The following is a 115,343-nucleotide window of genomic DNA, read 5'->3' on the forward strand; positions in this document are numbered from 1 at the left end:
AATTGTTCAAGAAATGATTCACAGTTTGAAATATCGTGGTCACGAGGAAATAGGCACAGTTTTAGGAGAATGGTATGCAGAAGATTTAAAAAATTTAGCAACCATACAATCCATTGATGCAATTATTCCTGTTCCCATTCATAAAAAAAGATTGCGGGAGAGAGGCTATAATCAAGTTACCACTTTTGGTTTGGCTTTATCTGAAAATCTAAAAATCCCCTACAACTCTAGTCTTTTAAAAAGAAATATATATTCAAAAACTCAATCCAAGAAAAATTTCTTGGGAAGAACCGAAGGAATCGACGCCGTTTTTGATGTTTCATTTACCGAACAAGACCATAACAAACACTTCCTGCTAATTGACGATGTGATTACTACCGGAGCAACTTTGGAAGTGTGTTCAAAAGCATTACTTAAAATTCCTGGTGCCAAAATCAGTATTGTATGTATGGCAATGGCACATTCTTAACGCATTCAAAAAAATAAAACACCCTGATTTACTGATTATTATAAGCAATTTTAAATTCATTAAAACTAGTAAATTAACTGTATGAGAATTGTATAATTTACATATTTAATGAAATTATAACAAAATTGTCTTTCCTATTATAAAGTTAAATGTATAAATTTGAATAAAATTTTTATAAACCAATTTAAACAACAATATCATGGCTTTTGAATTACCACAATTACCGTATGCGTATGACGCATTAGAACCTTATATTGATGCCCGTACGATGGAAATTCATCATACTAAACATCACAATGCTTACATTACTAATGTTAATGCTGCTATTGCAGGAACAGACATGGAAGGTAAGACTATCGAAAATATTTTGATTAATCTTGATATGAAAAACATGGCAGTTCGCAACAACGGCGGTGGTTTTTACAATCATAATTTATATTGGACCGTTATGACTCCAAATGGAGGCGGACTTCCAACAGGTGATTTATTAGCTGCAATTGAAGCTGCTTTCGGAAGTTTTGAAGAATTTAAAGCTAGTTTCAGTAAAGCTGGTGCTACACAATTTGGTTCAGGATGGGCTTGGTTGTGTGTGCATAAAGGCGGAAAACTTGACGTTTGCGGAACTCCAAATCAAGACAATCCATTAATGCCTGAAGTAGGTTGTGGTGGAACTCCAATTTTAGGAATGGACGTTTGGGAACATGCTTACTATTTACATTATCAAAATAGAAGACCTGATTATATTGAAGCTTTTTTCAACGTAATCAACTGGACTGAGGTAGCTAGAAGATATGCTTTAGAGAAATAAAAAAATAAGATGAAAGAATAAAGATTTCAATAATTACCATTTTTTTCTTGTTTCTTTCCTTTTAAAATAAAAAGCGCCGATTTCAAAATTTGAAATCAGCGCTTTTTGCTTGATATTTTTTTTTATTTTATTACAATAAAAAAGGCGGAATTTCTTCCACCTTTTTTGCCCCAAATCTACCATAAACTTAACCTACTAATGTTAATGGTTACTCAAAATTAGAAGAGTTATACAGTAAAAACAAACTTTTAAGGTAAACAACCTATAAAACCGATTAATGGTGTTTTATTCGAAGTATTAGTACGCTCGGGCGTCTTTTCCTTCATAAAAATTCATGAATGCTCGGTTTACAACTCGGTTTCCTCCTGGCGTAGGATAGTCGCCAGTGAAGTACCAATCGCCTAAATTTTTAGGACAGGCAGTATGTAAATCTTCAACAGTTTGGAATATTATTTTTACTTCGGCATTAATTTCTGGTGAGCTTAACATCTCTGCAATTTTGTTTGAAACTTCCTGTGGATGAAACGGCTCGTAAATTGCCGTTACATAATTCACTACTTCATGATCTTTGAAATTTTCCTGTGCTTTACATTTAGCATATACTTCATCAACAATATGATATAAATTCCTTTCTTTAAGCAATTCTAAAGCGGCTTTAAATGCAACCAAGCCTTCTAGTTTTGCCATATCAATTCCGTAACAATCCGGATAACGAATTTGTGGTGCCGAAGAAACAATAACAATTCGTTTTGGTTTCAATCGGTCCATCATTTTGATAATACTCATTTTCAATGTCGTTCCGCGCACAATACTATCATCTATAATTACTAGATTATCCGTAGGTTTAATGACACCATAAGTAACATCATATACGTGAGCTACTAAGTCATCACGGCTGCTGTCCTCTGTAATAAAGGTTCTGAGTTTTGCATCTTTAATAGCCACTTTCTCCGTACGTATTTTTACGGTCAGTAATTCTTGTAACGTTTCTTTGGTTAACGAATTTCTGTTTTCAAGAATATAATTATTTTTTCTTTGATTTAAAAAATCTTGTGCTGCTTCAACCAATCCGTAGAAAGAAGTTTCGGCTGTATTTGGAATATAAGAAAAAACCGTGTTGTCCGTATCTTCATCAATCGATTCTAAAACTGCCGGTAAAATTAATTTTCCAAGATTTTTTCTTTCTTGATAAATCTCAGCGTCACTTCCTCTTGAAAAATAAATTCGTTCAAAAGAACATGCTTTTTTAACCGCAGGTGGAAGAATTTCTTCCATAGAAACAGTTCCGTTTTTCTTTATTATTAAGGCTTTCCCCGGATCAATTTCTTGTACTTTTTCGAAAGGAACATTAAAAACAGTCTGAATCACCGGTCTTTCTGATGCTACAACCACAACTTCATCATCCTGATAAAAATAGGCTGGACGAATTCCGGCCGGGTCTCTAAATACAAATGAATCTCCGTGTCCCAAAAGTCCCGCCATTGCGTAACCTCCATCTAAATTTTTAGAAGAACGTCTCAAAATTTTAGCAATATCTAAACGTTCTGCAATTACAGGAGAAGCTTCTCTTTTAGACAAACCTTCAATCTTGCAATCTTGATACAATTGCATTACTTCTTTGTCAAGAAAATGCCCAATTTTTTCCATTACAGTAACGGTATCCGCCATTTCTTTTGGATGCTGTCCCAGTTCTACCAGATTTTCAAAAAGTTCTTTTACATTGGTCATATTGAAATTTCCGGCCAATATCAAATTTCTGTGCATCCAGTTGCTTTGGCGTAAAAAAGGATGAACACTTTCGATACTATTTTTTCCAAATGTTCCGTAACGTACATGCCCCAAAAACAACTCTCCTACATAAGGAATATTCGCTTTTAGTTGTGGTATATCATCCGCATATTCGGGATGTGCCGTCATTTCCTCGTTGATTCTATCATTTATCTGAGCAAAAACATCTTGGATAGGCTGCGCGTGATTGGATCGCACACGACTTATGTATCGTTCTCCAGGTTCTACATCCATTTTTATGCTGGCAAAACCTGCACCGTCTTGTCCACGATTGTGTTGCTTTTCCATAAGTAAATACATTTTTTGTATTCCGTAGAAAGCAGTTCCATATTTTTCTTTATAGAATTCAAGCGGTTTAAGTAGTCTAATTAAGGCTATTCCACATTCGTGTTGTAAAGCGTCGCTCATTGTGTTGTTGTTTGTTGTATTATTATTTTAAGCAGTAATTTTGGACTAAATTTTTATCAAAAAAGCCCCGTTTCCGAGGCTTCCTGACATTATATTTCTATGTCAAACTGAGTCAAAGACTTAAATTGTTTCAACCTTGACTGTACTTCTTGTTGTTCTAAATCAATCATTCGTTCTGTTCCAAATTTCTCTACACAAAAAGAAGCTAAATTAGAACCATATATAATTGCATTTTTCATGTTCTCGAAAGATACATTTTCACTTTGTGTAATAAACCCTGCAAATCCACCTGCAAAAGTATCTCCGGCACCTGTTGGATCAAAAACTTCTTCTAATGGTAATGCTGGTGCAAAAAAGATTTGTTTATCATGAAACAATAATGCTCCATGTTCTCCTTTTTTAATTACTACATATTTAGGTCCCATTTCATGAATTATCGCTGCCGCTTTAACTAACGAATATTCTCCTGAAAGTTGTCGTGCTTCCTCATCATTAATCGTAATTACGTCTACACGTTTAATCACATCCAACAATTCCGGTAATGCACAGTCCATCCAAAAATTCATTGTATCAAGAACCACTAATTTTGGCTTACTCTCCATTTGATCCAAAACACTGCTTTGTACCAATGGATGCAAGTTTCCTAACATAACTACATCAGCATCTTTGTAATTCTGAGGTACTTTTGGTTGAAAATCAGCCAAAACATTAAGTTCTGTTGCCAATGTATCTCTTGAATTCAAGTCATTGTGGTACAAACCGCTCCAAAAGAAAGTTTTCCCTCCTTTTACAACTTCAAGTCCTGAAATATCAATATTTCTTGCTGTTAATAAATCTAAATATTCTTGTGGAAAATCATCGCCTACTACAGAAACTATGGCAGATTGTAAATTAAAAAAAGAAGCTGAAAGTCCGATATACGTACCGGCACCACCTAAAATTTTATCTGTTTTACCAAAAGGGGTTTCAATTGCGTCGAAAGCTACGGTTCCAACAATCAATAATTTGTTCATTTTGTGAATTTCGAATTAAGGCGCAAAGATAGTTTATAAGTTACAAAATTGCAACGGGTTAGAATTGTAAAGTTTTCATAATTTACAATACTGAAAAACAAATGTTTAGAGCAGTTTTTTTTCTTCTTTTTCATAAAAGGAATCAATTGAAAGCTGCTTTTGAGCCGAAGCCATAACGGCGAGCTCATCGCATCTTTCGTTTTGAAGATGGTTATTATGTCCTTTTATCCATTTAAAATCTACTTTATGTTTTCTGTAGACTATTAAAAAACGTTTCCATAAATCCGGATTTTTTCTGTCGATAAATCCTTTTTTTTCCCATCCAAAAACCCATTTTTTTACAACAGAATCAACAACATACTTAGAATCTGAAACTACCAGAACTTTAGTATCTGAATTTTTAAGCTTTTCCAGACCTACAATTACGGCCAATAATTCCATCCTATTATTTGTCGTAAAACGAAAACCCTCATAAAATTCCTTCCGATACGGCTTTCCAACCCACTCCATAACTACTCCGTAGCCACCGGGACCGGGATTGCCTTTGGCCGCTCCATCGGTATAAATATGTACGTCGTGTTCCAAAATATGACTCTATAAGTTATTGGTAAGCAGTTTTTCTATAACCAAAGGAAAAAATTCCTGTTCCAATTCGTGGATTTTTTCAGCAACATGTTCCGGAGAATCTGTTGCTGCTAAAAGCACTTGTTGCTGAAATATAATATTTCCTTCGTCATAATTTTCGTTTACAAAATGAATTGTAATTCCGGTTTCTTTCTCTTTATTTTCAACAACTGCATGATGTATATGCATTCCATACATTCCTTTTCCACCATATTTTGGCAACAATGCTGGATGTATATTTATAATTTTATCAGGATAGGCTTGTACTATATTTTGAGGGAATTTCAATAAAAATCCGGCAAGAACAATTAAATCAGGCTGAATTGCATTAATTTTTTGTAAAACTTTACTTTCATTTAAATCGTGTTTTGAGAAAATCTCAACAGGAATTGAATTATTTTTTGCCCTTTCAATAACTTTTGCATTTGCATTATTAGTGAACACAGCAACAACTGTTGCTATCTTTGTTGTGGCAAAATACTTTATAATATTTTCAGCATTAGTACCCGATCCAGAAGCAAAAACGACTATTTTTTTCATAACCTAACCTAGTTTTATTATGCAAAAAAAGGGATAAAAAATGAAAATAAATAACATTCAGAAGCCTTTGTTAAAATAAATTTTATAATTTAGTTCACACATTTATTAACTAAATAGTTGTTTTAAAATAAAGTTTTTTATTTTTGCCAACAAATTAAATTCTAAAATTAAAGATTATGTCAGACATTGCATCAAGAGTAAAAGCGATTATCGTAGACAAATTAGGTGTTGACGAAAACGAAGTTGTAACAGAAGCAAGCTTCACTAATGATTTAGGAGCTGACTCATTAGACACTGTAGAGCTTATCATGGAATTCGAAAAAGAATTTGACATTCAGATTCCAGACGATCAAGCAGAAAACATTGCTACTGTAGGTCAAGCAATTTCTTACATCGAAGAAGCTAAGAAATAATAAATACACACCCGTTTGCAATTTTGCACACGGGTGTTATTATTTTCTAAAACTAAATTCACGATTGAAATTCAATCAAAAAAAAGATATTTATTGTAATACCCATGGCTCTTTTATAACAATATAGTAAAAAGAAGCGTGGGTTTTATTTGTTTAAAGATAACAAAAACACATAAGTTATGGAATTAAGACGAGTTGTTGTAACAGGTTTAGGTGCGCTTACTCCCATTGGAAATAACGTCCAAGAATTTTGGAATGGTCTAATTAACGGAGTTAGTGGAGCCGCACCGATAACTTATTTCGATGCTTCAAAATTCAAAACTCAGTTTGCTTGCGAATTGAAAAACTTTAATGTCGAAGAATTTATTGACAGAAAAGAAGCAAGAAAAATGGATCGTTACGCACAATATGCTATGGTCTCATCAGAAGAAGCAATGAAAGATGCTAATTTTGATTTGGACAAATTAGATAAAGATCGTGCTGGTGTAATTTGGGGATCTGGAATTGGCGGATTAGAAACTTTTCAAATTGAAGTTCTTAATTTTGCTGCCGGAGACGGAACACCAAAATTCAATCCTTTCTTTATCCCAAAAATGATTGGTGATATTGCTTGCGGGCATATTTCAATAAAATATGGCTTTAGAGGCCCTAACTTTGGTACTGTTTCAGCTTGTGCTTCATCAACAAATGCTATTATAGACGCATTCAATTATATCCGATTAGGTCATGCCGATGTAATGGTGACAGGTGGTTCAGAAGCTGCAGTAACTATTGCGGGGATGGGCGGATTTAATGCCATGCATGCTTTATCTACCAGAAACGACGACCCAAAAACAGCTTCAAGACCAATGGACAAAGACAGAGACGGATTTGTACTTGGAGAAGGAGCAGGAGCTTTAATTCTTGAAGAATACGAACATGCTGTTGCTCGTGGCGCAAAAATTTATTGCGAAGTTGGTGGTGGCGGAATGTCAGCAGATGCTTATCATATTACAGCTCCACATCCGGAAGGATTAGGTGCGAAAAATGTAATGTTAAATTGCTTGAGAGATGCAGGTTTAAAACCAACAGATGTTGACGGTGTAAACATGCACGGAACTTCAACTCCTCTGGGAGATTTAGCAGAATCTAAAGCTATTCAACATGTATTTGGCGAACACGCTTATACAATGAACTTGAATTCAACAAAATCAATGACAGGACATTTACTTGGTGCTGCTGGTGCTGTTGAAACTATATCCTCTATTCTTTCTTTGAAATACGGGATTGTTCCTCCAACAATAAATCATTTTACAGATGATGAAAACATTGATCCAAAATTAAACTTCACTTTTAATAAAGCTCAAAAAAGAGACATGAAAGTAGTGATGAGTAATACCTTTGGATTTGGTGGTCACAATGCTTGTGTATTGGTAAAAAAATTAGACTTTTAAACACCTATGCGTTTAATCAAAAAAATATTTTCGAAATCCCGTTCTCAAGAAGACGGGATTTTTTTTGATGCTATTGAACGAATTCTTGGTTTCGCCCCAAAAACTATTGACTTATACAAAAAAGCATTCACACATCGTTCCTCAAATCGCATGGACGAAAAGGGAAATCCGGTTAATTACGAACGTTTAGAATTTCTTGGAGACGCCATGCTAAGTTCTGTAATTGCCGCACATCTTTTTAGTAAAGCACCAGCAGGAGACGAAGGCTATCTAACAAAAATGCGGTCCAAAATAGTTAGCAGAGAACATTTAAACGAGTTAGGGAAAGATTTAAACCTGGTTCAATTTATAGAAAGCAAAGTGCCGTTACAGCATTTTGGAGAAAATATTCATGGAAACATTTTTGAATCATTGGTTGGCGCAATATATCTTGACAGAGGTTATGAATACTGCGAAAAATTCATCCAAAAAAGAGTTATTATTCCTTATGTAGATATTGCGCGTCTGGAAGGAAAAGTAATTAGCTATAAAAGTTTGGTCATCGAATGGTGCCAAAAAGAGAAAAGACTGTTTCATTATGACATTTTTGAAGACAACGGTATTGACGGCGAAAGGCTGTTTGGAGTAAAACTCAGTATCGATGATAAAGTAATTGCAAGAGCAAGAGCAACTTCAAAAAAGAAAGCAGAAGAAAAGGCTTCGCAACGAGCATATTTTGCATTTCAAGAAAAAATGGATAAGAAATAACATCGAATTCTTAAAACTATAACGTTTTCGTTCATAAATTAACAGAAACATCCCGTTTTAGAATATCGATGCTGAAATAGAAATACTATATTTACAACTTATTTTTTCAGGAAATGGCAATTCATAAATTGGATCTTGGTGAATTTGACGAAATAGATTACTATCTTATTGCCATTCACACTTCATTAGAAGACTATAGATTGGCATATTTTATCAATCAAAAGCTTCTAATCAATTTGAGTAAAAATGAAAATGAAATTCAAATCAATATAAAAGAAGGAGAAACAAAATTTTCAAGATTTTATTATTATGACATAGACAAAGCACTTTCTTGGAATTTAATCCAAAATAAAAACGAAGTCATTCAACATAAAAAAGACAACAGTCAAAATCTGTTTTCTAATACAACGTTAGAAGTTTTAACAAAAGTACATCTGCTTCCTGAATTTAAAAAAGTAGATTATTTTTTAAAAATAGACAACTGTGACGAAACTATAAGTGTTTCGGATGTAATGACATTATTAAATACCATCGACAATATATCAACAGTATATACGGTCGACACCAATAAAATCAAATCAAAAAATAATTTAATTTTTTAATACAAATGCTTACAAACAAGAAAACCAAAATTGTAGCCACTCTTGGGCCTGCATGTAGTACAAAAGAGATCATCAAGGACATGATCGACGCAGGTGTAAATGTGTTTAGAGTAAATTTTTCGCATGCCGATTATGAAGATGTTAAAAACAAAATTAGTATTATTCGTGGCCTAAACGAAGAGTTTGGCTATACGACCGCAATTCTTGGAGATTTACAAGGTCCAAAACTTCGAGTAGGTGTAATGGAAGATGGCGTAGTGGTAAATGACGGTGATTTAATCACATTTACAACTGCTGAAGATATTCTTGGAACAGCTAAAAAAGTATTCATGAAATACAAAAACTTTCCAAATGATGTAAATCCAGGAGAGCGTATTTTACTTGATGACGGTAAACTTATTTTTGAAATTGTTGAAACCGATAAAAAAACCGAAGTACTTGCAAGAGTAATCCAAGGTGGTGAATTGAAATCTAAAAAAGGAGTTAACCTTCCTAACACTAAAATATCTTTACCTGCAATGACAGAAAAAGATATTGCAGATGCCATTTTTGCTATTGGTCAAAACTTAGACTGGATTGCCCTTTCTTTTGTAAAAACACCAAGAGACTTACAAGACTTACAAGAATTAATCGCTGAACATTCAGAATATAAAATTCCAATTATTGCAAAAATCGAAATGCCGGAAGCATTAGAAAATATTGACAAAATTGTAGCTTATTGTGACGCTTTAATGGTAGCTCGTGGAGATTTAGGAGTAGAATTACCTGCTCATGAAGTACCATTAGTTCAAAAAGAATTAATTCGCAGAGCAAAAACAGCCAGAATCCCAGTTATTGTTGCTACTCAAATGATGGAAACAATGATTACCAGCTTAACTCCAACACGTGCAGAAGTAAATGACGTAGCTAACTCAGTTATGGATGGTGCTGATGCAGTAATGCTTTCTGGAGAAACTGCAACAGGTAATTATCCGGTTCAAGTTATTCAAAAAATGACTCAAATCATTGAAGCAGTTGAAGATTCTCCGCTAATTCAAGTACCACAAAATACGCCACAAGTAAGAACAAACCGTTTTATCACTAAAACTATTTGTCATCATGCTGCAACAATGGCGAATGTTATCAAAGCCAAAGCAATTTGTACATTGACTAACAGTGGTTATACTGCATTTCAAATTTCAGCTTGGAGACCATCTGCTCATATTTTAGTTTTTACATCAAATAAAAGAATCCTTACTCAACTTAATTTATTGTGGGGTGTAAAATCATTCTATTATGAAAAATTAGTAAGTACTGATGATACAATTACTGATGTAAACGAAATTGCAAGACAAAAAGGATTTGTGAAAAAAGGAGATTTCCTTATCAACTTAGCCGCTATGCCTATCACAGATAAAGGAATGGTAAATACCTTAAGAGTTTCTGAAATAGAATAGTAATTTCTATATCCATTAAAAACTATCCGTCTCGTTTGTCAAAAATGAGACGGATTTTTTATTAAAGTAACCTATTTGATAAGTCTAAAAAAAAGAAATCTAATCTTTTTTACAATTATTATTTTAAGGAAAATTAAATATTCTTCTAAAAAATAAAATTTATATTTGAGCAACAAAAAATCATATCCAATGAGTTTCAATTCGAATAATCCCTTTTTAAACAATAAAACATTCTCGTCAACAGCAGTTTCAAAAAAAGACGAAGTACATCAAGCTACTTTAATTGATTACAATCAAGAAATGACTTTGTCAGGGACAAATCAACAAAAGTTTAATTTTATTTTTACTGCTTACTGCCTCGGCAACCATAATCTGGTGGATGGCTTTTAATGGTTCAAATCCAATTATTCCTGCAATTGGCGGAGCAGTTGTGGGATTAGTTTTGGTTTTAATTTCAGCTTTCAAACCACAATATTCTCCTTATTTAGCTCCAGGATACGCCTTATTTGAAGGTTTATTTATAGGCGGAATATCCGCTATTTTTGAAGCAAAATACCCTGGAATTGTATTGCAAGCAGTTGGAGCTACATTTGTAACTTTTGCCGTTTGTTTAGGTCTTTATAAATATAACATTGTAAAAGTGACAGAACAGTTCAAATCTGTTGTAGTTGCAGCTACTTTGGCTATTGCCACATACTATTTGATTTCTTGGTTATTCTCAATGTTTACAAGCTTTACACCTGTACATTATGGTAACTCCATAATGAGTATTGGCATCAGCGTGTTTGTAATTGTAATTGCAGCTTTAAATCTGTTCTTAGATTTTGATCGAATAGAAAAAGGTTCTGAACAAAAAATGCCAAAATACATGGAATGGTATGGCGCTATGGGATTGATGATAACACTGGTTTGGTTGTACATCGAATTTTTAAGATTGCTTTCTAAATTATCAAGCAAAAACTAATACAAAATAATGAAGTTACAAAAACCCTTTCTGTCCACGGAAGGGTTTTGTGCTTTATGCAGCTTTCTCAAAAGCAATAAAATGAGATAATCTTCCTTTCTTGTCAAAAATTGGGAAACCTTTGATGTGACAAAGATAGGTTTCACCATTCTTTTTATAATTCAAAACCGTTTTTTCAAATGGCACTTGCAACTCAATCGCATCCCTGATTTCTTTTGATATAGTGCTGCAAGTTGCTTCTCCGTGAAACATTTTTGGGCTGTTGCCTAAAATTTCTTCTTCACAATAACCGTTCATTTTAATAATATTATTTGAAGCAAAAACAATTCGCAATTGCGCATCAGTTACCACAATCACCTCTTCTTTTAATATTTCTTTAAAATCCCAACTATTTTGACTCCATTGTCCTAAAGAACTTATTCCGTTAAGTTTATTCAAGTCTACAAAGGTGTTTTTTAATTCATTTAAAAAACCATAATGAAAATCCCAAGAAAAGACTGGAGCTGTCTTTATATTTAAGTCCTGGTGGTACTTAGCAGTAGCTTCGTCATATTGCTTGAAATGCCCCATATCGTTCTAATTTTTTTCAAATATAATTTTAATTAAAACACTACAATACGGAATGACAGGTTTTAACTCTTGTTGAAGCTGCAGAAGTCGAATTTAAAAGTCAAATTTAAGTTGTACAACGACTGTTTTCTTTTGCTCTGTATTCAAATTACTTAAAGAAATTCCAAGTAAACGAACCGAATCTTTCATACGTTCTTGATACAATAATTCTTTCACCGTTTCTAAAATCAATCCTTTGTCTGCAATGAAATAAGGTAGGGTTTTACTACGCGTTTGCTGAGTAAAATCGCTATATTTTATTTTTAAAGTAATCGTTTTTCCGGCTATATTGTGTTTTTTCAACCTTCGTATTAAAGCATTTGCAATATTATCTAATTGCTCCATCATGAAAATTTCAGAGGAAAGATTCACCTCAAAAGTATGTTCAGCAGCAACAGATTTTGTAATTCTATCCGACTTGACTTCACTGTTGTGAATGCCACGAACCACATTATAATAGAAATTGCCAGACTTCCCAAAATGCTTTTCCAGAAACTCTAACGACTTACTTTTTAGCTCCAAACCGGTAAAAATTCCCAATTGGTACATCTTCTCAGTAGTCACTTTCCCAACGCCATAAAACTTACGAATAGGCAATTCCTCCAAAAACGAAATAACTTCATCAGGATTAACCGTTTTTTGACCATTGGGTTTGTTGTAATCACTGGCAATTTTGGCCACAAACTTATTGATAGAAATTCCTGCCGAAGCAGTCAAACCTACTTCATTAAAAATACGTAATCTGATTTCTTGTGCCAATAAACTAGCGCTTGGATTTCCTTTTTTATTAATAGTCACATCCAAATAAGCCTCATCAAGTGATAATGGTTCGACCAAATCTGTATATTCATAAAAAATCTTCTGAATCTTACTTGAAATTTCTTTGTACCGGTCAAATCGAGGTCTGACAAAGATTAGTTCCGGACAATTTTTCTTAGCCATAACGCCACTTATAGCACTCCGAACTCCAAATTTACGAGCTTCATAACTGGCTGCCGCAACAACACCCCTATTTTCTGAACCACCTACAGCAATTGGTTTTCCACGCAATTCAGGATTATCCATCTGTTCCACAGAAGCATAAAAGGCATCCATGTCAACGTGTATGATTTTTCTATTTGGAAACAATTCCTGCATGGGTATCCTTATATATGTCGTACTAATCTAATTATTTTTTAGATTCAGAACTCAAATAATTTTCAACAATAGCTGATTTGCTTTTCTTCTCTGTTGGAAAAAAGAAACTGAAAGGTCTGGATTTAAAATGTTTCCAAATAGACACCGTAACAAAACGCAATTCAAATAATGAGATGGCTCTGGAACGAAAAGCTAAACCCAATGACAGACTGAAACTGACCATAAAATTGACCAACCCAATAACACCTATTCCGAAAATACCCCAAAAAAGCATCGAATCACTTACTACATAATTCGCTCCATATAACGCCAAAGCTAAATTTCCGCTGGCAAAAGTAATGTGCCGAATATCAAGATTCAATCCTAAAAACAATCCTATTGAAGCTGTACTTCCCATGAAAACTCCAAACCAGAAATTAGATATAATTCCAGCCCATCTTTTTTCATATAATTTTGACAACTTAAGCGTACGGACTTTCCCCAAACTTCTTTTCAGCAAAGGATGTTCAGCAATCCTGAAATAAATTTGATTGTGTTTATCTCTATTGGCTATACTTCCCGAAATAATTCCGGATAAAAATAAAAATACTCCGGCAATCGCAGCGTGAAAAATCGCAAGCGAATGAATTGGACTTATATCGATCAAAAGAGTTTGCCATTTAGTTGCGGCAATATTATAATCCAAAGTATAATCAATCAACCAAATTCCAAGTAAAGAAACCGGGAAAGCCATAATAACGTTCCCCACAAAAGCTATAAACTGAGAACGAAAAACCCGCGCAAAAAGAATGGCAAAAGCCTCATATTTTTCAGAATTTTTTCCCTGCTTTGCGACACCTTCTTCTAATGATTTAATCAAGGCAGATGCCGTCATAGCCGGCTGTTTTGTTGCCAATGTAAACCCCAGAATATAAATTGCAATGAATCCAAAAGCATAATTCATACTGTATAGAAAAGCATGTCCAAAAAAACTGGTGTCCACCTTGGACAACAACACTTTGATAACACACAATATTCCAACAATAAAACCTCCGCCAAGTGCGGTTCGAAACATTTTAAAATACTCTTTTCGACTTTCGGTAATATACTGTTCCCCAGTTTTTGCGGTGTGTTGTGTAATTTCATAAGAAAGTAACTGCGTACTTTCGGCTATAAATTTTCGAACATTATTTTTATAACAATTGTATTTGATTAGTCGAAGCGCCAATAAAATTCCATTCCTATTTTTATCACTTTCTTGTTCTACAATCAGTAACGGAAATAAATATTTCAACCGCTCTAATTGCTGACTTATTTTTAACAAATTTTGATTGACACGAAGTGAGATTCCATATTTAGAACTATTTTGGAACGCTTTTTTGACAAATTCTTCACACTGTGCATGCAGAACCCACAATTGTGCATACGCCAAATTATCTTCCGAAATATAATGCGCCTCAGCACTTCTGATAGTATCTTGAATCAGATACAATTCTTTTTCAAAAGCAGCAAAAGGACTTTCAAAATCATCAAATTCCGGCACCATTTTAATCACATCCGTTTCCATGGCACGACCACTAATTCGCTGTGTTATGAGCGCCATTGCAGTCAATAATTCAGATAAAACGGAATTGGATTCTAAACTTATGTAAATAGATTTAAATCCCAAAAGAACATATAATTCTTCCAATTGGTTGAACGGTATTTTCTCAATCCAAACCGAATCATTAGACAAATAAAACACTTGATTAAGAATGAATTCTAAAGTGTTTTTTTGAGGTTGATTAGGTAAAATTTTAGCAAAAAGCCTTTTTTTAACTTCAAAAATAAAATCAACATCCTGTAAAATAGCAGCATCAGAGAGTATTTTGTTAAACTTTTTATCTTTTAAAATTTCTCTAATATAAATAGAAAGCTGGTTTCGGCAGGAATGATTTTCTTTCAAAAAAGAAATGATTTCCTGCAAATCTACTTGCTCTAAATTTTTAAGTTTCAAAGGGCGAATCGTACGAATCAACTCAATTAACGGCTCTAAATCATCTCCCGTATCACGCCAAGATTCGTGTTCATCAAAATAGGCTGTAATAATTTCCGTGGTAGGTAATTTTGGTTTTGCTTTAGAAAATACTGTCATTATAAAAATCTATTTTTGTAAAAATACGATTTGACAAATCAATTTTTATTAACTTGTTCTTAAAATAAAAAAAACAAACCTAATGATTGAAATAGAACGAAAATTTCTGGTTAGCTCTGACGCTTTCAAAACAGAAGCTTTTAAAGAGAATACTATTGCGCAGGGTTATTTAAGCTCAGTGCCAGAACGTACTGTTCGAGTTCGAATAAAAGGCGATAAAGGATTTCTGACCATAAAAGGAATTTCTAGTGCATCTGGTTTATCCCGATTTGAATGGGAAAAAGAAATTCCTGTTGAAGAGGCTAAAAAATTATTATTGTTGTGCGAAAAAGGAGTTATTGACAAAACCCGTTTTGAAGTCAAAGTTGGAAATCACATTTTTGAAGTAGATGAATTTCATGGAGAAAACAAAGGGCTAACTGTTGCCGAAGTAGAGCTCCAGTCTGAAACGGAAACATTCGAAAAACCCGATTGGTTAGGCGAAGAAGTGACTAATGACAATCGGTATTACAATGCTTATTTAAGCAATCATCCTTTTACAGGCTGGTGATTATTTTTCCAGAACTTCTATTGTTACTTTCATCTGACCGCTTCCTTTGTTCTGTGCTATTTCCATAAAAGCACGCTTGGTAAGGTCTATTTCTCTTGATCTTACAAACGGTCCTCGGTCGATAACTTCAACGACTACGGATTTTCCGTTAGCCTCATTGGTAATTTTTACCTTTGTACCAAATGGAAATTTTTTATGCGCTGCAGTATATTTATTATTGTCAAATTTTCTTCCGCTAGTGGTTCTTTTGCCCGTAAATTTATCAGCATAATAAGAAGCATGCGCGTTTTTTTTGTAGAATTTGTACTTTCCTTTTTCAACTATATTGGTATCCGAAACTATTTCTTGTTCCGCAAGTTCTATTTTATTTTTCTTAATAGTATCTTTTGATACCGGTGCTTTTTGTTTAATAGCAACCGCACTTTGACTGCTTATTAAGCCTATTACAGCAAATAAAAAGAACAGGGTAATTAATTTTTTCATTTATACTTTTTTTAGTTCAGAACTATTTTTACAAAAACCATACCTAGAAAAAAAAAGTCCTTTTCAGGACTCTATTTTTAAAACCACAAAGACCAAGGAATTCTACTCAAAATCAAAACTAAACCAATACCGTAAAAAACAGCAATAGCTTTGAATTTAAACTCATTTGAAATGGCTTTTTTATGTTTAGACCATCCAATTGTAATAAATACGATTGCTATTATGTTTAGCAACGGATGTTCTAATGAAGTTAATCGTAAAGCGGCATCTTTCATTTGACCGAAAGCATCTAAACCTAGTGGAGATACAAAATATAAAATAAGGCCTACAAGAAGTTGTGTGTGTGTACCGATTAATGCAAACAAAGCTATTTTTCTGTCTTTTGATGTAAATTCTTTTTTAGAAGTCATTCCAATAATGGAATTAACAACTGCAATTACTAATACTAAAAGTGCTAAATAAGCCCAACCGGAATGAAATTTCTGAATGAATTCGTACATATAATTTGTTTTTTGAAATTCAAATATAATAAAAAAAAAGGCATAAAAAAAACGGCATTACACCAAAAGTGAATGCCGTTTTCTTTATTATATAATTTTACTTAGAAGTTGTAACGTAGCGTAAAGTTCCAAGTTCTTCCAAAACCGAAGTATCCTTGATTGGCATCAGCTATACCTTTATAAGTTCTTCCTGCTGATTCATATGTTCCTGAACCTAATGTAGCAGAAGCTTTGATTGGCGTTCCTGATAATTCTGACAAATAAACCTCGTCAAAAATATTGTTCATTGTAAGTCTAAAACTAACTGTGTTTTGTTTATTTTTTCCAACAAACATTTTATATGTAGCTCCAGCATCAACTAAATCATATGTTGGTAGCATTAAATTTTCTTTAATAGCACCTGAATTAGCATACAGTTTGTCATAAGTTCTCCAATCTAAATCGAATGAAACGTTTTTAGACAAGAAATAATCAGCCCCTAATCCCCATGTAGTCTGAGCAGCATCACCCACTCTTCCTCCATCTACATCAACCAAAGATTCTTTTAACAAGTTTTGATTTTCATCAGTTTCTCTTGTAGTAGAATTTCCTTTATATTTCCAATCACCAATAGAGGCAAACCCTTTAAAATTCAACTCTTTAAATGGCTTGTATACAAAATCCAATTCAAGTCCTGTATGTAATTGCTGTACACCTAAGTTAGATTTATAGACTAAATCACCTTGTGCTAATACAGTTGTACCAACAGTTTCTGTCAAAGCAGTTACTACTCTTGAAGAAGAAACAACTCTGTCTTCCCATGAAGTTCTGTAAGCATTTAAACTTGCTGAAAAATTATTAATTTTAAAGTTATAACCCGCTTCTAAACCTAGAATTTTTTCATTTGATGTTAACGGATTAACTTCATTCGTAAAATTCAAATAAATATTATCGTGGTATGGTTGACGAGAATAATATCCTGCATTTACATATAACGAATTGCTTTCATTGATTTTAAAACTACCTCCTGTTTTCACATTAAATCCCAAATTATTCACTTTTTCAGAATCTTTGAACTCTGGTAAATAATCATAGACATCGAATCTTTGGTGAGATTGGTTTGAGACAGATGCTTGTAAAAATGCAGACAAGTTATCTTTACTGTATTCTAATTGACCAAATAAACCTCCATAAGAAATCTTTTCACTATAATCGTAATCAATTTTTTGATTATTATCTATTTTATTAAAAAAAGCTCCCCATGGGTCTGTAGACATCGACTTATTTACAATTTGACTCACATTGCTTCCTTGAGTTAAATGATTCGCTCCTCTTAATTTTCTAACATCTGTAAAACTTGTCAGTCCTAAAAAATTATTTACTTGTCTGTAGTGAGTTCCTTTGTAAGTTCTTAAATCAATACCTGCATTAAAAGAAATATTTTCGTTTAATTTAGTCTTTAGATTCGACACCACACCATACCATGCATGATTATTCATAGATGATCTGATCAAATAACTTTTTGCAAAAGTTTGATCTGCATCAGCTAATGCTGAGTTATTTGAATAGATTTGATCAAAATCAATATAAGTTGACTGACTTAATCCTGTATAAGGATTTACTTCAGATATACTTTTTTTACCACTTCCGTAGTTTCCTGTTCCTCCTCCTCGACCCCAAGAAGCATATACTACTGTAGATAAATCTGTTTTATCAGAAATTTTATAATCCCAGTTAAAATTAGCTACCGGTTTGTGGTAAAAGTTTGTTCTTTCTGATATGTATTGTCCATTCAAATAACCATAATTATTGTTATAGTTTCTTCCAAAACCTAAATAATCAGATATCTTTTTTGTGAAATTTTGATCATGCCATTGAGGAGCTCCTGTAAGCAAGAAGTTAAAACTATGTTTGTCATTCGCTTTGTATCCAAAAGAGATGAAATAGCTTTGACCTTGACCAAAAGTACCTTTATTATACCCGTCACCTTGCCAGTGAGATAATAAAACACTAACTCCAAACCCATTTTTCATAATCCCTGAGTTATAGGCAGCTGTAGTTTTTAGATAATCATTGTTTGCTGTAGATGTCGAAATAAAACCTCCTTCTTTTTTGTCAGTTGCCTTAGTAACAAAGTTTACTGTACCACCAACTGATGAAATGGCTAATTTAGAAGAACCCAAACCTCTTTGCACTTGAATAAAATTAGCAATATCAGACATTCCAGACCAGTTAGACCAGTACATTTTACCATCTTCCATTCCATTAATTGGTTGTCCATTTAATAAAAAAGCGGTATTATCTTGCTGGAATCCACGAACAGAAATTCGAGAATCTCCAAATCCTCCCGCTTGCCCCGCAACATAAACTGATGGCGTATTGACAAATGCTTGAGTAACATCCGCAGCACCTACTTTTGTTTGAATTTCAGCCGCTTTAATGGTAGAAACTGCTATAGGCGTTTTACGTTCTTTAGCTAAATCGATAAGTCCTCTTCCTACTACTACAATCTCCTCTAATTGATTAGAATCAGAAGTCAAAATGATTGTACCTAAATTTGTTGTTCCTCCATTAGAAACACTAAATTTAACTGTTTTGGTTTCGAAACCTAAATAAGTAATAACTAATTCTCCAGAATTAGCAGTTGCATCAACAGAAAATTTTCCGTCAATATCTGAAGAAGATCCAGCTGTAGTACCTTTGATAGCAACATTTGCTCCAGGTAAAGCACCTTGACCATCCGTAATAGTTCCTGTAACTTTTCCTTGAGAAAATACTGTTGAAACTACCAATAACATTAATCCAGTGAGTAACCAATTTTTCATTGTCTTCATTGTTGTTTAGTTTATTAATATTTGGCAAAATTATAACATTTTTAGGTTAAAAAGTTAATATAACGTTAAGAAAAATACATTTAGAACCTCTTTTTTTACAAAAAAATGATTCTTACATCTATTTTGTTAAAAAAAAATAATATTAATTATTTCATCACTGTTTTATTATTTGATTAGTAATTTTTCAGAACTAATCAATATAAAAAAATTAGTCCATATTCCTTTTACAGAATTACTTATCCATAAAAAAAGCCCTGATTTATATAAATCAAGGCTTCTGTATATTCATTTTTAGTGCTATTAAAACTATTTATTATCTCTACTTTTTAATTCATTATAAAAAATAAATTTTTAGTTTCTTTAAAGCAACTTTTACTTATTTGTCAAAAAATGATTTAACAAAAATGAAGTCGAACTATCGTGTTCTTTAATCGTTTTTGTATTGATTTCTTCCAAAATAGAATTTGCCAACTGTTTTCCTAACTCAACTCCCCATTGGTCAAAACTGAAAATATTCCAGATAATTCCTTGAACAAAAATTTTATGCTCATACATTGCAATTAACGAACCTAATGTTTTTGGAGTTAATTTTTGGATTAAAACAGTATTGGTAGGTTTGTTTCCTGCAAAGACTTTAAAAGGCAAAAGCGCTTCTGCTGTATCTTTTGACAAACCTTGTTTATCGAATTCTGCCTGAACTTGTTCTTGAGTTTTTCCGTGCATTAAAGCTTCTGTCTGTGCAAAAAAGTTAGACATCAGTTTGTCATGATGATTGTCATCTCCATATAATGGTTTTACAAATCCAATAAAATCAGTTGGAATCACTTTAGTTCCTTGATGAATCAATTGAAAAAAGGCGTGTTGTGCATTTGTTCCCGGCTCTCCCCAAATAATAGTTCCGGTTTGATAATTAACGGGTTTTCCGTCACGACCAACACTTTTTCCATTACTTTCCATCGTACCTTGTTGCAAGTAAGGCGCTAATTTTTGCAAATATTGTGTGTAAGGAATCAGTGCTTCGCTTTCGGCACCAAAAAAGTTGTTGTACCAAACGCTTAATAATGCTAAAGTTACAGGGATATTTTTGTCAAAATCAGCTGTTTTAAAATGCTCATCCATTTCACTTGCACCATTCAATAATTCGTCAAAATTATCAAAACCTACTGCTAAACTTATTGAAAGTCCTACTGCGCTCCATAAAGAGAATCGTCCTCCAACCCAGTCCCACATTGGGAAAACATTGTCAGAATTAATTCCAAATTCAGTTACTTTTTGAAGATTTGTAGAAACCGCCACAAAATGCTTCGCTACATCAGATTGAGTTGCTGATTTTAAAAACCACTCTCGTATTGTTTCTGAATTCGTTAGTGTTTCCTGAGTTGTAAATGTTTTAGAAACGATAACAAAAAGTGTAGTTTCCGGGTTTAATTTTTTTATAATTTCGTTTACATGATCGCCATCAACATTCGAAACAAAATGAACATTTAAGTGATTTTTATAAAACTGTAACGCTTCAACAGCCATTACTGGTCCTAAGTCTGAACCACCAATACCAATGTTTACAATATCTGTAAATGGTTTTCCGGTGTAACCTGTTCTTAAACCGGAAGTGATTTCGTTTGTAAATGCTTTTATTTTACTTTTTACTTCGTAAATTTCAGGAACGACATTTATTCCTTCAACATTTATAACTGCGGATTCTTTGGCTCTTAATGCCGTATGAAGTACTGCTCTGTTTTCAGTTTGATTGATAATTCCTCCTTCAAAATATTCTGAAATAGCGCTTTTAAGTCCAACTTGATTGGCTAATTCGAGTAATAACGTTAACGTTTCCTCATTGATTCGATTTTTTGAAAAATCAACTAAGAAATCATTCCATTTCAAATTGAATTTTTCTACTCGTGAAGCATCTGATTGAAACATTTCGTGCATCGATGCCGTTTGCATTTTTTCATAATGCTTTTGAAGCTTATTCCAAGCTTCGGTACCTGTTGGGTTTGTTGTATTTAAAGCCATCTATATTTGATATTGTAGTATTATTTTATTTTTGTGCAAAAATACTGAAATTAGTTTAAATAGACAGGGAGTTTACACTTATATAACACTTAAAAACTACAATTTTACCAATTGAAAGATTATGGTATCAGGAATTATATTATCACAAATTAGCAACACTGTCCAGCTCTCTTTTTAAAGGCTCAATATGTGTTAAAAATCGTTTTTTACTACTGCCATTCATTGGCTCACCATTTGGCAATTTAAGTTTAAGCGCATCAACCTGAACGCCATTTTTCCAAAAACGATAACATACATGAGGTCCTGTAGCTAATCCTGTACTACCTACTTTACCAATAACCTGCCCTTGTATTACGTGCTGGCCCCGACGAACCAAAATCCTGGACATGTGTAAATACTGAGTAGAATAGGTTCCGTTGTGCTTTACTTTTACAAAATTACCGTTTCCTGTAGTAAACCCGGTTTGCTCTACGACTCCGGCTGCCGTGGTCGTAATAGGTGTTCCATAAGGCGCGGCATAATCGGTTCCCTTGTGGGCTTTCCAAGTTTGCTGTACCGGATGAAATCGATTTGAAGAAAATCGGGAAGATATTCTACTGAATTTAATGGGCGTTTTCAAAAAGAAATTCTTCAATGTTTTCCCGTCTTCATCATAATATTCTATTTTTTCCGACGAAGGATTCTGGGCAAAAGGAAAAGCATAAACAAACTTGCCTTTATATTCAAAAAAAGCAGCCTCAAGACTGTCAACACCATCATAAACAGTGTCATTTATATACCTTTCGGTAAAAGTAATAGCGAACCGATCTCCTTTTTTTAATTTAAAAAAATCTATAGACCAAGCATAAATTTTAGAAATTTTACTGGCCAAAGCACCTTCAACTCTCGCACTTTCTAAAGTTTCAGACAAAGATCCTTTTAATAATCCGCCAATTGTTCTGCGTTTTATTTTTATTGGCAACGTTTTCTTATAAGCCGTAACTGTAGAATCTCTCAAATCAACCACATAATAATTCAAAGCATTGGGCTGATAAATAAAAACCTGTAATTTATTTTTTTTGTCTTTAGATCGGAGTAAAACATAGGGTTTATCAAATCGCATGATTCGCACATCAAAAGTATCTTTTACCTTTTCGATGATATCGTAGACATTTTTATTTCCAATATTTTGCTTTTCGATAATACTGCCAAAAGTGTCTCCCTTTTTTATCGTGTCGTGAATTACATTATAATCGGCATAGGTAAATCCAAACTCAATCTTTTTGTAAACTGGTTTTGCGGCTGTATCCTCTAATGTTTCGTCGTTTTTAGAACAAGATAGTATAGAAAATAATACTATAATAAGTAAAAAGAAATGCTTCAATCTGTTTATATTTTGAAATTTAAACTAATTTTCAGAGCCCCAATTTGCTAATTCATCAGCACTCCATAATTCTGGAAAAAATATTCTTCGTTGGTATTTTGGATGCATGTATTTTTTCCAATCGCTTCCTCCGGTGGCTTCACCGTCCCCTTTTCCGCTTTGGTCAATATATTTTTTGGCTGTATTAAGATGCTGCATTACCCATGTAATATTCACGGTATGATCATAATGACGCATAGCGGCAACTAATTCCTTGTTTTTTTGATCTTCAACAGGAAGTTGTTTGAATTTTTGCCAAATATTGATGGTGTTATATTCCTTCATGTGTGTCAAGAAAATTCCTTTATATTTTCGTTCAAATTCTTCCAATAAAAAAGATTTCTTTCGCGTTTGATACTCTTTACCGGCAGCTTGCCAATACAAATGTTCAAAAGCAAATTCAAAAGGGGTATTTCGGTCAATTGACGCTCTAAATCTATAATCAATAAGATTAATCAAATCTGTTGAAGAAAACTCTATCAATCGGTATTGCGCACTTTGAAAACCACTGGCTGGTGTTAATGTGTTTCTGAATTTCATGTATTGTTCCACTTCCATTCCTTCTTCCATGATTCCAAAAGAAGTAGTCAACATATCAAAATAACGACTGATGCGCATTAAACGTTCGGTAAAAAAATCAGTTTTAATATTTTCACAATATGAAATCTGATTCATTTCCCAAAGAATCATCTTAAAAATCAATTCATTGACTTGATGATACATGATAAAAACCATTTCATCAGGAAGTGTGGTTCTTTGTGTCTGAAGACTCAACAAAGCATCCGTTTGAATATAATCCCAATAGGTAATTGGTTTTGACCAAAGCAACCCTTCTAAATGAGTTTCTGTCTTTTGATGTATCGCTTGGTATTTTAAGTCAATTTCTTTCAAAATAGCTTCTGAATGATCCGTACTACTCATTATTGTTTTACTTTAAATGGATTTTTTAATCCTTTGAATGCTTCTAAATCAGCTTTGATAGATCCAACTGCCAGACTTGCTTTTATTCGAATAGGTAACTTATTATCATCATCTGAAATCCAAACCGTTAAACTTTCCTGCTCCTTAAAAACACGCCCTGACTGTACCAAAGGTCTAAATATCATCGTAGAAACGACGCCAAATTTAGTTGTAATATCCTCACGACCAATGAACTTTAACTTAAACTTTGTAGTCTCATCATCAAAAAACATATCTATAGAAACAGATTCACCCGGTTTTATTTTATCAATATTTGGATAATTACGCAAATAATAAAAGGTCGACATAATGTCTTGCGTATTTTTTGGAATCGAAAATGTATTTTCGGTTTTATGCTTATAATCTTTTACCAGAATTTTATTAGCTGAAGGAGTAAAAAAGCCTTCTTGATTTTTAGTATATCCGCCTTCATTAATTTTTCGGACAAATTGATATGGATTTCCGGTCTCTCTGTCAATGTAGCTTTCATAAAGATCATCAACCTTGAAAAAAAATCGGGACATGCCTGTAGTGTAGCCTTTCCCGACAACATGAAAGACTCTTTTGTTGTTTATTGATGCGTCTTTAACCTCCATAGTGGCATAACCCGCATTTACAAAACCATAATGAATTCGGAATTTGAACCATTCACCGACCGCAAAAGCATCTTCTTTTTGAGAGTCGAAACTTACAGTCGTTATAAATATTAAAAGAAGTGCTATTTTTTTCATCATCTTATTGTACTATTTATTGACCACAAGTGCAAATTTTGTTCCAAATGTATTAAAACAAAAAAACTCAGTCAAATAATGACTGAGTTTTTATGCTATTAACTAACCAAAAAACTATAAATTATGAAATTTATATCAATAAAAGAAGGAAACCACCCCTTCTCTTTTTGCGAGTGCAAAGGTAAATAACAAATCTATGTTTTTTTCATCTAAAATATACTTTAACACAACATTAGCAAAGAATGATGTTACTTGTCGATTATTTTTTCACATTATGCAAAAAAAATGCACTTTTATAAAGTTCCTCTCAATTGCTGTTCCCGTTCTATTGACTCAAAAAGGGCTTTAAAGTTACCTGCTCCAAAACCTTTAGCACCCATTCTTTGGATAATCTCAAAAAATAAGGTCGGTCGGTCTTCAACTGGTTTAGTAAAAATTTGCAATAAATAGCCATCTTCATCAGCATCAACCATAATGGCTAATTTTTCTATGACAACTAAATCTTCGTGCATCATTTTCATGTGTTCCCCCAATCGGTTTGGAATATCTTCGTAATAGGCATGCGGTGGCGCAGAAAGAAACTCAATTCCTCTTGCTCTCAACTCCGAAACCGTCGTGATAATATCATCTGTGGCAATTGCAATATGCTGTACACCTGAACCTTCATAAAAATCAAGATATTCTTCAATTTGAGAACGTTTATTTCCTTTTGCAGGCTCATTGATCGGAAATTTTATCCTACCATTACCGTTACTCATTACTTTACTCATCAAAGCGGAATATTCGGTGTGAATTTGTTTGTCATCAAAAGAAAGAAAGTTCACAAATCCCATCACGTCTTCATACCATTTCACCCAAGTATTCATCTGGTTCCAACCCACATTTCCCACCATATGATCAATATATTTAAGTCCAATTGGCGCCGGATTATAGTCTGATTTCCATTCGACAAATCCAGGAAGAAAAGCTCCCGTATAATTTTTTCGTTCTACAAACATGTGTACTGTTTCGCCATAAGTATAAATTCCGGCTCGGACTACTTCCCCAAATTCGTCTTGCTCCACTACTGGCTCAAGGTATACTTTTGCGCCACGACTGGTGGTTTCTTCAAATGCTTTTCGGGCATCTTCGACCCAAAGTGCAATAATTTTTACACCATCGCCATGCTTTTTTACATGTTCACCAATTGGAGATTCGCTGTTTAAAGCGGTAGTCAATACCAAACGGATTTTATCTTGTTTTAAAACATACGACACTTTGTCACGAGAACCGGTTTCTAAACCGCTATACGCCAAGGACTGGAAGCCAAAAGCAGTTTTATAGAAATGGGCAGCTTGCTTAGCGTTTCCTACATAAAACTCTACATAATCGGTTCCCATTAATGGAAGGAAATCTTGTGCGCCTTCGAATATTTTCTCTAAACCGTAGTTTACTGATTTTATTTCTTTACTCATTATTTTTTATTTTTTTGTCACGATTTGGAGTACTCTATAAAAGAGCTGTTTCTATATGATTGTCCTAACCCTAATGGTCAAATTACTCTACCCAGGATTTGTAATACTGACCATCATCAATTCCCATAGCTTCTTCGGTAACCATCAAGGGACGAAAGGTATCGACCATAACCGCTAATTCCTGAGTGATAGTCTGCCCAATACTGCGCTCCATGGCGCCAGGTGCAGGTCCGTGAGGAATACCTTTGGGATGCAATGTAATATGACCCTGCTCTATATTATTACGGCTCATAAAGTCGCCATCAACGTAGTACAACACCTCATCACTGTCAATATTACTATGATTGTATGGTGCCGGAATTGCTTTTGGATGGTAATCATACAGTCGCGGAACGAAGGAACACACCACAAAAGTTGCTGTTTCAAAAGTTTGATGTACTGGCGGTGGTTGATGTACGCGCCCGGTTATAGGTTCAAAATTGTGAATGGAAAATCCGTACGGAAAATTATACCCATCCCAACCCACTACATCAAAAGGATGTGTCGCATAAATGACTTCATGCATCATTCCTTCTTTTTTGATTTTGATTAGGAAATCCCCTTTTTCATCATGGGTTTCCAATTCGTTTGGCAAAATAAAATCGCGTTCACAAAAAGGAGCGTGTTCCAGATGTTGTCCAGACTCGTTTTTATAGCGTTTTGGAGTATAAAATGGTGCGAATGATTCTACGTAAAATAGTCGGTTTTCTGTAGTTTCAAAATCTATTTGATAAATAATTCCACGCGGTATAATTAGATAATCGCCATATTCAAAAGGGATATTTCCCATCATGGTACGCAATTTCCCTTTTCCTTTGTGGATGAAAATTAGCTCATCAGCATCAGCGTTTTTATAGAAATACGTTCGCAAAGATTGTTTTGGCGCGGCCAATCCTATCGTACAATCTTTATTGACGAGCATGGCTTTGCGGCTGTCCAAGAAATCCTCTTCAGGTTTTAACTCAAAACCTTTTAGCAATAATGATTTTATATTTTTGCCAATGGCAATTTTAGGTTCCACCGAATACGACCTTAGGATTTCCTTAACCTGAGTGGGTCTGTGTTCGTGATATAAAAGTGAAGAATGACCATGAAATCCTTCTGTACCAAAGAGTTGCTCATAGTAAAGCCCGCCATTTGGTTTTTCAAATTGGATGTGTCGTTTCGAGGGAAAATTTCCCAATTTATGATATAATGGCATGTTTTTTTGTTTAAAAGTTTAACAATTTAAAGTAGAGCACTTTATAATGCACGGCATTCAATCAAAAAAGGGTTTCTTATTCAGGATTTCTCTTGATAAGGAATTGAAGATATTCTAATAAACCTGTCCATTTTGTTTTCATTATAACAAATATCGTAATTTATTTGATACAATTCGAAATTAAAACCAAAATCCAATGCCGAACCACGTATATCCTTTTGGATTTTCAGGCGACCAGGAATGCTTGATTTCTACAGGTCCTATTGCCGTTTCTAAACCGTATCCTACGGCATATCCGGTATATTTTGGCATAGAAATCCAATCTACCGTTTCAAAAAGATTATCTTTTAAGTTGGCAAAATTAGCCGAAAAATTAAAGTGATTTTTCTTGAAAAACTCATAATCTAAGGTCGCTGCGGTCTTGATATAACTGTTTGCAGCAACGCTCAAAAAATCATAGCCATAAAAATGTTTGAAATTATTTATGGTATTATATCCATATCCTCCTAAAACAAAATTAAAGAAAGACACGCTTTCGCCTCCAAAACTGAAACCGGCATCTGCTTGAAACTTCAGCGTAACCTTATTTATAATTTTGGTGGCGATTCCCACTTCGGCTTTCGCTATAGAAAAAGGATTGAATCGATTTGTGTAATCAGATGAAAATAAATAAGACTGGACGTCGCCAGAAAAATACCATCCTTTTTTAGGGAAATATTTATTATCAAAAGAGTCGTATTTCATATAACCAAAAACACTTGTATAACTGCTTCTGTCAATAATAGGGTCTGCATTTGACAAGGTTTCGGATTTTATTTTAAGAAATTTTAATTCTACTCCGGCGCCTACCAAAAATTTCTGTACAAATAAAGACTGGAAATATGCTTGATTGGTCACATCCGAAAAATCGACATTGATGGTATTTACGCCTACACCACCTAAATCCTGCGGACTTATTTCTTTTGCTACATTGCGGTTAAATTGATTAAAATGGGACTTAAATCCAAAACTGAGATTAAACCCATTGTCAATGTAATAATCAAAATTATACCTGAAATTATCTCCTAAAATAACATCTAGGGAGATAATATCGTTTTTAAAAAGTGCTTTCTTGTTTGTGAAATTGACCAAAACCCCACTTTTATACAAGCCGTCATAATGCAATCCAAATTTCAAAAAACTTTTTGTTGGATTTTCTATCAAATGAATATTCAAATGCTCTTTTTCCTCTTTAGGCTCAAAAGAATAATCAATAGCCCGGAAGTTTTGGGTCGCATTAATATTATTTATTCCCATTTGTAAATCGGCATAACTCACTTTTGTATTTGGCTTAAACCGCAATTTACTCAACACATACGCTTGAGTGTAATTATTCAATTCATTGCAATTGACCTCCTGGATTTGTAAGGTATCGGATTTGATAATTAATTTAGGTTTCGCATAAAAATCCTGTTGTCCTTGAAGGCTTCTAATTATTTCATATACCGAAAAGGCGGCTTCTTCCCCTTTCCTGATGATTTCCTGTCCTTTGTCAAACGAGATTACACCGTAGCTTTTGATATCCGGTTTGATATAAATATCGGTATTGGCTACTTTTGCTTTCATCTTCTCAATAGATTGAAGATTGGTAATTTGAACCAATATTTTGGTCGCATTTTTCAGCTGATTTCTATCCATTAAATCGTCTTGCACATCAACACCAATGATGATATCCGCTCCTAATTTTCGAACTTCTTCAATGGGATAATTATTCGCAACACCGCCATCTACGAGTAATTCTCCGTCAATTTCTATGGGTGAAAATAAAGACGGAAATGCCGCACTGGCTAACATGGCTTGCGCCAAATTCCCTTTATTCAATAAAACCTGTTTTCCAGTTTCGATATTCGTTCCTATACATAAAAATGGCGTTGGCAATTGATTAAAATCCCTTACATGGCGCACATTTCTGGTGATTCGGCTCAATAAATTAAAGTTATACATCCCTTTTGAAAGGGCTTCGGGAATACCAATTTTCAGGTTGTTAAACGGCAGTACCAAGGCGTATAATTCGTCATTTCGTTTTTCGTAGAAATTCTTGGAAGACCTTGGAATAAAATCATTGATTAGCTCATCAAAATTGGTGGATTGAAAAATGGAATCAATCTGAGCTGCATTGTATCCCGAAGCATACAAGCCGCCAATTACCGCTCCCATACTGGTTCCGCCAATATAATCGATTTTGATGCCGGCGTCTTCTATTACTTTGAGCACTCCGATATGTGCAAATCCTTTGGCCCCGCCTCCACTAAGAACGAGTCCTACTTTAAGCCTTTTTTGTTCTTGTGAAAAAACGGATTGTGTGCTGAAAAGAAAACTAAGAAGAAAGACGAACGAATAAAGGATAATTCGTGATGTATTGCGCAAGCCCCAGATTACAGTGAAAAGCCACGACAGCAAAAAAGCTATTTTTTCCTGAAAAAAAAGAGCGATCCAAGGAGCTCCTTTTTTTTTATTGGAAAAAAAGCTTTTTTGCGGAGTGCTTGAAACGGAAAGCTGGAATAGGCTCATAATAAGAGGGCTAATTATTATTGTAAAAGTCGGTAATTTTTTTCGCTTTTGATATACCTATAACGTCCGAAATTTCTTTTTCGGTGGCTAGTTTTAATCTTTTAACACTTTTAAAATGCTGAATTAAAGCGAGCATGGTTTTTTCGCCAATGCCCGGAATCGATTCAACCGAGGAATTCAAGGCCGCTTTGCTCCTCTTGTCGCGGTGATGCGTAATCCCAAAACGGTGCGCCTCGTTACGCAATTGCTGAATTACTTTGAGGGTTTCCGACTTTTTATCTAAATACAACGGAATAGAATCGCCGGGATAAAATAACTCTTCGAGCCGCTTGGCAATTCCGATTATGGCAATTTTTCCCCTTAAGCCCAGCTCATCTATACTCTTGAGTGCCGATGATAATTGTCCTTTTCCTCCGTCAATGATGATGAGTTGCGGCAAGGGTTCGTTTTCGTCTAATAATCGTTTGTAGCGGCGATAGACCACTTCGGTCATCGAGGCAAAATCATCCGGTCCTTCAACTGTTTTGATGTTAAAATGGCGGTAGTCTTTTTTGCTTGGTTTTCCGTCCTTAAAAACCACACAAGCCGCAACAGGATTGGTTCCCTGAATATTTGAGTTATCAAAACACTCTATGTGGCGCGGTTCTACGTGCAAGCGCAAGTCTTTTTGCATTTGCGCCATAATTCGGTTGGTATGACGATCCGGATCTACGATTTGCAATTGCTTGAGTTGTTCTATTCTATAAAATTTAGCGTTGCGAAGAGACAAATCCAGAATTTGTTTTTTGTCGCCCAATTGCGGTACGGTAATTTTTATTGTTTCGCCCAAGTCCACCGGAAACGGTACTATGACTTCTTTAGACAGCAATTGAAAACGCTCCCGGAGTTCAACAATCGCCAATTCCAGCAGCTCTTCATCGGTTTCATCGAGTTTCTTTTTGATTTCCATCGTGTGGGAACGAATGATGGAGCCATGCGAAATTTGCAAAAAGTTGACATAGGCCGCACTTTCATCCGATACAATCGAAAACACATCAATATTGGTAATTTTTGGGTTGACAATCGTAGAACGCGATTGGTAATTCTCGAGAATTTCTATTTTCTCTTTTATTTTTTGGGCTTCTTCAAAATGCATATCGGCAGCCAAATCCGTCATGACGCGCTTGAAATCCTTCATGCTTTCCTTGAAATTACCTTTGAGGATTTCGCGGATTGCATCTACTTGTTTTTGGTAATTTTCTAAGGTTTCATATCCCTCACAAGGTCCTTTGCAATTGCCAATATGGTATTCGAGACAGACCTTAAATTTCCCGCTGTCGATGTTGCTTTGGCTCAAATCATAATTGCAGGTTCGTAATGGATACAACTCTTTTATCAGTTCTAAAATCGTATTTACGGTTTTGAAACTGGTGTAGGGACCAAAATATTCCGACCCGTCTTTGACCATTCTTCGGGTAGAAAAAATTCGGGAGAAAGGTTCTTTCTTAATGCACAGCCAAGGGTAACTTTTGTCATCCCGCAGTAACACATTATAGCGCGGTTGCAAAGTTTTTATCAAATTGTTTTCCAGCAAGAGCGCATCGGTTTCGGTAGGAACGACAATGTGTTTTATGGTTACAATTTTCTTGACCAGCACATTGGTTTTGGCCGTATCGTGTATTTTATTAAAATACGAAGAGACTCTTTTCTTCAGGTTTTTGGCTTTGCCCACATACAATATCTTTCCCTCCTTGTCGTAGTATTGGTACACGCCAGGATTATCGGGCAGGGTTTGTATTTGAAGCGCTATAGTGGGATTAGTCATTGTATTCTTTTTAATCGCAATTGATTTTATTGTTGAAATTACTCTTGAAAAATCAGCCACAGATCAAACGGATGAAACGGATTTTATCAGGTTATTTAAGTCTTGAATTGAAATTGTTACTATTGCTATTTGACAGTAATAGTACCATTTCATTTTACTTTCAACAAATTTACAAATAACATTAGTAAGATGCCAAAATAAAAATACTAGTCCTGCAAATGTCCGGAAGTATCTTGAATCTTTAAAAACTTCGCGAAAGGTTGAATTTTAATTAATCTTAAATAAAAAAATTGAACCACATAGAAACATAGAAAAAAGAGCTGGATAGCCCAATTCTTGGGTTCACATAGCTATGGCTTTTTCTAAAAAAGTGAAATGCCTTCCAAAATTTTAAAATCTATGATTCTATGTGGTTAAAAAATTAAACAAATTGAATTATACTCAATAGGTTAAAATTCATAAATGCATTGGTACTTTTTATTAATACATCATTAAAATTTATTAATTTTTTAATGCTCTTTATTAATATATTATCATAAATCGTAATTATATTAATGTTATTTATTATTATTTCAATAATAATTGACAATATTTTAATAAAAATTATTAATATATTATCAATTTTCATATATTTATAGTCCATTCTAATTGATGATACGCCATGCCCATAGATAATTTAGGAAAAATTCACTTTACAGAGGAGCAAATCCAGTCGATTAACGAGGCTTTGACTCTTATCAATACGACCTTATTAGGATTATCTGAAAATCTTACGAGTGCGGAACGCAGCAAATATGGTAAAGTAGGTCAAAAAAACATCCTGCTCATCAATAAAGCCAGAGATTACCACCAGAGTCAACCGGGTTTGCAATCGCCGGAGGTAGACTGGAACGAATTCGAGCTAGACTACAAAGACCGCAGTCAAGCCGCACAAATGCTGTCACAAACTAAGAGTATTGAACAATTATTGCTCAACATCCGCATCCTGAGGGATCATGATAATTATACGGATGCGTTGCGGGATTATCAATATGCGAAATACAAAAACCGGTTTAGCGGTGAGATGGGATATGAGACCAAAATTAATGCGATGAAAGTGTTTTTTCCAAAAACAGGAAAAATCCAAAAAAAATAATCGATAGACCCAAACAGAATCTATGAGAAGTTTAAAACCAATAGTAATTTTTGGCGAAAGCATTTTGCCGGGCGAAAATAAAACCATCAACGTTGAAATGGCCCGATTACACACTACTACCAAACTGAATATTCCCATTATTGTGCGCCGTTCTAAACTAGACGGTCCTGTGGTACTCTTTTCGGCAGGCATTCATGGTGACGAAATCAACGGCATCGAAATTGTACGACAACTCATTAGCAAAAAAATAAACAAACCCAAAAAAGGCACCATCATTTGCATTCCTATTATTAATATGTATGGTTTTGTCAATAAATCACGCGAGTTTCCGGATGGCCGGGATTTAAACCGCTCTTTCCCCGGAAGCAAAACAGGTTCTTTGGCCAGCCGATTTGCTTTTCATATCCTTACCGAAGTTATGCCGCTCGTGAATTATGCAATTGATTTTCATGCCGGAGGTGCCAGCCGGTTTAACGCTCCGCAAATTCGACTGACTGAAAATGACGCCGAACTCAAAATACTGGCCGATGTTTTTAATGCGCCTTTTACTTTATATTCGAAAAATATCCTGGGTTCTTTTAGAAATTCAAGTGAGAAACTAAACGTAAAAATGCTCCTTTTTGAAGGCGGAAAATCATTAGATATTAATATTGATGTGGCCAATGAAGGGGTAAACGGTGTAAAACGCATCTTGAAACACCTGGACATGCTCGACCCGAAACACCATACCGAACGCCAAAAATCGGCTTCGATTTACATCGAAAAATCCCATTGGATTCGGGCTAAATGTTCCGGAATGTTACACGACAACAACACCATTGGCACCTTTGTGAAAAAAGGAACTATTCTGGCTACCATTACAGACCCTTTTGGAAAATTTGAACGCAAAGTAAAAGCGCCAAACGACGGCTATGTCATCAATGCCAACCATTCGCCCATCGTGTATGAAGGGGATGCTATTTATCATTTATCGAACACACTAATCGCCGAAAAACCAGAAAAAAACAACAAAGTACACTCTGGTATGATTGCCGATTTCAATAATTTCTCCCAATCCTAATAACAGAAGCTAACAATTATCATATTTTAAACCCCGCATAAAAAGTAGCTTTGCTGAAAATAGAACGCATGATCTACTGGGAAAAAATAAGTCAAAAAGAACGACAAGCCTACATACAAAAGGCATTAGACGAAAATGTAAATTTCTCTAAAGACACTTCTTTGGGTTATCCGGCATCAAAACTGGACGGAAAAGTGTTTAATGAAGATGCGCCTTTCCTGAAAGATGCGCCTACCTTAAAAACTTATGTTGCGAATCCCAATCACATCGGATGCCACACTTTAGGCACTTCTGAAAAAGCATTTAAAGGAACCCAACAAATCGAGCGAGCTGTTTTAAATGTTATTGCAGTCGATATTTTCAAAGCCCAACCCAATTCGTTTGACGGCTACATTTCCCCCGGCGGAACCGAAGCAAACGTTCAAGCCATATGGATGTATCGTAACTTTTTTATGTACCAAAAAGGCGCTAAACTTAACGAAATTGCCATTCTAGCTTCCGAAGACACGCATTATTCTATCCCAAAAGCAGCCAATCTCCTGATGCTGGATTGGATAAAAATTCCCGTTTCTTTCGAAAAAAGAGAAATTGACACCGTTGTTTTGGAACAAAAAATCATTGGGGCAAAACAAAACGGAATAAAATATTTCATTGCCGTGTCTAATATGGGAACCACTATGTTTGGCTCTGTAGACAATCCAGAAGAATATACAACAGCCCTAGAAAAACAACAAGTTGAATACAAACTCCATATAGACGGGGCTTACGGTGGTTTTGTCTATCCGTTCAGCAATGAGAAATCGATAATAAATTTTAGTAATCCCAAAATAACTTCCATCACCATCGATGCCCATAAAATGCTACAAGCGCCGTATGGAACCGGTATTTTTATTTGCCGAAAAGGCTTAATAGAAAACGTATTGACTAAGGAAGCCGAGTATGTAGAAGGTATGGATTTGACGCTTTGCGGCAGTCGTTCCGGTTCGAATGCAGTTGCAGTCTGGATGATTTTGTTTACTTATGGTCCGTTTGGCTGGTTCGAAAAAGTGAGTATTCTACAAATGCGCACCCAGTTTTTGTGCAACGAACTCGACAAACTCAACATCAGCTATTTTCGGGAACCGTTTATGAATATTGTTACGATTCATGCCGAGAAAATTCCGAAAAAAATTGCTTCCGCCTTTGATTTAGTGCCTCAACAACACAACGCAAACAATAAATGGTATAAAATTGTGCTTATGGACCATGTAGAAGTCGAACATTTAACTACTTTTATAGCCCAACTCAAAGCCACACTTTATGCTGAAGAAAGCATTACGACTCCATTATAAAACCTTACGCAAACAACTTTCTGAAAATCAATTGGAGGAAATGAGTTTGGCTGTTGCCAATAATGTGCTGACACTTCCGGTTTGGGAGAAAACGTATTTTCATATTTTCCTTCCCATCGAAGCACACAACGAAGTCAATACAGAGTTTATTCTGCACCTCCTTTCGGGAAAAGACAAAGAGATTGTGATTTCCAAAAGCGATTTCGAGACCCGAAACATGACACACTTTTTGTTGACAGACAACACCAAAATCAAGAAAAACGAATACAACATTCCGGAGCCGGTTGACGGAATTGAAGTGCCTGCCAAAAAAATAGAAGTGGTTTTTATTCCGCTTTTGGCCTATGATAAACTAGGCAATCGGGTGGGATACGGCAAAGGATTTTACGATAAATTCTTGTCTGAATGCCAACCGGAAACCATCAAAATTGGACTTTCTTTTTTTGAACCCGAAAAACAAATTACCGATATTTTTGAAACCGATGTGAAATTAGATTATTGCGTAACGCCAAATGCTGTTTTCAAATTTTGATTTTAGGCACAAACCCAAGTAAGCCCTTGATTTGGTCCATTCGCAAAGCTTAAAAATTTGTCAAAATCTATTCCTGATATTCTTTTTTTTCATTCCTTTACGGGCATTTAATCAAAATGCTTTGCCCGAGAACTATTTAACGGCAGTATTTTGAAATCATTTTACAAAACAGCACATCATTCATGAGAACCGGAAAACAAAAAATAGTTCTAGCGGCAAAAATACTCAGCGTTGTAATTATAGGCCTAATGGTCGGGTTTTATTTTTTCCGTGATGAATTATTACAACAAACGCTTGTAAAGGTTTCTAATAAAATGGAACAGGATTACAACAGCACTTTCTCTATAAAAAGCGCTTCTTTTGACGGATTTTCAGGTGTGAATCTAACGGATGTTATTCTAGCTCCAAAAGGTGCTGACACGCTTTTTAAAATTCAAAAAATGAAAACCAGTGTCAGTTTCTGGCATTTATTAATAGGCGATGTGCAACTAGGCACTTTAGAAATCAAAAATGGTTATGTACAACTGACCAAGAAAGGAAATGTCAAAAATTTTCAAGCCTTTCTAAAAAAAGACAATGCCGTAAAATCCTCGAACGAAAAAAGAGATTATGCGGAATTTGCCTACCGAATTATTTCTAAATTATTGAATCTGGTTCCAACCGATATGAGCATCGAAAACCTGACTTTTAAGTTAGACGATAACGGTAAAAAAGCCAGAATCGACATCAAGAAATTAATACTTGATGACAAAGAACTGGAAACCGCAATCGATGTGCAAACTAATACTTTCAAGCAAAGATGGGAAATTAAAGGGTTTGCCGATCCTAGAAATAAAACAGCCGATATTCGTTTTTTTAACCGAGATACCGGCGCTATCAAAGTGCCTTATTTTGACGAACGTTTCAATCTGATTTCCAGCTTTGATTCCATCCGACTCAACATTGAAGACATAGACAGAGACGGTGATGAATTGCATATCGATGGTTATGCCGCCATTGCAAATTTGAAAATAAATCACGCCAAAATTGCCAGTAAAGATGTCATTATCAAAAATGCGCGTTTTGATTACAGGTTCTTGCTAGGTTCTGATTTTATTTCGGTTGACAGCACATCGACAGTAGAATTCAACAAAATAAAATTTCATCCTTATCTCGCCTACGAAACCGAAGAAGACACCATCTACAAACTCAAAATTGACATCCCAAACATGAAGGCGCAAGACTTTATTTCGTCTCTTCCTGACGGTTTGTTCACTAACTTTCAAGGCATGCAAGCGAGCGGAAGTTTTGATTACAAACTGGACTTCATGTTCAATAAAAATAAACCGAACACCATTATTTTTGACAGTAAACTAAACAAAGAAAACCTTAGGATTACCAAATTTGGTCAAGCCAATTTAAATAAACTCAATGGTGAATTTGTATATCGTGCCATTATAAAAAATGTGTTGCAACGCCCGGTTTTAGTTGGTGCCGCCAATCCCGATTATACGCCGTTGAACCAAATTTCACCTTATTTAAGAAAATGTGTCCTCACTACCGAAGACCCTTCTTTTTTCTCCCATCGTGGTTTTATTACAGAAGCGTTCAAACAATCGATTATTAAAAATATCAAAACCAAAAAATTCTCTCGTGGCGGCAGCACCATCAGTATGCAGCTAATAAAGAATGTATTCCTGACCCGAGAAAAAACAATTTCCCGAAAAATGGAAGAAATTTTATTGGTATATCTATTAGAAAATAACCGAATTGCAAGTAAAGAGCGCATGCTCGAAGTGTATTTTAACATCATCGAATGGGGACCAAATGTATATGGAATTGGGGAAGCGAGTCGTTTTTATTTCCAAAAAAGCCCTTCGGATTTAACATTGAACGAATGCTTATTCTTAGCCACTATTATTCCGAGTCCAAAGAAATTCATGTACCAATTTGACAATCAAGGAAATTTAAAAGGATACGCAAATAAAAACCAACGCTACCTGAGCAACCTGATGTTGAAACGTGGTATTCTGACTTCTGAAGATACGATTGGTCAACATGGTGTTTATGTTTCCGGAAATGCACGTTCCTATTTGAATATTGTGAAGATTCAGGATTCAACAGCGATTCCTTTGGATTCGCTTAGTATAAAAATAGAGGATGAAGAATTTGATTTTTAAACCCAAAAAAGAACCCTGTCAAAGTTAAAATCTCTGACAGGGTTCTTTTTTTAGAATTATTGGCGTTCTTAATTTAAGGTGCCGGATCCGGAATTACAGCATGAACTTCATCAATTGCTTTTAGAATCTCGTCTGAAACAGATACGTTAATAGTTGCTATATTTTCTTTTAATTGGTCTAATGTGGTTGCGCCAATAATGGTGCTGGTCACAAACGGCTGCTGTTCGATAAATGCCAATGACAATTCCGTTAAGCTCAATCCGTTTTTGGTTGCAATTTCCTGATACAACCGAGTAGCTTCAGCACATTGTGCGCTGTTATATCTTGAAAATTGTGGAAACAATGTAATTCTGGCATCAGGCTGTTTTTCACCCGACAAAAATTTACCGGATAAAACACCAAAAGCCATTGGTGAATAAGCCAACAAACCTACATTTTCCCGCATACAGATTTCGGCAGAACCCGCTTCAAAAAGACGGTTTAATAACGAATATGGATTTTGAATGGTTTTAATTTTTGGCAAATTATGGTATTTACTTTCTTCAAGAAAACGCATAATTCCCCAAGGCGTTTCATTTGAAAGCCCGATATGATTGATTTTTCCTTCTTTGATAAATCCATCTAAGGTTTCGAGAACACTATGAATGTTGTCTTCCCAAGCATCATCCTGAACTTTGAACCCGCGTTGTCCAAAAAAATTGGTTTTGCGTTCCGGCCAATGCAATTGATACACATCAATATAATCCGTTTGCAGGCGTTGTAAACTTTGGTCTAACGCAAATTTGATACTGGCTGGCGAGAAGTCATTTTTCTCGCGCATGTACGTAAAATTAGGATTGGGTCCGGCAATTTTAGACGCTAAAATTACCTCTTCTCTTTTACCTGTTTTTTTGAACCAAGTTCCCAAGATTCGTTCGGTGCTTCCGTATGTTTCCTCGCGAGCGGGAACCGAATACATTTCGGCAGTGTCAAAAAAATTGATTCCGTTTTCAAAAGCATAATCCATTTGGGCGTGACCATCAGCTTCGGTATTTTGTTGCCCAAAAGTCATGGTTCCAAGACAAATTTTGCTGACTTTTATATCCGTATTGGGTAAAGTGGTATATTTCATAAAGGGTTTAATTCTATTTTAATTTTCGAAAACAAAGATAAAATTTGTTTGTCATTTTGATTTTAGAGTTAACAGAAAATTTGGAAACGTTTATAACCTATATCAAAAAAGGTCCAAAGCATACACTTTGGACCTTTTAACTTTTGTCATTTATACTAAAGAGCTTTGGCAAAGTTTAAAACTTTGCCAAAGCTGTATTCTTTAATTAATCTCATTGAGCATTTCGGCAATTTCGTCTAATCTTGGAGTCAGGATAATTTCGATTCTACGGTTTTTGGCTTTTCCTTCGGCAGTTGCATTGCTGGCTAATGGGGAAAATTCTCCTCTTCCGGCAGCCGTAAGATTTTGTTTATTGATTTTTTTATTTTCACTCAAAATGGCAACAATAGCTGTAGCTCTTTTGGTTGATAAATCCCAGTTATCCGCAATTGGACCTGAAGCAGTAAAAGCATCATCATCTGTGTGACCTTCGATAAGTACGGAAATATCCGGATTGTCACCCAACACTTTTCCAACTTCGATTACGGCTTTCTTCCCTTCGGCACCAACGGCCCAACTTCCAGAATTAAACAGTAATTTATTTTCCATAGAAACATAAACTTTTCCGTTTTTTTGCTCTACGGTTAACCCTTTTCCTTCAAAACTATTTAAGGCTTTTGATAATGTTTCTTTCAGTTTTTTCATGCTGGCTTCTTTAGCCGCAATCAAATCTTCGAGTTCTTGTAGTCTTTGTGCGCTCTTGTTTAAACGCTCTTGTTCGATGGCTAATGCTTTTCCTTTGGCTTCTAATTGCTCTAGTAAATCACGATTTTTTTTCATGTTGCTTTGCAAAGCATCATTGCTGTTTTTTTCTAAAGCGGCATACGAATCCTGAAGGACTTTGAATTTGTTTTGAGAAGCTTCGTAATCTGATTTTAGTTTAGCATAATCTGATTTTGCTTTTTCTAATTCTGATTTCAAAGCCGTTCCGTCTAATTCCAGTTGGTTTTTAGCTTTTAGCAAATTGGCATTTTCATCTGCCATGCTTCGGTTTTCTTTTTTTAGATCAGCGTATTTACTTTCTAAATCATTGTAAATTTTCTTTGATACGCAAGACGTTGTAAGTGCGAATAATAGTAATGCGATGGAAACTCTTTTTATCATTTTTTTTATTTTTTATGGTATTCTTGTTCTTTTGAAACTAAAAAAGTGCTAGTTTATTGCGATGCCCTAGCCCTGATGGAAACGGCATCCTTTTGTGGCGGCGTTCGGCACAAAAGATATAGTGTACAGCAGGAAACAGCTCCTTAATTGTATTATTCTATTTCCACCAAAATGGGACAATGGTCTGAATGCTTGGCTTCGGGCAGGATTAAGGCTCTTTTGATTTTGTCTTTCAGCGGTTCACTAACCAAGCAATAATCGATGCGCCATCCTTTGTTATTGGCTCTGGCTGTGGGCGCGCGCTGACTCCACCAGGTATAATTGTTGGGTTCTTTGTTTAAAAATCGGAAGCTGTCTATGAATCCGCTTTTCATAAAAGCATCCAGCCAGGCTCTTTCTTCGGGTAAAAAACCGGACACTTTTTTGTTGCGAATGGGATCGTGTATGTCAATCGCTTCATGGCAAATATTGTAGTCGCCACAGATTACCAGATTTGGGATTTCCTTTTTCAACTCGGAAATATAATTCTGAAAATCATCCATGTACATGAATTTATGGTCGAGACGCTCAATATTAGTTCCCGATGGCAAGTACAAACTCATCACCGATAATTCATCAAAATCTATTCGAAGATTTCTGCCTTCAAAATCCATGTGCTGAATTCCGGTGCCAAAGACTACGTTTTTAGGTTTTACTTTTGATAAAATAGCCACGCCGCTATATCCTTTTTTGGTCGCCGGATACCAATAATGATAAGGATAACCTGCCAACTCAAGGTCTAAAGTCGGGATTTGTTCCTCGGTTGCTTTTATTTCCTGAAGACAAATAACATCAGGATTGGCTTGTTGCAACCACTCTACAAATCCTTTTGAAATAGCGGATCTGATTCCGTTTACGTTGTATGAAATAATTTTCATTAAAGTATTTTTTGTATTTTTCTCGAAAAAAATAATGTTAGTCTATGGGTATCAGAAACCTACTTTTTTTATTCTAATGAAAAAAAACGGCATTTATCTGTACGTTTCAAATGTAATAAAAAAGTATAAGTTTGATTCAGAAAAAGAGAGAAAATGGAGTTTTTTGCTATCTTTGTTTCTTGCTCAAAAAAAAACAAATTTACATGGGTTTAGTAACCGCAAAAGAAGTTGCACAAGCAATAAATGCAGACAAGTACGGAGTTTTAGGTACTTTTTCGGGCTGGTTGCTGATGAAGGTGCTAAAAATTTCTACCTTAAATAAAGTGTATGACAGAAACAAACATCTGCAAGATGTTGACTTCTTGAATGGCATATTAGATGATTTACAAATAAAATTCGAAATCCCGGAAGAAGATTTAAAACGATTGCCCAAAGAAGGTGCTTATATCACGATTTCAAATCATCCTTTGGGTGGTATTGACGGTGTTTTATTATTGAAATTAATGCTCGAAAGAGAACCTAATTTCAAGATTATCGCTAATTTTCTTTTGCATCGTATTGAACCGCTGAAGAAATATATCATGCCTGTAAATCCTTTTGAAAATCATAAGGATGCCAAATCAAGTGTGGTGGGAATCAAGGAAACACTTCGCCATTTGAGCGACGGAAAACCACTGGGCATGTTTCCTGCCGGAGAAGTTTCAACGTACAAAGACGGGAAATTAATGGTAGACAAACCTTGGGAAGAAGGCGCTATTAAGGTAATCCGGAAAGCACAAGTTCCTGTTGTCCCTATTTATTTTCATGCCAAAAACAGCCGATTGTTTTACTTGCTTTCTAAAATTGGCAGCACGTTACGTACCGCAAAACTGCCTTCGGAAGTTTTTAGTCAAAAACATCGGGTGATTAAAGTGCGTATTGGGAAACCTATTTCGGTAAGTGAGCAAAATGAGCACACTACTTTAGAGGATTATTCCGAATTTTTGAGAAAGAAAACCTACATGCTTGCGAATCCTTTTGAGAAAGAAAGCAAACTGTTGACACCTCCAAATTTAAAAATCCCCAAGAGTCCGAAGAAAATTGTTACTCCTGCTAATGGCGAGAAAATAATTGCCGAAGTAGATGCTTTGCGAAGTACAGATTGCCGACTTTTACAAAGTAAAAATTATGAGGTTTTCTTTACCGAAGCTTCTAAAATCCCCAATATTCTGCATGAATTGGGACGCCTTAGAGAAATCACTTTCCGTGAAGTGGGTGAAGGGACAAACGAGTCTATTGATTTAGATAAATTTGATAAATATTACCACCATATGTTTTTATGGGATGATGATGCCAAGAAAGTTGCCGGTGCTTACCGAATGGGATTGGGTTCCGAAATTTATCCAAAATACGGAATGGAAGGTTTTTACCTCAACGACCTTTTTAGATTTGAACCTGAATTGCATGATATGATGCACAAGTCGATAGAAATGGGCCGTGCCTTTATCATCAAGGAATACCAACAAAAGCCAATGCCTCTTTTCTTGCTTTGGAAAGGAATTATACATACCACTTTGCGTTATCCGGAGCATAAATTTTTATTGGGTGGCGTGAGTATCAGCAATCAGTTTTCTGATTTTTCGAAATCGCTGATGATTGAATTCATGAAGTCAAATTATTATGACCCTTACATTGCACAATACATTCACCCGAAAAAAGCCTATAAAGTAAAACTGAAAGATGCAGATAAAGATTTCATTTTTGATGAGGCCGAATCTGATTTGAATAAGTTTGATAAAATTATTGATGAACTGGAACCAGGAAGTTTGCGCTTGCCGGTTTTGATTAAAAAATACATCAAACAAAATGCAAGAGTAGTCGCGTTTAATGTAGATCCTTTATTTAATAATGCTATTGACGGATTAATGTACATTCGTATTGCTGATATCCCGGAAAGCACTATGAAACCCGTTATGGAAGAATTTCAGGCGGAACTGGAACGAAAATTAAGCGAGAAAGAAGATTAAAAGTCAATCCATTATATAAAAAAACCACCAACATTATATTGGTGGTTTTCTTTTTTAATTTAGAACCGAATGTTGATTCGTAATATATTCTGTTGGAGAAATACCTGTTTCTTCTTTGAAAGCCGCATAAAAATGAGATCTTGTTCTGAAACCAGACCGCTGTCCGATAGCCTCGATAGTTAATGAATTAGAAAGGCCGCTTTGCAACAATTCTATCGCATGTCTTACCCTCAACTCTGATTTCATTTTTGAAAATCTTGTTCCCATGATTGTATTAACACAATAAGAGATGTGATTTTTGGGTACTTTAAAATGGATATAAATATCGCTTATTGAAAAATCCGGATTTAAAAAAGGTTTTTCTTGCTCTAAGTATTTTGCTATTTTTTCTGACAAATCCTCAAATGGATCTGTGTCATTTTGTGCCTTTTTTTGAGATTTTACACTTTTTTTTATATTGTCTTTCACTTCTTTTTCAACAGATTCAGCAAGCACTCTTTTAGGAATACCGTATAAAATATTGGGGAACAACAGTAATGAAAAAGTCATAATACAATATGCTAATGCCGAAACATTATGAATAAAATAGGTGTTTTGTAATCCTACACTAGGCTTAAGCGACAGCGAATTATAAGTAACAATCATAAAATTAAGTACAATAATCGTGAGCGAAGTAATTAACACAATTAACCAACGATATGCTATAAAAGACTGTCTTCCGGGAATCAATTTGTTCTGAGATACTAGCGGCATGAATTTCCAAAGTAAGTAAATACAATAAAAAATATACAACAGTAATAAAACAGGACGAAAACTAAAACTAAAAATAGTGCTGAAAAAAATATTTAAATCTAAATCAGGTATAACATCAATATCATTTATAATCGCAGCAGCTATTTTTAGTTTGTATTGAAAAGGCATAAATAAATACGGAACTATACCTACAAAATGAACGAACCCTGGTATAAAATGCAGTAAATCTGATCTGGATAATTTATCTGTATCTGTCAATGTGCCTCTGACATAAAACAAAAGTAACGGTCCTAAAAGCAACATTAATGGTGTAAAGTGATTGTAAAAAACAGCCAGCCAAAACGGGTCTTTGTAATACACCGTGAAATAATGTGCCATTCCATAAATGGACAAAATGATAAAAAAACAGGACAAAAACAGCGCATTCTTATTAATTTTCCAGTTGAAAACCAACAAAACACAAGAAATTACTATCGTAAATAGGGAAATGAATAACAACATGAATCCAATGCTTTTTAATTATAAATACAATAATTACTAGTTCTTGGGGGCATACAAAGAATTTAAAATTTGTCCTTGTTTGGCAAAAATAAGACATTATTCAAGATTATTCAAGACAATACTCGATTGCTTGTTTGTTTTTTTGGGATTGCTTTAATCATTCTTATTCAAAATTTGTGACCGCAGCACAGGTTCAATACTACAGAAACACCTTTAAATTAAGATTTTACTATTTAAAAAAGCAATAACAAACGTTCTTAAAAAACTAAGGGCTTGACCGAAAATAATTTCAGTCAAGCCCATTTTTATCATTCTTAACGAATGTTATTTGTATTTATTTGCAACTTAAAACCAAGCTTTCTTCCCTACTTGATAGGTTTGATAAAACTCTTCATCTGATTTTGTTAAATATATAATTCCTTCTATAAGACCCAATAAACCGGTTACTGTTCCGCAAGTACACACACTAATTATTAACCATATTATCCCTTCGGTGGTGTATCCTAAAAGGAATTTATGAATTCCAAAAGGCCCCAAAAGTATAGCAAGAAGTCCTGCTGCAATTTTTTTGTTGTCTTGTTGAACGGGACGGGGGTTATTCCATTCTTCGTGTTTTGAGTTTTCCATATTCTAGTTATTGGTTATTTTTGAAGGAATAAAAATACTAAAATTATAGAAATCTTCAACAGTTTCAACTCCAAATTATATTTTATTCTCTTCACTTTCAAAACCATAAGACGAAATCCCTGCGGAATTGTAACTTCTCTTCCGGTTTTTTTTAGCATAACACTACAAAACACTTCTGTTAAACCAAGTACTTCGCTTTAATTTTATCAACGATGACTTGTGCCAAGCGTTCGTGGCTTTCAAATGTCCAACCGGCGATGTGTGGCGTTAGGATTGTATTCTTGGCCTGCAACAAATATTGAAAAGCTTCGGGTGTGTTTTTATCGTTGAACAGGGTTTCGAAAGATAATTTCTCATACTCTAAAACATCTAAACCGGCTCCCATGATCTTACCCGTTTTCATGGCAGCCACTAGATCTGCGGTAACGATATTCTTCCCTCGGGAGGTGTTTATAATCCAAAATGGTTTTGCAAAAGAGTTGATGAATTCCGTATCAACCATTTTATCGGTTTCGGGAGTCCACGGAATATGCAAACTCAACACATCGGCTTTTTGTTGTAGTTCCTGCAATGTAACTTGTCTGGCATTGGCATCGCCCATATTTTCCTGAATATCATAACACAACACTTCGACGTCAAATCCGCGGAGTTTTTTGGCAAATGATTTTCCCATGTTTCCGTACCCAATAATCCCTACGGTTCTGCCGTCTAATTCGTAACCGCGATTGCTTTCGCGGTTCCAGTGTCCTGCTCTTATTTCGCTGTCGGCTTGATTGAGTTTGTTGAATAATGACAGAATCATTCCCAAAGTATGTTCGGCTACGGCGTTTCGGTTTCCTTCCGGGGCGGCGATGAGTGTGATGTTTTTTGATGCTGCATAATCGCAATCAATACTTTCGAGACCTGCTCCCACTCGGGCTATGAACTGCAAATTAGTTGCTTTATCTAAGAATGTTTTATCAATTTTGAATCGGCTGCGGATTACAATTCCGTGATAGTCGTGAATTTTGGCTTCGATTTCATCTTTGGAGGATTTAAAATCTTCGAAATTACTGAAACCAGCTTGTTGCAATTGGTCCCAAAGTACGGGATGATTGCTATCGATATGCAGGATTTTGATGTCCATAAAATTGCGTGTTTTTTTGATGCCTCAAAATTAAGGAAAAAAATACGGTTTATGGTTTTAAGGAAAAATTAGTCGGAAATGCTTAAATTAGCGGAATCCTTCTTCATTAGATTCAAACAAAACTGCTATTAACAGACTCGTATATCCCCATGAAATTAACCAGAACCTTTAAAGCCTTTTTTAAAAGCGAAAAATCAGGTGGAATTCTATTGCTATTTGTCACCTTACTTTCCCTTTACTTGGCGAACTCCCCGATTCAAACGGAATATATTGCTTTTTGGGACACCCAATTGGGGCATCATTCTATTACGCATTGGATTAATGACGGGTTAATGGCTATTTTCTTTCTGTTAATTGGATTGGAATTAGAACGAGAACTGTATGATGGGGAATTATCGAGTATCAAAAATGCGGCCTTACCGATATTTGGTGCTTTGGGCGGAATGGTGGTTCCTGCCGGTATCTTTTTACTTTTGAATTTTGGAACGATTACCCAAAACGGAGCCGGAATTCCTATGGCGACTGACATTGCATTTGCGATTGGAATTTTATCGCTGTTAGGAAGTCGGGTGCCTGCTTCTTTAAAAATATTTCTGACGGCTCTTGCTGTCATCGATGATTTGGGTGCTATCCTTGTGATTGCGATTTTTTACACTGATACGATTGCTTTCTTGAATTTATTTATTGCTTTTGCCATTATGGGCGGCTTATTTTTCTTGAACCGAAGAAAAGTACACAGCCTTATTCCGTACTTGATTGGTGGTGTGGCGATGTGGTATTTTATGCTGAACTCCGGCGTTCATGCTACTATAACAGGAGTATTATTGGCGTTTGTGATTCCGTTTGGGGATGGCGGCAAGAAGACGTCTTCTTATCGATTACAGCATTTTTTACATCAACCGGTGGCGTTCTTTATTCTGCCCCTGTTTGCGATTGCAAATACGTGTATTGCTATTGATTCTAATTGGCATGAAGGGTTGAATCATCCCAATACGATTGGTATTATTGCAGGACTTGTCATTGGAAAACCATTGGGGATTTGGCTTTTTTCGTTTTTGAGTGTCCGTTTAGGGATTTGTGCTTTGCCCTCGGATTTGAGGTGGAAAGATATTCTGGGTGCGGGAATGTTAGGCGGAATTGGGTTTACGATGTCTATTTTTATTACGCTTCTGGCGTTTAAAAATGATGGTGAAGAAGTGATTACCTATTCTAAAATAGCGATTTTGATTGCTTCATTTATCGCCGGAATGCTTGGTTTTTTATGGTTGAAGCTGCATTTGAAAGCGGTTAAGAATTCCTAAAAACAAATTAGAGTTATACCATAAAGCCTCGTTTATCGATACGGTAAACGAGGCTTTTTGTATGCAGATTAACTGGCTTTTATTTTAAAAAGTATAGCCTGCTCTTACATTAAAATACGGAATGTATTGATGTTGATTGTATGCACCATCTACATTTTGTACATTACCATTAATTGAATTCGCCTTAATATAAATAATCCTGTAGCCCAATCCCAATGCGGCTTCATAGTTAAAATGACTGCCTATTTGACGCTTTAAACCCCAAGTAGGAACAATGGCTAAGTCGGCGGTTTTGGTTGTATTTTCGTCTAAGTTGATTACAAACCAATCCGGGTGGTAACTGGTTTTGAGAGCAACAAAATTTCCGCTGTTTTTGGCTGTTTTTTTATTGCTGTTCTTTCTTTTTTCAAAATTGTAGTAATGTCTGGGTTCTAAGGTAAGAACTGGCTGCAAAATAAAACCGGCACCGTCGTAATGATCTCCAACTGAGAAATCCTTTTCGAGACCTATTTCAGTTTTTAGGGAGACGTTGTTAGAGAGTTTACTTTCGTTATTAAACCAAACCCCAAGGAATCCGGTGTGGATTGTAAAAATTGATTTCTCTACGCTTATTTCTTGGGCATTTGCAACTAGATTGCTGAGTAAAATAAGGAATAATAGTGTTTTTTTCATTGTTTTGGAATACTCTTTAAAGATTAATTTTTGGCTTTTGAGGCGTTGTTTTGCTTTATTGATTTGTCCAATAATCAAAAACGGTGACTTTATCGAGGGAGGCGTCTAAGAGTTTGGTAAATGCTTTGTGATCGGGATGAATGAGGTAAGCGTCGCGTTCTGCCTCGGTGTTGAAGGTCAACAGAAAACAATGAGTCAGTCCTTTGTTTAGGTTTTCGGGGCTGTTGTTGGTTCCCCATTCAAAGGCTTTGACTTCTGCTATTTTTTTGGGCAAGTTGCTGAACGCTGTTACTATTGTTTTGATATAAGCAGCATCGGTTCCTTCTTGCCAACCAAACATTACTACGTGTCGGAGTACTTGTTTGGGTTGGTTTTGTTGGGCGTTTGCGGTGCTGTAAGCAGCCATCGTAATGAGGAGTGTTAGGAGTAGCTTTTTCATGTGGTTTTTTTTCAAATATAGTATTTATTCTATTGCGTTTGTTATCGATATGGAAAAAGTCAGCGGTCTTTTGGGCGTTTACTATTTTATGCTTTGTTCTAAAGTGATGTGGAGGCACGTTTATTATTGAGAGTGTATGCCGTATCGTAAAATTGCATAGGAATATCGTAAAGTTGCATAGGAATATCGTGAATGTGCATGGCAATATCCTAAATGTGCATAGGAATATCGTGAATGCGCATGGCAATATCGCAAATGCGCATAGGAATATCGTGAATGTGCATGGCAATATCGTGAATGCGCATAGGAATATCGTAAAGTTGCATAGGAGAATCGCAAATGCGCATAGCAATATCCTAAATGCGCATAGGAGAATCGTGAAATGCATACGAGAATCGTGAAATGCATACGAATATCGCGAAATGCATACGAGTATCGTGAATTGCATACGAGTATCGCGAAATGCATACGAGAATCGTGAAATGCATGCGAATATCGTGAAATGCATGCGAGAATCGCGAAATGCATACGAGTATCGTGAATTGCAGGCACAAGAATCACAACTGCAGGCACAAGAATCGTAGTGGCAGGTAGGAGAATCACAACTACAGGCACAAGAATCGTAGTTGCAGGCAGGAGAATCGCAACTGCAGGCACAAGAATCGTTGTTGCAGGTAGGAGAATCGCAACTGCAGGCACGAATATCGTAGTTGCAGGCAAGAGAATTCTACTTAGCGAGACGGGACTTTGTACTTATTGCTATAAGCCATTGTTATTTTGGTTCGCTTTATTTTCTTGTGTTTGTTGCTCATTGGAATGGCTACGAAGTCAGAGACTTCGCAGAGCAATCACGATTGTATTCTGGGTTTTGCGACTTATTTGTAGTTCGCGGAGCGAGGTTATTTTTAAGATTCTTTAATTTCTTTTTGAGGTAATAAAGCAAAGAATAGATTTACAACTGGAATTAAAAACAACCATCCGGAATAGCCCGCATTTTTTAATCTTCTAAAACCTACTGCTATTAATGCCAAAAGGACAATAATTGCATAGCTGTTATGTAAATATTCGGGCAGTACATTTCTTTTAACTAGTAATCTTAGAATGACATTCATAATAATGTTCACCATAAAAAAATTCCAAAACTCTTTTAATGTCGCCTCATCTTTATAATTAAAGATATTTCTAAATGCGTTTATATAGTCTTTCATGTAAAAATGATTTGCTGTTATCTGATAGTTATAATCCGGTGACGAAAAGTTGATATATAGTACGCCTGTATTTTTGAATTTGTAGGGAAAAGTGGGAGGAGCGTCTTTATTTCCTCCATTCCCAAGGTGCTATTGGATTTTCTTCCGACCATAATCCAATTCTATAATTTTTAGCTTCAATTTCTAAATTTGAATATTCTAAATTATCAGAATATTTTTTGAAATGCCAAGCAAGACCTTGCTTAACCAATTCTTTATTCAAATTTGTACCATCTTCTAATATAATTTCGGCTATTAACCTTTTATATCTGTCATATTTATTTTCGTGAATTAGTTTGATATTTTTTCCAAAGCATATATCAGAAACAAAATATTTTGCTTTTTTACCAAATGGTTGCTTTTTCTCAGGGCAATCTATATGGGCAAATCTTACAACTTGTTCCTTTCCTTCAAATAATATTACAAATGTGTCTCCATCTTTTACACCAATTACTTTAAAGCACTCATTTAGAGTGTTTTTTTTGTTTTCAATTATTGATTCCGTTTCATAAATTCTTTCTTCATAATAATTACTTTCAGGATGCTTACATCCTGAAAGAAAAAGAAAAATTATTAAAAGCGATGATAATTCTCTCATTTTAAAATTATTTCATCATTGATATTATCAATTTCAATTTTACCAAACTTTTCAAAAACAGTTTGACCTAATAATAGAGGTGCGTCAACATTATCAATTACGGTTGCTTCAATATTTTCGAGTATTATATTACCAACTTTAACTGTTCGCAAGTTTATTTTTGTTCCCTCTGAAATTTTACCCGTAGCATCTTGAAAATATTCAACGTTTAAAATGTCTTCCTTTTGTAAAGTCCCTTGTCTATATAATACCGACGCTTCTGATGATGAAATACAAATGCTTGATGCTCCGGTATCAAAAATAAATCTCAATTTTAAACCATTTATTTCAATCCAAACATATTTTACTCCATTTTCTTTTTCCATTTTAATTATGTTCTTCTCCTCGAAAGATTCATTTTTTTCAATGAACGAAGTGTTGTTTTCAATAATTGATTTTTTATTATTGAATCTATCAAAATTTTCACTTTCAGGATGTTTACATCCTACAATTAAAATAAATATAAAAAGATATTTTTTCATATTTAGTTGTCCGATTTGAATGAAGGAATGTTTTTAATTGTATCTTGTTTATAATAATTGTTTCCATCTTTTTCTTCAAAACAATTTTTATTTAGTTCTATTATTTTTTTTGAATATAAATCAATTTGATTTTCGTAGTGCTGTTTTACATCAGTTGGATTTTTTTCAAAAATTATTGAAACAACTTCGGCTAAAGTCATATCACTTTTTAAACTTTTAGCAATATTTTTAATATCGTTTGTGTTTAACTTATTGTTTGATTTAGGATTAAGTTCAGGAATTGATGATTCATCATCTTTTTTATCACTGTCATCTTCGGTAATATTTTGATTTATTTGATATTCATAATCTTGAATAATTTTATCTTTTTCGGGAATTTGATAAGCTTGGTAATAAATTATTGTTACAAGCCAAATAGCGAAGAACAAAAAAGATACTAGTTTAAAAATCTTAAATGGTTTCTTTTTTTGACTTTGTTCATTATTTGATTTGTCATTAGTCGCTCCAGACCAACGCGAATTATGCTGATGATTTGATGTTAAACTTGTTCTTGTTTGAATATTATTCAAATTATTTAAATAGGTTGGTTTAGTATTTTGGTTGATGAAATTTATAAACTCGCGTTTGTTTTCGTTATGAAATGATTTGACTTCATCAATTTTCTTATTTGAGTTAATTAAATCAATTGCGTCTTTTATTTTAAGTTCATATTCCGCGTATTGATTTCCTATTTTTTCAGTTTGCTTATCATATTCAGCAATTTTAATTTCGTTTTCTCTGTGTAAAATTTTATTTTGTTCTATACTCTCCTTATATTTTATTATTGTTTCTTGCTTCTTTTCCTCAAGTTCAGATATTTCAGTTTGAAAATCATTCAAAATTATTTCTAATTTTTTCTTTTTCTCATCTCGTAAACTCTGTACCGCATTGGTAAACTCATTTTTACTTTCATCTAAAAATTGATACAACCTTTTGGACACTGTGAATTTTATTATTTCTTGATCTTTTGTAAAAAAAATTGTATCATAATCATTGAGTAATTCTAATGCCTTTTTGAAATTCTGTTGTAGTGAGTTGGAATCAGTTTGCGAATAAACTACAACATTTGTATTTGAAGTATTAAAATTCGTTGGTTCGTCCGTTTTTTTTAAATTATACGAAAGCTTGTCAAATTCATTAATTACTGACTTTGCACATGAAAAATCCTTTGCGTGATTTACAATTAATCTATCCTCAATTACATTTTTTTTAATTAAGTCTGAATGAAAATTATTTAATTTATCAATAGTAATATTTTCGTTTGCAATTCCGTTTGTATAAAGGACACTTGAGCCAATAAACGTTCCGTCCCTCTCAGATGACATCTCTTTAACAAATGTATATTTAGAATAAGAAATTGAATTAAATCCATTTATGTTTTCTTTTCGTATTGAATATAAAGCGCTTTTAGGATAAACTTTCACTGCATTTGTTAGGTCAAATAACTTTACTTTAATATCTGATTGTCTATTTTCTGGATAAAAACAAATTTGTCTGAAATCATTAGGGTGTCCAAAAGTTGCAAATCCATAAACATAAATATTTTCCATAATTACTAAAAACTAAATTTAATTTTCTCCCAAAATGTACCTTCATAATCTAATGAGTAACCCGTTATACTTTTATATAGCCAATCAGATAAAATTTCTGCGGGTTGTAAATTTAATAAAGTGATTTTTTCTTCACCTCCTGTTTTTTCAATGTTGCCAATCGTAAAATATGTTTTGCTAAATTCATATGAATTTATAAGATTATTTGTCATTGGTAATCTTTCCTGTACAAAATTTTCTAATTCTTCTTCATTAGATACATCAGACCTACCTGAAATATCCCATTTTGAAACAACTAATATTATATTAACTGATTTTAAATGATTACCTCTCCTTTCTAATTCTCCAAAGAACTCATTAATGAGAGAGTCGTCTCTGTGTGCCGTATCATAACTAGTTACGACAATTATGTTTAATGGGATTTTAGCGTTTAAATACGCATCAATACTACTGTGGTAAGAACCCCCACGGGAAATGTCAAGATGATTCCCACCAGCTGTTTCTAAAAACGTTAAATCTATTGGTGGAACTTTTTTAGATTTATTATTTGGTTCAAATACAAAATCCATTCTTGTAACTTTATCACGTGTCGTTCTATTTGGTAGGATTCCTTTACTAATATTTTCAAAAAAATCTGCTAATAAAACCTGTGCTTCTTTGGTATTTGGCGTACTTAATTTAGGTCTTAAAACACCAGCTTTAGACCTTAAATAATATAAAATCGCCGATAAAATTACAGATTTTCCAGATGCAGAAACACCGAAAAAGAATACAAAATTACTGTCTTTATTTTTTATTTCATTAGTGTTAGCATTAGCTAATGGAACAAAATCTGTTGGCGTATTGTTGGATGTGTCAAATGAAATTGGCTTTAATACATCTTCATCTTCAAAAGATAATGGTTTTAGGTTGTCGTCGTTCATTTTATTTTAATTTTTTCCAATTAATACTTTACCACTTCTTTTGTTGCCATTGAAGACACTTGCATTATTGTTTGCACTCCCATTACTTGGTGTTACTAACAAAACAATAATAACAATTACAAAATCCAATAATATACAACCCATTAATACAACAAATTGATACATGCTAAAGTTTTTTACTGCGTGTTCAAATGCAAATCCGATTTTCCCTACATCCTGTGTTTTCGAAACTTCTGGAGTAAATCTAAATTTGTTTTCTCCTAAAATTGAATGTGCACGATTTCCTAATTTATTATAGTCAGATAATGATTCATCAATCAATCCTTGTGAAATATCATCTTTTTCTTTTTTAGAAAGCAATAATAAGTCTTGAATTTTTTTATTCCATTTCAAAACTGCTCCTTCAATATCTCTTTTCAAATTTCTTTCGTCAGGTGATAATTGAGTAATCATATCGTCTATTTGTTCTCCCATTCTTAAAGCTAAATCTTTATAATCATTGTTCACTGCTTTAAGTAATGTCATTTTTTTTCCAGTTAATTTTTCAATGTCACGAATTATTCCGTTTGCCTCTGTACCAATTCCTGGATTTCCTGGGTCAATAATTTGCAACATTAATTTTTTCTTTTCAGTTTCAACATTTCCAGCAATTTTTTTGTCAATTGCATATTCTAACTTTGATTCAACATCAGATTCTAAATTATTAAACCTTTGGTTGATATCTCTCAATTCTGTTGTATAAATATCGGTTCTCATAAATCTAGTGTACAAAGCATTAAAATTTGCTATAAAGCAAAAAGATGCAATAAAAATATAGATTCCAACCAAACTTGAAGTTGAACGACCTTCAATTTTTGCAACTCTAATCATCCAAACTAAAAACAATAACAAAAGCGACAGAACCATTGCAATAACAAATGATGCTGGACCAAAAATTTGGTCTAATCCAAGCCAAGTTTGATAAAAACTTACACTAATTAATAATATGGCGAGAATTGCCAAAAAAAGGTCAGTAGCACTAATTGATTTTTTACTCATTGTTTTTTATTTATAGTTAATTATTGGTTATGATTTATTTTTTTCTATGATTTTTGGCAGAATATCATTCAACTTTGTATATACTCATTTTAAAGTATCTACCATACCCCCCTTATTGTGCATATTGTCGCTATTCATAGTGCATAACAATTAAATGCATTTGCAGTAATTATCTTCCAAATAATCCAAAAAAGCTTTTCGTTTGTTTTGGTCATTAGACTATCTCATCTATTGATTATCGTAAAATAACACTCAAAAATAATTAAGCTGATTTAATCCGTTTTACGGTTTTCCTCATTTGGGTCAAAAAAGAATACATTATTTTTTTAATTTCATGGAAAAGCCTATTTTTTGTTGGGTCGAGGAGGCTACAAAGAAACTTGTTTTAGAAAAACATCTTAACCTAAATTGGTTTTTGAGCTTCAATTACCTTTGATTAAAGCTAATTATGATGCCTAAAATCCCATTGAATAAAGTCAACGGCTATTCAAGGAATGAGGGGATTATTGGAGTTCGTGTGTGGAACTTATGGGATTGTAGGTTGAAATGGGTTCGCGTGAGGGATAGTAGCAGCTACCGAAGTAGCGCGTATAGCCCGACCGGAATAGCAAAAGGGTCTTCTCAACGTTACGCTGAGAAGACCCTTTTTGGTATTGTGGTCACGCCCAAATGGGGTTTATCCTTTGATTTGTTTTAAGGAGGTTTTGATTCCTTTGATTAAGGAAGAACTGAATCCGTGTAGTTCCATTTCGTTTAGTCCGGCAATGGTACAGCCTTGTGGTGTGGTTACGCGGTCGATTAATTGTTCCGGGTGTCCTTTTTCTTCGAGCAGCATTTCGGCAGCGCCTTTTACGGTTTGTGCGGAGATGGCTAATGCGGTTTGCCAGTCAAATCCTATTTCGATTCCGGCTTGCATGGAGGCGCGAATGTACCTTAGGGCAAATGCGGTTCCGCTGGCGGCAAGTACTGTTGCAGCATCCATTAGTTTTTCGTCGATGATGGGTGCGGTGCCTAATGTTTGAAAAAGGGCTACGGTATCTTGTGCTTTTTCTTTGTTTTTTTCGTGAAATGCGATACAGGTTGCTGAGGCGCCAAACTGTGCGGCTATATTTGGCATGATTCGGACAGCGCTATTGGACTCGCCTATCTTGTTTTGAAGATTTTCGATTGATAATCCGCTTACCGCCGAAGCGATTACTTTGTTTGAAATTGCAGGAAGGATTTCGGCCAAAACAGTATCTACCTGATACGGTTTTATGGTCAGGATGATGACATCGGCTTCTTGAATTTCGTGTGTATTATTGGTTGAAACGGTTACCCCCAGTTTTTCCAGATAGAGGATACTGGCGGTGTTTCGTCTGGTTACGGTTACTTGGTTTTGTGATGCAAACTTTGATAATCCTAATGCGATAGAAACGCCTAAGTTTCCGCCGCCAATGATGTGTACTTTCATGAGCTGTTCTGGTTTTCCTATCCCCGGTGCTCTAAAGGAAAGCGCGCCGATAGGGGAATTTGTTGGTTGTATTGGTTTAGTTGTTTATTTGGTTCAAAAAATATACTATTGCGTTTTTCACTTCTCACTTCTCACTTCTCACTCTTCACTTTTCACTTCTCCCTTTTGACACTTTCTAAAATCCCAAAATCATTTTTGCTATCGAAAAATAAATCAGAATTCCACATATGTCATTACTGGTGGTTATAAATGGTCCGGTTGCCAAGGCAGGGTCAATTCCGAATTTGTCTAATAACAACGGAATGAATGTCCCAATTAATGAGGCTATAATAATTACTGAAACTAGTGCTATGGTTACGATTATGCCTATAATGAACTCTACATTGAGCAAAAAATGACTGCCTAAAAACAAGATGGTTGCCAGAATGACTCCGTTGAGCAGACTCAATGAAACTTCTTTGATTAATCGGTTGAATAAAGAGCCACTCAAGGTATTGTTAGCCAAACCCTGCACGATAATTGCCGAAGATTGTACGCCAACATTCCCCGCCATTGCCGCAATAAGTGGCGTGAAAAAGAATAAATTGCCGTGTTCGAGCATCGCTCCTTCAAATAAACCAAGTACTCTTACAGTGATGAAACCGCCTAAAAGTGCGAGTACTAACCAAGGCAAACGGGCTTTGGTCAATTCCATAATGCTGTCATCGGCCTCAACGTCTTGTGAGATACCTGCTGCCAACTGGTAATCCTGATCGGCTTCGTCCTTGATTACATCTACGATATCATCAATGGTGATTCGGCCTACTAATCGGCCCAGTTCATCAACTACAGGAATGGCTTCTAAATCGTATTTTTGCATGATACGCGCTACCTCAACATCTTCAGTATCTACTTTTACGGAGTTCAGTTTTCGGATGTACACATCGCTGATGGGTGTTCTGGAAGAAGTGGTGAGTAAATCTTTGAGCGACAATCGGCCTTTTAATCGGTCTTCGTCATCGACTACATAAATAGAATGGACTCTGGAAATGTTCTCGGCCTGAATGCGCATTTCTTTGATGCAGGTAAGTACGTTCCAATTTTCGTTGACTTTTACCAACTCTTTGTGCATGATTCCTCCGGCTGTATCTTCGTGATACCGCAACAAATCAACAATATCCTTGGCATGCTCAACGTCTTGAAGTTCTGATATTACTTCGGCTTTGATGTCCTGAGAAAGTTCCGCAATAATATCGGCCGCATCATTGGTTTCGAGTTCATCGAGCTCTTCTGCAATCTCTTTTGGCGAAAGCCTTTTTAAGATATTTTCACGCAAATCATCTTCTAATTCCAGAAGAATCTCCGCCGTTTTATCACTGTCTAATACTTTGAAAATATAGGTCGCCTCTTCAAAATCAAGCTCGTCCAGAATTTCGGCTATATCAGCATGGTGCATGTCATTCAATAAAACTTCCAGTTGCTGGTCGTTTTTACTTTGAATGAGTTGCTCTAATTCATGAATTAGTTCTTTGCTGATTTTAAACTCCATCGGCTTCTATTTTTTGGGTAAGTTCTATGAACTGTTCTACACTAAGTTGCTCCGGGCGAAGGTCAAAAACACTGTCTTCCCTGAGATTATCGGACAAATTTAAGGTTTTTAAACTGTTACGCAAGGTTTTTCTGCGTTGTTGAAAAGCGGTTTTCACGACTGTAAAAAACAATTTTTCACCGCAAGGCAAACTGAAATCTTCTTTTCGGCGCAAACGCAAAACACCCGATTTTACTTTTGGCGGCGGATTAAAAACATGCTCGTCTACGGTAAACAAATATTCGGCATCGTAAAAAGCCTGAGCCAATACCGACAGAATTCCGTAGGTTTTGCTTCCTTTCTTTTCGCAAATGCGTTCGGCTACTTCTTTCTGGAACATTCCGGCAAACTCTGGAATCTGGTTTCTCATTTCTAATGTTCTGAAAACAATTTGAGTCGAAATATTATACGGGAAATTCCCGATTATAGCGAATTGCTTACCGTCAAAAACTTCGTTGATGTTGTATTTCAAGAAGTCTTTTGAAATGATTTTGTCTTTTAGCTTTGGGTAATTGGCATCTAGATAGGTTACTGATTCAGTATCAATTTCAATCACATACGTATTGATGGGTTTGTCTAATAAATATTTTGTCAAAACACCCATTCCCGGACCTATTTCTAACACATCGTCATATCCTTGTAAATTCAAAGTGTCGGCGATGGCCTGGGCGATGCTTTCATCTTTCAGGAAATGTTGTCCGAGGTGTTTTTTAGCTTTTACTTTTTCCATATTGTCATTAAGAGGCTGTGCCGTCTCGCTTTATTTTTGGTTTATTTTTCCCGAATGCGCAATGTGTATATTCGTAATCATTTATTCTACATGTTTCCAACGGATTAAAATCCATTGCTACAATATGCCTCGTTCCTACATGTTTCCAACGGATTAAAATCCATTGCTACAATATACCTCGTTCCTACATATTTCCAACGGATTAAAATCCATTGCTACAACATACCTCGTTCCTACATATTTCCAACGGATTAAAATCCGTTGCTACAATATACCTAGTTCCTACGGAACTCTTATGTTACAAGCTAGAGTCACTAAAACTAATGCTCGCTTATCAACTCCAGTTCGGTTCTGAAAGTCAACATTCGATCACCAAAAAGTTTGGTCCCTTCATCCCTAAAAGCAGGCGCGTCTTCCTGATAATATTTCTCTAAAGTCTCTTTGCTGTCGGTAGTATATTGAACCGAATAAGTAACCCCGCCCATCTCTTCTTCGACTAAAACGCGAACCATTCGCGCTCCGGAGAATTTACCTGTAGCCAAAACTTCCGGAATGTGTTTGTGTTGCATCCAAATCATCCATTGATCGTGAACGCTTTCGTGTATGTTTGTGGTGACGTTGTATATAATCATTTTAGGTATTGGGTTTTGGGTGTTAGGTTTTGGGTGTTTGGTGTTGGGTTTTGTATTAAATTATAAATTGGTGTCTCCTCTTAATTGTCTGTATTTTCGCCTTGCTTCTACAAAATAAATGCTGTCTTCGTGAGCAAAAATTATTTTTTCATATAATGGCTTTGCCTTTTCGGGCAGTTGCAATTGTCTGTTATAAATTTCTGCCGAAAAATATAAGGCTTCGTCTATGTAAATTCCGTCGCTGTGCTGGTCAATAATAGCTTGGTATTGGCTTAAAGCCAAAGTAAAATCCCCTCGCTTTTCGAAAATTTTTCCCAACCGCAACAACGTGACTGCTTCTATTTCCTCTCCTTTGTGTTTTTGCAAAATGGTTTGAAACTGAATGATCGCTTCCTGAATTCTGTTTTGATACAAAAGGAAATCGCCTTTTGCAAATGCCGCCAAAGCTGTTTGTGTCGAATCGGCAACGGTATTGTCATTAATCAACAAGAAATATTCTAAAGCATCATTAGCAATCAATTGCGTATTGGCTGATTTCAATTCCTTGAATTGCTTCAAAGCCCACACAAAATCGGTTTTGAAATAACTGGTTTTAGCCGCTTTTAAACTCGCTTCATGCGCCACAATATCATTCTTTAAATCCAATTCTATTTGGGAATAATACAATAATGCCTGATTGAATTTTTCTTCGTAAAGCAGAATATCCGCCAACTCCATTTTGGCCTGAGCCTTTTCATACTCATTCAACGGTAATTCGAGCGCGCGCTTTACAATGGTTTTTCCTTCTTCGGGATTTTTCATATTAAAAGCTACAAAATATGCCTGAATCAGCTGCAAAGATACAGTAAAAGGACTTATTTCAAATTGTTTCAGCAAACCGGCTAATTCTGCGTTGATCGTTTCAAAGTCTTTTTCCGGTGCCGTTTCTATTTTCATTGTTATCAAATAGGAATTGGCTTGAATCAACAACTCTAAATCTTTGGTGTTTTCTAATACAAAACCTAAAATTTCCTTTGCCGCTTCGGGATTGTTTTCTTCAATCGCCAATTGTCCTAAATTCACAATATTAGCAAGGGATTCCGGATCGCGTCTGTAGATGGCTTTTTCCTGAATAAAGGCTTTTTCGAACTCTTTTTGCTGCACATAAAACCAACTCAAATAACGGTTCCAAAAAATATCCTGATTTTTTTGAGTTCGAAGAATTAACGATTTTCGCAACATTTCCTTGAATACTGAATCGCCTTCATCCGTCATGAAACGGGCAAGTTGATTTTGAATCAATATTGAATTCTGCGGATTGGCAAACGCTTCGTCCAGAAAAGTCGAAATCATCATTTCCTGATTTCCCAATTGTCCGTAAAGCAATCCAACTTGGTAATTGAAATTAAAATTAGGTTCTAATGTTGCTGCCGTTTGGTAGGATTTCAACGCATATTCCAACAGCACTTTTTTCTCAAATGAATTTGAGATTCCGTAGACTTCGTTTGGATTTTTTTTGATTCGGTCTAAAGCCTGTTCGTAGTAATTTTGGGCTTTGACATCGTTTTTTTGCAACTGAAAATTATAACCTAATTCCACCAAGAGTGTGCCTTGTTTGTATGTATTGAACCGCTCGGTAATAGCTTTTTCAGCCGTATCAAACTGCTGTAATTGCTGGTAACAATCTATTGTTCTGAGAAAATATTGAGAATTTTGAGGGATGCTCTTGAGTAACTCTTCGTAACTGATTTTGGCTTTCTCAAAATCGCCTTTATCATAATAATACTGCGCTAATTGTTCGTTTTGCGAAAAACAAACCAATGAAAAAAACAAGGAAATATGTAGCAAGAGTTTTTTCATTGTTACTTTTTTTATGAAACAACACTTAATCCAAAGTCATAAAAACCGCAAATTCGCAAATTATTTTAAATTCAATAAAAATAAAATTTGCGAATTCGCGGTAAATAAAAATGGACTAAATTTAGTCTATAATATCAAACCCGCAGAACGGACGCAATACTTCCGGTATTACAATTCCTTCCGGTGTTTGGTAGTTTTCTAAAATTCCAGCCAGCACTCTTGGCAAAGCCAATGAACTTCCGTTTAAGGTGTGTGCCAATTGGTTTTTTCCGTCTTTGTCTTTGAAACGCAATTTCAAACGATTGGCTTGAAACGTTTCAAAATTAGATACTGAACTGATTTCTAACCAACGTTCCTGAGCGGTAGAATACACTTCAAAATCATACGTCAACGCGGATGTGAATCCCATATCGCCACCACAAAGACGCAATATTCGGTACGGCAATTTTAATTCCTGAAGGATTCCTTTTACGTGTTCTACCATTCCGTCTAAGGCTTCATACGACTTCTCCGGATGTTCTACTCGTACAATTTCGACTTTGTCAAATTGATGCAAACGGTTTAATCCACGAACATGCGCACCGTAAGAACCTGCTTCTCTACGGAAACATGGCGTGTATGCTGTACATAAAATTGGCAATTCGTTTTCGTTTAAGATTACATCTCTAAACAAGTTGGTTACCGGAACTTCGGCAGTTGGAATCAAGTATAAATTATCTGTAGCGTCGTGGTACATTTGCCCTTCTTTGTCCGGCAATTGTCCCGTTCCATAAGCAGAAGCTTCGTTTACCATGTGTGGCACTTGCATCTCTTTGTAACCTGCTGCTGTATTTTTGTCTAAAAAATAATTGATTAAGGCACGTTGTAATTTGGCTCCTTTTCCTTTGTAAACCGGAAATCCTGCACCCGTAATTTTCACTCCTAATTCAAAATCAATGATGTCATATTTTTTTACCAATTCCCAATGTGGCAATGCACCTTCATGCAAAACCGGGACATCTCCTTCTTGAAAAACGTTTAAATTTTCCTCAGGTGTTTTACCAACCGGAACAATATCTGCCGGAAGATTAGGTAACGTATATAATTTTTCGGTTAATTCCAGCGCAAGTGCATCGGCTGTTTCAGCTAATTTTTTGCTTTTTTCTTTTAACAGAACTGTTTTTTCTTTTAAAATGGCCGCTTTTGATTTGTCGCCATTTTTCATCAATTCACCAATGTCTTTGGATAATTTATTAGATTCTGATAAAATTCCGTCCAACTCTACTTGCGTAGCGCGACGTTTTTCATCCAGTTGTACCACTTCTTCAACAACAGATTTGGCATCCATATTTCTTTTTGCCAAAGCGTTGATTACTTTCTCCTGATTTTCTCTAATAAATGCGATTTGTAACATAGCTTAATTTTTTAAACGCTAACTTTTATAATAACGGTAGCAAATTTAAGGAAATGTTTGGGACTTATAAGACAAAGTTTTAAGGAAAAGGAGAATATCCTGATTCAAATGCATTGGACTTTTTTTAAACACATAGAATCATAGAAAAATTAAGACTGAAAAAAGTTTGATAGCATTTCATTTTCACATAGCTATACATTCTAAATAAAATGAAATGCCTTTTTAACAGACTAAAAGTTATGTTTCTATGTGTTTAAAAATAAAATCTACTATTCTCTTTTGATTTCGTGTCCTACAAATTCTTCCAAAGCGGCGAACATATCATCTACAGAAAGCACTTCGAAATCCGGATGTGTTTTTAGAAAAGTAGCATTCAAAGTAATCAAGTTTTCTTCTATTTCGAAAAAAGTGTCGTCATTGAGCAAATCCCGGACAGGATTTACGCCTTCTAATTTTCCTTTTAGAAATTTATTGAGCTTTACACTGCTCATTAATCTCACTTTTTTGGATTGTTGTTGAAATAATGCCAAATGCTTTTCGGCTCCGATTAATGCCAAACCTTCTTCTATCAGTTCGTTTAATTCTTTGTTCCAACTCGAATTATAAACAAATTGAGCAAAATTTCCTTCGGAATACTGCGACAGATAATAATCTAAATAATAACTCATCAAAGCATCTTCGTGAATCAAATCATCGTTAACTCCTTCCTCGCGCATTAAGTTGATTACTGAAATATTAGAGTGAATCACATCTTGCAGGTTTTCACTATTCATTGCGGTTTCTGAAATAATTATTCGACCAAATTCCATACGTTTTTATATTTTAAAAAATGTGCTGCAAATTTGCACCAAATAATAACACGACACTTCTTTTTAGTATTCTAGTTTTCTATTATTTTCTTCGTCATTGTATTATTAAGAAAACAAGCAACAGAAAATTTTATTAGTTTTGTTACACCAAATTTTAAAAATAAAATAAAATGAAAAAAGTTATTCTTTTAGCAGCCATCTGCTTTATGTCAATTGGCGCTTTTGCGCAAGCTCCTCTAGAAAATGGTGCAAAACAATTAAATGCAGGTCTTGGAACATCAGGATGGGGAACTCCTATTTATGTTGGTCTTGATTATGGCGTTGGAAATGACTTCACTGTTGGCGGTGAACTTTCATTTCGTTCGTACAAAGAATCTTATGGAGCGGTAAATTACAATTCTTCCATCATCAGCATTGCAGCAAATGGAAATTACCATTTCAACACTTTATTAGACATTCCTAGTGAATGGGATTTTTACGCAGGACTTGGACTTGGTTATTACATCTGGAACATTGACAATGATTATCCCGGAAGCAATAACTCAGGAATTGGAATTGGAGCACAAGTTGGCGGAAGGTATTTCTTTAACGATAATTTTGGTGTAAATTTAGAATTAGGCGGTGCAAATGTGACCAGCGGAGCTAAAATTGGAATCACTTACAAATTGTAATTGATTTGCTAAAATAAAATAAGGGCCATCTAAAAATTTAGACGGCCCTTTTTTATTAGAAAAAAGTTTCTAGATAAATTTTCTGATGCTCATCAAAATCCCAAGATGAAGCCCTTCGTGAAAATTATTGAAAACCATTGCATCTACCGCGCTTTTTAAAACAAAACCTGTAGAAGTTGGATATTCAGCAAAATCTTTGAAGATTTTCTTTTCAAAATCGGCTTCCGTTTGATCGATAGTAGCAAACAACAAATCCTTGATTTCGTCTACTTCGGCTTGTGTAACGATATGTTCCGGTTTGGTTCCCTTTCTGTATTTTTCAACTAATTCGTCCGAAATCATCATAGGCAAACCAGAGAATTTATACACTAACAATTGTTGTGTCACAACAATATGCGCGATATTCCAAATTAAATTATTGCTGAATCCTTCCGGAATCGTGTTGAGTTGTTCTAAAGTGTAGTTTTCTAAAAACGGGGCAATCATTCTTCTGCTCGTTCTGGTAATATCGAATGTTGTATTCATTTTTTTATGATTTGTAAATTTTCGATAAAAATAATCATTTTCCGTGTCAAATGAATTTTCTTTGCACAAAGAAATTGCTGTTAATATGGACAAAATATATTACCTCGCTTCCTGCGATACCTGCCGAAAAATTATAAAATCATTGCCAAAAGACCACAAACTTGTTTTTCATGACATCAAACAAGACCCAATTACTGTTGAAGAATTGGAACAAATGCGGGAACTATCCGGAAGTTACGAAGCGCTTTTCAGCAAAAAAGCACAATTATACAAATCAATGGATTTAAAAAACAAATCCTTGACCGAAGATGATTTCAAAAAATACATTTTAGAACATTACACCTTTTTGAGTCGTCCGGTTTTTATCATCAACGGCAAAATTTACATTGGCAACAGCCAACAAAATATGCATCAAGTACAACTTGCTCTGGGGAATGTCTAAAAGAAATCTCGCCTTAGTTGCCGCCACTTGCGTCTCCATCATTTACGGAGTCACTTTTACCATTGCCAAAGATGTGATGCCCAATTACATCGATGCTTACGGATTTATCCTTTTGCGCGCCGGCGGTTCTATGGTTTTGTTTTGGTTTTTTTGGTTATTTATGCCAAAAGAAAAAATTGCCTTCAATGATTTTCCCCGAATTATAGCTGCCGCTTTCTTTGGAGTTGCCCTTAATATGCTTACTTTTTTCAAAGGATTAAGCCTTACTTCTCCCATCAGCGCTGCCGTGATTATGGTTTCAACGCCCATGATTGTTTTGGCCCTTTCGGCCATTATCATGAAAGAGCGCATGAAAAAACGAATGATTTTCGGAATCATTCTCGGTTTAATAGGAACGGCTTTTCTTATTCTTTACGGAAAATCTATTGGCAACGCCACAAACGCCGGATTGGGAAATTTTCTGGTTTTGGTCAATGCCGTTTCGTATGGATTTTACCTGATTATCGTGAAGAAATTAATGGATAAATACAATGCCTTTACGTTTGTAAAATGGATTTATTTGTTTGGTTTTATTATGGTTTTGCCTTTTGGCTGGAGCCAATTTGAAGCTGTTGATTGGGCTTTGATGCCAACAGCTATTTGCTGGAAAATTAGTTTTGTTGTTGCCATTTCGACTTTCCTGACGTATTTATTGAATTTGCTTTCGATGAAAGAATTAAAACCAACCACAGTGGCTGTTTTTATATACTTACAACCTTTGTTTGCAACGATTTTTGCGATAAGCTTGGGGAAAGACGAATTGAGTTTGGTCAAAATTGGTTCGGCGGCATTAATATTTATTGGGGTGTATTTAGTAACCATGAAAAAAAATTAATCGCCCTGTTTACAACTGAATTCTGAAAAAAGAGCACTGAAAACTTTTTTCTTATCTTTGGACACTTTTAGAAAATAATATGATACAATCAATGACAGGTTTTGGGAAAGCGACTTTGCAATTACCTACCAAAAAAATTACAGTAGAAGTAAAATCCTTGAATAGTAAAGGCTTGGATTTAAATGTGAGAATGCCTTCACTATACCGCGAAATGGAATTGGGTTTACGCAACCAAATCGCACTAAAACTGGAAAGAGGAAAAGTTGATTTTTCTATTTTTATCGAAAGTACGGCTGAACAAACGTCAACCAAAGTAAATGTGCCGATTGTAAAAGGATATATCGAGCAATTGAGAGCCGTTTATGACCATGCTGATGAAACAGAACTGATGAAAATGGCGATTCGTATGCCGGATACCATGAAAATAGAACGCGAAGAAATCGACGAAAATGATTGGATTCAAATCCAAACTATTATTGAAGAAGCGCTACAAAATATTTTGAACTTCAGAAGAGACGAAGGAATGTCTTTAGAAAAAGAATTTCAATTGCGAATTGGCAACATTCGTCAATATATGACCGAAGCTTTGGCACTGGATCCAGAGCGCGTTCAAGCGATAAAAGATCGTTTGCAAACGGCTATTTCAGAGCTAAAAGTTAACGTGGACGAAAATCGTTTTGAACAGGAATTGATTTACTATTTAGAAAAATTAGACATCACCGAAGAAAAAGTACGTTTGACCAATCATCTGGATTATTTCCTAGAAACCATCAACGGAACCGAAGCTAACGGAAGAAAACTAGGTTTCATCACCCAAGAAATGGGACGCGAAATCAATACGATGGGTTCTAAATCCAATCACGCACAAATGCAAAAATTAGTCGTTCAGATGAAAGACGAATTAGAAAAAATCAAGGAACAAGTATTGAATGTATTGTAAGGTTTTGACATCTGAATAAACACAAATAGATACTGAACTAAATTCAGCATAAAATGAAAAAAGGAAAATTAATCGTGTTCTCTGCGCCATCCGGTTCCGGAAAAACCACCATTGTCAGACATTTATTAGGCAAAGAAGATTTGAATCTAGAATTTTCAATTTCGGCAGCTACTCGTGAAGCTCGCGGCGAAGAAGTAAACGGAAAAGATTACTACTTCATGTCATTGGAAGAGTTTAAAAAACACATTAAAGCCGAAGATTTTGTAGAATGGGAAGAAGTCTATCGCGATAATTTTTACGGGACTTTAAAAAGTGAAGTAGAACGCATTTGGGCCAAAGGTAAAAACGTGATTTTTGATATTGATGTAGCCGGCGGATTGCGTATTAAACATAAATTCCCCGAAGAAACCTTGGCTGTTTTTGTGAAACCACCGAGCGTTGATGAACTAAAAAGAAGATTGAAAGAACGCTCCACCGAAAGTGAAGACAAAATCAATATGCGCATTGCCAAAGCTTCTGTAGAACTGGCCACAGCGCCACAATTTGATGTAATTATCAAAAACTACGATTTAGATACTGCTCTGGAAGAAGCATATCAACTGGTAAAGAATTTTGTAAAATAGTGAATAGTGAAAGGTGAATTAATGAGAAGATATTCTCCATTTCACCTTTCACTATTTCACTTCTCACCTTTCACTATTCACCTTTCACTATTCACTAAATATGAAAATAGGTCTGTATTTCGGAACGTTTAATCCCATACACGTTGGTCATCTCATCATTGCCAATCACATGGCGGAGCACGCCGATTTAGATCAGGTTTGGATGGTCGTTACGCCACACAATCCACTCAAAAAGAAAAGCACTTTGCTCGATGATTACCATCGTTTGCAAATGGTGCATCTTGCCACTGAGGATTTTCCAAAAATCAAACCTTCGGATATTGAGTTTAAATTGTCACAACCCAATTATACGGTCAATACATTAGTTCACTTACAGGAAAAATATCCTAATTACGAGTTCTCTTTAATTATGGGCGAAGACAACCTCAAGTCGTTGCACAAATGGAAAAACTACGAAGCAATCTTGGCGCATCATGAAATTTATGTCTATCCGAGACTCGATGCCAAAGGTCAAACTACCGAATCTATTGCATCAGAAATACCGAATTTAGAACTAAAAAACCATCCAAAAATCCATATGATTGATGCACCGGTTGTCGAAATATCAGCTACTTTTATTCGGAATAACATCAAGAAAGGGAAAAATGTACAGCCATTGTTCCCCAATAAAGTTTGGGAATATATTGATCACAATAATTTTTACAGGAAATAATTACCCTAAAATCGCCTTCAATTCCACTTCAATATTCTGAAAAATGGTGTTTAAATTATCGTTTTTACCCGATAATAAAAACACTTCGGTACTTGGCATTTGTTTGCTGTTCCAGAGCAATTGCAGTTTTTTATCTTGAATAAAAAGAGCTGCATTTATATCCCAAACCACTGCAATTCCGGTGTTTTTCGAAAGTATTTCGAGCATTTCATATTCAGACGGAATAATGAAACTAGGAATCATCGACGGTCTTTTTTTATTAAAAACATGCAGCCAAAACAATTTGATATGAGGAATTCTGGCATCATAACTAAACCATTTTTGTTCATTTAGCCACTGCTCAACAGCAAGAAAATCTTTAGTTTTAATTTTTGCTTTTACTTCCGAAGCTTCAATATTTGTTGAGCCAACAATAATTTGTTTGATTTCACCCACTTTTTTCTGAATCGTATCAAACGTATCGTATTTTTGGGTCACCACAGCAAAATCAAGTTTTTTAGAATCGACTAATTCAAAAAGCGTATCATTTTCATGAAAGCTAAAATCGATAAAATCAAATTTCGAAATCAAACAACTTCCCAGGCTGCTCATCAAATGTTGTGAAATTCCGATTGAGATTAATCGGTTTGCATTAAATGCTTTGGCACGAAAACCATTCTCCACATTTTCCAATCGGTCTAATGCCTCGATGATTAAATTATTGAGTAACTTAGCGTATTCTGTTGGCTCCACCCCTTTTGACTTTCGATTAAAAAGTTTGTATCCTACATGCGCCTCCAACATTGATATTTGCTGACTAACAGCAGGTTGACTGATAAATAATTCTTTGGCTGCCAAAGAAAAATTCCCGTTTTTATAAACCGATTTAAAGGTTCTGTACCATTCCAGATTAACCATGATATAAATATATTTATCACAAACATAACTTAAATTATTTTTACTAATACCATATTAGCCGTAAATTTGTACAAACAAAATCAGTTATGAATAAAATTGCATTATTTGCTATTGTAGCATTAACTGTAAGTTGCTTTACTGCAACTGCACAAAAACTAAATAAAAAAGATATGAAAAAAGTATTATTTGTTGTTACTAGTCACGATAAACTAGGTAACACAGGAGAAAAAACAGGATTTTGGACAGAAGAATTAGCAGCACCGTATTACGCATTAGCAGATAAAGGAGTTCAGATTGATATTGCCACACCACTAGGAGGGCAACCGCCTATTGACCCAAAAAGTGAAGATCCATCTGCTGCAACAGAAGATACTAAAAGATTCGACAGCGATACCGCACTTCTTGCAAAACTAAAAAACACAAAAAAATTATCCGATGTAAATCAAGCAGATTATGATGCGGTTTTTTATCCTGGAGGTCACGGTCCGCTTTGGGATTTAGCCGAAGATAAGACTTCAATCGCTTTAATTGAATCTTTTTATACACACAATAAACCCGTTGGTTTCGTTTGTCATGCTCCTGGAGCTTTGAAAAATGTGAAAGTAAATGGGGAATTTTTAGTAAAAGGCAAGAAAGTAACCGGTTTCTCTAATACAGAAGAAGAAGCGGTAGGTTTAACTAAAGTGGTTCCGTTTTTATTAGAAGATGTTTTACAAAATAATGGCGCTACATATAGCAAAGTTGCCGACTGGCATCCTTATGCTGTTGAAGACGGCTTATTAATTACAGGACAAAATCCAGCTTCCTCAAAATTAGTTGCTGAGAAAATATTAGATCAATTAAACGCAAAAAAATAATCATGTTAAATTTTGAATTATACAATCCCACCAACTTAGTTTTTGGGAAAGGACAAATAGAAAAACTAACGACACTGGTTCCAAAAGACGCAAAAATATTATTGGCTTATGGCGGAGGAAGTATCTTTAAAAACGGAATCCATGAACAAGTCCGTAAAAGTCTGGAAGGATTTGATATCACCGAATTTGGCGGTATCGAAGCGAATCCACACTTTGAAACTTTGATGAAAGCCGTTGCCATTATCAAAGAACAAAAAATCAACTTTATTCTTGCCGTTGGTGGCGGAAGTGTAATTGACGGCGTGAAATTTCTTTCTGCCGCCGCCAATTTTGAAGGCAATCCGATTGATATTCTTAAGAAAAGAATCCTTTTTAGAGATGTCACTAAAGTCGTTCCTTTTGGTACCGTATTGACTTTGCCGGCTACAGGAAGCGAGATGAATTCTGGGTCTGTGATAACGATTGAAGCCACTCAGGAAAAACTAGATTTTGGCGGAAGTGCGTTGTTTCCAAAATTCTCTATTTGTGACCCAACGGCTATTGCTTCTTTACCAAAAAGACAATTACAAAACGGAGTTGTTGATGCTTACACGCACGTTTTAGAACAATATTTAACGTATCCACACGAAGGTTATCTTCAAGACCGAATTGCGGAGAGTATCCTTCAAACTTTGATTCAAGTAGGTCCGGACGTGGTTGAAAATCCTACGGATTATGCGTTAGCTTCAAATTTTATGTGGAGTTGTACGATGGCTTTAAACGGATTAATTCAAAAAGGAGTTCCTTCGGATTGGGCGACACACATGATTGGTCATGAATTGACCGCTTTGTACGGAATTGATCACGCCAGAACTTTGGCAGTTGTTGGTCCAAATTTGTACAGAGTGATGTTTGAAACCAAAAAAGGAAAACTGGCACAATACGGAAAACGTATTTTTAATTTAACCGGAACGGAAGATGAAATTGCGAACGAAGCAATCAATAAAACAGTTGAATTTTTCCACACGATGGGAATGCAAACTAAATTATCCGATTACACGAATGACTTCGAAAAAACAGCTGATTTTATAGTAAAAAGATTTGACGAAAGAGGCTGGATAGCTTTGGGCGAAAAACAAAATATTACTTTAGATAAAGTTAAAGCGATTGTAGAAATGAGTTATTAATTCAGAATAAAAAGGTCATAAAAAAAGGCGTTCCTACTAGTTTTGGAGCGCCTTTTTCAAATTACTAAAACAAAACTAACTAATTCAACCCTCATTTGTATGCGTAAAAACTTAATTTATAATGGTTTAAAACGTACAACCTGATTTTATATTGTGTAGAATCTACATTATTTTTTAATTTTTTTTAATTGGTGCTTTAGTGTTCCTTTTTTTATGTCTTTTGAACCGCTATCTTGGTTGAATTTTATTTGTATTATTACTAGTTTTTTAAGTACTTTTGATAAAATTTAATAAAAAAATGGCCGAAAATCTAAAATTTGCAGTAATTGGTGGCGGAAGTTGGGCAACAGCCATCGCAAAAATGTTATGTGTAAATCTACCCGAGATTTCATGGTACATGCGTAATGATGCTGCTATTGAACACATTAAAACTTACAAACACAATCCAAATTATATTAGCTCGGTAGAATTTGACACTACTAAATTAAAACTTACCAACGATATTAATGAAGCAGTGGCATATGCAGATTACATTATTTTTGCCATTCCCTCCGCTTTTTTAGATGCTGAATTAAATAAATTGACGGTTTCTTTGAAAGATAAAGTCATATTTTCGGCTATAAAAGGAATTGTTCCTGAAACAAGTTTGATTGTTGGCGAACATTTTCACTTTAAATACGACATACCTTATCAAAATATTGGTGTAATTACAGGACCTTGCCATGCCGAAGAAGTTGCTTTAGAACGATTATCATACCTGACTATTGCTTGTGGAGATTCCGAAAAAGCATCTATTGTAGCGAAACAATTGTCGAGCAACTACATCAAAACAAAAATCACAGATGACATCATCGGCACGGAATATGCCGCGATGCTCAAAAACATATATGCTATTGCCGCCGGAATTGCACACGGACTGGGTTATGGCGATAATTTTCAATCGGTGTTGATGAGTAATGGGATTCGCGAGATGAAAAAATTCATCAAGAAAGTACATAAAATGAAACGTAACATCAATGATTCTGCTTATTTAGGCGATTTATTGGTTACTGGATATTCCGTATTTTCGAGAAACAGAATGTTCGGAAATATGATTGGAAAAGGTTATACCGTTAAGTCTGCAATGATGGAAATGAGCATGGTTGCCGAAGGATATTATGCGACCAAAAGTGCTTACAAACTCAATCAGGGTTATGGTGCAAAAACTCCAATTATAGATGCCGTTTATGAAATTCTATACGAAGGAAAAAATGCTAAATCTGTTTTCAAAAAACTAACGGATCAATTAGATTAAATTGCGTTTTATACAATCACAACAAAAAATCAACTGGAATTATGAGCGAAAGATGGAAATATCAGATTAAAACCGGCGGAATTTGGGGTGTTTTTATGTCCGTTTTTATGATTTTATTCAACCTGAAAGAGGCTTCTTTTTCGGAACAAATTTCAAAACCCGAGTTTTTTATTCGTGCTGCCGCTTATATTGTAATTGGAATATTTGTCTTGGGTTATTTTACCTGGAAGTCTAAAAACAAGAGAGAAAACACTAAATAATCTAAGTTACAATAACGCCTTCTACAAATAAAATCGGTACTTCTTCTGTTGCCGTTTCGTTGATGGAATCTGCTTTAAAAATGAATTTTTTATCGTACAGTTTATCTCCAATAAAAAAGGTGACCATAAACTCATTGTTTAAAACCAGAACACTTTTTTCTATCATCTCGATTTTAACCACCGAAACTGCGGGAACTTGAACAAATGCATGACGCAAAAGTGAGGTTTTTTTCATTTCACCGTCAATGGTTCCAAAAGCTTTAGAAACGACCATAACGCTATCAATATCAAAATCGCTGTCGTTTACTAAATAAGCATACCACACTTTTTCCATAAAATCGTCACTCCATTCTTGAACAGCAGCCAGGAATACGTTTTCTACTTCGGGGATGATGATGTCTTTTTTCATAAGTAAGTCGTAAAGTCTAAGGTCTTAAAATCATAAAGTCGAAAATCTAAAAACAAGTATTTCTTTCGACTTTATGACCGTATAACTTTTGACTAAATTGAAGATTTAAATTGCTCTAAGAAACGAACGTCATTTTCGTAAAACATACGAATATCGCCAATTTGATATAGCAACATAGCGATTCTTTCGATTCCCATTCCAAAAGCAAAACCGTTGTATTCGTCAGGATTGATGCCACAGTTTTTCAAAACATTTGGATCTACCATTCCACAACCCATGATTTCTAACCAACCGGTTCCTTTGGTGATTCTGTAATCGGTTTCGGTTTTTAAACCCCAGTAAATGTCGACCTCAGCGCTTGGTTCCGTAAATGGAAAATACGACGGACGTAAACGGATTTTTGATTTTCCGAACATTTCTTTGGTAAAATATAAAAGCGTTTGTTTCAAGTCTGCAAACGAAACGTCTTTGTCAATATAAAGGCCTTCAACCTGATGAAAAATACAGTGTGAACGAGATGAAACCGCTTCGTTACGAAAAACTCTTCCCGGAGAAATGGTACGAATTGGCGGTTTATTTTCCTCCATGTAACGCACCTGAACAGATGATGTGTGTGTGCGCAACAAAATATCAGGATTGGTTTGAATAAAAAAAGTGTCTTGCATATCGCGCGCAGGATGGTATTCCGGCAGATTCAATGCGGTGAAATTATGCCAATCGTCCTCGATTTCCGGACCTTCAGAAACATTGAAACCAATGTTTGAAAAGATATCTATAATTTGGTTTTTTACCAATGAAATAGGATGACGCGAACCAATGATAACCGGCTCAGAAGAACGAGTCAAATCACCATAAAATCCTTTACTTTCTTCTTTGTTTTCTAAAGCTTCCTGAATTGATTTTACTTTTTCTTCGGCAGAAGTTTTAAGCAAATTGATTACTTGACCAAATTCCTTTTTTTGTTCGTTTGGAACGTTTTTAAATTCGGCAAAAAAGTCTTTCAAAAGTCCTTTACTTCCTAAGAATTTGATTCGGAATGCTTCTAGTTCTGCTGCGTTTTGTGTTGAGAAAGCTTGTGCTTCACCAATATATTCTTTTATCTTGTCTATCATTTTCATCCAATAATTGAGTGTGCAAATTTAGGAAATTTGTTTCAAGTTTAGGGTTTAAAGTTTAAAGTTTCCGTGCTCTATTGTGAGATTATTTTGTTTAGAGAAAGAACCGCTTTTTAAATCCTAATCTATAAGTTCTCTTTCCAGGAAATAATTCACGATGGCTTCTTTCATCAAAACCGATTGTTCTCCTGCTTTTAAAGGCGGTAATTCCTCTTTTACTTTATAATGTGGCCAGCCTTCTTCGTCAAAAAATTCGAATTCATAGAATCCGTATGGCTCAAGCAATCTACAAATGGCGATGTGCATTAAGTTCAATTTTTCGTCTTTTTTATATTCTCTATGCACTTTCCCTAATTCCTGAACGCCGATTAAATAAATAATAGCGTCTAAGTCTAAATCTTCTCCTTGTGAAAATTGATTGGAAAGTATAGTTACAAGCTGTTCCCAGCGCTCTTTTAGTTGTACGTCTCTTGACATTTTATTGAATTATGAATTACAGATTATGAATTATTATACCAAAACCTATAAAATTATTTTTACAAAGATAAGAACTTGAAATTTGGCAATTGATAATCAACAATTCTTTTATATTTGCGCTTTTATTCGTTATTAAAATAGAATTATGAGTTTTTTGGATATTATTTTGGGTGGATTATTGGCGTATTCTTTTTACAAAGGAATTAGAAACGGTCTTTTTGTTGAATTAGCTTCATTGATTTCACTATTGGTCGGAATCTATTTTGCAGTCAAATTTTCTTCTTTTATGAAAGAAATTTTAGCTGGATTTCTGCATTGGAATCCCACTACCATTCAGGTCATTGCTTTCATACTTACTTTTGTCGTTATTGTTGCCGGAATATCATTCTTAGGAAAGTTCCTTACCAAGATAGCTGATTTTGCTTATTTAGGTTTACCAAACAAAATAGGCGGCGGTTTTTTCCGAGTACTGAAAACTGTTCTGATTTTAGGAATCGTTTTTAATGTTTTCGCCAAAATAAACTACAATAATTTTTTGGCCAAAAAAGAAACTTTGGACAAATCCTTATTCTATAATCCGATTCAAAAAACGGCTGGATTTATTTTTCCTTCGATTGAAAAATGGTACGACGGTATGAAAAAGAAGTAGATTTCAAATTGCAGTTGCCAGAATTCAGATTGTGCCATTCAAAACGGATTACTATTTCACTTCCTTAATGGTGCTGCTTTCAATCCAGCCTTCGGTCCCGTCAGTTAATTGGATTTTTTTCCAGTTTCCCAAAACTTGTTTTACGTACACTTTTGTTCCTTCATGAAGAATAAGAGTTGCAGGACTCGCTTTTTGCGGCTCGCCTTTTACTTCGGTAATTTCAGCAAAAATGATAGCTGGTCGTTCGTTTTCAAAATGACTTTTTTCGAAAATAGCTGCTGATACACTAATCAACAATAAAGAAACCAACACGAACATCCCGAAGAAAAATATACGTTTAAATAGCGCTGAATGCGAGAAATAATAGCCTATAAAAAATCCTAAAAACAATATCGCAAAAGCAACCGCAATCCACGCCCAAGTGTTATAATGGTATATGGCCGTGAAATCCCGAAGGAGTTTTGCAAAACCTACTTTTGGCACCACTTTAACCTCATCAATAGTTAGTTTTTGTGCAAATTTCAAGTTGTTGGCAATCTCACTATCATTCGGATTCAACACTAAAGCCTTTTCATAATTATAAATAGAAGGTGCTACTTTATTGAGCTTGTAATAGCTGTTGCCTAAATTAAAATACAATTCTGCAGAATGTTTATCCGATTTCAAAACACTTTCATAGGCCGCTATGGCTTGTTCGTATTTTCCTTTTTCGTATAATGCATTCCCTTTTTCAAAGCCATTTTGAGCAAAGAAAACTTGGGTGATTAATAAGAATATGTAAACTATATTTTTCATTTTGTTTGAATTATCAAGTGTCCTTTATGGTTAAACAATCTGTTTTTCCAATTCGGAAATGATCAAAACCGCTTTATCAAAATCCTGTTGAATACTGGTGCTTGAAGCTGGTGCATAACGTGCAAATTCACAATTTTCTGTCAATGCAATAAAATCATTCACCGCTTCCGGATTTGCTTTTCTGGATAATAACAGCTCTTGAATGTTGTCTTTACTCATTTCTGATGTTTCAATGTGCAACTTGGCTTTCAAGAAATTATGCATCGCTTTCTCGAGTGCAACATAAAACGGCTCTTTATTATTGATTTGTTTTTTGGCTTCAGATAAATATTTCTTGGCCAATCTGTTGTTCATTCTAACTCGGTTTCCAGTAATATCGCTATCGAATGCTTCTTTTTTCTTTCTGAATAACACAATTAAAGGCAGCATCAAGAAAGGAAAAAGCAACAATCCGTAAAATAAATTAGACCCTAGAAAATCTTCTTCATGCATTGGCAAAAGAGTACTTTTCAGCTTAATGAATTTAAATTGTTCGACTTTGGCAATTTTATTTTTGGCACCGCCTGCAGTGGCTACAGCGGTTGAATCTTCGGCTTCCGGTCCGTCGAGAACATTTATCATTATCTCTGACGAAGTAAGGGTTTTGTAGGTTCCCGAACCCAAATCAAAATAAGAAAACTGCATTGGTTTTATCGGATATTTTCCTTTGTATTGCGGAATAATCGTGTAACTGTCAGAAATTTTCCCAGCCATTCCTGACAAACCTGTAGTGACGCGTTCGTCGTGAACGGCATCATACATTTCGAGTGCATTCGGCACAACCGGTTTTGGCAAAGTAAACAATTTCATGTTTCCTCTACCGGTCACACTAACTACTAAGTCTAAACTTTCTCCGTTTTTTAAATTGGTTTTTGTTGGTATAACTTTAAAATCAAAATTACCAACTGCTCCCGAAAAATCATCTGGTTTTCCGGTTTCAGGAAGTGCTTTAACCGCTATTGTTTTCATTCCTGCCGAAACTCTTTTGTTTCCATCGGTCACAATAACTCGTCCGAACATATCTCGACGGTTACTTGGCAACTGCACATCAATGTCTAATGACAAGGGCTCTATGGAGAGTTTTCCTGATTTTTGAGGATACAAAACCGTTTTTCTCAACACGACGTAACGGTATTTCTGTCCTTTAAACATACCTTCTTCGGCAACTAATTGTTTGATGTCAATGTTTTGACTCCAGAAATCATTGTATTTTGGTTTGTTAAGTTCTCTCCAATTCGTAATCCCAATATTATAACTGAAATACAATTTATACACGACCGTAATGGGCTCATTGACAAACGGATTTGTTTTTGAAATATCCGCAACGAGATAAATATTATCGTCAGCAGATATTTGAGTTCCGTTCGGGTCATTTGGATCGTTAGGCTGCTGTATGGCAGCAGTTACGTTTATTTTTATAGGTGATGTTTTATAGATTTGCCCATTATATTCTATGGCAGCCTGCTTGATTACCAACGTTCCTTTTTGATTAGGCAATAGAAAATAAGAATAAATTTTCTCAAAAGAACTTCTTCCGTTTATCCACGACTGGCTTACTTGCTGGCTTGGCCCTGCAATAACTCTAAATCCTTCAAAATTGGGTTGTACAAAATTATCCCCATCTACATTCATCACAAAATCAACACGAAGCCTTTCGTTGAGGCCAAGTGTGGTTTTGCTTACTTTCGCCTCAAATTGTACTTGAGCCAAAAGTCCCTGAAAACTTAATAGTAATAGGATTATATATCTTTTCATTACTTGTTTAATCGTTTTTAATCTATTTTTTTAAAATTGACAATTCTAGAAGTCCTCTATATTACGTATTACCAATCTTTTTCCGTTTTTACCGGACTTCCTTTTACCTTTTGGGCATTTACTTTATTTTGAACTTTCTTTTCTTCATTATTTACTGCGTCCAGAAGACTTTGCAAGCGTTGAGGAGAAATTCCGCCAGGTGTTGGTTTTGGTTTTCCTTCATTTTTTGAATTCTCATCCTTTTTGCCATTTTCATCGGACTTGTCTTTGTCTTTATCGCCTTTGTCGTCTTTTTTATCTTTGTCCTTGTCGCCTTTATCGTTTTTCTTATCCTTATCGCCGTCTTTCTTGTCGTCCTTTTTATCGTCTTTCTTATCCTTATTTTTATCTTTATTCTTATCGTTTTTTGGCGGATTTTCTTTTAACATTTTTTTTGCCAAAGCATAATTGTAACGTGTCTCTTCATCCGAAGGATTGTTTCTCAACGCATTTTTATAGGCTTCAACAGCATTAGTATAATCTTTCTCTTTCATAAAAACATTTCCTAAATTATGAAATGCCTTATGTTTCTGAGGTCTTGATTTTAAGTTTTTGATGGCTTTTGCGTAAGCAAATTTAGATTCCGAAAATTGATTTTGTCTGTAAATGGCATTTCCTAAATTATAGGACGCAACCGTTCTGGCAGGAAATTTTGATTTTGAAATTCTATAATTAGCTTCAGCATCGACATAATTTTTAGCCCCAAAATCTTCATTGGCTTTAGGCAAAGCAACATCTTTTTCTTGAGCCGAAACGACCAAAGAAAACAATAATAAAACATATAGAACTAAATTTTTCATTCTCATTTTTAATTTTTAATTCCCGGAAAATGCTAAAATTACTCCGGAACTATTTACTCTTTGTCGTTAAACAAATTCAATTTTTTCACCCACTTCGTTTTGCGTTCCAAAAGAAAAACATCCAATAGCAATAAAACAAAAGCTATTCCCAAAAACCATTGAAATTGCGACTGAAAATCGGCCATTTGTGTAGCTTCAAATTCAGTTTTTTCAATATTATTCAATGCATTTTTAACATATTCTATAACTTCTTTCGTGTTGGCACCATTCACATAACCTCCTTTTGTAGCTTTTGCAATAGCTTTCAAACTTTCTTGGTTCAGTTTAGTAATCACCACTTCATTATTATTATCGCGCTTAAAACTTTCAACAACTCCATTTCTTTTCAAAGGAATTGTACCTCCTTTTTCGGTTCCTATACCAATGGTAATAATTTTAATTCCTAATTTATTAGCTTCTTCTGCAGCGGCTTCTGCACCTTCGGAATGGTCTTCTCCATCCGAAATCATAATCAGTAACTTACTCGTTTTTTTATCGTCAAAATATGTAGAAGACAATTTTATGGCTTCATCTAATGAGGTTCCAACGGATGAAACCATATCGGTATTCATGCTTTGCAGAAACATTTTGGCCACACTATAATCCGTTGTAATCGGTAAAACCGGAAACGAACTTCCAGCATACGCCACAATTCCTATTCGGTCATTTCCCAACTGATTGATAATCTGAGAAACAATTTGCTTGCTTTTGTCTAAACGATTGGGCGCCACATCTTCAGAAAGCATACTTTTAGAAACGTCAACAGCAAAAACAATATCAATTCCTTCTCGTTTTACGGTTTCCATTTTGGTTCCAATTTTTGGATTTACCAATCCCAAAATCAATCCGGTCATGGCCAAAAGTAACACCACTAATTTAAAAACCGGTTTAAAAACAGAACGTTCCGGACTTAGTTTTTTGACTAAATCCAAGTCACCAAATTCTCGTTGTTTTTTTCTTTTCCAATACATATTGAAAAGAAAAAGCAATACTACAATTGGCAGTATGAACAACAGGTATAAATATTTTTTTTCGTCTAATTCCATATTTCTTTAACCTCAAAGGTCATTAGATTTTTATATAAATGAGCGATAAACGGTGTTTCGCAATCCAATTTCTAACAACAATAAAAATCCGGCGAACCATACAAATGGTCTGAATTTTTCATCATAATCATAAAATTTCAATTCTTCGATTTCAGTAGTTTCCAGTTTGTTGATGGCTGCATAAATTTCGGCTAACTTATCATTGCTGGTGGCTCTAAAATATTTTCCGTCTGTTTTTCTGGCAATACTTTTCATCAATTGTTCATCGATTTCCACTTGCATCATTCGAAACATAAGCTGCCCGTTTGGACTTAATGCGTAGGGAGATGACGCCATTCCGTTAGTCCCAATTCCTATCGTATATACTTTTATTCCGTATTGTTTTGCAATATCCGAAGCGGTTTCAGGCTCAATAAAACCGGCATTATTCACACCGTCAGTCAAAAGAATAATCACTTTACTTTTGGCTTTACTCTCTTTCAATCTATTTACGGCTGTGGCCAATCCCATTCCAATTCCCGTTCCGTCTTGTAAAACCTGATCGTATTTAATACTTTTTATTGCCTCCAGAATAATCGCTTTATCACTCGTAACCGGCGTTTTTGTATACGCTTCCGAAGCATAAACTACAAGTCCGATTCGGTCATTTGGTCTTTCTACAACAAAATCAGCAGCCACTCTTTTCAGCGCTTCCATTCGGTTGGGTTTTAAATCTCTGGCCAACATACTTCCGGAAACATCGACTGCCATAACAATATCAATTCCTTTAGTCGTTTTGGTTTTATTGCTGATATCAACGGTTCTTGGTCTTGCCATTGCTACAATCAAAGAGCTTAATGCCAATAATCGAAGTACACCCAAAAAAGGCTGCAATCTGGCCAAAAGAGAATTAGACCCTTTAAATCCTTGAACAGAACTGATTTTTAATGTAGCCGTTTGCTGGTTTCTTTTCAAAAACAACCAGGCAACTGCGATTGGAATCAAAAGAAACAACCAAAAAAACTCTGGGTTTAAAAACGTAATCTTTGCCATTATTTACTTGCTTGTTTTAATTCAACCGAATTCAAAATTCGATCTGCTATTTCATTTCCGTAACGATCTCCTTCTGCGTGCAGAATGATAATTTGCTGCAATCCTTGCTCTTGTTTGAAATATAAAATTTCATAATACGCTTTTTCGCTCGTTTTATTTATTGGGTTAAGAATGGTCATTGTCCCGTACCCTTTTATCCCTTCAATGCCTTCGCCGGTTTGAAAATCTTCTTGTTTTACAATGATGTTTTGTGCGCCTTGGGATTCCATTAATTTCAAAGAACCTTCTAATGCTTTCGACAAATCAATTTCTACCGGATTTTTGAATGTACTGGTTGAAACCACAATATAAAAATTGTCTAACATGCTTCCGTATTGAAAAAATTGCATCTCTTTAATCAACGCCATTGTTTCTTTAGGTAACATTTTCTGAGTATCTACTCTTTTGAGGACTTTTGGCGTTTCAATTAAAACTGCAGGAGATCCGTATTCACTTTTCACCCATTCGCCTTCCAGTAATTCTTTTGTCGGATGACCAATTAAATTGTCTTTTACATAATCAAATCCTTTGGTCATAACCAAAAAAACAAGTAATCCGAATAGGATTCCAACAACAACTCCAACTGAAATTAAAATTCGGGAATTTCGTTTTTTTCGAAGCTGAATCCGAATCTGATTTTGCCTTTGTGCCTCATTCAACAGAATATCTTCTTCGATAGGAACTTCAATAGGAATGGATTTATCTAAAGTAAGAATCGCTTTTTGAATCTTATTTCTGTCCTCGGTAATTTCGAAATCTAATGGTTTTGACTTGGCAAATTTTACTAAATCGGCTTGTTTCAACACCCGTTCTAAGTTTTCGATAGTTTCTTGGGAAAGCGCCATTTTCTTTTTTACAGATGCGGCCCGAAGTCCCAGAATCAATTCCGAAGTTGTGCTTTCCATTGCCGGAATTTCAATCGCTTCTTCGATATAATTTCGGGTTATATCCGTCAATTCGCTGTAATATGCTTTGACTTCTCCTTTTTGCCAAAGCTCTTTTTTCTCTAAAGTTTGGAGTAAACTCGTGGCTTTTTCTATGGGTGTTTTGAATATTTCGGCTTCAATTTTTTTCTTTTGCTGTTTTTTAATGTACCAATACAAGAATGCGCCAACACCAAGTAGTAATGCCAGTACCAAAAGGTATTTCCACCAATCTCCAATCTGATTTTCTGACTTAACAATATCCTTGATGTCATACATTTTTTGTTGTAATGTATCGACTTTTACATTGGCCACTTCAACCAAAAGAGAATCTGATAAAAAGGGTTTGCTATTAATCAAAATCTTCACGCTCGGAATCGTGTATCTTCCGGAATCAAACTGGGTTAATCCGTATTTTTTGATTAATTCATAACGGTCGTTTTTCTTGATTGTATCAATTGGGTACGACATAATCACTTCGAGCGCGCCTATATTTTTCAAATTAGGAAAAACCACTTTCGAAGCCGTATCGACTGATGTTTTCAAAGTTAATTTGAACTCAGCGCCAATTTTATTTTTAATAGTGTCAATACTTGTCACTACTTGTTTTTGTTGCGCAAAAACAACTGAGGAAAGCAGCAATAATAGTAGGTAAAGTCTAATTTTCATTTTTTATTGGGTTAACCTTTTCCGTTTTTTTAACTCTAAAAAGGTTGTAAATGGTATCATCTCGATTTAAAATAGCCTAATAATTTAGTCACATAACTTTCGTCAACTCTTGTGTTTACAACTCCTGAACCTGATTTTCTGAAAGTTTCCTTAAAATAATTGACCTTATCGTGATAGTATTTCTCGTAATTTATTCGGACTGATTTTGAACCTGTGTTCACTAATTTTGTTTCACCGGTTTCGGCATCAAGCATGGAAACCATTCCTAAGTTTGGCATTTTTTCTTCCCGAATATCATACACTCGAATGCCTGTAATATCATGTTTCTTAGCCGCAATTTTCAACGTCTGTTCGTAATCTTCCGACATGAAATCAGAAATAACAAATACAATCGCTTTCTTTTTTTGGGTTCCGGACAAAAATTTCAAGGCTTGCGCAATATCTGTTTTATGGCTTTTGGGTTGAAATTCTATCAGTTCTCGAATGATGCGCAATACATGTGATCTTCCTTTTTTTGGCGGAATATACAATTCGATTTCATCTGAAAACAAGATCAATCCAATTTTGTCATTGTTTTGGGTAGCCGAAAAAGCCATTGTTGCAGCAATTTCAGTAACAATATCTTTTTTGAATTGATTTTTGGAACCAAAACTTTCAGAGCCGGAAATATCAACCATTAACATCATGGTCAATTCGCGTTCTTCCTCAAAAACTTTTACATGCGCTTCATTGTATCGTGCGGTTACGTTCCAATCAATGGCACGAATATCGTCTCCATACTGGTATTGACGCACTTCGCTAAAAGTCATTCCGCGTCCTTTGAACGAGGTATGGTATTCACCCGAAAAGATATGATCGCTCAATCTTCGGGTTTTGATTTCTATTTTTCGTACTTTTTTTAAAAGCTCTTTTGTATCCATTTTTATAGTAATTAGTGAGAAGTGAGTGGTGAGTAGCAACCAAAAAAGGCTAATTACTATTCACTTTTTACTATTCACTTTTACGGTACTTCAATTTCGTTTACGATTTTATTAATGATATCCACCGAAGTAATATTTTCGGCTTCAGCTTCATAAGTCACACCAATTCTATGACGCAAAACATCATGAACTACAGCGCGAACATCTTCTGGAATTACATATCCGCGACGTTTAATAAAAGCATAACATTTTGCTGCATTTGCTAAATTGATACTTCCACGAGGTGAAGCTCCAAACCCGATTAAAGGTTTCAAATCAGCTAATTTATATTTCTCCGGATAACGAGTGGCAAAAACGATATCTAATATGTATTTTTCAATTTTTTCATCCATGTAAACCTCACGAACGGCTTCTTGCGCACGCAAAATTTGCTCTACAGAAACCACTTGATTTACTTTATCGTAACTTCCTTTTAAATTCTGACGAATCACCAATCGTTCTTCGTCCATTTTTGGATAATCAATTACAGTTTTCAACATAAAACGATCGACTTGTGCTTCGGGAAGTTGGTAAGTTCCTTCTTGCTCGATTGGGTTTTGTGTAGCCAAAACTAAAAATGGGCGGTCTAACTTAAAAGTGGTATCGCCAATGGTCACTTGTTTTTCCTGCATGGCTTCCAAAAGTGCCGATTGTACTTTGGCTGGCGCACGGTTAATCTCATCGGCTAAGACGAAATTGGCAAAAATAGGTCCTTTTTTTATCGAAAATTCATTTTGCTTGATGTTGTAAATCATCGTTCCCACTACATCTGCAGGCAATAAATCCGGTGTAAACTGGATTCTGCTGAACGATCCATTTATAGCTTGTGAAAGGGTATTAATCGCCAGTGTTTTGGCCAATCCCGGAACACCTTCTAATAATATGTGACCTTGACCTAAAAGCCCAATTAATAAACGTTCGACCATGTGTTTTTGACCCACAATAACTTTGTTCATTTCCATAGTAAGGAGGTCTATAAAAGCACTCTCTCTTTCAATTTTTTCATTAATCGCTCTAATGTCTAAAGTCGTTGTATTTTCTTCCATTTTTTAATTTTTAAAACCCTGAATTTGATGCTTAGCTTTTGAGAGTGCAAATTGAATTTTTTTTTAGAAGTAAGATGTTAAAAAATGGTTAAAACTTCCACGAAATCCCTAATTTTAAGGACGAATTATGATACAATTTGTCTATTTTTAAGAACTTTGAAAAATACCCTTCAAAATTGAAGAATTATGAATTTGAATAAATAATAAAAGCCATGACTAAAACAACATTATCGCCTATTATAGCTGGCGCTATGAATTGGGGAATTTGGGATAAAAATCTCAATACTAAAGAAATGAAGAATATGATTCATCTTTGTTTAGAAAATAAAATTACCACCTTTGACCATGCCGATATTTACGGTTCCTATACTACTGAATCTGAATTTGGAAAAGCATTTGCTTCAAGCAAAATTGAAAGAGAAAAAATGCAGCTCATTTCAAAATGCGGCATTCAAATGAAAGCAGAAAGCAGACCTACAAAAATTAAACATTATGATTATTCAAAAGAATATATCATCTGGTCTGTCGAAAATTCATTGAAAAATTTGCAAACAGATTATTTAGATGTGCTTTTGTTGCACAGACCGAGTCCGTTAATGCAAGCTGATGAAATTGCAGAGGCGGTTTCAAAATTAAAATCCGAAGGAAAAATTATTGATTTTGGTCTTTCTAATTTCACTACCTCACAAACCGAACTGATTCGTCAGAAAACGGAAATCAGCTACAATCAGATTTCTTTTTCGGCCACTAATTTTGAGCCAATGCTAAACGGAAGTTTTGATTATATGCAAATACACAATATTCGTCCCATGTCTTGGAATCCTCTGGGAAGTGTTTTCAGACAAGAAAATGAGCAGACACATCGATTGAGAAAATTGTTAGCCACACTGGTTTCAAAATACGAATTTGGCTCTGATACTATTTTACTTTCTTGGATTTTACAGCATCCCGCAAAAGTAATTCCTATTGCCGGAACAGTAAATGTTGCCCGAATTCAATCCTTAATGAAAGCAACCGAATTAAAATTAGATAAAGAGGACTGGTTTGCCATCTGGACAGAAAGTGCAGGAAATGAAGTTCCTTAAAAACAGGTTTCAGATTACAATTTGAAAAACAAAAAACACAAACATAAAGGCATCAAACAGGACAACAAATCATGAATAAAACAGCTTTAGTAACTGGTGCAACCAGCGGAATCGGAAGAGCAACAGCGCGAATATTAGCTAAAAATAATTACAAAATTATTCTCTGCGGACGCCGTGAAGACCGATTGACAGCATTAGAAAAAGAACTTTCTGAATACACTGAAATCCACACTTTGTCATTTGATGTTCGGGATAAAAAAGCGGTTTTTGAAAGCATTAATTCGTTACCGGAAGCATTTTCAACAATTGATATTTTGATTAATAATGCCGGAAACGCACATGGTTTAGATCCGATACAAACCGGAGATTTAGACGATTGGGATGCGATGATTGACATTAATGTAAAAGGACTTTTGTATGTCTCGAAAGCGATAATACCGCAAATGATAGAACGAAAATCAGGTCATATTATCAACATTGGTTCTATTGCCGGAAAAGAAGTTTATCCGAACGGAAATGTGTATTGCGCATCAAAACATGCTGTTGACGCACTGAATCAAAGCATGCGTATGGACTTAAATCCATACGGAATTCGGGTTGGCGCAATTCATCCCGGAATGGTCGAAACGGAATTTAGTGAAGTGCGTTTCAAAGGCGATACGGACCGGGCTTCAACTGTTTATAAAGACATTAAAGCCTTACAAGCAGAAGATATTGCTGATATTATTTACTTTGTAGTTTCCAGACCGTCTCATGTAAATATCGGTGATTTGGTTGTGTTTCCAACGGCACAAGCTTCTGCCACAATTGTGAACAGAACATTAGACTTATAGATTGCAGGCCGTTCGATTTTAGAAAAAAACTTTTAAAATTAAACGGCCTAAAATCAACAAAATCCCAAAAATGATTAACAAACGCTTATTAATTAAAAACCTTTTGGCTCACAATGATGAGAGCAGTTTTTATGATAAAAAGCGCCAGTTAAATTTACATTCCAGAGAAGGAAAAGCAAAATTTTTGAAACATATTTGTGCGTTATCCAACTCGAATCCTGCTAACAATTCCTATATAGTTGTAGGTGTTGAAGATCAAGATAACAGCATAGTAGGCGACGACTTTTTTGACGACAGTCGCATACAGAATTTAGTAAATGCTTTCCTGGAAAATCCTCCGAAGATTCAATACGAAAATGTACCTTTTCCTAATTTGCCCAAAGATAAAGTCATAGGATTGGTAACCATTAAACCCAAAAGCAAAACATCTTTTTTCAAAAAAGGGATTCATACAATTCCTGCCAATAGTGTTTTTATACGACGCGGCAGCAATACAATGCCGATTGAAGGAGAAATCGAGAAGAATTACCAAAATACAGAAACCGTTATTGGCATCGAAAATAATTCAAGAAACAGCATCGAATATACACTGGATGGCGTGATTGATTTTATGAATTTTCGACATAAAGATATGGCTCCAAAGTACAAAGTATTCAAAGAATTATTTGTCATATGTTGGGCCGGAATTGCGAAAAAATCTCGAGATAAAATCTATTTATCGCGCGTGGATATTGAGTTAATTAACGAACAAATTAAATTATTTTATTCTGCTCAGGATGTGGTTGAAATTACTTTTAACGATGACACTTTCACTATTATTGAGTACGTTCCGTTAGGGTTAAATGATAAAACTAGTTACTATCCGCTGGAGCAGCAAACGATTCATTTTCATGACAATGGCTATTACAAAATAGACCGTGAAATGCTTTTTGAACCGCCGGCTTTTAATAAAAAAATGTTGTTTCACATTTACAATACCAATATTTCTTTGCTTAAAAAACTCGAAAAAGGACTTACACTAAACGAACGCGAACGCAAGGATTTAGACAATCTGCCTTCAACTTTTATGATTTGTTACCTCAACGGATTTGATGAAGCCAAACAAAAACTGATTGACGCCAAAACACTTTTAAAACCGTACACACAAGTCTATTTATCGTTTAAGGAAGCGTTGCGAATTTTGAGGAAGATGAAATATGATGTACAGTAACTTATTGACATCCGGCATCTTTATTTATTTTGAAAATAAAGCGCTTTTGCCCGATTTAAATCTACTGGTTTATTTAAAGGGATTTCTAAAAAATAATTTAATTGCCATTTCTGCGTTTTTTGCGCTTGTTTATTTTTTGTTTGATCCCAAGACGGATATACGCGAATGGCCCGTTTGCCTTCTCTTGAACCTGTAGTAATAATTCCATGTTGGGAAAGTACTTCTTTAGAAAATACAAATTGACCAAAATTAGTTTCCGTTCTGGTATTGATAATAAATAAATCGACTGCATCCGAAAAGTCAAACGGTTCAATTGGGCCATTTGCAATTCGTTTCCATAAAGTGACAAACTGACCCGTTTTGGTAGGAGTTATTTTTGCCTCCCGAAAAAGCATTTTAAATCGGGAAAGTTCAAATCGGAATGCACTGTAGGCAACACTTTCTGTTTCTGCCATTGGGTTTAAAAGTTGAAGACCAAGCAGGTCAAATACTCTTTCTTTAGTCTCAATTAATGGCACAGGAATTTGGTTCATCGACACGAATATGAATTTGGGTTGTACTCAAAAATTATTGCAGGGGACAATCAGTACAATTTAAAAAAAATAAATTATCTGACTAAAACGACAATAACCAAGCCACTATTTCATTCAATATACGGAACATAAAACTGGTCAATAAGAATAACAAAGCGAGAATTGCATTCATAATATACGGGTTTAAGTTTTGTGTAAATCTAACCTAATATTCAATAGCAAACAATCACTAAATTTAGTGATATTTTATCATCGCTTAATTTCAATATTTTTTTGAAATATAATTGCAAAAAGCATTCGTTATACATTCGAATAGAGAAATTTACAATCAGTAAATTTTAAATAAAAAAATTAAAAAATCGCCGCTTTTCCCCTATTTTTGCAAAACAATAATTTGAGATTTATTACATGAGAACACTCGTTATAGGCGATATTCACGGCGGTTTGCGCGCGTTGCATCAAGTTTTGGAAAGAGCCAAAGTAACCCCAAAAGACAAACTGATTTTTTTGGGAGATTATGTTGACGGCTGGAGTCAATCCCCGCAGGTAATCAATCTTTTGATTGCTATGAAAACTACGCACAACATTATTTGCATTCGAGGCAATCATGACGATTTATTGTTGGAATGGCTCAATGACAGCAAAGATAATTTGCAGTGGTATCAACATGGCGGCGAAGCTACCGTTTTAGCATATGAATCCGTTAGTTCCGAAACTAAAAAAAAACATATTGAATTCCTTAAATCTTTAGATAATTATCATTTGGATGAAGAAAACCGATTGTTTATTCACGCCGGTTTTACCAACATGAACGGAATTGATTATGAGTATTTTCCAAAGCTTTTTTATTGGGACAGAACTTTATGGGAAACCGCATTGGCTTTGGACAAAAACATAAAAAAAGACGATTTGTTTTATCCAAAACGATTTACACTTTACAAAGAAATCTATATTGGCCACACCCCGGTTTCGAGAATTGGAGAAACAACTCCGGTGCAAAGAGCCATGATTTGGAATGTTGATACAGGTGCAGCATTCAAAGGCCCACTAACAATTATGGATGTTGACACTAAGGAATTTTGGCAGAGCGAACCCTTAAATCATTTGTATTTTGACGAAAAAGGAAGGAATTAAATATATTAAACTATTTTTGTTCCCAAACTTTTAACCCCCATTACAATGAAAAAACTTATTTCATTAGCACTATTATTATCTTTTGGATTCATGAGTGCACAAGCTTTTAAAGGAAAAGGCGATGCTAAATTTAATGTTGGAGCGACGCTTCAAAACGGCGGAACCGGAATTCAATTATCAACTGATTTTGGACTTGGAGAAAATTTATCTTACGGATTTTCAACAGGATATTTATTAGGTGTGGACGAAATTTTAGGAGACAAGCCAGAATTCAAAGATCGTTTTGATGCTAAATTCAGAATCAATGCAAATCTTGGAAATGTGCTGAAAATAGATGAAAAACTGGACGTTTATCCTGGTTTGAGTTTGAGTTTAAAGAACTTTGGAGGACATGTTGGTGTGCGTTATTTCTTCACCGATGGTTTTGGTGTTTATTCTGAAGCCGCTTTCCCAATAGCAAAATATGATAACAACAATGCAGTTTTTAATCATTTAAATAACCAATTTAGTTTTAATATTGGCGCTTCGTTTAACATGTAAAATTGATTTACCGTTTATAAAAAAAGCGTTCGCCTTTATTGACGAACGCTTTTTTTGTTTTAATATTGATTTGTTTTACTTGCTAACAGAAATTTTCCAATCAGCTCCGCTGTAAATTTTATGTTTTTGAGAAAAATTACCCTGATTTACTGCTATTGCGAAATTCAAAAGGCTGTTGAAATAACAAACATCGGTTCCAACCGCAACCTGACCAAAAGTATTAACCAACTGCAATTGTCCTTCGTAAACTTTTTCGGTTCCATTGAAAATTTGAATTTTAACTAAATCACCTGGTTTTACGTCTAAATTACTGAATGTCTTTTTATCAATATTTGTCCAAACATTTCCGTATTGAATATCTAATATTGGAATTCCCCCTTTGATAATTCCTTTTTCGAAAACTGGTTTTTGGTAGGCTATTTTTTCCACTTCATTTGGTAATTTCGGCCCTACTTCTTCAAAAGTAATCTTTTTTGAAGCCAAACGCGCTCCTGTAAAAGCATACACATCGCGACCATGAAAAGTATACGATTCGTTAGAATTTGCGCGACGGTTTTTTACCTCATCGATTTCTCTTATTTCTTGAATTCCCAACTGTTCTGCAATTAATGTCAATGTTCCGTTATCCGGAGTAACAAAATAATGTCCCGATTTAGTAAGCAAAACAACTGAATGCCTTGAAGTCCCAACTCCTGGATCACAAACAGAAACAAAAACAGTTCCTGCAGGATAATATTGAGCTGTTTGTGATAAGCGATAAGCTGCTTCCCAAATATTATATGCCGGAATTTCATGAGTTAAATCAAATATTTTGATATCAGTAGAAACGCCCATAGCTACGCCTTTCATTGCAGATACCGCTCCGTCTTTAGTCCCAAAATCAGATTGAAAAACCAACACGTTGTTCTGTGAAAAACCCTGAAAAGTTAGCGCACACAAAAAGAATAATAATCGTAATTTCATTTTTTTACATTTTAATTTATGCAAAGATATTTTATTTAATTTTAATTTTTTTCTTTTTTTACTGCCACACGCATTCATGACTCTACTATCCCTATTTATGATATTACCATACACATTCTCTTTTCTCTAATACATAAAAACAAGCAAAAATTCAAAAGTCATACTATTCTATGCAAAAAAACTACAATACTAAAATTATAGTTCGCTTTTAAAAAATTATATTTGCACCATAATTGACCTTTTTACCAGAGTTTAATTACAATTAATAATACTTCAATTTAAAGAAAATTATTTTTCTTTAAATCAATGAAAATCATTTGATTAAATACAAATAATTAAAACGCGACTATGAAAAAAATTTTACAAATTAGCATTACTGCTATTCTTCTTTTTACAACTAGCTTGTTTTTTGGGCAAAGCCATGAAATAACAGGAACAGTTAGCAGTGAAAAAGGAATTCCTTTAGAAAATGTTATCATTGCAATCAAAGGAACGAAAGTTAGTGTTACCAGTGATAATTCGGGAAAATTTTCAATAAATGCCGAAACAAATACGCCTACATTACTACTGTCTTTATTGGGTTACACTCCAAAGGAAGTAGTTGCGAAAAGCAATTCGATTAACGTTCAACTGGCTTTAGAGAATAATACACTTGATGAAATTGTAATTGTTGGAAGCCGAAACCCTAAAAAGAGCAAACTAGAAACGGCAGTTCCAGTTGATGTTGTGAATTTGGCAAAAATCAGAAATGTCACACCACAAACCAGTACAAACGATATCTTAACGTATCTTATTCCTTCTTTTAATTCAAATCGTCAATCTTCTGCAGACGGAACAGAACACATTGATCCTGCTTCATTGAGAGGACTAGGTCCTGATCAGGTGTTGGTTTTGATTAATGGAAAGAGAAGACATACCACTTCACTAGTCAATTATCAAAACACTGTTGGGAACGGATCCGTTGGGACAGATTTGAGCGCTATTCCTGCTTCGGCAATAAAACGCATTGAAGTTCTTCGTGATGGTGCAGCCGCACAATATGGTTCTGATGCAATTGCCGGTGTTATCAATTTAGTTTTGAAAGACAATACAGGTTTAGAAATTAATACAACTTACGGAAGTACTTCCCGTAACGATGGCCAGACGACAAACATCAACATGAATTATGGTGCAAAAATTGGTAAAGAAGGTGGTTTTATTAATGTAACCGCTGAGTTTAACAACCGTGAAAAAACCAATCGTGCGCAAAACCACAACTTAATTATTTTTGATCAATCTGCATATGATAATTATTTCGCTTATGATTTCAGTAATGACAATGCACGTGAAATAGACGATAATTTATTAACACAAGCCGGACTTTCTCGTGATGATTTTAATTTTCAGATTGGTGATGCCAAAATCAAAAACATTCAAGGCTTCGTGAACATGTCAGTTCCTTTGAATGATAAAATAGAATTTTATGCTTCTGGTGGTGTAAGTCACAGAAACGGAACTGGTTTTGGATTTAGACGCTTACCTAGTGAAACAGAAAATGTAGTTGCTTCTCTGTTTCCTTACGGATTTCAACCTGAATTAAATTCTGTAGTAACAGATCTTTCATTGATATCTGGTTTTAAATTTAAATTAGGAGATTGGAAACTGGATTTAAGTAATACTATAGGTCAAAATAAATTTGTTTATGATGTTTCTAACACCAATAACGTTTCATTAGGTGCCAATAGTCCAACTGAATTTGAGGCTGGGAATCACTCTTTCTTGCAAAATACGGTAAATGCTGATATCTCAAGATTATACAAAGACATTTTCAGCGGATTGAATGTTGCTTTTGGAGCAGAATACCGATCAGAAAATTACCAGATTAATGCTGGCGAATTAGCTTCATACATTGATGGTGGTGCACAATCTTTCCCTGGATTTTCTCCTTTGAATGAAGTAGATAAAAATAGAAACAGTACTGGAATCTATGCTGATGTTGAAGCTGATATTACAGATAAATTTTTAGTGGGAGTTTCTGGTCGTTATGAAGATTATTCTGATTTTGGAAACACTTTAAACGGAAAATTATCTGCACGATATAAAATTACAGATAACTTCTCTATTCGTGGAGCTGTGAGTACTGGTTTTAGAGCACCTTCGCTTCACCAACAATATTTCAATAATATCGCAACCGATGTTGTAGATGGAGAAATCTTAAATTCAGGTATTTTCAGAAACGACAGTGAAGTGGCAAAACAACTTGGAATTCCAGAATTAAAAGAAGAAACTTCTAAAAATTATAGTTTTGGGATAGTATATTCTCCTTTGAAAAAATTACATATTACGGCTGATTTTTATCAAATTAAAATAGACAACAGAATCATCCTTACCGGAAATCTGGGAAATGATGCTTATGGCGAGCCTGTTACAGAACTTCGTGATTTATTTGCTACTTATGGGGTACAAACAGGTCGTTTCTTCACCAATGCAATTAACACAACAACAAATGGCCTTGATGTAGTTATAGATTATGACATGACTTTAGGCGCAGGAGATCTTAATCTTTCTTTACTATACAACTACAACAACAATCAAGTTGATGCTGAATTGAATAACATTCCTACAGCATTTATAGGACAAGAAGAGGTTTATTATGGTCCACAAGAAAAAAGCTTAATTGAAACGAATACACCAAAACACAAAGGAACTTTCGCCATGAATTATGCCATAAAAAAATACAACTTTTTATTGCGAAATACATATTTTGGTGAAGTAATCAGAGATGGTTTTCCTTTTGGAACTACCCAAAAACATGCTGGAAAAGTAGTTACCGATTTAACTGTATCATACAAAGTGACACCAAAAATTCAATTTACTTTGGGAGCAAACAATTTATTAGATGTTTTCCCGGACAAACAAATTTATGAAAACAGCTACTTTAATGTTTTCAAATATGCACCAGTTCAAATGGGAACTACAGGAGCTTATTATTTTGGAAGAATTAGTTTTAGTTTGTAACAAAAACCTGTTACTCTAAAAAAGCAAAGCCGTCTAAAAAAGTATTTTTAGACGGCTTCTTCTTTTTGCTTAAGTAGTATTTACAAATCAAATTTTATTCCTTGTGCCAATGGCAAACTTGTGGTATAATTGATTGTATTGGTTTGACGACGCATGTAGATTTTCCAAGCATCTGAACCTGATTCTCTACCACCTCCTGTTTCTTTTTCTCCACCAAAAGCGCCACCAATTTCCGCTCCCGAAGTTCCGATATTTACATTTGCAATTCCGCAATCAGAACCTACCACAGATAAGAAAAGTTCCGCTTCACGCAAATTATTGGTCATAATAGCAGAGGATAAACCTTGAGCAACTCCATTTTGAAAATCAATTGCATTTTCTACTGTTCCTGAATATTTAATTAAATATAAAACAGGAGCAAAAGTTTCGTGTTGCACGATTTCGAATGCATTTTCAGCTTCGGCAATAGCTGGTTTCACGTAACAGCCGCTTTCATAGCCTTCACCCGAAAGAACTCCGCCTTCTACCAGAATTTTTCCGCCTTCGGCAACTACTTTTTCTAATGCTTTATTGTACATTTCGACAGCATGAGTATCAATTAGCGGTCCAACATGATTGTTTTCGTCTAATGGATTTCCAATGCGCAATTGTTTGTAAGCCGAAACAATTGCATCTTTTACTTTATCATATATACTTTCGTGAATAATCAAACGACGGGTTGAAGTACAACGTTGACCGGCGGTTCCTACAGCTCCAAAAACAGCTCCGATAACCGTCATTTTGATATCAGCATCCGGAGTGACAATGATGGCATTGTTTCCACCTAATTCCAATAATGATTTTCCTAAACGACCCGCTACGGTTTGCGCTACGATTTTTCCCATTCGGGTAGAACCGGTTGCAGAGATTAAAGGAACTCTTTTATCGGCAGTCATTAATTCACCTATTTTATAATCTCCGTTGATCAAACTCGAAATTCCTTCGGGAAGGTTGTTTTCTTTGATTACCTGAGCAATAATATTTTGACAGGCAATACCGCAAAGAGGTGTTTTTTCAGAAGGTTTCCAAACACAAACGTCTCCACAAATTAGAGCCAAAGCCGTATTCCAAGCCCAAACGGCTACCGGAAAATTAAATGCCGAAATGATTCCAACAATTCCCATTGGATGGTATTGCTCATACATTCTGTGTCCCGGACGTTCGGAATGCATGGTTAATCCGTGCAACTGACGGGAAAGTCCCACTGCAAAATCGCAAATATCTATCATTTCCTGTACTTCGCCATAGCCTTCCTGCAATGATTTCCCCATTTCGTAGGAAACTAATTTGCCGAGAGCTTCTTTGTTTTTACGCAATTTATCTCCAAACTGACGCACGATTTCCCCGCGTTGTGGCGCTGGCATGAGTCGGAATGTTTTGAAAGCTTCGGTAGCGGTTTGCATTACTTTTTCGTAATCGGCAGCAGTAGTTGTTTTGACTGATGCGATTAACTTCCCATCAACCGGGGAATAACTTTCAAGAATTTCTCCTGACGAAAAATGATTTATTCCTGTTGAAGTCCCTTCGTTTATGGATTTTATTCCCAATTGCTCCAATGCTTCTTTCATTCCGAATTGATCTGCTATTGTTATCATTGTAACTTTTTTATTGAAAATTGTTATATTATTTTTTGTAAAGATATTATTTTAAGCTTAAAATTTAAAGATTGGTCCAAATTTTTTGCGGTTTGATGTTTTAGCCTGGATCGCAGTGAAAGGCCGGAGCAAAATAAGTTAGGTTTCTAGCCCTAAAAAAGCGACCGGAGGAAGCTCTTTTAAGGGCTTTAGAAACCTTAGTTATTTGTGAGGACTTGTAACGAAGAGCCAGATTAGCTCCTCGTTTTGACAATTCCCAAGTGACAAAATACTTTTGAATTATGAACCATCATTTTTTTTCTTTAATCAGGTAAATATAAACCGGAAAATGGTCGCTGTATCCAACTTCGGAAGCCGAATGGCGCAACGGATATCCTTTATATTGTCCTGATTGTTGTATCAAAAAAGATTTGTTGTAAATCCCGGCTTTCCAATAGCGAAAGGTAGAAATATCTGTTTTTAACAACGATTCTGAAATCATGATTTGGTCGAAAATATCCCAAGTATCGCGAAAAGCAATTGTTCCCATTCCGTTTTTGGCCATTTCTTCGAATGGATTGTATATTCCTTTTGGGACAACGTCGTTCTTATTTCCTTTGGCTCCGAGCGCTATTTTGACGCTTTTATTATAGGAACCATCATTTAAATCGCCCATCGTAATGACTTTTGCCTTTGGATTTATGCGCTGCAAAGAATCGATAATTCTCCTGTTTAACGCTCCTGCGGCTTCTCGATACGGGCTTGATTTTTTTTCGCCTCCGGAACGCGAAGGCCAGTGATTGACAATAATATTGATTTCCTCGCCGTCCAGAAATCCGGTGACCAAAAGCTGATCTCGGGTGTAAACGCGGTAATTCTTCGTGCTTATTTGCGTGATATCATCTGTTTTTTCGTCGGATTCCGTTTTAGTGTTTTCTTTGATTTTATTTTCCTTTCGATAGACATATAAAGGAATGTTACTGTAATTTGTGGGTTGAAATTGCTTTTTTCGATACAATAAAGCAACGTCAATTCCTCTTTTATCGGGAGAATCAAAATGAATTATACCGTACTCTTTGTTGATCAGTTTCGTTTGCTTGACTAAATCTTCGAGGACGCTGCGATTCTCGATTTCGCAACCGCCAATAAATGTTGGGGAATCCGGATTTTCAGCGGAACCAATTTCGGCTAAAACCTGAGCTAGATTTTGTAGTTTTTGTTGGTATTTCTGTGAAGTCCAATGTTGAGTTCCTTTTGGTGTCCACTCATCATCATTGGTTTGTGGGTCATTTATAGTATCAAATAAATTTTCGAAATTATAAAAGGCAGCGGTATGAATGACATAGTTTTTTTGCTGCGCCGTAGTTTTTGGAATTGAAAAAAGTAAAATCAAAAAAGAAATCAGGGGCGTTATTCTCATGAATTTTGTGTTTTAATAAATGGCTTATTGTAAAAATACTTCATTTGAAGTTGAAACTCTAAAATATTTTTTGAAATGTATATCTTTGTTTTTAGTCGAAAGACCTGTCCTAATTTGATTTATTCGAAAAAAATAAAAAACATGAATCGCAATCTCTTACCATTTATAAAAAACAATCGTGTTTTATATAAATTCCTATTGCTTATTTTTGTTTTGCAATCTATTAAAAGTCAAGCCCAAATGAACATGATGACACCTGCCCGTTTACAAAAAGGAGATACAATTGCTATTTTGGCAACAGCCCGAAAAAACATAGACGATAATCTTAAACCTGCTTTAGATTTATTACACAGCTGGGGATTAGAAGCGGTTATTGGCAGCAGCATTGGCTTAGACGACAATCAATTAGCAGGAACCGATGCGCAACGTGCAGCCGATTTTCAAGCGCAACTGGACAACCCAAATATCAAAGCAATTTGGTGTGTTCGCGGCGGGTATGGTACGATTCGGATGATTGATTTACTGGATTTTACCCAATTTAAAGAAAATCCGAAATGGATTATTGGTTTTAGTGATGTCACCGTTTTGCACAATCACTTGAATACAATGGGTTTCAAATCGATTCATGGAATTATGCCTATAAGTGTGCCAAAAGCAAGTCCTCAAGCTATCGAAAGTTTGCGGAAATCTTTATTTGGAGAAAAAATAATATACGAGATTGATCCTTTTGTAATGAACCGTTTCGGCACCGCTTCAGGCGAATTAGTGGGTGGTAACTTGTCTATTTTATATAGTGTTTTGGGTTCGCCGTCCGCGATTGATTGCACAGATAAAATATTATTTTTAGAGGATTTAGATGAATATTTGTATCATATTGACCGTATGATGATGAATCTTAAACGCAACGGCTGTCTGGAAAGCATCAAAGGAATTATTGTGGGTTCTATGACAAAAATGAAAGACAATGATATTCCTTGGGGAAAAAATGCCTTAGAAATCATTGAAGATGTTACAAAAAAATATAATATTCCGGTTTTATATAATTTCCCGGCAGGACATATTCAGGACAATCGTGCGCTAATTATGGGAAGCAAAGTGACTATTGATGTAAATGAGACTTGCGGCAAAGTAGTATTTGAATAAAAAAATGGCAGAACACAACGAATTAGGTAAATTAGGAGAAGAAATGGCTGTAGAATACCTGCAAAAAAACGGCTACACCATTCTGGAAAGGAATTGGACTTTTCAAAAAGCCGAAATTGATATTCTTGCCCAAAAAGAAAACACACTGGCTGTTGTAGAAGTAAAAACCCGTTCATCTCTTGAATTTGGTTTACCTCAAGACTTTGTTAAACCCAAAAAAATTCAACTTCTCGTAAAAGCAGTTGACGCTTATGTAAACGAAACAAATCTGGATATCGAGGTCCGTTTTGACATCATTGCGATACACAAAGAGGACAAATCTTTTGTAATTGAGCACCTTATGGACGCTTTTTATCATTTTTAACAAAAAAATTTAATGTTATATTTGTAACAAATTGTTTTTTATTTATATTTGCACTGGTTTTTAACACAACTACTACCAAACACAACTATTTTACAAAAAAACTAAACTCTTACAACTATGAAAACCGTTTCTTCAATTGTAGAAAATTACATTAAAACAAAGCCTTTTTTATTGAATGCATTATCTCTTGGAATCATCAATTTGACTTCTCTTTCTCGGAATATTATGACCGAATTAGAAAGTGAATTTGGAAAAGAAGTAAAACAAGGCGCCGTTGTAATGTCTCTGAAAAGACTTACGGAAGAATTAGATTTTAAGCTGAATCACAAAATAAATAAAGTAATCAAAAACATTGGTGAAATTACCGTTCGTTCAGAATTGACGGATTACACTTTTGCAGCTTCGGATACCGTTTTGAACAAACAAGCGGATTTGATTACGGATATCAATACTTTTTCGGATATTTTTTATACTTCTTCAAGAGGTGTAAATGAAACTAATATTGTGGTGAGCAACAGTGTAAATCACTTAGTGGACAAGCATTTTGCAAACGAAAAATTAATTCAAAAATTAGAAAATCTAGCTTCAATAACGGTAAAATTACCTAAAGAAAATATCGTTGTTCCAGGAATTTATTATTTCATTTTTCAGCGTTTGGCTTGGGAAGGAATTATCATCAATGAAGTAATTTCGACTTCAAATGAGTTTACTATTTTAGTAAGCGAAAATGAAGTGGATGTAGCTTTTAAAGTAATCAAAGATTTGAAAAACTAATAATTCCTGTTCTACAAATAAGGTAAAGCTTCCAGACTTTTAAAGATTGGAAGCTTTTTTTATTTCTATTTCCCCAACAACTCCATCAGTTCCAAAGCGGTTCTGGTATTCTTCACATTGTCAAAAGTCAACAAAAGTCGTAATCCAGCCGGTGTTTGCTTTTCTTTCATTTTGCATAAATTAGGATGTTTTTGCACAAACTGCAGTACTTTATGAAAACGATTCGATTGGTAATAATCCGATTGTTGATCTGAAATAAAATACCCAATCATCTTACCTTGTTTCATCACTAATTTCTCGATTCCAATGCGAGTCGCAATCCATTTGATTCGGATACTGTTCATCAACGCTTTGGCTCTTGGCGGCATTGGGCCAAAACGGTCAATCAATTTATTTTGGAAAATAATGAGTTCTTCTTCATTTTTCACAGTGCCTAATTCATTGTACAAACTCAATCGCTCCGAAACATTATTGATATATTCATCCGAAAACAACAACTCAAAATCGGTATCGATTTGCAAGTCTTTGACGTATTCTTTGGTTTCCAAATTATTTTCCTCCGGATACAAATCCTTGAATTCATTTTCTTTCAATTCATCGATGGCTTCGTTCATGATTTTTTGATACGTATCAAAACCAATTTCGTTGATGAAACCACTTTGCTCACCACCTAATAAATCTCCGGCACCACGAATCTCTAAATCTTTCATTGCAATATTGAATCCGCTTCCCAATTCGCTAAACTGTTCCAAAGCCTGAATTCGTTTTCTGGCATCATCGGTCATCGCAGAATACGGCGGACAAATAAAATAACAGAACGCTTTCTTATTGCTACGTCCTACTCGACCGCGCATTTGATGCAAATCAGACAATCCGAAATTATTGGCGTTATTGATAAAAATCGTATTCGCATTGGGAACGTCTAATCCGCTTTCGATAATTGTGGTTGCTACCAAAACGTCAAATTCGCCGTTCATAAAAGCCAACATCAATTCTTCCAGTTTTTTTCCATCCATCTGACCGTGACCAATTCCAACTCTGGCATTGGGCACCAAACGCTGAATCATTCCTGCCACTTCCTTGATGTTTTCTATTCGATTATTAATGAAAAAAACCTGTCCGTTACGTTGAATTTCATACGAAATCGCATCCCGAATCACCTCTTCACTAAAACCAACAACATTCGTTTCAATAGGATAACGATTGGGCGGAGGCGTTGTAATTACGGATAAATCACGCGCGGCCATCAATGAAAACTGTAACGTTCTAGGTATTGGCGTTGCGGTCAAAGTAAGCGTATCCACATTAGCCGCAATGGTTTTGAGTTTATCTTTTACATTCACTCCAAATTTTTGTTCCTCATCTACAATCAACAAGCCCAAATCTTTAAAAACGACATTTTTGTTGACTAACTGATGTGTTCCAATCACAATATCAAGCTTTCCTTCGGCTAATTGTTTTAGCGTTTCTGCTTTTTGTTTGGCGGTTCTAAAACGGTTCAAATACCCAATAGAAACCGGCATATCTTTCAATCGTTCTGTAAAAGTTCTGTAATGTTGGTAGGCCAAAATCGTCGTAGGAACCAAAATTGCCACTTGTTTACTATTATCCACAGCTTTGAAAGCCGCACGAATAGCCACTTCAGTTTTACCGAAACCTACATCTCCACAAACCAAGCGATCCATTGGTCGGTCGCTCTCCATATCGGCTTTAACTTCTGCTGTCGATTTGGTTTGGTCCGGTGTATCTTCATAAATAAACGAGCTTTCCAGTTCATTTTGCAAATAACTGTCGGGTGCAAACTGGAACCCTTTTTCGAGTCTTCTTTTGGCATACAATTGAATCAAATTGAATGCAATATGTTTGACGCGTGCCTTAGTTTTTTGTTTTAAAATCTTCCAGGCATTCGAACCCAATTTGTAAATTTTGGGCGGCGTACCGTCTTTTCCGTTGTATTTTGAAATTTTGTGCAGCGAATGAATACTCACATATACAATATCATTATCAGCATAAACGAGTTTTATCGCTTCCTGCGTTTTGCCTTCAACCTGTATTTTTTGCAGCCCTCCAAAACGTCCGATTCCGTGATCAATGTGCGTCACATAATCCCCAACAGAAAGTGTTGTGAGTTCTTTTAAAGTAATATTCTGTTTTTTCGAATAGCCATTTTTGATGCTGAATTTATGATAGCGTTCAAAAATCTGATGGTCGGTGTAACAGGCTATTTGGTTTTCCTCGTCAATAAATCCTTGGTACAAAGGCAAAACAATGGTATTGTATTGCTTGCGAATATTCTCCGAATTCGCTTCATCCAAGGTTTCAAAAATATCATGAAACCGTTTGGCTTGGGCATCATTCGAACAAAACAAATAATTTTTATAGCCGTTGAAATGATTTTCATTCAAATTGTTCAACAACAAATCAAATTGCTTGTTGAACGATGGTTGCGGTTGGATATGAAATTCGAACTTTTTGGTGGTTCTAAAAATAGGTTTTGAACCCCATTCGACCACCGAAAAATCCAACGCTCTTTTTATAAAAGAAGTCTGATTCAAAAACAGCTGTTCCGGCGTTGCATGCTTAATTTCTTTAGCTAATTTCTCAAAAGCTTCTTCGGCTTTGCCAAATTGTTTATCTAATTCCGACAATAAATTCTCGGTGTTCTGAATAAAAATCACCGTTTTCTCCGAGATATAATCTAAGAAACTTTCTCGATTTTCTTGAAAAAATTTGTTCTCCACATTGGGGATAATCGTGATTTTTTTCTGTGTTTCTAATGACAATTGAGTCGCCACATCAAAACTCCGAATACTTTCGACTTCGTTACCAAAAAACTCGATGCGATACGGATTATCATTGGAAAACGAAAAAACATCGACAATTCCACCACGAACGGAAAATTCGCCAGGTTCTGTAATAAAATCAACTCTTTTGAATTCATATTCGAACAAAACTTCATTGATAAAATCAATAGAAATTTTGTCGCCAACGCTTACTTTCAAGGTGTTTTTGTCTAACTCTTTTCGGGTTACCACTTTCTCAAAAAGTGCTTCGGGATAGGTAACAATAACGGCGGGTTTCTTGCGGGAATTGATTCGGTTGAGCACTTCGGCACGCAATAAAACATTGGCATTATCGGTTTCTTCAATTTGGTACGGACGGCGAAAAGAGCCTGGATAAAACAGTACATCTTGGTCGCCGATCATTTGTTCTAAATCATTCAAATAATAAGCGGCTTCTTCTTTGTTATTTAAAACAACCAAAAAAGGAAGTTCGGCTTTCTTAAAAAGAGAACGAATTACAAATGAAAATGACGAACCTAACAAGCCGTCAAGATGCATTTTTACTTGATTATTTTCGATTAAACGCGCAACAATTTGCTGCGTTTTTGGCGAATTATCATAAGTACTGTATAAGATTTTTTTACTCAACTCGTGGTAAATTTTTATCGATTGGGATGTTCGGAATGGCTCTTGTGGTATCCATCATTTTTAACAAATCAGACTCGCCTTCTTCGACTGGGATTTTACTTTTTTCTACAATTTTATCCATTTGCCTTTGTAAGGAAACCAATTCTTTATTGATTTCGGCAATTAGAAGAACCACTTTTTTATCTGGAATATTATCTAAATGAATAAATAAATCCAATAAACGAACTTTAGTTATCAATACAGAAATTCGGCTTTTTATTTGAGGTTTACTAAAATTATACGGGATATTATTAGAAAGTGCCATCGCTTTTTTAGAAATTTCAGAAGACTTTTTCTGAAAAGCGCCAATGGTTTTTTTAGGTTTTTGAGCTAATTCCGCCAAAAAAAGACGCAATTCAGTCCAACTCGCCACACTGGCTTCCGAAGTTGTATTGATTGGTGTATCATAAAAAACCCAACCTTTGTTGATGTTTGAAAAGATAAGCTCTTTTTTTTCAGCTGCTTTTTTGTTTTCGGCCTGGCGTTTTTGATTGTTATTCTGACAAGAATTCAGTACGAATAGCAACAAAAAGAAACTGATTAATTTATATTTCATTTGTGAATATATTAAAGTACAAAGTTACAAAGTAAATTTACAATAACGAATTACAACCATAGATTAACAATATGGTATTTTAGCTGTTATTTTTATGTTTTAAAAAATAAAAATTAAGAATTTCATAAGTATTTAAAATGTCGTTTTGTGAAATTTATAACTTTTTTAATCAAATTTGTGTTATTTTATAAATCATTATATTTGTGTTTATAAAAGAACTCACATGAATCCGAAAATATTAATCATAGGCGCCTGCGGACAAATTGGAACGGAATTAACGCATCGGCTTCGTAAGCTTTACGGAACCGAAAATGTGATTGCTTCCGACATTCGAAAACTGAACAATGACGTTGTAAATTCGGGTCCCTTTGAAGTCGTAAATGCATTAGATTTTAATCAGATTGAACATTTGGTAGAGATTCATCACATCACGGATATCTATTTGATGGCCGCACTATTATCGGCAACAGCCGAAAAAAACCCTGCTTTTGCTTGGGATTTAAATATGAATTCACTGTTTCACGTTTTGAATTTGGCTAAAGCCAAAAAAATAAAAAAGATATTCTGGCCATCGAGCATCGCTGTTTTTGGCCCTACAACTCCCAAAGAAAACACGCCTCAATATACCATCATGGAACCTTCTACGGTTTACGGCATCAGCAAACAATCTGGCGAAAGATGGTGCGAATATTACAATCATATCTTTGGTGTAGATGTACGAAGCGTGCGTTATCCTGGATTAATAAGCTGGTCAACGCCTCCTGGTGGTGGCACAACAGATTATGCTGTGGACATTTTTCATAAAGCTTTAAGTGACAAGAAATATGAATGCTTTTTATCTTCGGAAACCAAAATGCCAATGATGTATATGGATGATGCCATTGACGCAACAATTCGTATTATGCAAGCGCCAACGGAACAAATTAAGATTCGTTCTTCTTATAACTTAGCCGCAATGAGCTTCACGCCAATAGAAATTGCTGCCGAAATACAAAAACACATTCCAGAATTTAGCATTACTTACAATCCTGACTTTCGTCAAAAAATAGCCGATAGTTGGCCCGCCAGCATCGATGATTCCGAAGCTCGAAAAGACTGGAACTGGCATCACGAATTTAATTTAGAAACAATGACAATTGATATGCTGGAGCATTTAAGTGCTGAAAATCATTCTTAAAAATAGAGAACTCCCAGATTTATATTAACCTAAAACCATCGGTATCGGTGGTTTTTTTTATGGTTTAAATTGTTTAGATTCCTTAAAAAAATTGAACTCAAAAAACCGACCAAAACAATTCAATCAATATTATTCTTGAGCAACTGTCCGTTTTAATTCAATTTTAAAGGGTTAAAAACTGAATATTGCCATTTATGACTAGGGATTTTTACAGAATAATTAGGTGTTTTTTGAACGTATTTATATAAATTGCCAAATGAAATTGAAATTAACAAAGTGATATGTCAGAAATGGATGCAGAGCGATTGCGATTAAAATTAAGAACCGATAACAAAGGCTGGAAAAAATGGGGACCCTACTTAACGGAACGCCAATGGGGAACTGTTCGGGAAGATTATTCCCAAAGCGGTGATGCCTGGAATAATATCACACACGATATGGCGCGTTCTAAAGCCTATCGATGGGGAGAAGAAGGCATCGGTGGAATTTCGGACAACAAACAGCATATTTGTTTTGCTTTCGCCTTTTGGAATCATAAAGACCACATATTAAAAGAACGTTTCTTTGGCTTGACCGGAAATGAATCTAATCATGGAGAAGACGTTAAAGAAATTTATTTCTACCAGGATTCTACGCCGACGCACTCCTACCAAAAGATGCTTTATAAGTATCCACAAGGTATTTTTCCGTATGAAAAATTAGTCAAAGAGAGTAAAAAACGGACGCGACTTGAACCGGAATACGAATTATTAGATACGGGAATTTTTGATAAAGACGCTTATTTTGACATTTCTATCGAATATGCAAAAGCTGATGAACAGGATTTATTGATTAAAGTTACTGTAGAAAACCGGTCAAAAGTAGCTGCTCCCATTACGGTTTTACCAACTATATGGTTTAGAAATACGTGGTGCTGGGGCTATGATAATTACAAACACAAACCTATATTAACCGGTATTGGAAATTCTTTAATTGAAGTAAATCACCGTTTAGTAGGGCGTTATAAATTATATGCCGAAAACGCTGATGAATTTTTATTCTGTGATAATGAAACTAATTTTGAAAGGCTGTATGATTCTCCAAATCTCACCAATTATACGAAAGACGGTATAAATGATTACATCATAAACAAACGCAAAGATGCTGTAAATCCAAATAAAATTGGAACTAAAGCAGCTGTAAAATATGATGATGTAATTCCTGCCAATGACAAAAAAGTGTATCGCATGCGCTTCTCAAATCAAACGCCAAGCGAACCTTTTAAAGATTTTGACATCCTTTTTGAAAAACGAATTATTGATGCAGATGAATTTTATGCTACACTACAAAAAGGAATCGAAGAAGAAAACTTAAAATCGGTGCAACGTCAAGCCTATGCAGGTATGCTTTGGACCAAACAGTGGTATTATTACAATGTATTTGAGTGGATAAAAGGGGATCCTTCTATGCCAAAACCGGATGGCAATCGGAAAAACGGACGTAATAGTACTTGGAAACACTTATACACTTCCAACATCCTTTCTATGCCGGACAAATGGGAATATCCTTGGTTTGCGGCATGGGATTTAGCTTTTCATACGTTACCCTTAGCCCGACTAGATCCGGATTTTGCCAAAAGACAATTGTCGGTTATTCTAAGAGAATATTACATGCATCCCAACGGGCAAATTCCCGCCTACGAGTGGTCCTTTTCTGATGTAAATCCGCCAGTGCATGCTTGGGCAACCTGGAAAGTCTATGAAATTGACAAGGAAATGAATGACGGAAAAGGAGATCTTGTTTTCTTAGAACGTATTTTTCATAAACTATTATTAAACTTCACTTGGTGGGTCAACCTGAAAGATGAAGGAGGTAATAATGTATTTGGTGGCGGATTCCTTGGTATGGATAATATTGGGGTATTCGATCGGTCAGCAGCTTTACCAACGGGCGGTCATCTGAAACAAGCAGACGGAACAGGCTGGATGGCGATGTACAGTTTAAATATGCTGCGTATTGCCTGTGAAATTGCTATAGAAAACCCGGTTTACCAAGACATGGCTTCCAAATTCTTTGAACACTTTTTACACATTGCAGGAGCCATGCAATCTATTGGCGGTGACAAATTAAATCTTTGGGACGAAGACGACCAGTTCTATTATGACATGCTTCATAAAGAAAATGGCGATGCCGAATTACTAAAAGTACGCTCCATGGTGGGATTGATTCCGCTGTTTGCCGTTGAAGTTTTAACACCTGAATTATTAGAAAAATTACCTGATTTTAAACGTCGTGTCGAATGGGTTTTGAACAACAGACCTGATTTAGCCAGTTTAATTTCCAGTTGGTACAATCCTGGCAAAGGAGAAACTCGTTTGCTTTCTATCCTTCGTGGGCATCGAATGAAAATGATTATGAAACGAATGTTTGATGAAACCGAGTTTTTATCCGACTATGGTGTTCGTTCGTTATCTAAATACCATAAAGAGCATCCTTATAAGTTTACTTATGAAGGCGGAACAGTTCAAGTAGACTACACTCCTGCCGAAGCTACCGGAGATATGTTTGGTGGAAATTCAAATTGGAGAGGTCCTATTTGGTTCCCAATGAACTATTTGATTTTAGACTCCTTAGAAAAATTCTCCAATTATTATGGCAATGAATACGAAGTAGAATTTCCTACTAATTCAGGGGAAATGATGAATATTAAGCAAGCTGCCGAAGGAGTTTCTAAGCGTTTGTTATCACTCTTTATTCCTGATGCCAATAATAAAATTCCAATGTATGGAGAATATGAAAAATTTCAAAAAGATCCTATTTTCAATAAAAACCATATGTTTTTTGAGTACTTTGATGGCGATACCGGAAAAGGTTTAGGCGCCAACCACCAAACAGGATGGACAGGCCTTATCTCAGAAATTATCAGACAATTGTATGTAAAATAAATTGGATTTTAAAGTTCATAAAAAAAACACCATCAGTGACGATGGTGTTTTTTTATGCTGTTTCTAAAGCTAGTTTTTACTAGTAAACAATCTTTTTAGTACTGCTGCTTCCGTTTTGCAAGACCACTTTTACCACTAAGGCTTGTTGACCAGAAACTAGATTTGACACTACTAATTCATTCGAATTTACCGCTGTTTTGGTATAAATTTGTCTTCCTAATAAATCATAAACTACCACTTTATCAATTGTTTCACCAGCATTTACTTTTACCTGTTTGTTTTTAACCGAAACTAAAACTGTATTTGGGGCAATAGTAAAATCTTGTATTGCTAATGTTTTATCAGTATATCGTATTACAAAACGCTCATTAAAAGTACCTACTTCAGTATCAAATGTGTAATTACCGGTTTTTAAATTAAAAGTAGTTCCTTTTAACTTGTCTTCAATAAATACAGCTTGATTGGCAAGTAATCCATCAACCTCATCGATAGCGATAGTAAAACTACCTTTCATAGTTGATTTAAATCCTAATGCTACTTCATCGTTTTGATCAAAAGGAAGTGCACGGCCTTGAATGGTATAATTCTTGTTTTGATTAATACTGTAAAAATTAATAAAGCTGTTACCGTTAAAATTTGGTCCATCATAACGGGCATCAAGATCATTAGTAGCTCCAGTTACATACCCAATTAAAGTTTGTTTAAAAGCACCCTGATCATTAGTTAAATTCAACCAAAGACGGTGTTTCTCAACAACGGCAGTTTTTGATTTAGTAGTATTAGTATTAGTAGTTCTAAAAAACTGTGAGTTATTATTGCCATCAGACGCTGCACTTACTACACGCATATCATTATTAAACTGAATAGTAGTAGCAGCTTTCGTTTTAACGAAAAACGACTGCCCTGCTGCAATTTTACCAATTGGTTTTATCGCTTTCTGAGGATCTGTACAACTTTTACATTCTTTTGATGTACCGGTACTTCCTGTAAAATTATAATTTGCATAATCATCTGAGGTATAAACCAATTGTGTTCCTTGCGCATTTTTAGCAATTTCGGTGTTGTGCGTCCACAAGTAGATATTACCATCTAATCCCGCATTTTGGAGTATAAATTCATCCGCATCAATAGCAGAAGGATACGGATTACCTACAAGATAATATTTATCAGGAGTATTCGCCGTTATAGAAGCTGGCCCATTATGTGGAACTCCCACAAAAGAAGCATCATACGTAGTTTCAGAAGTCACTTGCCCTCTAATAATATATCCTAATCCTTTAACCATTTCAGCTGAATCTAAAGGAGCCCTCCAACCTAAATCATAATAATATTTTAGACTTCCTGCGGTAGGAGAAAAATTAGCTATTGTTTGCCCGCTTACTGGTGATGACCAATAAACATAATCTGTAGGTCTAATTTTAGGTGTAGTTCTATTATAGGTTATATTTCCCGTATTCGCAACATCATTTGTTTGTACTAAACTAGCGGTATTCAAAAAAGTTAATGATCCACCTGTCACTTTTACATCATTAGTCACTTTCAAAGTATAGTTTTCATGAATAACAACAGCACCTGATTTTACCTCACAGCTGCATCCATAAAGATTTTTATTATAAGCATAATTTCCCTCAAAAACAATATTCTGATCAAGGTGAAGTGCATCTGTAGGAATATTTGGAGACCATGAAGAACCGTTCCAAGTATTGGTCACTAATGGTAAAATAGCAACATTTGCTGAAGCAGCTGAAACACAACTACCATTAGAAACTGTAAAGGTGTATGTTCCCACTGCTAAGTCCGAAATAGTTATACTAATTCCCGAACCTCCTGTCACAATTGGAGTTGCATTGCCGTTTTGATATAAATTCCATGTACCTGACGATGGCAAATTATTCAAAACCACACTTCCTTTTGTTGGTGTAGCGCAAGTGGCATGTTTTGTAGTACCTATTGTTGGGGATATTAGCAAAGGAGTTACAGTTAAATTGACTGATTTAGTTTGTGAACCACAATTATAACCATCTGTAACCGTTAAAGTATAATTACCCGAATTTGCAGTAGTAACATTTGAAATACTTGGATTTGCTAAAGTAGATGTAAATCCATTTGGACCTGTCCATGAATATGTAATTGGATCTTTACCGTTCGTAAGATTTGTAAATAAATTGAAAGTTTCTCCAGTACATAATGTAGAGTCATTTCCTGTGTTTCCTGCAGCAACAATAGAAAAAGGTAAAGCCGCCAATGTTCCGAATGAAATATCATCGAGAGCAAAATCATTACCACCTGCTGAGCTTTCTAAATTAACGATTTTAATTGTAATAGGTCCATTTAAAGAACCTGAATTCCAGATTGGGTCACTATAAAACCGGGTCCAATTAGTATTAGCCAATACTTCTGTTGCATTAGAAGGACCAGTTCCTAAATTTGCGGTAGTACCTACTTGAACACCATTTACTTCAAATCGCAATCTAGCATAAGGACCTCCATTATTTAAACTCATTGCCCAAGCCGAAAAATAATAATCGGTATTGGGTTGTACATTTACGGTTTGTTGCCAAATTGTTATCGTGCTACCGTGACCGTTTACTAACATAAAATTTTTTGAGCCAGTAGAATTATTGGTGTGATCGATTCCCCAAAAGTTGGTGTGATAGTTTTGACCATTAGTGCCTACAGCATATCCATTATTTCCTGTATCATTGTATAATTCCTGATTACCTGCAATATCTGGATTATAGTTATATCCACTTGTGAATCCAGTATTTCCAGCAGTAAAATTTCCATTTATCACTAGTTCTTGTCCTACATTTAAAGCGAAAGGAGTACTAGTACAGCCCCCTAATGTTGCTGTAACACTATAATTACCTGCTAGATCAACAAGTATAGGGTTAACTGTTTGCCCTGTATTCCATAAATAGGTATCTCCACCACTTGCTGTTAATTGAATTTTTCCTGGAACGGCACAATAATTGGCTGTAATTGTGGCAATAGGCAATGGTTTTACTGTTACTTCAACCACAGTTGAATTTGCAAGTGTACAACCTCCGCTTGTAACTGATGCTCTATAATATGTAGTAGTAGCTAAATTTGGTGTATTGTAAGTCGCTGACGTGCCTCCACTACCTGTGGTAACATCTGCCCAACCTGAAGTTCCATTTGCTGATTGTTGCCATTGGATTGTACCTGTATAACCTGCTAGTGCAACTGAAGTTCCACTTCCTATACATACTGCTGATACATTAGCCGTCGCCGTACCTCCTAACGAAGCTGGACTTACTGTAACAGTTCTTGTTGCTGTAGCATTACCGCATCCGCCTGTTCCGGCGACTGTATAGGTCATTGTTGCAGTTCCAGCAGAAACACCTGTTACAACTCCTGTTGCCGTATTTATGGTTGCAATTCCTGTGGCACCTGATGACCAAGTTCCCCCAGATATTGTTGAACTTAATGTAGTAGTTCCGTTTGAACACAAAGTTTGAGTACCACTTAAGGTCCCAGCGGTAGCAGCAGCAGTGACAGTAACAGTTCTTGTTGCTGTAGCATTACCGCATCCGCCTGTTCCGGCGACTGTATAGGTCATTGTTGCAGTTCCAGCAGAAACACCTGTTACAACTCCTGTTGTCGTATTTATGGTTGCAATTCCTGTGGCACCTGATGACCAAGTTCCCCCAGATATTGTTGAACTTAATGTAGTAGTTCCGTTTGAACACAAAGTTTGAGTACCACTTAAGGTCCCAGCGGTAGCAGCAGCAGTGACAGTAACAGTTCTTGTTGCTGTAGCATTACCGCATCCGCCTGTTCCGGCGACTGTATAGGTCATTGTTGCAGTTCCAGCAGAAACACCTGTTACAACTCCTGTTGTCGTATTTATGGTTGCAATTCCTGTGGCACCTGATGACCAAGTTCCCCCAGATATTGTTGAACTTAATGTAGTAGTTCCGTTTGAACACAAAGTTTGAGTACCACTTAAGGTCCCAGCGGTAGCAGCAGCAGTGACAGTAACAGTTCTTGTTGCTGTAGCATTACCGCATCCGCCTGTTCCGGCGACTGTATAGGTCATTGTTGCAGTTCCAGCAGAAACACCTGTTACAACTCCTGTTGTCGTATTTATGGTTGCAATTCCTGTGGCACCTGATGACCAAGTTCCCCCAGATATTGTTGAACTTAATGTAGTAGTTCCGTTTGAACACAAAGTTTGAGTACCACTTAAGGTCCCAGCGGTAGCAGCAGCAGTGACAGTAACAGTTCTTGTTGCTGTAGCATTACCGCATCCGCCTGTTCCGGCGACTGTATAGGTCATTGTTGCAGTTCCAGCAGAAACACCTGTTACAACTCCTGTTGTCGTATTTATGGTTGCAATTCCTGTGGCACCTGATGACCAAGTTCCCCCAGATATTGTTGAACTTAATGTAGTAGTTCCGTTTGAACACAAAGTTTGAGTACCACTTAAGGTCCCAGCGGTAGCAGCAGCAGTGACAGTAACAGTTCTTGTTGCTGTAGCATTACCGCATCCGCCTGTTCCGGCGACTGTATAGGTCATTGTTGCAGTTCCAGCAGAAACACCTGTTACAACTCCTGTTGCCGTATTTATGGTTGCAATTCCTGTGGCACCTGATGACCAAGTTCCCCCAGATATTGTTGAACTTAATGTAGTAGTTCCGTTTGAACACAAAGTTTGAGTACCACTTAAGGTCCCAGCGGTAGCAGCAGCAGTGACAGTAACAGTTCTTGTTGCTGTAGCATTACCGCATCCGCCTGTTCCGGCGACTGTATAGGTCATTGTTGCAGTTCCAGCAGAAACACCTGTTACAACTCCTGTTGCCGTATTTATGGTTGCAATTCCTGTGGCACCTGATGACCAAGTTCCCCCAGATATTGTTGAACTTAATGTAGTAGTTCCGTTTGAACACAAAGTTTGAGTACCACTTAAGGTCCCAGCGGTAGCAGCATCAGTGACAGTAACAGTTCTTGTTGCTGTAGCATTACCGCATCCGCCTGTTCCGGCGACTGTATAGGTCATTGTTGCAGTTCCAGCAGAAACACCTGTTACAACTCCTGTTGTCGTATTTATGGTTGCAATTCCTGTGGCACCTGATGACCAAGTTCCCCCAGATATTGTTGAACTTAATGTAGTAGTTCCGTTTGAACACAAAGTTTGAGTACCACTTAAGGTCCCAGCGGTAGCAGCAGCAGTGACAGTAACAGTTCTTGTTGCTGTAGCATTACCGCATCCGCCTGTTCCGGCGACTGTATAGGTCATTGTTGCAGTTCCAGCAGAAACACCTGTTACAACTCCTGTTGTCGTATTTATGGTTGCAATTCCTGTGGCACCTGATGACCAAGTTCCCCCAGATATTGTTGAACTTAATGTAGTAGTTCCGTTTGAACACAAAGTTTGAGTACCACTTAAGGTCCCAGCGGTAGCAGCAGCAGTGACAGTAATTGTTCCTGTAGCATTAACAGTTCCACATCCTCCTGTTAATGGTATGCTGTAATCAAAAGTTCCTGATGCTGTCGGAGTTCCACTAATGGTGATAGTATTGGAAGCCCAAGCTGCAGTTACACCTGCTGGTAAACCAGTAGCGGTTCCAATTCCTGTTGCTCCTGTTGTCGTTATAGTAAAATCCGTCAAAGCAGTATTAATACATAAACTAGGTGTGCTGGATGCTGTTCCTGCTGTATTTGCAGAGCAAGCAGGTCTCAATGCAATTAATAGCGCTCCGTTAGGATCATTTTCATTACTAGATAATTCACCTAATCCTGTTCCTGTGCTTCCGGCAGGAGTTCTTGTGCCCCAGGCGACACCTACTCCCATATCAGCATCAGCATTAAAAGGAACATCAAATAATTCTTCCAGTGTTGCTGGTGAAGTTGCCGCCCAAGAACTTATACTTCGATTATCTCCTATCATTCCAAACATAATAACAGCCGCATTATTCGTTACTGTAGTAATTGCTGTTGCGCTAAAATCATCCGTATTAATATTATTAATCGTTCCTGGCGCAACATCAAAGGGCCCGCCAGAAACTCCCCCCGTAACGGCTACTCCAGAAAAAGCAACAATACCCCCTACCATATCATCGGCGTCATTATCTCCTGTGAAAGTAAAATCAGTAGCAGCAACATCAGTAGCAGTTGCCACTTTATAAAGTATAGTTCCCCACCAACTATCGTTGCCAACGTTGCCAAATTCTTCACCAGCAACTAATGTCCAACCTGTTAAAGTTGCATTAGCGAGTGTACTATTGTCATTATCGCTTTGCACAATATTAGCAAACATAATATCACCTTCAACAAGACCTGCTGGCTTATCAATTGTCAAAGAAGAGTTAGTAGAAGTATTGGTTGCATATCCTCTTTGGGCTATTTGTGCTGTTACGACTGTATTAGATGCAAACAAAAAAACAATCAAAACCATCGCAACTCGCAATTGGGCTGATGCAAGCACTGTAAAATTTAAAAAACGATTCATTTTTTCTGAATTCAAGTAGGATTTCATCATAAAAATTTAATTTTTCCATTTTAAAGATTGGAGACGGGGGTAATCTCTCTTCAAAATCGATATTTTTTGTAGCTCAAGTGATTTTTTAACTTGATTGCTATACTGTTTTTAACCTGTAAAAGCTATACGTAGGGGGTGTATTATAGCCGGATAATTCTGATTCTTACAATGGTTAATAACTTGTTGATAAATAAATTGCCTTAACAACAATGCCAAAAGTAATACTTTTTTTTAAACCAAAAACACAATGATACATTTTTTCGATATACGGACACTTTTTATCGATATTAGACACTTCTACCGACATATTATTGATCCAAATCAGGTATATTAAGGCTTTTAACCCCTGGTTTTACAACAAAAAAACTAAAAATCACAACATACTGACATGCAAAACGCTCAGTATAGAAATTTATTTTGAAAATTGCCCGCGCTATACTACCTTGCCTTATGATTTTAGAAGAAATAAAAAAAAAACTGGAATACTATTGCGCCTATCAAGAACGGTGTCACGACGAAGTAGTCGCTAAACTGCGAACGCTAAAAATGACAGCAAACGAAATCGATGAAATAGTCGTACATCTCATCAACCATAATTTTTTGAACGAGACCCGTTTTGCTTGTAGTTTCGCCAGAGGAAAGCACCGCATCAAATTTTGGGGAAAAATCCGAATTGTAAACGAATTGAAATTTCGGCACATCTCTACTTTCAATATCAACGCAGCGCTCAAAGAAATTACTCCCGATGAATACGCCGCAACGTTCGATACGCTATCACAAAGACATTGGGATGCTATCCAAGAAAAAAATAGTCAGAAAAAAAGAAAGAAGTTTTGTGATTACTTACTGCGAAAAGGCTTTGAAAGCAACCTCATTTACGACAAAATGAAAGAATTAGAACAGGATAATACAGAAGAAACCGACTAATGGTTGCTACAAACTCAAAAGTATGCTAACCGCGTTTCCGCCAAAACCTACCGCATTAATCAGTACTTTTTTTATGGGTTTAGTCTGGGTTTGTGCTTTCGCAAAAGGAACGCCGATAAACCTATTGTGTTGCATCATCAAAATGGCCAATTCCATGCTCAAAATGCCTGATGCGCCAAAAGTGTGACCAATTTTCCATTTATTAGTAGTCAGTAATGGCAGACTTTCGCCAAAGATTTTCTCAATCGCCCGATATTCCGTCAGATCTCCTTTTATCGTTCCGGGAGCATGCATAACAATCACATCAACTGCTGCAATATCGGTGTTCTGCAACGCCATTTTCATCGATTTCTGAAAACAAACTGCTTCTGCCGAAATAGAAATATTATGTTCCAAAAGCTCCGTTGCATACCCAACTCCTTCGATATAAGCTAAAGCATTTTCGTTCACACCAACTTCGAGACAACAAACTCCGGCACCTTCACCAAGAATCATTGTGTTTTGTTTTTTATCTAAATCAAAAGCGCGATTAGGCCATTCTTCAGTACTATTCGAATAAATTTTCAAGGCACGCATTTGGGCAATTGTAAAATCAGTCAACGGTGCTTCACTTCCACCTACTAAAAACTTATCGGCCATTCCCGCCCGAAGCCAGGCGACCCCATTGAGAACTGCGTGTAAAGCAGTAGAGCACGTAATAGAATGTGAAATTTCAGGACCGGAACTTTGTAAATCATGCGCCACCCAAGAAGAAATATTCCCCAAAGTGGTCGTTGGAGATGCCAAAGTTTGTGCTTTCCCATTGACTAAATAATCTTGATGGTGTTTTTCGAATAAATCTGTAGCGCCCCGAGAAGAACCAATGTTGATTCCAAAAACGTCTTTTGACGTCCAACCTGCATTTTGTATCGCCGTTCGGGAAGCGGCCATCGCATACAAAACCGATTTATCCAGTGATTTATATTTAATATCCGAATGTTGCAACGCACTAACTACTTCTTCCGAAACAGAATCAAGCTTAGCTACAGCTGTTTCTTTATGGTCTAAAAAATGGGTAGTAAAACAATGTTTTTCATTGCAATAATTTTCCCAGATTGTTTGTGAAGTAGCACCTAAAGGCGAAACAGAAGCTATGGCAGTTATGGAAATTATTTTAGACAAAATGAATGTTTTTTAATCGCAAAGGTCGCAAAAGTTTCCCGCAAAGTTCATAAGGGTTTCCAAAAATTATACTCGAAAATCAGGACATATTGTTATAAATCTATACTATTTCGAGCGCGTTTTCGACTACTTGATATACTTTTTCTAATTGTTCATCGCTGAT

The 115,343-nt window shown here is 35.5% G+C and carries 100 protein-coding genes and 1 pseudogene (2 of these 101 running past the window's edge); 39 read left to right on the forward strand and 62 right to left on the reverse strand.

The window, feature by feature from the left end; all coding sequences use genetic code 11:
- On the forward strand, nt 1–469 hold the 3' portion of the coding sequence (locus tag O6P34_RS03635) for a ComF family protein (RefSeq protein ID WP_269685967.1). The gene continues 215 nt to the left of window position 1, outside the view; only the last 469 of its 684 coding nucleotides appear in the window; its start codon lies beyond the left edge, outside the window; it ends in the stop codon at nt 467–469.
- A 199-nt stretch (nt 470–668) separates the two neighbouring features.
- Complete coding sequence (locus tag O6P34_RS03640) at nt 669–1,277, forward strand: superoxide dismutase (RefSeq protein ID WP_269685968.1); 609 nt, start codon at nt 669–671, stop codon at nt 1,275–1,277.
- Nucleotides 1,278–1,574: 297 nt separating this feature from the next.
- On the opposite strand, the gene O6P34_RS03645 is transcribed toward O6P34_RS03640, so the two are convergent.
- The 4 genes from O6P34_RS03645 to purN all read right to left on the reverse strand — a co-directional run bounded on the left by O6P34_RS03645 (nt 1,575) and on the right by purN (nt 5,650).
- Complete coding sequence (locus tag O6P34_RS03645; protein WP_269685969.1) at nt 1,575–3,473, reverse strand: amidophosphoribosyltransferase; 1,899 nt, start codon at nt 3,471–3,473, stop codon at nt 1,575–1,577.
- 89 nt (nt 3,474–3,562) lie between these two features.
- A complete protein-coding gene (locus tag O6P34_RS03650) occupies nt 3,563–4,486 on the reverse strand; it encodes a PfkB family carbohydrate kinase (RefSeq protein ID WP_269685970.1) in 924 nt (307 codons plus the stop codon).
- 105 nt (nt 4,487–4,591) lie between these two features.
- Nucleotides 4,592–5,071, reverse strand: a complete 480-nt coding sequence (gene rnhA, locus O6P34_RS03655) for a ribonuclease HI (protein WP_269685971.1) — start codon at nt 5,069–5,071, stop codon at nt 4,592–4,594.
- Between the two features lie 9 nt (nt 5,072–5,080).
- Nucleotides 5,081–5,650 (reverse strand): phosphoribosylglycinamide formyltransferase, encoded by a 570-nt coding sequence (gene purN, locus O6P34_RS03660; RefSeq protein WP_269685972.1) that lies wholly within the window; start codon nt 5,648–5,650, stop codon nt 5,081–5,083.
- A 176-nt stretch (nt 5,651–5,826) separates the two neighbouring features.
- Between purN and O6P34_RS03665 the strand changes: the two genes are divergently transcribed.
- The 6 genes and pseudogenes from O6P34_RS03665 to O6P34_RS03690 all read left to right on the forward strand — a co-directional run bounded on the left by O6P34_RS03665 (nt 5,827) and on the right by O6P34_RS03690 (nt 11,245).
- Complete coding sequence (locus O6P34_RS03665; RefSeq protein ID WP_007137004.1) at nt 5,827–6,063, forward strand: acyl carrier protein; 237 nt, start codon at nt 5,827–5,829, stop codon at nt 6,061–6,063.
- A gap of 179 nt (nt 6,064–6,242) precedes the next feature.
- A complete protein-coding gene (gene fabF, locus O6P34_RS03670; protein ID WP_269685973.1) occupies nt 6,243–7,496 on the forward strand; it encodes a beta-ketoacyl-ACP synthase II in 1,254 nt (417 codons plus the stop codon).
- A gap of 6 nt (nt 7,497–7,502) precedes the next feature.
- The gene (gene rnc / locus O6P34_RS03675) at nt 7,503–8,243 is read left to right on the forward strand and encodes a ribonuclease III (RefSeq protein ID WP_269685974.1); all 741 of its coding nucleotides are present in this window, start codon (nt 7,503–7,505) and stop codon (nt 8,241–8,243) included.
- Nucleotides 8,244–8,356: 113 nt separating this feature from the next.
- Nucleotides 8,357–8,845 (forward strand): IPExxxVDY family protein, encoded by a 489-nt coding sequence (locus O6P34_RS03680; RefSeq protein WP_269685975.1) that lies wholly within the window; start codon nt 8,357–8,359, stop codon nt 8,843–8,845.
- 5 nt (nt 8,846–8,850) lie between these two features.
- Nucleotides 8,851–10,281 carry a pyruvate kinase gene (gene pyk / locus O6P34_RS03685; RefSeq protein WP_269685976.1) on the forward strand — a complete coding sequence of 477 codons (1,431 nt, stop codon included), beginning with the start codon at nt 8,851–8,853 and terminating at the stop codon, nt 10,279–10,281.
- A gap of 189 nt (nt 10,282–10,470) precedes the next feature.
- A pseudogene (locus O6P34_RS03690) lies at nt 10,471–11,245 on the forward strand (Bax inhibitor-1/YccA family protein).
- A gap of 54 nt (nt 11,246–11,299) precedes the next feature.
- Here O6P34_RS03690 and O6P34_RS03695 read toward each other — a convergent pair.
- From O6P34_RS03695 to O6P34_RS03705, 3 genes are all read right to left on the reverse strand, one after another.
- Nucleotides 11,300–11,815, reverse strand: coding sequence for a PAS domain-containing protein (locus tag O6P34_RS03695; RefSeq protein WP_269685977.1), 516 nt, complete (start codon nt 11,813–11,815; stop codon nt 11,300–11,302).
- 93 nt (nt 11,816–11,908) lie between these two features.
- Nucleotides 11,909–12,991 carry a DNA polymerase IV gene (dinB, locus tag O6P34_RS03700; RefSeq protein ID WP_269685978.1) on the reverse strand — a complete coding sequence of 361 codons (1,083 nt, stop codon included), beginning with the start codon at nt 12,989–12,991 and terminating at the stop codon, nt 11,909–11,911.
- Nucleotides 12,992–13,022: 31 nt separating this feature from the next.
- The gene (locus O6P34_RS03705; protein ID WP_269685979.1) at nt 13,023–15,104 is read right to left on the reverse strand and encodes a recombinase; all 2,082 of its coding nucleotides are present in this window, start codon (nt 15,102–15,104) and stop codon (nt 13,023–13,025) included.
- Nucleotides 15,105–15,186: 82 nt separating this feature from the next.
- Between O6P34_RS03705 and O6P34_RS03710 the strand changes: the two genes are divergently transcribed.
- Nucleotides 15,187–15,654: a CYTH domain-containing protein gene (locus O6P34_RS03710; RefSeq protein ID WP_269685980.1), complete on the forward strand. Its 468-nt coding sequence runs from the start codon at nt 15,187–15,189 to the stop codon at nt 15,652–15,654.
- On the opposite strand, the gene O6P34_RS03715 is transcribed toward O6P34_RS03710, so the two are convergent.
- The 11 genes from O6P34_RS03715 to uvrC all read right to left on the reverse strand — a co-directional run bounded on the left by O6P34_RS03715 (nt 15,655) and on the right by uvrC (nt 31,607).
- Entirely contained in the window at nt 15,655–16,137 is a 483-nt protein-coding gene (locus tag O6P34_RS03715) for a septal ring lytic transglycosylase RlpA family protein (RefSeq protein WP_269685981.1), read from the reverse strand. It abuts the gene before it with no gap.
- A 77-nt stretch (nt 16,138–16,214) separates the two neighbouring features.
- Nucleotides 16,215–16,637: a hypothetical protein gene (locus O6P34_RS03720; RefSeq protein WP_269685982.1), complete on the reverse strand. Its 423-nt coding sequence runs from the start codon at nt 16,635–16,637 to the stop codon at nt 16,215–16,217.
- A gap of 101 nt (nt 16,638–16,738) precedes the next feature.
- Nucleotides 16,739–19,450 carry a TonB-dependent receptor gene (locus tag O6P34_RS03725; protein ID WP_269685983.1) on the reverse strand — a complete coding sequence of 904 codons (2,712 nt, stop codon included), beginning with the start codon at nt 19,448–19,450 and terminating at the stop codon, nt 16,739–16,741.
- A 372-nt stretch (nt 19,451–19,822) separates the two neighbouring features.
- On the reverse strand, nt 19,823–21,466 hold the full coding sequence (pgi, locus tag O6P34_RS03730) for a glucose-6-phosphate isomerase (RefSeq protein ID WP_269685984.1): 1,644 nt from the start codon (nt 21,464–21,466) through the stop codon (nt 19,823–19,825).
- Nucleotides 21,467–21,608: 142 nt separating this feature from the next.
- A complete protein-coding gene (locus O6P34_RS03735) occupies nt 21,609–22,829 on the reverse strand; it encodes a M23 family metallopeptidase (protein ID WP_269685985.1) in 1,221 nt (406 codons plus the stop codon).
- 24 nt (nt 22,830–22,853) lie between these two features.
- Nucleotides 22,854–23,789, reverse strand: a complete 936-nt coding sequence (locus O6P34_RS03740; protein ID WP_269685986.1) for a tryptophan 2,3-dioxygenase family protein — start codon at nt 23,787–23,789, stop codon at nt 22,854–22,856.
- Nucleotides 23,789–24,559 (reverse strand): DUF3108 domain-containing protein, encoded by a 771-nt coding sequence (locus tag O6P34_RS03745; RefSeq protein WP_269686724.1) that lies wholly within the window; start codon nt 24,557–24,559, stop codon nt 23,789–23,791. Before O6P34_RS03745 ends, O6P34_RS03740 begins: the two co-directional genes overlap by 1 nt.
- Before the next feature lie 293 nt (nt 24,560–24,852).
- Nucleotides 24,853–26,013, reverse strand: coding sequence for a 4-hydroxyphenylpyruvate dioxygenase (hppD, locus tag O6P34_RS03750; RefSeq protein ID WP_269685987.1), 1,161 nt, complete (start codon nt 26,011–26,013; stop codon nt 24,853–24,855).
- 82 nt (nt 26,014–26,095) lie between these two features.
- Complete coding sequence (locus tag O6P34_RS03755; protein WP_269685988.1) at nt 26,096–27,253, reverse strand: homogentisate 1,2-dioxygenase; 1,158 nt, start codon at nt 27,251–27,253, stop codon at nt 26,096–26,098.
- A gap of 180 nt (nt 27,254–27,433) precedes the next feature.
- Nucleotides 27,434–29,803: a patatin-like phospholipase family protein gene (locus O6P34_RS03760; RefSeq protein ID WP_281324527.1), complete on the reverse strand. Its 2,370-nt coding sequence runs from the start codon at nt 29,801–29,803 to the stop codon at nt 27,434–27,436.
- Between the two features lie 10 nt (nt 29,804–29,813).
- A complete protein-coding gene (gene uvrC, locus O6P34_RS03765; protein ID WP_269685990.1) occupies nt 29,814–31,607 on the reverse strand; it encodes an excinuclease ABC subunit UvrC in 1,794 nt (597 codons plus the stop codon).
- A 661-nt stretch (nt 31,608–32,268) separates the two neighbouring features.
- Between uvrC and O6P34_RS03770 the strand changes: the two genes are divergently transcribed.
- The 5 genes from O6P34_RS03770 (at nt 32,269) to O6P34_RS03790 (ending at nt 37,824) form a co-directional block, all read left to right on the forward strand.
- On the forward strand, nt 32,269–32,742 hold the full coding sequence (locus O6P34_RS03770; protein ID WP_269685991.1) for a hypothetical protein: 474 nt from the start codon (nt 32,269–32,271) through the stop codon (nt 32,740–32,742).
- A 22-nt stretch (nt 32,743–32,764) separates the two neighbouring features.
- Nucleotides 32,765–33,802, forward strand: a complete 1,038-nt coding sequence (locus O6P34_RS03775) for a succinylglutamate desuccinylase/aspartoacylase family protein (RefSeq protein WP_269685992.1) — start codon at nt 32,765–32,767, stop codon at nt 33,800–33,802.
- Between the two features lie 68 nt (nt 33,803–33,870).
- Nucleotides 33,871–35,133 carry a pyridoxal-dependent decarboxylase gene (locus O6P34_RS03780; RefSeq protein ID WP_269685993.1) on the forward strand — a complete coding sequence of 421 codons (1,263 nt, stop codon included), beginning with the start codon at nt 33,871–33,873 and terminating at the stop codon, nt 35,131–35,133.
- Nucleotides 35,102–35,665, forward strand: coding sequence for a 5-formyltetrahydrofolate cyclo-ligase (locus tag O6P34_RS03785; RefSeq protein ID WP_269685994.1), 564 nt, complete (start codon nt 35,102–35,104; stop codon nt 35,663–35,665). The genes O6P34_RS03780 and O6P34_RS03785 overlap by 32 nt, the downstream gene beginning before the upstream one ends.
- A gap of 182 nt (nt 35,666–35,847) precedes the next feature.
- On the forward strand, nt 35,848–37,824 hold the full coding sequence (locus O6P34_RS03790) for a transglycosylase domain-containing protein (protein WP_269685995.1): 1,977 nt from the start codon (nt 35,848–35,850) through the stop codon (nt 37,822–37,824).
- Between the two features lie 73 nt (nt 37,825–37,897).
- On the opposite strand, the gene O6P34_RS03795 is transcribed toward O6P34_RS03790, so the two are convergent.
- The 3 genes from O6P34_RS03795 to O6P34_RS03805 all read right to left on the reverse strand — a co-directional run bounded on the left by O6P34_RS03795 (nt 37,898) and on the right by O6P34_RS03805 (nt 40,995).
- Nucleotides 37,898–38,935 (reverse strand): NADP(H)-dependent aldo-keto reductase, encoded by a 1,038-nt coding sequence (locus O6P34_RS03795; RefSeq protein WP_269685996.1) that lies wholly within the window; start codon nt 38,933–38,935, stop codon nt 37,898–37,900.
- A gap of 201 nt (nt 38,936–39,136) precedes the next feature.
- Nucleotides 39,137–40,078 (reverse strand): OmpA/MotB family protein, encoded by a 942-nt coding sequence (locus O6P34_RS03800; protein ID WP_269685997.1) that lies wholly within the window; start codon nt 40,076–40,078, stop codon nt 39,137–39,139.
- A gap of 152 nt (nt 40,079–40,230) precedes the next feature.
- Nucleotides 40,231–40,995: an exodeoxyribonuclease III gene (locus tag O6P34_RS03805; protein WP_269685998.1), complete on the reverse strand. Its 765-nt coding sequence runs from the start codon at nt 40,993–40,995 to the stop codon at nt 40,231–40,233.
- 203 nt (nt 40,996–41,198) lie between these two features.
- Here O6P34_RS03805 and O6P34_RS03810 point away from each other — a divergent pair, with 203 nt between their 5' ends.
- Complete coding sequence (locus O6P34_RS03810; protein ID WP_269685999.1) at nt 41,199–43,001, forward strand: lysophospholipid acyltransferase family protein; 1,803 nt, start codon at nt 41,199–41,201, stop codon at nt 42,999–43,001.
- Nucleotides 43,002–43,055: 54 nt separating this feature from the next.
- Here O6P34_RS03810 and O6P34_RS03815 read toward each other — a convergent pair whose 3' ends face one another.
- The 3 genes from O6P34_RS03815 to O6P34_RS03825 form a co-directional block, all read right to left on the reverse strand.
- Nucleotides 43,056–44,255: a helix-turn-helix domain-containing protein gene (locus O6P34_RS03815; protein WP_269686000.1), complete on the reverse strand. Its 1,200-nt coding sequence runs from the start codon at nt 44,253–44,255 to the stop codon at nt 43,056–43,058.
- Nucleotides 44,256–44,600: 345 nt separating this feature from the next.
- Nucleotides 44,601–44,882 carry a TM2 domain-containing protein gene (locus tag O6P34_RS03820; RefSeq protein ID WP_269686001.1) on the reverse strand — a complete coding sequence of 94 codons (282 nt, stop codon included), beginning with the start codon at nt 44,880–44,882 and terminating at the stop codon, nt 44,601–44,603.
- 178 nt (nt 44,883–45,060) lie between these two features.
- Entirely contained in the window at nt 45,061–46,008 is a 948-nt protein-coding gene (locus O6P34_RS03825) for a 2-hydroxyacid dehydrogenase (protein WP_269686002.1), read from the reverse strand.
- 149 nt (nt 46,009–46,157) lie between these two features.
- On the opposite strand from O6P34_RS03825, the gene nhaA reads away from it, so the two are divergent.
- Entirely contained in the window at nt 46,158–47,309 is a 1,152-nt protein-coding gene (gene nhaA, locus O6P34_RS03830; protein WP_269686003.1) for a Na+/H+ antiporter NhaA, read from the forward strand.
- Between the two features lie 84 nt (nt 47,310–47,393).
- Here the strand turns inward: nhaA and O6P34_RS03835 are convergent, their stop codons facing one another.
- The 16 genes from O6P34_RS03835 to O6P34_RS03910 form a co-directional block, all read right to left on the reverse strand.
- Nucleotides 47,394–47,981: a hypothetical protein gene (locus tag O6P34_RS03835; RefSeq protein WP_269686004.1), complete on the reverse strand. Its 588-nt coding sequence runs from the start codon at nt 47,979–47,981 to the stop codon at nt 47,394–47,396.
- Between the two features lie 55 nt (nt 47,982–48,036).
- Nucleotides 48,037–48,420, reverse strand: a complete 384-nt coding sequence (locus O6P34_RS03840) for a Dabb family protein (protein WP_269686005.1) — start codon at nt 48,418–48,420, stop codon at nt 48,037–48,039.
- A 209-nt stretch (nt 48,421–48,629) separates the two neighbouring features.
- A complete protein-coding gene (locus tag O6P34_RS03845; RefSeq protein ID WP_269686006.1) occupies nt 48,630–48,767 on the reverse strand; it encodes a hypothetical protein in 138 nt (45 codons plus the stop codon).
- A gap of 558 nt (nt 48,768–49,325) precedes the next feature.
- Nucleotides 49,326–49,628: a DUF805 domain-containing protein gene (locus O6P34_RS03850; RefSeq protein WP_269686007.1), complete on the reverse strand. Its 303-nt coding sequence runs from the start codon at nt 49,626–49,628 to the stop codon at nt 49,326–49,328.
- Nucleotides 49,629–49,734: 106 nt separating this feature from the next.
- Entirely contained in the window at nt 49,735–50,265 is a 531-nt protein-coding gene (locus tag O6P34_RS03855) for a thermonuclease family protein (protein WP_269686008.1), read from the reverse strand.
- Nucleotides 50,262–50,786, reverse strand: coding sequence for a retropepsin-like aspartic protease family protein (locus tag O6P34_RS03860; protein WP_269686009.1), 525 nt, complete (start codon nt 50,784–50,786; stop codon nt 50,262–50,264). The genes O6P34_RS03855 and O6P34_RS03860 overlap by 4 nt, the downstream gene beginning before the upstream one ends.
- Before the next feature lie 2 nt (nt 50,787–50,788).
- Nucleotides 50,789–52,375: a hypothetical protein gene (locus O6P34_RS03865; protein WP_269686010.1), complete on the reverse strand. Its 1,587-nt coding sequence runs from the start codon at nt 52,373–52,375 to the stop codon at nt 50,789–50,791.
- 5 nt (nt 52,376–52,380) lie between these two features.
- A complete protein-coding gene (locus O6P34_RS03870) occupies nt 52,381–53,298 on the reverse strand; it encodes a hypothetical protein (RefSeq protein WP_269686011.1) in 918 nt (305 codons plus the stop codon).
- A gap of 6 nt (nt 53,299–53,304) precedes the next feature.
- Nucleotides 53,305–54,336 (reverse strand): hypothetical protein, encoded by a 1,032-nt coding sequence (locus O6P34_RS03875; RefSeq protein WP_269686012.1) that lies wholly within the window; start codon nt 54,334–54,336, stop codon nt 53,305–53,307.
- Nucleotides 54,337–55,012: 676 nt separating this feature from the next.
- A complete protein-coding gene (gene proC / locus O6P34_RS03880) occupies nt 55,013–55,789 on the reverse strand; it encodes a pyrroline-5-carboxylate reductase (RefSeq protein WP_269686013.1) in 777 nt (258 codons plus the stop codon).
- A 175-nt stretch (nt 55,790–55,964) separates the two neighbouring features.
- Nucleotides 55,965–57,317, reverse strand: a complete 1,353-nt coding sequence (gene mgtE / locus O6P34_RS03885) for a magnesium transporter (protein ID WP_269686014.1) — start codon at nt 57,315–57,317, stop codon at nt 55,965–55,967.
- Nucleotides 57,307–58,086 carry a 16S rRNA (adenine(1518)-N(6)/adenine(1519)-N(6))-dimethyltransferase RsmA gene (gene rsmA, locus O6P34_RS03890; RefSeq protein WP_269686015.1) on the reverse strand — a complete coding sequence of 260 codons (780 nt, stop codon included), beginning with the start codon at nt 58,084–58,086 and terminating at the stop codon, nt 57,307–57,309. Before rsmA ends, mgtE begins: the two co-directional genes overlap by 11 nt.
- 320 nt (nt 58,087–58,406) lie before the next feature.
- Entirely contained in the window at nt 58,407–58,718 is a 312-nt protein-coding gene (locus O6P34_RS03895; protein ID WP_269686016.1) for a DUF4286 family protein, read from the reverse strand.
- Between the two features lie 60 nt (nt 58,719–58,778).
- Nucleotides 58,779–60,557 (reverse strand): tetratricopeptide repeat protein, encoded by a 1,779-nt coding sequence (locus O6P34_RS03900; RefSeq protein WP_269686017.1) that lies wholly within the window; start codon nt 60,555–60,557, stop codon nt 58,779–58,781.
- Between the two features lie 121 nt (nt 60,558–60,678).
- A complete protein-coding gene (gene serS / locus O6P34_RS03905; protein WP_269686018.1) occupies nt 60,679–61,950 on the reverse strand; it encodes a serine--tRNA ligase in 1,272 nt (423 codons plus the stop codon).
- Nucleotides 61,951–62,219: 269 nt separating this feature from the next.
- Entirely contained in the window at nt 62,220–62,759 is a 540-nt protein-coding gene (locus O6P34_RS03910) for a DMP19 family protein (protein ID WP_269686019.1), read from the reverse strand.
- A 170-nt stretch (nt 62,760–62,929) separates the two neighbouring features.
- Here O6P34_RS03910 and O6P34_RS03915 point away from each other — a divergent pair, with 170 nt between their 5' ends.
- A complete protein-coding gene (locus O6P34_RS03915; RefSeq protein ID WP_269686020.1) occupies nt 62,930–63,430 on the forward strand; it encodes an outer membrane beta-barrel protein in 501 nt (166 codons plus the stop codon).
- 69 nt (nt 63,431–63,499) lie between these two features.
- On the opposite strand, the gene O6P34_RS03920 is transcribed toward O6P34_RS03915, so the two are convergent.
- Nucleotides 63,500–63,955 carry a DinB family protein gene (locus O6P34_RS03920; protein ID WP_269686021.1) on the reverse strand — a complete coding sequence of 152 codons (456 nt, stop codon included), beginning with the start codon at nt 63,953–63,955 and terminating at the stop codon, nt 63,500–63,502.
- 85 nt (nt 63,956–64,040) lie between these two features.
- On the opposite strand from O6P34_RS03920, the gene O6P34_RS03925 reads away from it, so the two are divergent.
- The 5 genes from O6P34_RS03925 to nadD all read left to right on the forward strand — a co-directional run bounded on the left by O6P34_RS03925 (nt 64,041) and on the right by nadD (nt 67,546).
- Nucleotides 64,041–64,397, forward strand: a complete 357-nt coding sequence (locus O6P34_RS03925; RefSeq protein WP_269686022.1) for an arsenate reductase family protein — start codon at nt 64,041–64,043, stop codon at nt 64,395–64,397.
- Nucleotides 64,390–65,271, forward strand: a complete 882-nt coding sequence (locus O6P34_RS03930; RefSeq protein WP_269686023.1) for a DMT family transporter — start codon at nt 64,390–64,392, stop codon at nt 65,269–65,271. Before O6P34_RS03925 ends, O6P34_RS03930 begins: the two co-directional genes overlap by 8 nt.
- Nucleotides 65,272–65,350: 79 nt before the next feature.
- Nucleotides 65,351–66,211 carry a YicC/YloC family endoribonuclease gene (locus O6P34_RS03935; RefSeq protein WP_269686024.1) on the forward strand — a complete coding sequence of 287 codons (861 nt, stop codon included), beginning with the start codon at nt 65,351–65,353 and terminating at the stop codon, nt 66,209–66,211.
- A gap of 53 nt (nt 66,212–66,264) precedes the next feature.
- Complete coding sequence (gene gmk, locus O6P34_RS03940; protein WP_269686025.1) at nt 66,265–66,834, forward strand: guanylate kinase; 570 nt, start codon at nt 66,265–66,267, stop codon at nt 66,832–66,834.
- A gap of 100 nt (nt 66,835–66,934) precedes the next feature.
- Nucleotides 66,935–67,546, forward strand: a complete 612-nt coding sequence (gene nadD, locus O6P34_RS03945) for a nicotinate (nicotinamide) nucleotide adenylyltransferase (RefSeq protein WP_269686026.1) — start codon at nt 66,935–66,937, stop codon at nt 67,544–67,546.
- Here the strand turns inward: nadD and O6P34_RS03950 are convergent, their stop codons facing one another.
- A complete protein-coding gene (locus tag O6P34_RS03950; RefSeq protein ID WP_269686027.1) occupies nt 67,547–68,443 on the reverse strand; it encodes a LysR family transcriptional regulator in 897 nt (298 codons plus the stop codon).
- A gap of 86 nt (nt 68,444–68,529) precedes the next feature.
- Here O6P34_RS03950 and O6P34_RS03955 point away from each other — a divergent pair, with 86 nt between their 5' ends.
- From O6P34_RS03955 to O6P34_RS03970, 4 genes are all read left to right on the forward strand, one after another.
- The gene (locus tag O6P34_RS03955; RefSeq protein WP_269686028.1) at nt 68,530–69,300 is read left to right on the forward strand and encodes a type 1 glutamine amidotransferase domain-containing protein; all 771 of its coding nucleotides are present in this window, start codon (nt 68,530–68,532) and stop codon (nt 69,298–69,300) included.
- Nucleotides 69,301–69,302: 2 nt separating this feature from the next.
- Nucleotides 69,303–70,466, forward strand: a complete 1,164-nt coding sequence (locus O6P34_RS03960) for an iron-containing alcohol dehydrogenase (RefSeq protein ID WP_269686029.1) — start codon at nt 69,303–69,305, stop codon at nt 70,464–70,466.
- A 298-nt stretch (nt 70,467–70,764) separates the two neighbouring features.
- Nucleotides 70,765–71,760, forward strand: coding sequence for an NAD(P)H-dependent glycerol-3-phosphate dehydrogenase (locus O6P34_RS03965; RefSeq protein WP_269686030.1), 996 nt, complete (start codon nt 70,765–70,767; stop codon nt 71,758–71,760).
- Nucleotides 71,761–71,801: 41 nt separating this feature from the next.
- Nucleotides 71,802–72,020, forward strand: a complete 219-nt coding sequence (locus O6P34_RS03970) for a hypothetical protein (RefSeq protein WP_269686031.1) — start codon at nt 71,802–71,804, stop codon at nt 72,018–72,020.
- 1 nt (nt 72,021) lies between these two features.
- On the opposite strand, the gene O6P34_RS03975 is transcribed toward O6P34_RS03970, so the two are convergent.
- The 3 genes from O6P34_RS03975 to O6P34_RS03985 form a co-directional block, all read right to left on the reverse strand.
- On the reverse strand, nt 72,022–72,429 hold the full coding sequence (locus O6P34_RS03975) for a hypothetical protein (RefSeq protein ID WP_269686032.1): 408 nt from the start codon (nt 72,427–72,429) through the stop codon (nt 72,022–72,024).
- A 92-nt stretch (nt 72,430–72,521) separates the two neighbouring features.
- Entirely contained in the window at nt 72,522–73,541 is a 1,020-nt protein-coding gene (gene pheS, locus O6P34_RS03980; RefSeq protein ID WP_269686033.1) for a phenylalanine--tRNA ligase subunit alpha, read from the reverse strand.
- 123 nt (nt 73,542–73,664) lie between these two features.
- Nucleotides 73,665–74,021 (reverse strand): hypothetical protein, encoded by a 357-nt coding sequence (locus O6P34_RS03985; RefSeq protein WP_269686034.1) that lies wholly within the window; start codon nt 74,019–74,021, stop codon nt 73,665–73,667.
- A 145-nt stretch (nt 74,022–74,166) separates the two neighbouring features.
- On the opposite strand from O6P34_RS03985, the gene O6P34_RS03990 reads away from it, so the two are divergent.
- Nucleotides 74,167–74,670 carry a CvpA family protein gene (locus tag O6P34_RS03990; RefSeq protein WP_269686035.1) on the forward strand — a complete coding sequence of 168 codons (504 nt, stop codon included), beginning with the start codon at nt 74,167–74,169 and terminating at the stop codon, nt 74,668–74,670.
- Between the two features lie 51 nt (nt 74,671–74,721).
- Here O6P34_RS03990 and O6P34_RS03995 read toward each other — a convergent pair whose 3' ends face one another.
- The 8 genes from O6P34_RS03995 to O6P34_RS04030 all read right to left on the reverse strand — a co-directional run bounded on the left by O6P34_RS03995 (nt 74,722) and on the right by O6P34_RS04030 (nt 83,851).
- A complete protein-coding gene (locus O6P34_RS03995; RefSeq protein WP_269686036.1) occupies nt 74,722–75,465 on the reverse strand; it encodes a tetratricopeptide repeat protein in 744 nt (247 codons plus the stop codon).
- A 30-nt stretch (nt 75,466–75,495) separates the two neighbouring features.
- Nucleotides 75,496–77,259 carry a BatD family protein gene (locus O6P34_RS04000; RefSeq protein ID WP_269686037.1) on the reverse strand — a complete coding sequence of 588 codons (1,764 nt, stop codon included), beginning with the start codon at nt 77,257–77,259 and terminating at the stop codon, nt 75,496–75,498.
- 68 nt (nt 77,260–77,327) lie between these two features.
- Complete coding sequence (locus O6P34_RS04005) at nt 77,328–78,098, reverse strand: tetratricopeptide repeat protein (RefSeq protein ID WP_269686038.1); 771 nt, start codon at nt 78,096–78,098, stop codon at nt 77,328–77,330.
- 53 nt (nt 78,099–78,151) lie between these two features.
- The gene (locus O6P34_RS04010; protein ID WP_269686039.1) at nt 78,152–79,183 is read right to left on the reverse strand and encodes a VWA domain-containing protein; all 1,032 of its coding nucleotides are present in this window, start codon (nt 79,181–79,183) and stop codon (nt 78,152–78,154) included.
- Between the two features lie 30 nt (nt 79,184–79,213).
- Nucleotides 79,214–80,215: a vWA domain-containing protein gene (locus tag O6P34_RS04015; protein WP_269686040.1), complete on the reverse strand. Its 1,002-nt coding sequence runs from the start codon at nt 80,213–80,215 to the stop codon at nt 79,214–79,216.
- Nucleotides 80,215–81,846: a hypothetical protein gene (locus O6P34_RS04020; protein ID WP_269686041.1), complete on the reverse strand. Its 1,632-nt coding sequence runs from the start codon at nt 81,844–81,846 to the stop codon at nt 80,215–80,217. Before O6P34_RS04020 ends, O6P34_RS04015 begins: the two co-directional genes overlap by 1 nt.
- Nucleotides 81,847–81,902: 56 nt before the next feature.
- On the reverse strand, nt 81,903–82,766 hold the full coding sequence (locus tag O6P34_RS04025; RefSeq protein WP_269686042.1) for a DUF58 domain-containing protein: 864 nt from the start codon (nt 82,764–82,766) through the stop codon (nt 81,903–81,905).
- 80 nt (nt 82,767–82,846) lie between these two features.
- A complete protein-coding gene (locus O6P34_RS04030; protein ID WP_269686043.1) occupies nt 82,847–83,851 on the reverse strand; it encodes an AAA family ATPase in 1,005 nt (334 codons plus the stop codon).
- Between the two features lie 212 nt (nt 83,852–84,063).
- On the opposite strand from O6P34_RS04030, the gene O6P34_RS04035 reads away from it, so the two are divergent.
- From O6P34_RS04035 to O6P34_RS04045, 3 genes are all read left to right on the forward strand, one after another.
- Nucleotides 84,064–84,936: an aldo/keto reductase gene (locus O6P34_RS04035; RefSeq protein ID WP_269686044.1), complete on the forward strand. Its 873-nt coding sequence runs from the start codon at nt 84,064–84,066 to the stop codon at nt 84,934–84,936.
- A gap of 71 nt (nt 84,937–85,007) precedes the next feature.
- Nucleotides 85,008–85,769 carry an SDR family NAD(P)-dependent oxidoreductase gene (locus O6P34_RS04040; RefSeq protein ID WP_269686045.1) on the forward strand — a complete coding sequence of 254 codons (762 nt, stop codon included), beginning with the start codon at nt 85,008–85,010 and terminating at the stop codon, nt 85,767–85,769.
- Nucleotides 85,770–85,839: 70 nt separating this feature from the next.
- Nucleotides 85,840–86,979 carry an ATP-binding protein gene (locus tag O6P34_RS04045; protein WP_269686046.1) on the forward strand — a complete coding sequence of 380 codons (1,140 nt, stop codon included), beginning with the start codon at nt 85,840–85,842 and terminating at the stop codon, nt 86,977–86,979.
- A gap of 20 nt (nt 86,980–86,999) precedes the next feature.
- On the opposite strand, the gene O6P34_RS04050 is transcribed toward O6P34_RS04045, so the two are convergent.
- Nucleotides 87,000–87,512 (reverse strand): MepB family protein, encoded by a 513-nt coding sequence (locus O6P34_RS04050; protein ID WP_269686047.1) that lies wholly within the window; start codon nt 87,510–87,512, stop codon nt 87,000–87,002.
- Between the two features lie 408 nt (nt 87,513–87,920).
- On the opposite strand from O6P34_RS04050, the gene O6P34_RS04055 reads away from it, so the two are divergent.
- Entirely contained in the window at nt 87,921–88,646 is a 726-nt protein-coding gene (locus tag O6P34_RS04055) for a metallophosphoesterase family protein (protein WP_269686048.1), read from the forward strand.
- A gap of 45 nt (nt 88,647–88,691) precedes the next feature.
- Nucleotides 88,692–89,186 (forward strand): DUF6646 family protein, encoded by a 495-nt coding sequence (locus O6P34_RS04060; RefSeq protein ID WP_269686049.1) that lies wholly within the window; start codon nt 88,692–88,694, stop codon nt 89,184–89,186.
- A 75-nt stretch (nt 89,187–89,261) separates the two neighbouring features.
- On the opposite strand, the gene O6P34_RS04065 is transcribed toward O6P34_RS04060, so the two are convergent.
- Nucleotides 89,262–90,149: an SAM hydrolase/SAM-dependent halogenase family protein gene (locus O6P34_RS04065; RefSeq protein ID WP_269686050.1), complete on the reverse strand. Its 888-nt coding sequence runs from the start codon at nt 90,147–90,149 to the stop codon at nt 89,262–89,264.
- Nucleotides 90,150–90,497: 348 nt separating this feature from the next.
- Between O6P34_RS04065 and O6P34_RS04070 the strand changes: the two genes are divergently transcribed.
- On the forward strand, nt 90,498–93,146 hold the full coding sequence (locus O6P34_RS04070; protein WP_269686051.1) for a TonB-dependent receptor: 2,649 nt from the start codon (nt 90,498–90,500) through the stop codon (nt 93,144–93,146).
- 80 nt (nt 93,147–93,226) lie between these two features.
- Here the strand turns inward: O6P34_RS04070 and amaB are convergent, their stop codons facing one another.
- Both amaB and O6P34_RS04080 read right to left on the reverse strand, forming a co-directional pair.
- A complete protein-coding gene (amaB, locus tag O6P34_RS04075; RefSeq protein ID WP_269686052.1) occupies nt 93,227–94,780 on the reverse strand; it encodes an L-piperidine-6-carboxylate dehydrogenase in 1,554 nt (517 codons plus the stop codon).
- Between the two features lie 289 nt (nt 94,781–95,069).
- Entirely contained in the window at nt 95,070–96,179 is a 1,110-nt protein-coding gene (locus O6P34_RS04080; protein ID WP_269686053.1) for an endonuclease/exonuclease/phosphatase family protein, read from the reverse strand.
- Nucleotides 96,180–96,425: 246 nt separating this feature from the next.
- Between O6P34_RS04080 and O6P34_RS04085 the strand changes: the two genes are divergently transcribed.
- The 3 genes from O6P34_RS04085 (at nt 96,426) to O6P34_RS04095 (ending at nt 98,460) form a co-directional block, all read left to right on the forward strand.
- Nucleotides 96,426–97,322 carry a S66 peptidase family protein gene (locus O6P34_RS04085; protein ID WP_269686725.1) on the forward strand — a complete coding sequence of 299 codons (897 nt, stop codon included), beginning with the start codon at nt 96,426–96,428 and terminating at the stop codon, nt 97,320–97,322.
- Nucleotides 97,323–97,326: 4 nt separating this feature from the next.
- On the forward strand, nt 97,327–97,686 hold the full coding sequence (locus tag O6P34_RS04090) for a YraN family protein (protein WP_269686054.1): 360 nt from the start codon (nt 97,327–97,329) through the stop codon (nt 97,684–97,686).
- 117 nt (nt 97,687–97,803) lie between these two features.
- Entirely contained in the window at nt 97,804–98,460 is a 657-nt protein-coding gene (locus O6P34_RS04095) for an aspartate kinase (protein ID WP_269686055.1), read from the forward strand.
- 65 nt (nt 98,461–98,525) lie between these two features.
- On the opposite strand, the gene mfd is transcribed toward O6P34_RS04095, so the two are convergent.
- Both mfd and O6P34_RS04105 read right to left on the reverse strand, forming a co-directional pair.
- The gene (gene mfd / locus O6P34_RS04100) at nt 98,526–101,891 is read right to left on the reverse strand and encodes a transcription-repair coupling factor (RefSeq protein WP_269686056.1); all 3,366 of its coding nucleotides are present in this window, start codon (nt 101,889–101,891) and stop codon (nt 98,526–98,528) included.
- Nucleotides 101,884–102,486, reverse strand: coding sequence for a hypothetical protein (locus O6P34_RS04105; RefSeq protein ID WP_269686057.1), 603 nt, complete (start codon nt 102,484–102,486; stop codon nt 101,884–101,886). Before O6P34_RS04105 ends, mfd begins: the two co-directional genes overlap by 8 nt.
- A 223-nt stretch (nt 102,487–102,709) precedes the next feature.
- Here O6P34_RS04105 and O6P34_RS04110 point away from each other — a divergent pair, with 223 nt between their 5' ends.
- Complete coding sequence (locus tag O6P34_RS04110) at nt 102,710–103,663, forward strand: L-threonine 3-dehydrogenase (protein WP_269686058.1); 954 nt, start codon at nt 102,710–102,712, stop codon at nt 103,661–103,663.
- 281 nt (nt 103,664–103,944) lie between these two features.
- The gene (locus tag O6P34_RS04115) at nt 103,945–106,587 is read left to right on the forward strand and encodes an MGH1-like glycoside hydrolase domain-containing protein (RefSeq protein WP_269686059.1); all 2,643 of its coding nucleotides are present in this window, start codon (nt 103,945–103,947) and stop codon (nt 106,585–106,587) included.
- 79 nt (nt 106,588–106,666) lie between these two features.
- On the opposite strand, the gene O6P34_RS04120 is transcribed toward O6P34_RS04115, so the two are convergent.
- Nucleotides 106,667–113,092 (reverse strand): DUF8693 domain-containing protein, encoded by a 6,426-nt coding sequence (locus O6P34_RS04120; RefSeq protein ID WP_281324528.1) that lies wholly within the window; start codon nt 113,090–113,092, stop codon nt 106,667–106,669.
- Nucleotides 113,093–113,542: 450 nt separating this feature from the next.
- Here O6P34_RS04120 and O6P34_RS04125 point away from each other — a divergent pair, with 450 nt between their 5' ends.
- On the forward strand, nt 113,543–114,019 hold the full coding sequence (locus tag O6P34_RS04125) for a regulatory protein RecX (protein WP_269686063.1): 477 nt from the start codon (nt 113,543–113,545) through the stop codon (nt 114,017–114,019).
- A 6-nt stretch (nt 114,020–114,025) separates the two neighbouring features.
- On the opposite strand, the gene O6P34_RS04130 is transcribed toward O6P34_RS04125, so the two are convergent.
- Together O6P34_RS04130 and bioA are read right to left on the reverse strand one after the other, a co-directional pair.
- Nucleotides 114,026–115,180, reverse strand: coding sequence for a beta-ketoacyl synthase N-terminal-like domain-containing protein (locus tag O6P34_RS04130; protein WP_269686064.1), 1,155 nt, complete (start codon nt 115,178–115,180; stop codon nt 114,026–114,028).
- Between the two features lie 100 nt (nt 115,181–115,280).
- Nucleotides 115,281–115,343, reverse strand: partial view of an adenosylmethionine--8-amino-7-oxononanoate transaminase gene (gene bioA / locus O6P34_RS04135; protein ID WP_269686065.1) — the final stretch only. Its footprint extends 1,209 nt past the window's final position; 63 of the gene's 1,272 nt are visible here — the last part of the coding sequence; the start codon falls outside the window, past its right edge; its stop codon occupies nt 115,281–115,283.

Source organism: Flavobacterium lacustre (assembly GCF_027474525.2).
In the GTDB taxonomy this organism is placed as follows: Bacteria; Bacteroidota; Bacteroidia; order Flavobacteriales; family Flavobacteriaceae; genus Flavobacterium; species Flavobacterium lacustre.

Excerpts from the sequence above, each read along its gene's own strand:
- O6P34_RS03640 (WP_269685968.1), top strand. The coding sequence starts at position 669 with ATGGCTTTTGAATTACCACAATTACCGTATGCGTATGACGCATTAGAA.
- O6P34_RS03645 (WP_269685969.1), bottom strand. The coding sequence starts at position 3,473 with ATGAGCGACGCTTTACAACACGAATGTGGAATAGCCTTAATTAGACTA.
- O6P34_RS03650 (WP_269685970.1), bottom strand. The coding sequence starts at position 4,486 with ATGAACAAATTATTGATTGTTGGAACCGTAGCTTTCGACGCAATTGAA.
- purN (WP_269685972.1), bottom strand. The coding sequence starts at position 5,650 with ATGAAAAAAATAGTCGTTTTTGCTTCTGGATCGGGTACTAATGCTGAA.
- O6P34_RS03665 (WP_007137004.1), top strand. The coding sequence starts at position 5,827 with ATGTCAGACATTGCATCAAGAGTAAAAGCGATTATCGTAGACAAATTA.
- fabF (WP_269685973.1), top strand. The coding sequence starts at position 6,243 with ATGGAATTAAGACGAGTTGTTGTAACAGGTTTAGGTGCGCTTACTCCC.
- rnc (WP_269685974.1), top strand. The coding sequence starts at position 7,503 with ATGCGTTTAATCAAAAAAATATTTTCGAAATCCCGTTCTCAAGAAGAC.
- O6P34_RS03680 (WP_269685975.1), top strand. The coding sequence starts at position 8,357 with ATGGCAATTCATAAATTGGATCTTGGTGAATTTGACGAAATAGATTAC.
- pyk (WP_269685976.1), top strand. The coding sequence starts at position 8,851 with ATGCTTACAAACAAGAAAACCAAAATTGTAGCCACTCTTGGGCCTGCA.
- O6P34_RS03695 (WP_269685977.1), bottom strand. The coding sequence starts at position 11,815 with ATGGGGCATTTCAAGCAATATGACGAAGCTACTGCTAAGTACCACCAG.
- dinB (WP_269685978.1), bottom strand. The coding sequence starts at position 12,991 with ATGCAGGAATTGTTTCCAAATAGAAAAATCATACACGTTGACATGGAT.
- O6P34_RS03705 (WP_269685979.1), bottom strand. The coding sequence starts at position 15,104 with ATGACAGTATTTTCTAAAGCAAAACCAAAATTACCTACCACGGAAATT.
- O6P34_RS03710 (WP_269685980.1), top strand. The coding sequence starts at position 15,187 with ATGATTGAAATAGAACGAAAATTTCTGGTTAGCTCTGACGCTTTCAAA.
- O6P34_RS03715 (WP_269685981.1), bottom strand. The coding sequence starts at position 16,137 with ATGAAAAAATTAATTACCCTGTTCTTTTTATTTGCTGTAATAGGCTTA.
- O6P34_RS03720 (WP_269685982.1), bottom strand. The coding sequence starts at position 16,637 with ATGTACGAATTCATTCAGAAATTTCATTCCGGTTGGGCTTATTTAGCA.
- O6P34_RS03725 (WP_269685983.1), bottom strand. The coding sequence starts at position 19,450 with ATGAAGACAATGAAAAATTGGTTACTCACTGGATTAATGTTATTGGTA.
- pgi (WP_269685984.1), bottom strand. The coding sequence starts at position 21,466 with ATGGCTTTAAATACAACAAACCCAACAGGTACCGAAGCTTGGAATAAG.
- O6P34_RS03740 (WP_269685986.1), bottom strand. The coding sequence starts at position 23,789 with ATGAGTAGTACGGATCATTCAGAAGCTATTTTGAAAGAAATTGACTTA.
- O6P34_RS03745 (WP_269686724.1), bottom strand. The coding sequence starts at position 24,559 with ATGAAAAAAATAGCACTTCTTTTAATATTTATAACGACTGTAAGTTTC.
- hppD (WP_269685987.1), bottom strand. The coding sequence starts at position 26,013 with ATGAGTAAAGAAATAAAATCAGTAAACTACGGTTTAGAGAAAATATTC.
- O6P34_RS03755 (WP_269685988.1), bottom strand. The coding sequence starts at position 27,253 with ATGCCATTATATCATAAATTGGGAAATTTTCCCTCGAAACGACACATC.
- O6P34_RS03760 (WP_281324527.1), bottom strand. The coding sequence starts at position 29,803 with ATGAGCCTATTCCAGCTTTCCGTTTCAAGCACTCCGCAAAAAAGCTTT.
- uvrC (WP_269685990.1), bottom strand. The coding sequence starts at position 31,607 with ATGACTAATCCCACTATAGCGCTTCAAATACAAACCCTGCCCGATAAT.
- O6P34_RS03770 (WP_269685991.1), top strand. The coding sequence starts at position 32,269 with ATGCCCATAGATAATTTAGGAAAAATTCACTTTACAGAGGAGCAAATC.
- O6P34_RS03775 (WP_269685992.1), top strand. The coding sequence starts at position 32,765 with ATGAGAAGTTTAAAACCAATAGTAATTTTTGGCGAAAGCATTTTGCCG.
- O6P34_RS03780 (WP_269685993.1), top strand. The coding sequence starts at position 33,871 with ATGATCTACTGGGAAAAAATAAGTCAAAAAGAACGACAAGCCTACATA.
- O6P34_RS03785 (WP_269685994.1), top strand. The coding sequence starts at position 35,102 with ATGCTGAAGAAAGCATTACGACTCCATTATAAAACCTTACGCAAACAA.
- O6P34_RS03790 (WP_269685995.1), top strand. The coding sequence starts at position 35,848 with ATGAGAACCGGAAAACAAAAAATAGTTCTAGCGGCAAAAATACTCAGC.
- O6P34_RS03795 (WP_269685996.1), bottom strand. The coding sequence starts at position 38,935 with ATGAAATATACCACTTTACCCAATACGGATATAAAAGTCAGCAAAATT.
- O6P34_RS03800 (WP_269685997.1), bottom strand. The coding sequence starts at position 40,078 with ATGATAAAAAGAGTTTCCATCGCATTACTATTATTCGCACTTACAACG.
- O6P34_RS03805 (WP_269685998.1), bottom strand. The coding sequence starts at position 40,995 with ATGAAAATTATTTCATACAACGTAAACGGAATCAGATCCGCTATTTCA.
- O6P34_RS03810 (WP_269685999.1), top strand. The coding sequence starts at position 41,199 with ATGGGTTTAGTAACCGCAAAAGAAGTTGCACAAGCAATAAATGCAGAC.
- O6P34_RS03815 (WP_269686000.1), bottom strand. The coding sequence starts at position 44,255 with ATGTTGTTATTCATTTCCCTATTTACGATAGTAATTTCTTGTGTTTTG.
- O6P34_RS03820 (WP_269686001.1), bottom strand. The coding sequence starts at position 44,882 with ATGGAAAACTCAAAACACGAAGAATGGAATAACCCCCGTCCCGTTCAA.
- O6P34_RS03825 (WP_269686002.1), bottom strand. The coding sequence starts at position 46,008 with ATGGACATCAAAATCCTGCATATCGATAGCAATCATCCCGTACTTTGG.
- nhaA (WP_269686003.1), top strand. The coding sequence starts at position 46,158 with ATGAAATTAACCAGAACCTTTAAAGCCTTTTTTAAAAGCGAAAAATCA.
- O6P34_RS03835 (WP_269686004.1), bottom strand. The coding sequence starts at position 47,981 with ATGAAAAAAACACTATTATTCCTTATTTTACTCAGCAATCTAGTTGCA.
- O6P34_RS03840 (WP_269686005.1), bottom strand. The coding sequence starts at position 48,420 with ATGAAAAAGCTACTCCTAACACTCCTCATTACGATGGCTGCTTACAGC.
- O6P34_RS03845 (WP_269686006.1), bottom strand. The coding sequence starts at position 48,767 with ATGCGCATTTGCGATTCTCCTATGCAACTTTACGATATTCCTATGCGC.
- O6P34_RS03850 (WP_269686007.1), bottom strand. The coding sequence starts at position 49,628 with ATGAAAGACTATATAAACGCATTTAGAAATATCTTTAATTATAAAGAT.
- O6P34_RS03855 (WP_269686008.1), bottom strand. The coding sequence starts at position 50,265 with ATGAGAGAATTATCATCGCTTTTAATAATTTTTCTTTTTCTTTCAGGA.
- O6P34_RS03860 (WP_269686009.1), bottom strand. The coding sequence starts at position 50,786 with ATGAAAAAATATCTTTTTATATTTATTTTAATTGTAGGATGTAAACAT.
- O6P34_RS03865 (WP_269686010.1), bottom strand. The coding sequence starts at position 52,375 with ATGGAAAATATTTATGTTTATGGATTTGCAACTTTTGGACACCCTAAT.
- O6P34_RS03870 (WP_269686011.1), bottom strand. The coding sequence starts at position 53,298 with ATGAACGACGACAACCTAAAACCATTATCTTTTGAAGATGAAGATGTA.
- O6P34_RS03875 (WP_269686012.1), bottom strand. The coding sequence starts at position 54,336 with ATGAGTAAAAAATCAATTAGTGCTACTGACCTTTTTTTGGCAATTCTC.
- proC (WP_269686013.1), bottom strand. The coding sequence starts at position 55,789 with ATGAAAGTACACATCATTGGCGGCGGAAACTTAGGCGTTTCTATCGCA.
- mgtE (WP_269686014.1), bottom strand. The coding sequence starts at position 57,317 with ATGGAGTTTAAAATCAGCAAAGAACTAATTCATGAATTAGAGCAACTC.
- rsmA (WP_269686015.1), bottom strand. The coding sequence starts at position 58,086 with ATGGAAAAAGTAAAAGCTAAAAAACACCTCGGACAACATTTCCTGAAA.
- O6P34_RS03895 (WP_269686016.1), bottom strand. The coding sequence starts at position 58,718 with ATGATTATATACAACGTCACCACAAACATACACGAAAGCGTTCACGAT.
- O6P34_RS03900 (WP_269686017.1), bottom strand. The coding sequence starts at position 60,557 with ATGAAAAAACTCTTGCTACATATTTCCTTGTTTTTTTCATTGGTTTGT.
- serS (WP_269686018.1), bottom strand. The coding sequence starts at position 61,950 with ATGTTACAAATCGCATTTATTAGAGAAAATCAGGAGAAAGTAATCAAC.
- O6P34_RS03910 (WP_269686019.1), bottom strand. The coding sequence starts at position 62,759 with ATGGAATTTGGTCGAATAATTATTTCAGAAACCGCAATGAATAGTGAA.
- O6P34_RS03915 (WP_269686020.1), top strand. The coding sequence starts at position 62,930 with ATGAAAAAAGTTATTCTTTTAGCAGCCATCTGCTTTATGTCAATTGGC.
- O6P34_RS03920 (WP_269686021.1), bottom strand. The coding sequence starts at position 63,955 with ATGAATACAACATTCGATATTACCAGAACGAGCAGAAGAATGATTGCC.
- O6P34_RS03925 (WP_269686022.1), top strand. The coding sequence starts at position 64,041 with ATGGACAAAATATATTACCTCGCTTCCTGCGATACCTGCCGAAAAATT.
- O6P34_RS03930 (WP_269686023.1), top strand. The coding sequence starts at position 64,390 with ATGTCTAAAAGAAATCTCGCCTTAGTTGCCGCCACTTGCGTCTCCATC.
- O6P34_RS03935 (WP_269686024.1), top strand. The coding sequence starts at position 65,351 with ATGATACAATCAATGACAGGTTTTGGGAAAGCGACTTTGCAATTACCT.
- gmk (WP_269686025.1), top strand. The coding sequence starts at position 66,265 with ATGAAAAAAGGAAAATTAATCGTGTTCTCTGCGCCATCCGGTTCCGGA.
- nadD (WP_269686026.1), top strand. The coding sequence starts at position 66,935 with ATGAAAATAGGTCTGTATTTCGGAACGTTTAATCCCATACACGTTGGT.
- O6P34_RS03950 (WP_269686027.1), bottom strand. The coding sequence starts at position 68,443 with ATGGTTAATCTGGAATGGTACAGAACCTTTAAATCGGTTTATAAAAAC.
- O6P34_RS03955 (WP_269686028.1), top strand. The coding sequence starts at position 68,530 with ATGAATAAAATTGCATTATTTGCTATTGTAGCATTAACTGTAAGTTGC.
- O6P34_RS03960 (WP_269686029.1), top strand. The coding sequence starts at position 69,303 with ATGTTAAATTTTGAATTATACAATCCCACCAACTTAGTTTTTGGGAAA.
- O6P34_RS03965 (WP_269686030.1), top strand. The coding sequence starts at position 70,765 with ATGGCCGAAAATCTAAAATTTGCAGTAATTGGTGGCGGAAGTTGGGCA.
- O6P34_RS03970 (WP_269686031.1), top strand. The coding sequence starts at position 71,802 with ATGAGCGAAAGATGGAAATATCAGATTAAAACCGGCGGAATTTGGGGT.
- O6P34_RS03975 (WP_269686032.1), bottom strand. The coding sequence starts at position 72,429 with ATGAAAAAAGACATCATCATCCCCGAAGTAGAAAACGTATTCCTGGCT.
- pheS (WP_269686033.1), bottom strand. The coding sequence starts at position 73,541 with ATGATAGACAAGATAAAAGAATATATTGGTGAAGCACAAGCTTTCTCA.
- O6P34_RS03985 (WP_269686034.1), bottom strand. The coding sequence starts at position 74,021 with ATGTCAAGAGACGTACAACTAAAAGAGCGCTGGGAACAGCTTGTAACT.
- O6P34_RS03990 (WP_269686035.1), top strand. The coding sequence starts at position 74,167 with ATGAGTTTTTTGGATATTATTTTGGGTGGATTATTGGCGTATTCTTTT.
- O6P34_RS03995 (WP_269686036.1), bottom strand. The coding sequence starts at position 75,465 with ATGAAAAATATAGTTTACATATTCTTATTAATCACCCAAGTTTTCTTT.
- O6P34_RS04000 (WP_269686037.1), bottom strand. The coding sequence starts at position 77,259 with ATGAAAAGATATATAATCCTATTACTATTAAGTTTTCAGGGACTTTTG.
- O6P34_RS04005 (WP_269686038.1), bottom strand. The coding sequence starts at position 78,098 with ATGAAAAATTTAGTTCTATATGTTTTATTATTGTTTTCTTTGGTCGTT.
- O6P34_RS04010 (WP_269686039.1), bottom strand. The coding sequence starts at position 79,183 with ATGGAATTAGACGAAAAAAAATATTTATACCTGTTGTTCATACTGCCA.
- O6P34_RS04015 (WP_269686040.1), bottom strand. The coding sequence starts at position 80,215 with ATGGCAAAGATTACGTTTTTAAACCCAGAGTTTTTTTGGTTGTTTCTT.
- O6P34_RS04020 (WP_269686041.1), bottom strand. The coding sequence starts at position 81,846 with ATGAAAATTAGACTTTACCTACTATTATTGCTGCTTTCCTCAGTTGTT.
- O6P34_RS04025 (WP_269686042.1), bottom strand. The coding sequence starts at position 82,766 with ATGGATACAAAAGAGCTTTTAAAAAAAGTACGAAAAATAGAAATCAAA.
- O6P34_RS04030 (WP_269686043.1), bottom strand. The coding sequence starts at position 83,851 with ATGGAAGAAAATACAACGACTTTAGACATTAGAGCGATTAATGAAAAA.
- O6P34_RS04035 (WP_269686044.1), top strand. The coding sequence starts at position 84,064 with ATGACTAAAACAACATTATCGCCTATTATAGCTGGCGCTATGAATTGG.
- O6P34_RS04040 (WP_269686045.1), top strand. The coding sequence starts at position 85,008 with ATGAATAAAACAGCTTTAGTAACTGGTGCAACCAGCGGAATCGGAAGA.
- O6P34_RS04045 (WP_269686046.1), top strand. The coding sequence starts at position 85,840 with ATGATTAACAAACGCTTATTAATTAAAAACCTTTTGGCTCACAATGAT.
- O6P34_RS04050 (WP_269686047.1), bottom strand. The coding sequence starts at position 87,512 with ATGAACCAAATTCCTGTGCCATTAATTGAGACTAAAGAAAGAGTATTT.
- O6P34_RS04055 (WP_269686048.1), top strand. The coding sequence starts at position 87,921 with ATGAGAACACTCGTTATAGGCGATATTCACGGCGGTTTGCGCGCGTTG.
- O6P34_RS04060 (WP_269686049.1), top strand. The coding sequence starts at position 88,692 with ATGAAAAAACTTATTTCATTAGCACTATTATTATCTTTTGGATTCATG.
- O6P34_RS04065 (WP_269686050.1), bottom strand. The coding sequence starts at position 90,149 with ATGAAATTACGATTATTATTCTTTTTGTGTGCGCTAACTTTTCAGGGT.
- O6P34_RS04070 (WP_269686051.1), top strand. The coding sequence starts at position 90,498 with ATGAAAAAAATTTTACAAATTAGCATTACTGCTATTCTTCTTTTTACA.
- amaB (WP_269686052.1), bottom strand. The coding sequence starts at position 94,780 with ATGATAACAATAGCAGATCAATTCGGAATGAAAGAAGCATTGGAGCAA.
- O6P34_RS04080 (WP_269686053.1), bottom strand. The coding sequence starts at position 96,179 with ATGAGAATAACGCCCCTGATTTCTTTTTTGATTTTACTTTTTTCAATT.
- O6P34_RS04085 (WP_269686725.1), top strand. The coding sequence starts at position 96,426 with ATGATGACACCTGCCCGTTTACAAAAAGGAGATACAATTGCTATTTTG.
- O6P34_RS04090 (WP_269686054.1), top strand. The coding sequence starts at position 97,327 with ATGGCAGAACACAACGAATTAGGTAAATTAGGAGAAGAAATGGCTGTA.
- O6P34_RS04095 (WP_269686055.1), top strand. The coding sequence starts at position 97,804 with ATGAAAACCGTTTCTTCAATTGTAGAAAATTACATTAAAACAAAGCCT.
- O6P34_RS04105 (WP_269686057.1), bottom strand. The coding sequence starts at position 102,486 with ATGAAATATAAATTAATCAGTTTCTTTTTGTTGCTATTCGTACTGAAT.
- O6P34_RS04110 (WP_269686058.1), top strand. The coding sequence starts at position 102,710 with ATGAATCCGAAAATATTAATCATAGGCGCCTGCGGACAAATTGGAACG.
- O6P34_RS04115 (WP_269686059.1), top strand. The coding sequence starts at position 103,945 with ATGTCAGAAATGGATGCAGAGCGATTGCGATTAAAATTAAGAACCGAT.
- O6P34_RS04120 (WP_281324528.1), bottom strand. The coding sequence starts at position 113,092 with ATGATGAAATCCTACTTGAATTCAGAAAAAATGAATCGTTTTTTAAAT.
- O6P34_RS04125 (WP_269686063.1), top strand. The coding sequence starts at position 113,543 with ATGATTTTAGAAGAAATAAAAAAAAAACTGGAATACTATTGCGCCTAT.